Origin of the sequence: Blautia caccae (assembly GCF_040095955.1) — a bacterium.
Lineage (GTDB): Bacteria > Bacillota > Clostridia > Lachnospirales > Lachnospiraceae > Blautia > Blautia celeris.
The window spans coordinates 1-115,343 of sequence record NZ_JBBMFP010000006.1 but is presented as its reverse complement, the minus strand read 5'-3'; the positions used below and the strand labels follow the sequence as shown (position 1 = coordinate 115,343).

Genomic DNA, 115,343 nt, shown 5'->3' with positions numbered 1-115,343 from the left:
AAAGTACGAGGGAAAAGTGAGGATTTCCTGGCTGTTCCATCTGATCTTTGTCACAGCCAGATACGGTTCCGGGACGGAAGGGTTACAGCTTTCCATCCGTTTTTTGGGAATACCCGTGGATGTGGTATTGAAAAAAATCGCTGCCTGGAGGCAGAAACGACAGAAGAAAAAACCTGAGCTGACAGCAGCGGAGGAGAAAAAAACACCACCGGGGGAAGGCACGGAAACAGAAGAACAGGCAGCTATTCCGGCAAAAGAGCCCCGCAGCGCACAGCAGGCCCTGTTGGAGACTGAGAAGGAAAGCAGCGTAAATGCTGTCGGGACAGAGAAGGACGCTGAGACAAAAAACTCCGCGGAGACAAAAGACTTCGCAGAGAAGAAGAAACCGGCTGAGAAAAAGAATCCGGCTGCGAAAAAGAGTCCGGCTGCGAAACTCCGCAGTGTTTTTGAAAAAATTTCGGAGATCATAAAAAAACTTCTTGGGCTTCCCGGGAAAATAAAAGCGGCTTTTGTAAATTTCAGGCGGACAGCCAAAGAGATTTATGGTAAAATAGAGCAAATCAGGGAACTGCTGGCCTCGGAATCCTTTCTGGGTGCCAAGACATTGGTATTTGGAGAACTGGGTATCATAATGAGGCATGTGCGGCCCAGAAAAATAAAAGGCGACATTTATTTTGGATTTGATGATCCGGCGCTTACAGGGCAGGTGCTGGCAGGAGCCAGTATTTTCTATCCTCTTTACGGCAGAGGACTTTCCCTGCATCCGTATTTTGACAGAGTCATACTGGAAGGACGCGCACAGATCTGGGGAAGAATGTACGGGTTTATGTTTCTCCGTACGGTCTGGAAACTGTTCAGGGATGCCAATGTCAGGGATTTGAGAAAAAAATTTAAAAACAAGTAAACATTAAGGAGGAAATAACTATGGCTTCAGATAATAGTTTCAAGACAACGGTGGATTCCCTCTTCAAGGGAATGGACAGCTTTATCACAACGAAAACAGTGGTAGGGGAGGCGATCACTGTGGGAGACACCATTATCCTTCCGCTGATCGACGTATCCTTCGGCGTGGCTGCAGGTGCATTTGCCGATGACAAGAAGAACAACGGCGGCGGCGGTATGGGCGGCAAGGTCTCCCCAAGCGCAGTGCTGGTGATCTCAGGCGGCAGTACAAAACTGGTCAATGTGAAGAACCAGGACGGCCTTACCAAAATTCTGGATATGGTTCCCGATTTTGTAAATAAATTTACGGACGGCAAAAAAGAGGAAGCGGCAGCAGCAAAAGAGCCTGCAAAGAAAGCAGAATCCGAGAAGAAAGAGGCTGAGGAAGCAGATACAGAAGATAAAACAGAAGAGTAAAGAGGATACAGGACATAAAAAAGCCGCCGGGATGTCATTCATGGCGGCTTTGTGCATATATTAAAGTAAACAGGCAAAAGGAGAAACAGAGAGACTGTGCAGAGACTCATTGGATTTTTACTGTTTTGGATTGGAGTAGGGCTGTTTCTTGCCTTGATATTTCCAAAGAGCTTCCTTATGGTATTACTTGCGGCACTGTGCATGCTGGTGGGATACAACCTGTTCTGCTGCTGAATGAATATAGAAGAGGACAAAAAAAGACCTTGTCTCATCGGACAAGGCCTTTCCTCATTCTTTACGCTCTCTCCACTTTGCCGCTTCTTAAGCAGGAAGTACAAACATACATTTTCTTTGCAGCACCGTTTGCTGTTTTTACTTTAACAGATTTGATGTTGGATTTCCACATCTTGTTTGATCTTCTATGGGAATGGCTCACGTTGTTCCCGAAATGAGCACCTTTTTCACAAATTGCACACTTTGCCATGGTAGCACCTCCTTAACATAGAATAAGTCCGTGTATACAAACTCACAACAATAGTTATTTTAACAGAAGATAACAGGATTTGCAAGTGAAAATATAAAAATTTTAAATTAATATTTCGTTTTTGGGAAAGATATGTTAGAATGGTTCTATGAAAAAGCGGCAGACCGGGGAATACCCCGGGCGGCGGCAAAGAAAAAAGCTATGGAGGTGTCCGTGCATGGATGGACTTGTTGATACAGGATTAGGTAAAATAATGATTGATACGGATGTCATCGCTACTTATGCGGGAAGCGTGGCAGTCGAATGTTTTGGAATCGTAGGCATGGCGGCAGTCAGCATGAAGGACGGGCTGGTTAAGCTCCTGAAGAAAGACAGCCTGAAGCATGGAATCAATGTCATCATCACCGATAATAAAATCACTCTGGAATTTCACGTGATCGTCGCGTACGGCGTCAGCATCTCTGCCGTGTCCGACAATCTCATCAGCAATGTGAAATACCGCGTGGAGGAATTTACCGGTTTGACTATAGAGAAGATCAATATCCTTGTAGAGGGCGTAAGAGTAATCGATTAATTAAGGAGGAAACTTGTTTTGAATACCAATACCGTTGACGCGAAGATGCTTGGCAGGATGTTTCTGGCCGGTGCCAAAAATCTGGAAGCTAAGAAAGAATGGATTAATGAACTGAATGTATTCCCTGTACCGGACGGTGACACGGGAACGAATATGACGCTGACGATTCTGTCTGCCGCTTCTGAAGTAAGTGCTCTTGAGAATCCAACCATGAAGACACTGGCTAAGGCCATCTCTTCCGGTTCCCTGCGCGGGGCAAGAGGAAATTCGGGAGTTATCCTTTCTCAGCTTCTGAGAGGTTTTACAAAAACCATTGAACATTATGATACAGTGGATGCACCTGCCTTTGCAAAAGCGTTTGAAAAGGGTGTGGAAACCGCCTATAAAGCTGTTATGAAGCCAAAAGAGGGTACAATCCTGACAGTTGCCAAGGGCGCGGCTGACAAGGCTCTGGAGATCGCAGAGGACTGCAGGGATCTCAGCAGTTTCTTTGCGGATGTGATCGCCCATGCGGAGCATGTGCTCTCCAGAACACCGGACATGCTTCCTGTTTTAAAAGAGGCAGGCGTTGTGGACTCCGGCGGACAGGGACTGGTGGAGGTTCTGAAAGGTGCCTATGACGGCTATCTGGGCAAAGAGATCGACATGAATTTTGAAAAGCCCAAGTCCTCAGGCATGAGCAAACCGGTATCTGCGGAGGAGAGCAATATCAAATTCGGCTACTGCACAGAATTTATCATCATGCTGGAAAAGGAATTTTCGGAAAAAGAGGAGCAGACTTTCAAAGAATATCTCATGTCCATCGGAGATTCCCTGGTAGTTGTGGCGGATGATGAAATCGTGAAGGTGCATGTACATACCAATGATCCTGGTATGGCAATCCAAAAGGCCCTGACTTACGGCCAGCTCTCCAACATGAAGATTGACAATATGCGCCTGGAGCACCATGAAAAGGTGATCAAAGAGGCTGAGAAGCTGGCAGCACAGCAAAGAGAAGCCGTTCCGGAAAAAGAGGTGGGATTCATCTCTGTATCGGTAGGCGACGGCATGGGAGATATCTTCCGGGATTTGGGCGCTGACTATCTGATCGAAGGCGGCCAGACCATGAATCCAAGTACAGAGGACGTGCTGAAAGCCATTGAGCAGGTACATGCAAAGAATATTTTCGTGTTCCCCAACAATAAGAACATCATTCTGGCAGCCAACCAGGCAAGGGATCTGACAGAAGATAAGAATATCATTGTCATTCCGACCAAGACCATACCCCAGGGTATCACGGCGATGATCAATTATGTGCCGGAGAAGACGGTGGAGCAGAATACAGAGGAGATGCTGCAGTGCATCGGCAATGTGAAGACCGGTCAGGTCACTTATGCGGTGAGGGATACGAAGATCGATGATAAGGAGATTCGCCAGGGCAACATTATGGGAATCGGTGACCATGGCATTTTAGCTGTGGGCGAGGGCGTGGAAGGCATTACCATGGAGACCATTGACGCTATGGTGGATGAGGACACGGAGATCATCAGTGTATACTATGGGTCTGATGTGAGTGCAGAGGATGCACAGCGCCTGGGTGAGAAGCTGGAGGAGCGCTACCCGGATTTTGATGTGGAAGTAAACGACGGCGGTCAGCCGATCTATTATTATGTGGTATCCGTGGAATAACCTGCGGGATTGAAAAATAAGAGGTGTGGACGCGGCTTTGCCTGCTGAAACACCTCTTCTTTACACAAAAAGAAAGACAGCGTGTGAGCCGGAGATGGAGTTACAAAGATGAGAGAAGCAGATGCGATCCGTTCCATCAAGGGGATTGGAGAGAAGACAGAAAAATTATTTGCAAAACTGGGGATACGAAGCGTAGGCGACCTGCTTAGGTACTATCCCAGGGATTACGAGGAATACGCGCAGCCGGTAAGCTTGGCAGAGCTAAAGCCGGGCAAAAAAGCTGCCGTGGCCGGAAGGATAGCCGGAAAAGTGGGGGTGCGCAGTACAGGCAGGCTCACTGTGGTGACGGCAGCTCTGAAAGAGGAGGGACAAAGCCTTTCCCTGACCTGGTATAACATGCCCTTTTTAAGAAACACCATAGCCTCGGGAAGCTGCTACATATTTCGTGGAATGGTCACAGAGAAAAAGGGCCGCCTTACCATGGAGCACCCGGAAGTGTTTACCCCCGAAAAGTACGGGGAAATGCTGCACACCCTGAACCCCATATACGGCCTGACAAAGGGACTGACCAACAAGCTGGTAGTCAAGACCATGCATCAGGCATTGGAGGAGAAGGAGATTGTGCAGGAATATCTGCCTGAGGATTTCCGCAGCCACTATCATCTGGCAGAGTATAATTTTGCAATATCGGAAATTCATTTTCCCAGAGATAAAATGAATATGCTTCTTGGCAGGAGAAGACTTGTTTTTGATGAATTTTTGTTTTTTATACTGGCTGTGCGCATGATGAAAGAGAAGACCCAGGACGCAGTCAGCCATTTTAACATAAAGCCGGTCTGGGAGACAGAGAATGTCATAGAAAACCTTCCCTATCCCCTGACCAATGCTCAGAGGCGTGTCTGGGGAGAGATAGAGCGGGATATGACAGGCCATTCCCTTATGTCAAGGCTGGTGCAGGGGGATGTGGGAAGCGGCAAGACCATTATCGCGTTCTTATCCATGATACTGGCAGCCGTAAACGGTTACCAGTCTGCCCTTATGGTCCCTACAGAGGTTCTGGCAGCACAGCATTTTGAGGCGCTGAAGAAGCTGCTGGAGGAGCAGGGGCTTGCTTATGAACCGGTGCTGCTGACAGGTTCCTGTACTGCGAAGGAAAAGCGGTTGATCTATGAGAAGATATCCTCAGGACAAACCAGAATGGTTGTGGGTACCCATGCCCTGATCCAGGAGAAGGTGCAGTATGAGAATCTGGCCCTGGTGGTCACCGATGAACAGCACCGCTTCGGGGTCAGCCAGAGGGATGATCTCTCTAAAAAGGGGGAGAAGCCACACGTTCTTGTCATGAGTGCCACACCCATACCAAGGACCCTGGCGATCATTTTGTACGGGGATTTGGATATCTCCGTGATTGACGAGCTTCCGGCCAGAAGGCTGCCCATAAAAAACTGTGTGGTGGATATTTCTTACCGTCCGAAAGCATATGCTTTTATGGAGCGGGAGATTCAGGCAGGAAGACAGGTCTATGTCATCTGCCCCATGGTGGAGGAGAGCGAGGGTCTGGAAGCGGAAAATGTACTGGATTATACACAGCGCCTGCGAGATATCATGCCTCCGCAGATCAGGGTGGAACCTCTTCACGGAAGAATGAAGCCTGCCGAAAAAAATAAGATCATGAGTGCTTTTGCATCCAATGAGATACAGATACTGGTCTCCACCACAGTGGTTGAGGTAGGCGTAAATGTTCCAAATGCCACTGTCATGATGGTGGAGAATGCGGAGCGGTTTGGCTTGGCCCAGCTTCACCAGCTCAGGGGACGCGTAGGACGAGGAGAACATCAGTCGTACTGTATCTTTATGCAGGGGCAGGATGCACGGGAGACAAAGGAGCGTCTGGAGATCCTGGTAAAATCCAATGACGGCTTTGAGATCGCAGGGGAGGATCTGCGGCTTCGGGGACCCGGGGATCTGTTCGGAATCCGGCAGAGCGGGGATATGGAATTTGCGCTGGCTGACATTTACCAGGATGCACAGGTGCTGAAGGAGGCCAGTGAGGCGGGAGGCGCGATCCTCAAGCTGGACCCGGATCTGTCACTGGAACAACACAGAAGGCTCAGAGAACGTCTTCTGGATTATGCGAAGGAACGGCTGGAGCTGCCGGGACTATAGAGAAAAAGGTGTGACAGCATGAAGAAAAATGCGTTAGCAAAAGATTTTTTTATGGAGATAAAAAAGACAAGGAACCGGTTTCTGTCCATAATGCTTATTGCGGCACTGGGCGTGGCCTTTTTTGCCGGTGTAAGGGCAGCGGCCCCGGATATGAATATGTCGGCAGACCTTCTGTATGACAAGAGCAATTTCATGGATATCCGCGTGCTGAGTGACCTGGGCCTGACGGAGAAGGACATAGATGCGATCCGGGATATAAAGGGTGTGGAGTCCGTGCGGGGCGGCTACAGCGCGGATGTGCTGTGCAGTACGGAAGAAGCACAGCTTGTTGTGCGCATGATGTCAGCCTATGAGGATATCAATAAGATAACAGTAAAGCAGGGCCGTATGCCCGAAAAAAAGGATGAATGCCTTGCGGATGAACGGTTCTTGAGTCTTTCCGGATATAAAATCGGAGATACGATTTCTGTGAAATCCGGTACAGATGATGACATAGCAGATACGCTTGCTGTCACAGAATACAAGATTGTGGGAAGCGGAACGACTGCCTATTATCTCAGCCTGGACAGGGGTACCAGCAAAATAGGAAACGGCGAGCTGAGCAGTTTCCTGGTCATTCCGGCAGAAAGCTTTTCCCTGGAGGTCTATACAGAGGCTGTGATACGGGTGGCGGGAGCAAAAGAGCTTTTATCAGGTTCAGATAAGTACGAGGATACCGTAAAAGAGGTGGAGGACCATCTGGATGCCATAGCGGACGGACGCTGTGATATCCGCTACGAGTCTGTCTATCGGGAAGGACAGGAAAAGCTGGATGATGCATCCGCAGAGATAGAGGAGAACCAGCAGAAGCTGGAGGATGCCAAAAAGGAATTGGATGACGGGGAAAAAGAACTTGCGGACGCCCAGCAAAAGCTTGACGATGCCAAAAAAGAGCTGCAGACAGCCAGGGATAAACTGACTGACGGGGAGGCTCAGCTTGCGGATGGGGAAGCACAGGCCGCAGACGGGGAGAACCAGCTTGCAGACGGCTGGAATACCTACTATGAAAATGCCTCCACACTGGAGGAGAAGAGCCGGGAGCTGGAGGAGGCAGAAGCCCAGACAGCGGACGGCGAGAATCAGATCGCAGAGGGATGGCAGGAGCTTGACACACAGAAGGCAGCTCTTTCTGACGGACGCAGCCAGTTGGAGGAAGGCAAAGCCCAGATCGCCCAGGGCAGACAGCAGCTTACAGACGGCATTGCCCAGACGGAGGCAGGCATTGCTCAGGTAGAGCAGAAGATTCAGGAGATAGAGGCCGGACTCCCGGCTGTCCGGGACGGCATAGCAAAGGTTACGGACGGCATTCATCAGGCGGAAGCAGGGATCGCGGATCTGGAACAGAAGCAGGCGGTTGTTCAGGCAGGAATCGCCCAGTTGGAAGAGCAGCTTGCCGCTGTTCCCCCTGAGGCAGAGGATATCCGGCAGCAGTTGGAGGAGCAGTTAAATGAGGCCAGAGAGCAGGAAGCCCAGATTGAGGCAGGTATCTCTGCGGCCTCAGGACAGCTTGCGGATCTTCAGAATACCCTGCAGCAGTTAGAGGAGCAGAAAGCCCAAATGGACAATGCCTTACCTCAGTTAAAAGAGCAGCAGCAGACCCTGCCGGCTGCACTGGAGGAGCTGAAAAAGCAGCTCGACCAACTTGATGCCCAGGCGGAAACCCTGGCAGAAAAGGAGGCAGAGCTTGCAGACGGAGAGGACCAGATTGCCCAGGCAGAGGTACTGCTTACGGAAAAGGAAGCAGAACTTGCAGCGGGAAAGGCCCAGATAGAGGACGGGGCAGCTCAGCTTGCGGATGGAGAAAATCAGCTTGATGAGGCCAGGGAGCTTCTGGAATCCAAAGAGCAGGAGCTTGCGGACGCAAAGGCTCAGATCGCGCAGTCAAGAAAAGAGCTTGAGGATGGAAAGGCCCAGCTTGCGGACGGGGAGAAGGAGATCGCGGACGGGGAGTCTGAGATTGAAAAGAACCGGAAGAAGCTTGCGGACGGACGCAGGGAATATGAGGAAAAGAAGGCGGATGCGGATGAGAAGATTGCAGATGCCAGGCAGAAGGTAGCAGACGGGCAGAAGGATCTGGATGATCTGGAGGTGCCAAAATGGTATATTCTCAACCGTGATTTCATACAGACTTATGTGGAATACGAGCAGGATGCAGACAGGATAAAGGCCATAGGAGACGTATTTCCGGCGATCTTTTTCCTGGTCGCAGCCCTGATATGCCTTACCACCATGACAAGAATGGTGGAGGAGGAGAGAACCCAGATCGGAACGCTGAAAGCACTTGGATACAGCAAACTCTCCATCGCGGCAAAGTATCTGTGTTACGCGCTTTTGGCATCCCTCATAGGCAGTCTGGCGGGACTGGTGGCAGGGCAGAAGATACTGCCCCCTGTCATCATCAATGCCTATGGTATCCTCTACAACAATCTTCCTGAGGCGGTGGCACCGCTGCACGCGGGATATTCCATATCCTCCACTCTGCTGGCCATTGCCTGTACTACCGCGGCAGCCGGAATCGCCTGTTATAAGGAACTGATGTCCACACCGGCAACCCTGATGCGTCCCGCGGCTCCGAAGTCGGGGAAAAGAGTGCTGCTGGAACGTGTGGGAATCATTTGGAACCACCTGAGCTTTACCAACAAGTCCACGGTCCGGAACCTGTTCCGGTATAAAAAGCGGTTTTTCATGACGGTTCTGGGCATCGGCGGCTGTATGGGACTTTTGCTGGTGGGATTCGGCGTGAAGGATTCGGTCCGCTCCATCGGTACGATCCAGTACAATGACCTGTTGTCCTACCACGCAGAGATTGTATTAGAGGATAAAACCACACCGGAGGAAAAAGAGGAAGTGATGGACGCCATGGAAAAGGATAAGGATATCAAATCCTTTATGGCAGTTTACAAGACCTCCATGGATATCGAAAATGAGAAAGAGGATGTGACCAAAAGCGCCTATGTAATGGTGCCTGAGAATGCAAAGGAATTTAAAAAATATGCCGACCTGCGCAGCCGTACGACGAAGGAGCATTACGAGCTTTCCGATGACGGGATCATCATATCAGAGAAGCTGGCAAAGCTGCTGGATGTGAAGGAGGGCGACACTGTGGTTCTGAAGGAGGAGGAGACAGATCATTTTGAGGTGAAGGTTTCCCATATCACGGAGAACTATTTCCTCCATTACATCTACATCTCTCCTGAGCTGTACGGCAAAGTATTCGGGGAAACGCCGGAATTTGTGGACTATCTCACAATCAATACTTCCACGGACAGCGCATTTGAAGACAGCATGCAGGAGAAATATATGGCCTATGATCAGGTATCTGAGGTCTCATTTATTACAAAGACAGCGGACAGGATCGCCAATATGCTGAAAAGCCTGGATACGGTCATCTATGTGCTGGTCATCGCCGCGGGTCTTCTGGCATTTGTTGTTCTGTACAATCTGAATAATATTAATATCAGTGAGCGTATCAGGGAGCTGGCAACCCTGAAGGTTCTGGGTTTTTATGATATGGAGGTATCCAGATACGTGCTCAGGGAGAATGTGTGCCTGACTTTGATTGGTTGTTTTCTGGGAATTTTCTTCGGAAAAATCCTGCATCGGTTCGTGATTCTGACTGCCGAGACAGATATTATGATGTTCGGCAGAGACATAGAAATCATCAGTTTTGTGTACAGTATCCTGATCACTTTATTCTTTTCAGCAGTGGTAAATTTCTTCATGCATTTCCGTCTGAAAAAGGTGGATATGGTGGAGTCCATGAAAAGTGTAGAGTAAAAAACTTGAAATTTTCCCGGAAAAGGTATATGATTAACGGGAAAATCGAAATTTCAAAGGGTATGTAAAAGGAGGAGATTTATTATGCCTATTAAGAAATCAACGACAAAAGCAGCTGCGACAGAGGCTGTGAAGACAACGACCGAAGAGAAGAAGACAGAGGCAGCAAAAGCTGCAGAACCAGTAAAAGCTGCAAAAACACCAGAGAAAAAACAGCCTGTAAAACGTGCCGCTGCAAAGAAAGCCGTAGCTGAGAAAAAAGCAGCCGTAAAACCTGCCGCAAAAGCTGCGGAAGCAAAGAAATTTGTTTATGTTCAGTGCCTGGGCAACGAATACAAGGTTGAAGATATTGAAAACAGTGTAAAAAAAGCATGGATGGACGAGACCGGAAAAAAAGAGAGCGACATCAAAGAAATGCAGATTTACATCAAACCGGAAGAGAACGCCGCTTACTATGTGATCAACAATGAATACAAAGAAGGCGGAAATAAAGTGGATTTATAAGAACTTATTTTCAACGGGTTTTATGTAAAAGGAAAAGAGGGAGCTCCTTCATGCGGAAGAAGCGCCCTCTTTTTTGAATGAGTGATCATTCAACTTTTTTCTGAGAAAGTATGTTTCTCAGGCAGGACGAAGATTAAAGCTGAGTAGATCCGCTTGACATCTGTCTTTCCTGTGCTTCGATCATTTTCTTAACCATATAACCACCAACGGAACCGTTCTGTTTGGAAGTCAGGTTTCCGTTGTAACCGTCTGTAAGCGGTACACCTAACTCGTTGGCTACCTCATATTTGAAACGGTTTAATGCACTCTTTGCTTCGGGTACTGCTGCGCTGTTAGAAGAATTTGTGTTAGACATGTTTTTCTTCCTCCTTAAATGTTTTGTTTTTTTGTTACAATGGTAGTATGTGATTTATTACTTTTTTTACACCTAGAAGTTCTTTCAAGTTTTGACAAATTTTGTGAATTGTATTACAATAGTGATTCGGTGAATAAAACATTTAATTTGCGTAAGGGGATTTGTATAATTCTGTAAAATATGTATAAAATTTAAAATAATAATTGCAGTTAGTTGTTATATTTGCTATAATTGTTCTGATAAAAGAAAATGAGGATGATAGAATATGAATGTTGGTATTATAGCGCACAACAGTAAAAAACCTCTGATTGAAGATTTTTGTATTGCTTATAAGAATATTCTGGCAAAACACCAGGTCTATGCCACCGGAACCACAGGCAGAAGGATTGAAGAAGTGACCAATCTGCATGTGCATAAATTCCTTCCGGGAAGCATGGGCGGCGATAAGCAGTTTACGGAGATGATAGAACGCGGTGATATAGATATGGTGATTTTTTTCTATAACCCGGCTATGATCGATCAGAAAGAACCGGATGTCTACCAGATATCACGGTGCTGTGACCAGTACAATATCCCTATCGCTACGAACATCGCTACAGCGGAATCCCTGATACTGGGACTTGACCAGGGGGATCTGGACTGGCGTATGAATAAGTAGAGAAAAGGAATTACAACAAGATGAGAGTGATTGCAGGAAGTGCAAAGAGTATGCCCCTCAAGACAATCCCCGGTACGGACACCCGGCCGACCACCGACAGAATCAAGGAAACGCTGTTCAATATGCTGCAGCCGTATCTGTGTGACTGCCGGTTCCTGGATATATTTTCAGGCAGCGGTGCCATCGGGATTGAAGCATTGAGCAGAGGGGCATATTCGTGTGTCTTTATAGAAAAAAATAAAAAAGCGGCAGAGTGTATCCGGGAAAATCTGAAATTTACCCGGCTTGCTGACAGCGCAGAACTTTACTGCCAGGACGTATTTTCCGCCCTGGGTGTTCTGGAGGGCAGTGAGCCCTTCGGTTGTATTTTCATGGACCCTCCCTATAACAGGGAACTGGAAAAACAGGTGCTTTCGGTGCTTTCCAAAGCATCCTATGTGGATGAGGACACCCTGATTGTGGTGGAAGCCTCCTTAGAGACACCTTTTGATTATCTGGAAGAGTATGGCTTCACAATGGTAAAAGACAAGAGATACAAGACGAACCGGCACATTTTCCTGAGAAAGGCATGAGATACGAGCAATGGTGAGAGCAATTTATCCGGGCAGTTTTGACCCGGCAACTTTTGGACATCTGGACGTGATAAGGAGAGCAGCGGAACTTTTTGATGAGGTAATTGTTGGAGTTTTGATGAATTCTGAAAAAAGTCCGTTGTTTTCTGTGGAAGAACGTGTTAATATATTAAAGAAAGTGACGGCAGATATCCCGAACCTGAAGATAACATCCTTTTCAGGCTTGTCGGTGAATTTTGCCAGAAGCTGTGATGCCAAGGTGATTATCCGCGGTCTGCGGGCAATTACCGATTTTGAATATGAACTGCAGATGGCGCAGACCAACCGGGTGCTTGCCAGAGATGTGGATACCATGTTTCTGACTACCAGCCTGGAGTACGCTTATCTGAGTTCCACCACTGTAAAAGAAGCCGCCTATTTCGGCGCGGATATTTCCAAGTTCGCTCCGGAATACGTCGTTGAAAAAGTGAGAGAGAAATTCGCACAGAAGGAAAAAAAGTAAGAATACAATAAGGAGAATGATTATGAGTAGCAGAATTGAACAGATTATCGAAGAAATTGAAGAATATGTAGAGAGCTGCAAATATCAGCCATTGTCCACCACGAAAATCGTAGTGAACAAGGAAGAATTAGAAGAACTGCTTCGTGAACTGCGTATGAAGACTCCGGATGAAATCAAGAGATACCAGAAGATCATCAGCAATAAGGATGCCATCCTGGCTGATGCCCAGGCTAAGGCAGACGCTATCATCGCTGAGACAAAAGTGCAGGTACAAGAGATGGTAAAAGAGTCTGAGGTGATGCAGCAGGCATACGCGCAGGCCAATGAGACTGTGAATACTGCTAACCGTCAGGCACAGGATATCATTGACGCGGCAACAAACGATGCCAACAATCTGCGCCTCAGTGCAATTTCCTATACCGATGAAATGATGGCTAACATGGGTCAGATCATGGCGAATACTCTTGAGGATGCCGGTTCCAAATACAATGAGTTCGTACGTTCCCTGCAGGCTTCTCTGGATGTGATCAACAGAAACAGAAGCGAACTGCAGCCTCAGTTAGGAGGCGTTGCGCCGGTACAGGAGGCTGCACCGGAGACTGAGGGCGTTTCCCTGGATGATGATGATTTAGATGATTTCGACGAATAAGAATGCCAGAAGGCCTGTGAGCAGAAAGTTTGTAAGCTTTGCCCATACATAAGGCCCGAAGGACAGGTCTGTTCCCGCAAGCATGGACTTTGTCTGGGCTGCAACGCAGATGCCGCCGAAGGCGGTGATCCCCAGCAGCATGGGGTATAAAAAAGTAAGACTCCAGCCGGTGCCTGCCAGGGCAGTGATTCCGGTGGTCATTTCCGTGACACCGCACATGACATACATAACCGGCCCGAGAGGTGCAAATACTTTTTTGATGACACCCTGGAAGACAGAAAAGAGGATGATATATCCTCCCAGCTTTGTGATGGACTCAAATCCGTTCATAATAGAGGTATCCAGAATTTCTCCCAGTGGGGATTGGATGGATATCTCTTTTTCATTTCCTGCCGGGGGGCAGGTGTCAGCGGCAATGGCGCTGTGGTCTGCTTTCTTTCGGAAGAGAAGACAGCACAGGTAGTTGGCAAGATAAATGATGCAGTAGGTGGGAAGGATCAGTGCTTTCTGTCCCAGCGCCTGCAGGCAGACATAGGAGGAGAGAAAGGACGGGCCAGGGTGATTGGCAAAGGTGAGAAGGTATTCTGCCTCTTTTTTGGAAATCCGGTTTTCCCGGTAGAGGTCAGCCGTCACCTTGGCGCCCATGGGATAGCCGCAGACAAATCCCAGAAGCAGTGCGTAGGCGCCGTCACAGGTAAGGGCAAAAAAGCGGTGCCACAGGCCTGACGGTATGCGTATCCATTTTTTCAGCAGGTCGGTCCGGATCAGCAGGTTTGAAATGATCATGAAGGGCAGCAGAGAAGGCAGCAGGGTTTCAAACCACAGCATCAGGCCGGAAGCTGCACAGGTAAATGAGGTGTCCGGGAATAGGAGGAGAAAAGATAGCATAATTAGGAAGGGGAGTAGGAATAGAAAACGTTTCATAGGGGGGAGCTCCTGGTGGTTTTTTTAATTATATGCGGGGGTGGGAGGATGAATGCGGACGGAAGTGTATGGGAGGAGGGCAGGGGAGGGATTTCCTGTGAACGAAGCGTTCCGCTGCCGGGGAGCTAACCTGCTCCCATTTACTAAATTCATCGGCAATGGCCTCTTCATTAAGTAACTGGGGCAGGTGGATCTCCCCGGCGCTCCACTGAGACATCGTTCACAGGAATTCCCTCCCCTGCCCTCCTCCCATACACTTCCTGGTTTTCACAAACCGCAGGATGGCCGCAGGATGTGTTTTGAAGGACTTACAGCGGGTGTAAGTTGCTTTGTTTTTGGTGCTTTTTAAATGTTTTACTATAGCTAAAAAGTTTATATGTTTTAGACTTCCGGAGAAAAGGAGCAGGGGTGGCGGGGGGAAGCTGTCTGTGTCAGCGAGGCTAAGTGGAGGAGGCTGTGAGATCCACCGATTACGGAGACTTAGGCGCGAAGCCTCTGCTGAGCGTCTTAGCCGCAGTTATCGGTTAGCTCACTGCTTCCGGAACCTCAAGCGGACACAGACAGCTTCCCCCCGCCGCCCCGTCCGTGAGCCACCAAACTAAAACAGGTAAAAATCCCCCATCCCCTTGCCAAGCGGGGGAGAATGTGACAAAATAGAAGACAGCAGAGGAATAAAATTACAGGAGGAATCAATATGTCAGTATTAGAAAATCTGAAACCGGAAAGAGTGTTCCATTATTTTGAGGAGATCACAAAAATTCCTCATGGTTCCGGCAATACACAGCAGATCAGTGATTATCTTGCGGCTTTCGCCAAAGAACACAGCCTTCGCTATATACAGGATGAGAGAGGGAATGTGATCATTTTTAAGGATGCAGCCAGTGGATATGAGAATGCACCGGGAGTGATTCTGCAGGGGCATGTGGATATGGTGTGCGAGAAGCTTCCGGGCAGTACACATGATTTTACGAAGGATCCGCTCACACTTTTTGTGGAGGGCGATATCATACATGCGGACGGTACGACTCTGGGCGGGGATGACGGCATTGCCGTGGCCTATGAGCTGGCCATTCTGGAGGATGATAAATTGCAGCATCCGGCCATTGAGGCTGTGTTTACCGTGGATGAGGAAATCGGACTTCTGGGCGCATCCGCACTGGATACTGCCCCGTTAAAGGGAAAATACCTGATCAATCTGGACTCCGAGGAGGAGGGAATCCTCTGGGCAGGCTGTGCAGGCGGTATGACTAGTATCAGCGAGCTGCCTGTTAATTATCAGGAGAGGACAGGAATCCGCTATGATATCAAGGTGGATGGACTTCTGGGGGGGCATTCCGGAGCGGAGATTGATAAGATCCGGGCAAATGCCACACTGCTTCTGGCCAGATTTCTCCATGAATTCAGAGAGTTCGGAGAGTTTGGGCTGATATCTTTGAGCGGCGGACAAAAGGACAATGCCATTCCGCGCCAGGCAGAGGCATCCGTGCTGACAGAACAGGAAGACGGGGAAAAGCTGGTGAGCTATGCGGCAGAGTTTACACAGATGCTGAGAAAAGAGTATACAGGTACAGATGAGGGTATCACAGTGACGGCTGTGTGCCGGGGTGAGCAGACGGAACAGGTGCTTCATCCTGTAAGCCAGGAAAAAGTAATCTTCTTCCTTATGAATTATCCCAATGGTATTCAGAAAATGTGCGGTTTCATTGACGGGCTTGTGGAGACTTCCTGCAATGTGGGGGTTACAAGACTGGGAAGTGAGTGCCTGGCCTGCTCCACCAGCGTGAGAAGCTCCGCAGGTTCTGCCAAGAAGGCGCTGGCAGGAAAGATTCAGTACCTGACTGAATTTCTGGGAGGTGAGTACCATGTGGAAGGAGATTATCCGTCATGGGAGTACCGCCAGGATTCTGTCCTGCGTCCGCTGATGGTACAGGTATATAAAGAAATGTATAAGGAGGAGCCTGCTGTCCAGGTGATCCATGCAGGTCTGGAATGCGGCCTGTTCTATGAGAAAATCCCGGGGCTTGACTGTATCTCCATCGGACCGAATATGAAGGATATCCATACTTCTGAGGAGACACTTTCCATCTCCTCCACAGCAAGGGTCTATGAGTATCTGCTGGAAGTATTGAAAAGATTGAAATAATAGAAAGCACGCTCTGCGAATTTTCTATTGTCATAAATAATTGGAATATTTTCCCCTGTCTGTTCATAAAATGATATGTACGGGTAAGAGCCGATCTTTACAGGCTCTGGTACAGGCACAGCCGAATTTTATGTCAGATGGGGGAATTTTTGTGCGGAAATGGATACTGTTTTTTCTGATTTTGGTGTTTGCGGATGTTTTTGCCATCAGTTCCCTGAAAGAACATGTTTCCCTGGATACCCTGCGTGAGGCCGGTATTCCTGTGGAGGAGATGGAGAAAGCGGGAATGTCTCCAAGAGAAATGCGGCTATATCTGCCTTTCTGGCAGGATATGGAGTATTTTCCCCTTGCAGTCCGCCCTCAGGAAAGGGAAGATCCGTTTTCCTTTACGGATACCTGGATGGAGGAGCGGAATTATGGAGGAAAGCGGAAACATGAAGGCTGCGACATTTTCGGTAAAGCAATGCTTTCCGGGTATTACCCTGTCATCAGCATCACGGACGGAACCGTGGAGAAAGTGGGATGGCTCCCTTTGGGCGGCTGGAGGATTGGAATCCGAAGTCCGAAAGGCGGCTATTTTTACTATGCTCATCTGAGCGGTTACGGCAGAGAATTTTTGGAGGGGGAAGCTGTGAAGGCGGGAGAGCTTCTGGGATTTTTAGGTGACAGCGGATATGGTGAGGAGGGGACCTGCGGAAAGTTTGCACCCCATTTACATATGGGATTATACACAAGATACGGTCAGGATGAGGAATATGCCCTGAACCCGTACCCTGTGCTTGTATACCTGAAGGATCATACAAAGGAGATAAGTTACTGAATTTCTATGGTGAGAGTTATAGAAATATGCTATACTTAAAATACCTTACGCGAAAACCGGGCCGTTATAGGGAAAACAAAGCGCGCGGCTCCGGATACCCACTTGGGCACCCCGCAGATTGTGCCGCAGCAGACGCGGCAATGATAAGGGATAGAAAAACAGGCGCACTGGTAAGGAGTAATGTCTTATGGAGATACATTTATGGCGTGAACTGCTGATTCCGTATGAACTTGCTGTCAAAGAGCTGGTTATCAAATTCAACCATCTGAAGAAGGAGCACAAAGAAAAGGACCTGTACTCCCCCATTGAACAAGTCAGCGGAAGAGTCAAAACGATCAACAGTATTCTGGAAAAAATGCAGAGAAAAAATATATCCTGGGCAGACCTGGAGGAGAAGGTGGAAGATATTGCCGGCATCCGGGTGATCTGCCAGTTTTATGAAGATATTGAAAAAGTGGCAGAGATCATAAGAAAGCGCCGGGATATGCAGGTGGTGGAGGAGAAGGATTATCTCACACACATGAAGGAGAGCGGCTACAGAAGCTATCATATGATCGTTCTGTATCATGTGGAGACTCTGGATGGCCCGAAAGACATCAGGGCTGAGATCCAGATCCGGACACTTGCCATGAATTTCTGGGCTACCATCGAACATTCCCTGCAATATAAGTATAAGGGAAATATGCCGCCTCACTTAAAGGCGCGGTTAAATCATGCAGCCCAGTCCATACTGCTTCTGGACGAGGAAATGTCTTCTGTCCGGAATGAGGTTATGGATGCCCAGAATTCCATGCTGCACCAGTCTAATCTGGTGTCAGGGATTCTGAATAATATTGAGAATCTATACCACTATTCCAACAAGAGGGAAGTGGCAAAAATACAGGATGAGTTTTACCGGATTTATGAGACTAAGGATTTATCCAGACTGGAACGGTTCCACCGGGAGCTGGATATTATCGCTGAGGGCTATCGGGCCCAGGCAGTAGCTACAGAAGAAATTATGTAAAAAGGACGAGACAATGAATCTGCCGAGTGATTATGAACAAGAGATGAAAGAATTGCTGGGCACGGAGCTGGAGGCCTATAAAAAGAGCCTTGACCTGCCGGTCATGCAGGGACTCCGTGTCAACACAGCAAAGATTACCTGCGAAGAATTTGAAGCCATCACCCCCTTTTCCATGGAGAAGATACCCTGGATACCAAACGGGTATTTTCTGAAGGAGGAGGAGCGGGCATCCAGGCATCCGTATTATTTTGCCGGATTGTATTATCTGCAGGAGCCAAGCGCTATGACACCGGCCAGCAGGCTTCCTGTAGAACCGGGAGACTGCGTACTGGATCTGTGCGCGGCTCCGGGCGGTAAAGCCACGGAGCTGGGCGGACGGCTTATGGGACAAGGAATGCTTCTGGCCAACGACATCAGCAGCAGCCGGGCAAAGGCTCTGCTTAAGAATCTGGAGATGGCAGGCATTCCCAATGTCTATGTGACAAGCGAGGACCCGGAGGTTCTGGAGCGGAATTTTACAAGCTTTTTTGACAAGGTACTCATAGACGCTCCCTGTTCCGGGGAGGGAATGTTCCACCGGGAACCCAGAATGATGGAATACTGGAAGGAGAGAGGACCTGAGGCCTATGTGCCTGTACAGAAAAAGCTCATCCTCCAGGGTGCCCGCATGCTGCGCGGGGGAGGAATGCTTTTGTATTCCACCTGCACATTTTCAAGGAAAGAGGACGAGGAAGTGATTGAATATCTGCTGCAGGAGATGCCGGATATGCGTCTGAAGGAAATCCTTCCCTATGAAGGATTTGCAAAAGGCGCCGGACTTGAAAAATGTGTCAGGATTTTCCCTCACAGAATGCCGGGCGAAGGACATTTTCTGGCTCTGCTTGAAAAAAGCGGAGAGGACAGCAGACCGGGGCAGGAAAATCTGCGGACCGGGAAAAGAAAAGCACCCAAGTTGCCGGACTGTGCGGAGGAGTTCTTATCGCTTCTGTCATATCCCATAGACAGGGAGAACTTAAAACTGGACAGGGACAGACTTTACCTGCTCCCGGGCAGGGTGGAAGTGCCGAAGCTGCGCTTCCTGCGCACAGGGCTTTATCTGGGTGATGTGAAGAAAAACAGATTTGAGCCTTCACAGGCACTGGCCATGGCTTTAAAGCCGGAGGAATTTGTCTCCTGTATCCGGCTGGAGCCTGAGGATGTGCGCACAGTCAAATATCTGAAAGGGGAAACTCTGGATGTATCGGATCTGCCGGTGGAAAAGCAGAAGGGATGGCAGCTTATATGTGTCAGGGACTATCCTCTGGGATTCGGCAAGCTGGCAGGCGGAATCCTGAAAAATAAATACTATGCCGGATGGAGATGGCAGTAATGGGAAAGATTCGATTAGATAAATATCTGGCGGATATGGGCCTTGGTACCAGAAGTGAGGTAAAGAAGCTTCTGAAAGCCAAACAGGTCACCATAAACGGTGAGACCGCCACAAAGCCGGAGCTGAAAGTGGACCCGGAGACAGATGAGATTTTGTCTTCCGGAGAGCGTGTAGTATATGAAGATTTTGAGTATTATATGCTCAATAAACCCCAGGGCGTGGTCTCTGCTACAGAGGACAGCAGGGACAAAACCGTGCTGGACTGCATACCTTCCAAAAAGAGGAAAGATCTGTTTCCCGTAGGCAGGCTTGACAGGGATACAGAGGGGCTGCTTCTTATCACCAATGACGGGGCGCTGGCTCACAGGCTGCTCTCCCCGAAAAAGCATGTGGACAAGACATATTTTGTGCGCCTGAGGGATGAACTTTCCGAGGAGGACTGCAAAAAGCTGTGTGAAGGTGTGGACATCGGTGAAAAAAATCTTACCATGCCTGCAGAGATCACAGAGTATGAGCCGGAGGGCAGACAGTGCTTCATCACCATCAGAGAAGGGAAATTCCACCAGGTGAAGCGAATGTTTGCAGCCGTGGGCAATGAGGTGTTATACTTAAAAAGGCTTTCCATGGGAAGCCTTATTTTGGATGAAACGTTACAACCCGGACAATACCGGAAACTTTCAGAGGAAGAGATAGAAAGGTTAAAAAACAATGCTTGAAAATATCAATGCAGTATTATTTGATTTGGATGGAACCCTGGTGGATTCCATGTGGATGTGGAAGGCTGTGGACGAGGAATTTCTGACCATGAAAGGGCTGGAAGTGCCGGAGAACCTGGAAGAGTTCCAGCAGGAGCTGGAGGGAATGGGGTTCACGGAGACCGCGGCATATTTTAAAGAACGCTTTGCCCTTCCGGATTCCCTGGAAGCCATCAAAAGTACCTGGGTGACCATGGCAGAACACAAATACTGCCATGAGATTCCCCTGAAGAAAGGGGCGCGTGAGTTTTTGGGCTATTTAAAAGAGCGAAAAATTCCTGCGGCCATCTGTTCCAGCAACAGTATCGAGCTGATCCGGATGGTGCTGAAAGCCCATTCCATAGAAGAATACTTTACGGACATTACCACCTGCTGTGACGTGCCGGCAGGCAAACCGGCCCCGGATGTGTACCTGAAGACAGCGGCGGGCTTACATAAAAAGCCGGAGGAGTGTCTTGTGTTTGAGGATGTCCCCATGGGAATCCTGGCCGGGAAAAATGCCGGTATGAAGGTCTGTGCCGTGGAGGACGCCTTCAGTGCACAACAGGCAGATAAGAAGAAAGATTTGGCAGATTATTATATTGATGATTATTTTCAGGTGATGAATCACACATATGAGGTGCTTTTATGACAACGGGATTTTTGCCGGTGACAAGGCAGGAGATGGAACAGAGGGGAATCACACAGCCGGATTTTGTTTATGTGAGCGGGGATGCCTATGTGGACCACCCCTCTTTCGGTACGGCTATCATTACCAGGCTTCTGGAATCTTACGGATACAGTGTGGGGATCATTGCACAGCCTGACTGGAAAGATGAGAAAAGCATCACTGTGTTCGGGGAACCGCGTCTGGCCTTTCTTGTGTCGGCAGGCAATATGGATTCCATGGTGAATCACTATACCGTATCAAAAAAGCACCGGAGTACAGACGCCTATTCTCCCGGAGGGAAAATGGGGCTTCGCCCTGACCGGGCAGTCATTGTGTACGGCAATCTGATCCGCAGGATTTATAAACACACACCCATGATCATCGGCGGTATTGAAGCATCCCTCAGAAGATTTGCCCATTACGACTATTGGTCTGACTCCCTGAAGCGCTCCGTGCTTCTGGACAGCGGGGCAGATATGATCTCCTACGGTATGGGGGAGAAGAGTATCCTTGCCATTGCCAGAGCTTTGAATGAGGGGATGTCCATCCGTGATATCCATGATATACCCGGTACGGTATATCGTACTATGGAACTGCCGGGAGGCGTGATCCTGCCCTCCTATGAGGAGCTTTGCAGGGACAAGAAAGCCTATGCCGAGAGTTTCCGTATTCAGTATGAGAATATGGACCCTTTTACCGGAAAGGTTTTGGCAGAACCATATGAAAAACAGGGGTATCTGGTGCAGAACCCGCCCTCCAAACCACTCACAACACAGGAGATGGATGAGGTGTATGGTCTGCCTTACACCCGTACTTATCATCCCATGTATGAGAAAATGGGGAAGATACCGGCAATTGAAGAAATCAAATTCAGCCTCACCAGCAACCGGGGATGTTTCGGAGGCTGTAACTTCTGCGCCCTTACCTTTCATCAGGGAAGGATCGTACAGGTAAGAAGCCACGCATCCATTCTGGATGAGGCTGTCATGTGTACAGAGGAGAAAGATTTTAAGGGGTATATCCACGATGTGGGCGGTCCTACCGCGGATTTCCGCCAGCCAGCCTGCAAAAAGCAGATGACAAAGGGTGTCTGCAAAAACCGTCAGTGCCTGTATCCGAAACCATGCAAAAATCTGGAGGCAGATCACAGGGACTACCTGGAGCTTCTGGCAAAACTCCGGGAGATTCCAGGGGTGAAGAAAGTTTTCATCCGTTCCGGGATCCGCTTTGATTATGTGGAGGCAGACAAGGACAGGGAATTTCTGGAGAAGCTTGCGCAGTATCATGTGAGCGGCCAGCTTCGGGTGGCGCCGGAGCACGTTTCCGACCAGGTGCTTACCTATATGGGCAAGCCGGAACATGCGGTGTATGAAAAATTTCTGAAAGATTTTGAAAAGGCCAATGCGCGCACCGGTAAAAAACAGTATGCAGTGCCATATTTCATGTCTTCCCATCCGGGATGTACCATGAAGGAGGCTGTCAAGCTTGCGGAATATGTGCGTGATATGGGATTTACGCCGGAACAGGTGCAGGATTTCTACCCCACACCCTCCACTATGTCCACCTGTATGTATTATACCGGCCTGGACCCGAGAACCATGGAGCCGGTATATATACCGAAAAATCCCCATGAAAAAGCCATGCAGCGGGCCCTCATCCAGTATAAGAACCCCGCGAACCGGGAACTTGTAAAAGAGGCCCTTATAACGGCGGGAAGGACTGACCTGATTGGGACAGACAGAAAATGTCTTATCCGTACAGGAAATGGCAGTGATACAAAGAGGAAGGAAGCCGAGCGCGGCAGCAAAATGAAAGACCGCAGAAATACACAGAAAAAGAAAACCATAAGAAATATCCACAAAAAGAAGAGTAGGTGATCGTTTGAAAATAGCAGTCATAACCGGTGCTTCCTCAGGTATGGGGAAAGAGTTTGTGCGCCAGATCGCCAGCCATTACGGCTGGCTGGATGAAATCTGGGCCATTGCCAGAAGAAGTGAGGCTCTGGAAGAACTTGGAAAGGAAATCGGTATCAAGGTCCGTGTGATTCCCATGGATATTACAGATCCCAAAAGCATCGGAAAGCTGAAAGAAATGCTGAGGGAATACAAACCCTATGTAAAATATCTGGTAAATGCAGCGGGCTGCGGAGTGCACAGGAGTGTGGAGGTAACCTCAGCCGGGGACTGTGCCGGAATGATAGATCTGAACTGCAGGGCCCTGACGGAGATTACCAGGCTTTTTCTGCCGTATATGAGGCAGAAGAGCCATATTGTCATGGTGGCATCCGCTGCCGCTTTTATCCCCCAGCCGGAATTTGCCGTGTACGCGGCCACAAAAGCGTATGTCCTCAGCTTTTCCCGTGCTCTTTTCCGGGAGCTGCGCGGCTACATTGCGGTGACGATTGTCTGCCCGGGGCCGGTAGATACGGAATTTCTCGAGCATATCGGTGGAAAGAAACGCATGCCTTCCTATAAGCGTAGATTTATTGCCCGCCCGGAGGCAGTGGTAAACCAGGCGATTTTGGATGCAGCGAGAAAAAAAGAAATCTCCATTTATGGATTTTCTATGAAATGTTTTTTTATCCTTTGCAAAATTGTTCCACATAGGGTATTATTAAAAATTGTAGAAGTTATTTCTAAATGACAGTTACTATTCACAGCCCTGCAAAAAGCGCAGTTCTGTGAACAGTAACACGCTTCGCGATGCACACACAATGCAATAAATTGCATTGTGGTGCTGGCCAACTCGGGATTTTGCTTCGCAAAACACCTCCCGGAACATTGGCCGTGAATAGTTACAAATGACATACAATGACACAAATGAGGAGACGGATTTTCAATGGAAAAAAAGAAGAAAATCAGAAAAGGTGATTTCGGATATATCTCTTCCCAGAAGAAAAAGAGAACGATGTATACCATTCTGGCCTTTATAGCCCCGCTTACAGTTTTTTTTACCGGTCTTATCATCAAGGGAAACAGAAATACGGTTTTTACGGTAGTGGCTGTTGTGGCCTGTCTGCCTGCCTGTAAATTTGCAGTGGGCATGATCATGATGTTTATGCAGAAACCAATGTCCGAGAAGGATTACCGGCAGATTGAAAAGCACAGACATGGCCTGGCTCTGGGATATGAGCTGGTGATATCTGCCTATGAAAAACAGACCTTTCTGGACTCAGTGGCTGTATGCGGCAATACGGTGGTGGGATATACCAGCCGTGAAAAATCCGACATACCTTTTGTGGAGAAGCATATTCAGTCCATCCTCAGACAGAATGGATACTATGTGAATGTAAAGATTTTCCGGAAACTGCCGGATTATTTAAACCGTCTGGAATCCATGTGGGAGCATCATGAATCCCTGGAAAAGGATATCCGTTTTACACCGGATGAGAAATATCCGGATTTGACCAGAAATGAACTGATCCTGCATACTATTTACGCGATTTCTCTCTAGAGCCTGTTTGAAAATTCATTCCGACAATCTGCACGCCCCACTTTGCGGGATATTTGCCCCAAATTCAGTCAGCGTAGCCCGCTACGCCTCCTTCATCGGGGTCAAATCTCCCACAAACTGTGACGCACAGCTTGCCGAAAGCAATTTTCAAACACGCTCTAGAATACCGCGAAACAAGGCTTACAGACAGGAGGAATACATGAGAGAACTGACAGTAAAAGCAGGGGAGAGCGGACAGCGTCTGGATAAATATCTTGCAAAATATCTGAAGGAGGCACCGAAAAGCTTCCTATATAAAATGCTCCGAAAGAAGAACATTACTCTGAACGGCAGAAAGGCTGACGGCAGTGAGAAGCTGCAGGCAGAGGACTGTGTCCGTCTTTTTTTGGCGGAGGAGACACTGGAAAAATTCATGGGGACTCAGACAGAGGCTCATACCTGCTCTTTGGATGTTATCTATGAGGATGACCATGTGTTGTTTATCAACAAACCTGTGGGAATGCTGTCCCAGAAGGCGGATAAGAAAGACATATCCCTGGTGGAATATCTGACAGGATATCTGCTGGAAAAGGGTGCACTGACAAGAGAAGATCTGCTGACTTTTCATCCGTCTGTCTGCAACCGTCTGGACCGCAACACCAGCGGCATTGTGGCAGCGGGCAAAACCATGGCCGGCCTGCAGACATTGTCCGGGGCATTTAAGGACAGAAGCCTGCACAAATATTATCTTGCGCTTGCGACAGGGCGCGTGGAGCATCCGTCCTATATAAAAGGTTATCTGTGGAAGAATGAGCGGACCAATAAAGTCACTGTGACAAGGGAACCGAAAAAGGATGCCCTCCCTATTGAGACACGTATGCGGCCTCTGTCTTATTCCGGGACAGGAGACTGCACGCTGTTGGAGGTGGAGCTTCTGACAGGGCGTACCCATCAGATCAGAAGTCACCTGGCAAGCATTGGGCATCCCATCATTGGAGACGCAAAATACGGCAGCAGAGAAGTCAACGAAGCGTACAGGAAGAAATACCGGGTTACCTCTCAGCTGCTTCATGCATGGAGGATTGAGATGCCGTCTTTCGAGGGAGAGCTTAGTTACCTGTCGGGACTGAAGCTGACGGCAGAACTGCCTGCGTTATTTAAAAAAGTCATCAAAGGGGAGAAACTGTAATGAGCAAACAATATAACGGGCCCTCCATTATGGAGGAGCTCTGGGAATATATAAAAATGATTATTTTTGTGGTTGTTGTGGTTTTCATCGTCAACAATGTGCTTTTGATCAATGCCAAGATTCCGTCAGAATCCATGGAAGACACGATCATGACGGGAGATCGGATCTTCGGAAACCGACTGGCATACATAAATAAAGACCCACAGCGTTTTGACATTGTGATTTTCAAATACCCTGACGATGAGACACAGCTTTTCATTAAGCGTGTCATCGGACTGCCCGGGGAGACGGTGGAGATCAGGGACGGAAAGGTATATATCGACGGCGCCGAAACCCCATTGGATGACAGCTTTACACCGGAGCCGCCCCAGGGAAACTGGGGACCGGAGGTGGTTCCGGAGGGCAGCTATTTTATGCTGGGTGACAACAGGAACCGCTCAAAGGATTCCCGCTTCTGGACCAATACCTTTGTGAAAAAAGAAAAAATTCTGGGTAAGGCTGTCCTTCGCTACTTCCCGTCACCGAAGCTGATAAAATAAAGTGCAGGGAAAAATAAAAGAACAGCAGGAAAAGAGACAGCATAGAAGACAGAAGAAAGAGGAGGAATGGAGATGGCGACCTGGAATTCCAGAGGTCTGCGCGGTTCCGCACTGGAGGAGTTTATCAACGAGACCTGCGCGCGCTACAGGGAAAAGAATCTGGCCCTGATACAAAAAGTCCCCACCCCCATTACACCGGTCCGCATAGACAAGGAGAGCAGGCATATTACGCTGGCTTATTTTGAGAAGAAGAGTACAGTGGATTATATCGGCGTGGTTCAGGGAATCCCCATATGTTTTGACGCAAAAGAGTGCAATACAGATAACTTTCCCCTGCAGAATATCCATGCCCATCAGGTGGAATTTATGGGGGATTTTGAGAAACAGCAGGGAATCGCTTTTCTGATCCTTTTTTTCACCCACAGGGATGAACTCTACTATATGCCCTACCGGGAGATGTACCGCTTCTGGATGCGGGGACAGAACGGCGGCAGGAAACATTTTAAGTATGAGGAACTGAACCCGGAATGCTTTTTAAAGAGAAGCAAAAATTTTCTGGTGCCCTTTCTGGAAGGGGTTGCCTGGGATTTGGATAAAAGAGAAATATAAAAAAGTTGTATTTTTTCAACTTATGGTGTATACTGAATGAAAAGTATGTGTCCGTGAAGAAAGAAATTGAAGTATACAGGTAACAGCCCTATCTGTCTTTGATGACAGGTTCGGCTGTTTTTTGTTACATGGGAAAATTCTCCGAACTTCCTGACCGTAAGTGGCTGCGCTTTGGCGTGAAGGTCATATGGGCAGGATTCTATTTTAAGTAATTTGGGGACTGCATGAAGAAAGAGGTAAAATTTGAATAAAACAACAAAAAAACAAAATGACAAGGTTAAAATCATCCCACTTGGGGGACTGGACAAAATCGGTATGAATATTACTGCAGTTGAATATCATGACACGATCATTGTGATCGACTGCGGAATATCCTTTCCGGATGATGAGATGCTGGGTATTGACAAGGTCATTCCCGATGTGTCTTATCTGATTGAGAATAAGGAGAAGGTGAAAGGGTTTGTGATCACCCACGGACATGAAGACCATATCGGTGCGCTGCCCTATATCCTTCCGCAGATCAATGTGCCGGTCTATGCCACCATGCTGACAATGGGACTCATAGAGCATAAGCTGGAGGAAGCAAAACTGCTGAAAAAGACGAAACGCAGAGTAGTGAAACAGGGAGGCCAGATCAATCTTGGCGAGATGCGAATCGAATTTATCAGAACAAACCACAGCATAGCGGGGGCATCCGCTCTGGCAATCCATACACCCGCAGGGATTGTTTTCCACACAGGGGATTTTAAAGTGGATTATACCCCTCTGTTCGGAGAGGCTATTGACCTGCAGAGAATGGGAGCTCTGGGGAAGAAAGGCGTGCTGGCAGTCATGTGCGACAGTACCAATGCCATCCGTCCCGGATTCACTCCGTCTGAGACAAAGGTTGCAAAGACTTTTGATACGCTTTTTGCAGAAAACAAGACAAACAGAATTATTGTGGCCACCTTTGCATCCAATGTGGACCGAGTCCAGCAGATCATGAATACCGCTTATAAATACGGAAGAAAAGTGATCCTGCAGGGCAGAAGTATGGAGACGGTCATCAAGATAGCGGAAGAACTGGGATATGTGACGATTCCTGAAAAAACTCTGATATCCGTAAATGAAATGAACCGTTATCCCGATGAAAAATTGGTATTCATCACAACAGGAAGCCAGGGAGAGGAAATGGCCGCATTGTCGAGAATGGCGGATTCGACACATAAAAAGGTAGTCATCAAACCAAAGGACGCAATCATATTCAGTTCAACTCCCATACCGGGAAATGAGAAAGCTGTCTCCAGAATCGTCAATGAACTGGCAAGGAAAGGCGCAAATGTTATTTTCCAGGACACCCATGTGTCAGGCCATGCCTGTCAGGAGGAAATCAAGCTGATCTATTCCCTGCTGAAGCCTGAATATGCCATTCCGGTGCATGGAGAGTACCGCCATCTCATAGCCGGCGGCAATCTGGCAAAGGAATTGGGGATGGATGATGACCATGTATTTATACTGGAGGCAGGTGACGTGCTGGAACTCTCCGAAGAGACCGGAAAGGTAGTGTCAAAAGTCACCGCAAGAGGTATCTATGTGGACGGCCTGGGCGTGGGAGATGTGGGAAATATCGTACTCAGGGACAGGCAGAGCCTTTCGGAAAACGGTGTCATCATTGTGTCACTGGCTTTGGAGCGGAAAACAGGCAAGCTTATGTCAGGTCCGGATATTATTTCCAGAGGATTTGTCTATGTAAGAGAATCCGAAGAGCTTATGCGCGAACTGAAGAAAGTGGCATCAAAAGCCATTGAAAAATGTGAAAAACAGAATCACAGGGAATGGGGACAGATAAAGACAGAGATCAGAGACAGCCTGGATGATTATTTATGGAAAAAGATCAAGAGAAGTCCTGTTATACTTCCTGTCATTATGGAAGTTTAAAATGTTCCTAAGCCTGGTTGAAGGTTTTTCGGCCCTCCTTTTTGGGGGGCTGTTTTTTATATCGGTCGCAAAGGATATAGAAGTGTGGGCAGCAGATATGATATACTGATCATACAGAAACAGAGTTATGGGCAGGACACATGAGGAACGGTATTTGGCAGGGAAAGGAGATGGTTTTATGTGGAAAAGGGCAGAACTGAAAAGAAGAGGAAGGGAAAAACTAAAGCGGAATTATTGGCCTGCTGTGGCGGTTTCACTGGTTCTCGCTGTCATGATGACAGATATTAGCGGACCGTTTTTGCTCCATGGGAAGAAGTATAACCTGGTGTCGATTCTCTGGACAGACTTCCTGATTCCCTGGAAATTCAGCGGAACTATCATAAAGACGATTATCCGTGATATTCTCTATGTTTTTATTTTTGCCATAATAGAAGTGGGCGGAGCTGCATTTTTTATCAGGAACAGAAAGGAAAAGGCAGGGGCAGGCCTGGTATTTTCCGGCTTTTTTGATGGAAATTATAAGAAGTATATGAAGGGGATGTTCCTGGTGCATCTGGAACTGTTTTTCTGGTATCTGATGCTTCTGGTACCGGGAATCATACAATCCTATGCATTTCGCATGGCCCCTTACATTCTGGCGGAAAACCCGGATGCCGGGTTTGAGGAGATTCTGCATACCAGTGAGGATATGATGCGCGGACAGAAGTGGAGGGCATTTCTTCTGGACTTATCCTTTCTTGGATGGCGGGTACTGACTATTCTGACCTTTGGCGTGCTGGGAATCTTTTTTACAGGACCATACATAGAGGCAGTGAATGCGGAGCTGTATGCTGTTCTGAAGGAGGAGCGTATGAGACGGTTAGATGCAGACAGAACTATTTTGGCAGACACAGCACAGGAACTTGACTGACAACTCTGTTATTTTATTTTTTTCTCTGTTATAATGAGACAGCAGATATTGTGGATTTGTGAAAAGAAAATTCAGTTATGAAGTTGATTTAACTATAAGACAGGAGGTAAGAATATGCAGGAGGGACAAAGAATTCTTTATCATGGAAGCAAAGAAATTGTTGAATTTCCGGAAATAAGAATGGCAAAATTCCAAAAAGACTTTTATTTTGGATTTTACTGTACATTGCTTTCAGAGCAGGCACACCGCTGGGCTATTAGATATACTGGGGCAGGAGTAGTAAATGAATATATTTATACTCCGGATGAGACACTTAAAGTTTTGAAATTTTCTGAGATGACAGAAGAATGGCTGGATTTTATTGTCAAATGCCGTTCAGGACAAAAACACAGTTATGATATAGTAGAAGGACCTATGGCAAATGATACAATATTTAATTATATTCAGAACTTTATTGATGGAAAAATATCGCGGGCGGCATTCTGGGAACTCGCGAGGTTCAAAAAGCCAACTCATCAAATAAGCTTTCATAGTATCAATGCCCTAACCGCGTTAAAATTTGTGAAAGGATATAATGTTTATGATGAAAAATAACAGTGCATTATTTTTTACCTGTAGTTTAATTGAGTATATCGGCCGTGAACAGAAATTAAGCCGTGATAAAGTGGTCGAATATCTGGGAAAGGATATTATTCAGCGAATATATAGATATTCTGATGTTCTGCACTGTGAACCCATTGAGAAGACAGCAGATGAATATATTAATATAAAATCCATCCCCAAGGGCGATTATGATAATGTCAGTAAATGCAGGTATGATGTACCTGATTACTGGACGATTGGAGAGGTTTATGAGCGGCTTGTGGAAGATATTGCAGAGAGTGATGAGAATGTGATTGAAACACTAATAAAGGTGTATACATCATGGATAACGCCACATCTGTCGAATTATAATTCAGACCTATATTATCAGTCAAGGGAATATATAGCTGAATGCTATAAATCCAATCAGATTTTATAGATGTTCAGACAATCACGGCATCTCATCCCGCCCGTCATGAATAAGAAAACTCTCCAATCCGGCTTTGATAAAAGAATCAATGGTCTTTTGAATCTTCTTCCAGTCTCCACACTGGTTGCGGATCGTCAGTTTATTGATCGTCAGGCATCCGTTCATCTGGAAATAAAATACAGCCTCAGCCTGTTCAAATGTGAGCAGGCTGTGAGACATCAGCCAGGTGACATAGCCTTCCTTATACACATCTGCTATTTTGTCAATGATCCTGGAGGAAATAATATCGTCCAGAAATAGTACCTGATATCTGGGAGTATTGTGTACCTTGTGGCAGAAGGGAAAAGTGCAGTTGGAGGCAGCGCGGCCGGGGCACATGAGATGTTCCTCCAGGCTTTTGGTGTCCTTCAGCATTTCTGTCAGGATATCATCCAATACATCGTCCATATCATAATAGTGCAGATAAAAGGTTCCCCTGTTGATCTCAGCCAGCTTACAGATCTCCGTGACGGTGATTTTTGAAAAGGTTTTTTTCTCCAGCAGGGCAAGGAAGGTATCTTTGATTGCCTGCCGGGTGTATTTGGTGCGGCGGTCTTCTTTTCTTTCTTTGGTCTCCATATGTTTCCTCCTTAAACGATTCATATCAACAATTTTTTTAATCTGTTGATAAAATGAACAGATTGAAAAAATTGATGATTGTAATTTTCATAATTACAATTATAATCAATTATAGAAAGAAATCAACAGGTTGTTCAGAAATTTGGAGGTAAATATATGGGACATGTTATAGCAGTGGCCGGAAAAGGCGGCGTAGGCAAGACAACTTTATGCGGTCTGCTGATTCAGTATTTATGCGAGAGCGGGAAGAAGCCGGTTCTGGCAGTGGACGCAGATGCGAATTCCAATTTAAATGAAGTTCTGGGAGTTGAGACAGAGATTACATTGGGCGAACTGCGTGAGGAAATAGAGCGTGCGGGCATTGACAGCAGATATCAGATTCCTGCAGGTGTGACAAAGCAGGATTATCTGGAAATGAGGCTGGCGGATGCCATCACGGAAGAGGATGATTATGACCTTATGGTAATGGGGCGTACCCAGGGACAGGGATGCTACTGTTTCGTGAATGGCCTGGTGCAGACACAGATACAGAGACTCCAGAGCCATTATCCCTACATTGTAGTGGACAATGAGGCGGGCATGGAGCACATCAGCCGCGGCATTCTGCCCACCATGCAGACAGCCATCCTGGTAAGCGACTGTTCCAGAAGAGGGGTACAGGCGGCAGGGAGAATCGCCCGTCTGGTGGAGGAACTGAATTTCAAACCACAGAAAATGGGACTGATCGTAAACCGTGCGCCGGAGGGCAGATTAGACGCAGGAACCATGGAAGAAATTGAAAAGCAGAACCTGAATCTTTTAGGAGTTGTTCCCCATGATGACATGGTATACCGCTTTGACTGTGACGGAAAGCCGACGATACAGCTTCCGGCAGATTCTCCGGTGCGGGCAGCCCTGAAAGGGATTGTGGAGAAATTAGGGCTGTAAAGGAAAAATAAAATCAGATATAAGGAAGACAGAGAATACAGGGGAGCAGGCAAAACAAAGCCTGCTCCTGTTTTTTTATTTTACCTTGTATCTAACATTTCTGTAAGATTCCCGGAAACGCTGGGAGATAGAAAAAAAATAAGTTATAATGATAGCACCAAACAAGGATCAAAACCGATACACAAGACAGAGAAAAGGAGCAGAATATTATGAAGATCATGATTGTGGAAGACGAATTGTCCCTTGCCAGAGAAATTTGCCTCCTCTGCAGAAAATGGGAGTTTGATACAGAATATATAAGAACTTTTGACCATGTGGATGAGGAGTTCATGCGCATCAAGCCGGATTTTGTTCTTCTGGACATTAATCTGCCTTATCATGACGGCTTTTACTGGTGTGAAAGAATCAGAACCATGTCCAATGTGCCCATCCTTTTTTTATCCAGCCGTGAGTTAAACGCGGATAAGATCATGGCTATGGCATCCGGCGGGGATGATTACATGGAAAAACCCTTTGATTCGGAGCTGCTGCTTGTGAAAATCCGTTCCATGCTGAGGCGTGCCTATGAATACCGGAAAAATGACAGGGAATATCTGACGGACGGAGGATATTATGACAGCGCGGAGGGGATCTTTACCTATGGAGAACAGTCGGTGGAGCTGACCAAGTCGGAGAATAAAGTCATGAGTGCCCTGATAGAATGCAGAGGAAAAGTAGTGGAGAGAGAAAAGCTGATGCAGCATCTATGGAATACGGATGAATTTGTCACGGACGCCTCCCTGACTGTTCTGGTGTCAAGGCTCAGAAGCAAGCTTCGGGATATATCCGGCGGGAAAGAGATCATAGGCACGAAAAAAGGAAGGGGATATTATATTGTATGAAAAAGTATCTGGCTGATCGGGGCCATGCCATACTGCTTTTTTTGATATCACTGCTGTTTGTCAATTTGTATTTCGGTTTCATCTGCGCTACCCGAGTCAATCCGGGGGATTTGTATTACCTGGATGCAGCAGCGGGCGCGCTGGCGCTGTTTCTTCTGGCACTGGACTACAGAAAACAGAGCAGGATCTGCAGAACACTCACAGAGGAGAAAGAGATTTCAAAAGAGGAGATGAGAAAGCTGCTGGGCCGCCGGCAGTATGAAATATGGTACCGGGAGAAAGAGGAAGATGAGGAAAAAATACAAAATCTGTATAATGAGATTCTGGAACTGAGCGACTATATTACCCTGTGGGCCCATGAAGTGAAGCTGCCTCTATCTGCCCTGCGGCTTATGAATGAGAGAAATAAGGACAGGGCACTGCAGGAAGAAATGCAGGATTCCCTGGAGCGGATACAGCAGTATCTGAATACCATGATGATGAGCAGTAAGCTGAAAAAGCCGGAAAATGACGTGAAGCTGGAAAAGGTCAGTTTAAGGGAAGCGGCAGCGGAGGCTGTAAAAAACCACTCCTATTTTCTGATACGCGATCATTTTGCCATAGAGATGCATTTAAAAGACGAGGCTGTTTACAGCGACCGCAGATGGCTGGTCTATATGCTGGACCAGATCATCGGCAACGCGGTGAAATACCGGGGAGAAAACCCCACACTTACTTTCGGAGCTGACATTTCTTCTGCATGCGGAACAGAGTTTTGGGTTGAGGACAACGGTACCGGCATAGCCCAGGCGGAACTGCCCTATATATTTGATAAAGGCTATATCGGAAGCTGTCAGAGAAACGGCGGCTACCGATCCACGGGAATGGGCCTGTACTTTGTAAAGCAGACTGCAGACAGGCTGGGTATTGGAGTCAAGGCTTCCTCCGGGGAAAACAATACAAGATTTACATTTACATTTCAAGATCACGCAGATTATTTTTTCCTGGATAAGCCACACCAAACCTTGCAGAAATGTTAGAAACAGGCGGAAGGTGTTAGAAAGATGTAAGGATTTCCCGCTCCTGTTTTGCTACACTTAAACTGTAAAGAAAACAGTTGAATTTGCCGTAAAAGGAGTTAAGGAAATGAAAAAAATTGTGGAGATCAAAAATCTGACAAAGACCTATGGACGCAAAGGATATGAGTCGGTAGTCCTGAAAGATGTCACCATGGATATTTATGAACATGATTTTATTGCCATCATGGGGCCAAGCGGAGCCGGTAAATCCACCCTTTTAAACCTGCTGTCCACGCTTGACAAGCCCTCCCGGGGGCAGATCATTTTGGACGGGGAGGATGTGACAAGGGTGGGAAACCGACAGCTCTCCGTGATCCGCAGGGATAAGATCGGATTCATTTTCCAGGAATACAATCTTCTGGACAATATGACCCTTCAGGACAACATAGCCCTTCCTCTTTCCCTGAACGGTAAGAAGAACCGGGAAATTCTGGAGAAGGTGGATAAAATGGCAGATATGTTCGGGCTGTCTGCGCATCTGAACAAATACCCTTACCAGCTTTCCGGAGGACAGAAACAGCGCGGAGCCAGTGCCAGGGCACTGATCACAGAACCCCGGATCCTCTTTGCCGATGAGCCCACAGGAGCTCTGGATTCCCGTTCCAGCCGGGATCTGCTTTTGAGCCTGAAGGCAGCCAATGAGAAAGGAAAAGCCACGATTCTTATGGTGACGCATGATGCCTACACAGCCAGCTATGCAAAGCAGGTATACTTTTTAAGCGACGGGCAGATCCAGTGCAGACTGAACAATAAGGAGGACAGAAAGTTATTTTACGATGAGATCCTGAAGCTCCTGGCATCCATGGGAGGTGAGAGGGAATGAGTCTGATCCGGCTTACAATGTCCAATTTTAAACGGAATCTGAGAAATTATATGTCATTGGTTCTGGCGCTGGCCTTCTCTGTATTTGTCTTTTTTAATTTCCAGTGTGTTCTGTATTCGGATTCCATGGAAGTGCTGAACAATTACAATAAAGATTATATAGATTTGATCGTGCATGCGCTGTCTGTTGTCTTTGGCGTATTTTTGTTTTTCTTTATCTGGTATGCCACCAATGTGTTTTTAAACCAGCGGAAAAAGGAAATCGGCATCTACGTTTTCATGGGACTGGACAACAAAAGAATCGGGAAAATGTACGCTTTGGAAGCTTTATTTTCCGGCCTCTTTTCCCTGGCAGCAGGTCTGGCGGCGGGAGTAGTTTTTTCAAAGCTGTTCCAGATGGTGCTGCTGCGCATTTCGGAGATCAGCGTGGATATAAAATTTTCCTTTTCCCTGAAGCCGGTGCTGATAACTGCGTGTGTTTTCATGGCGATTTACGGGCTGATGGTGGTGAAGGGGTATGTCTCTCTTGTCAGAAGCAGCGTGCTGGATATGCTTTCCGGTGCAAAACAAAAAGAGATGAAAGCGGAACCGGCATTTCTGACAGCCATTAAGATCATGCTTGGCGTCAGTGTACTTGGGGCAGGATATTACTGTGCCGTCAGGACAGGTGATATTGACAGTCTTGCCTATGCCCTGGCTGCGGTGATCCTGGTCATAGCAGGCACTTATTTTATCTACGGCGGCCTGATTCCATGGCTGATCAGAAAGCTTACGGAGAATAAACAATATCTCTATCAGAAGCAGAGAAATCTTTGGGTGAACAACCTGGCCTTCCGTCTGAAGCGGAACTACAGGACCTATGCTATCGTGACCGTGCTCATGATCTGCTCCGTCACAGTGCTTGGAACCTCCATAGCCCTGAAGCAGAGATATGAAAGGTCAGAGCATTTCAGGACCACATATACCTGTCAGGTGGTAACGAAAACGGAAGTGGACGCAGATGAGATACAAAAAGGGATTGAGAAGGAGAATAAAGTAAAATACAGAAGCAGCATTCCCCTGTTATCGCTTGACCCGGATAAGCTGCATTCGAAATACAAGAGTGCCAATTATGCCATTACTTCAGAATCGGCCGTAAAAGCTGCCGCCGAAGAAGCCGGACTTCCCTATGAGAGTGGATCGCTTGGGAACAATGAGTGTGTTCATCTGACCCATATTATGCTCATGAGCTTTGTTCCGGAAGACAATGAGCCGGTTACCATAGGGGATCAGGTATTTCAGCAGATCGCAGAGAGCAATGTGCCATATCTGGGGGATCTGCAGAATGGGATGAGTGTATATGTGGTGAATGACACACAGTATAAAAAGCTGCAGCTATTGGGGGAAGTTCTGTATCTGTACAACTATAAATTTGAGGATCCCGAAAATCTGGATGCCTCGGTTCCCTATCTCAGGTCTCTTGCGAAAGAGGATCCGGACCGTTTTGTGGGTGTGAATCTGATTCGTACGGAGGATAAAGAAGGGGCATGGGTCCGTGTCATGTATTCCCTCTGTGTATTCATGTTCGCAACCCTGATCCTGGCCTGCGGAAGTATTATCTTCATCAAATTAAACAATGAAGCTGTGGAGGATATGGAGCGCTACAGGGTATTGCAGAAAATAGGAATCCAGAGATCAACACTTTATAAATCCATGAAAAATGAGATTCGCTTTACTTATTACTGTCCTTTTGTTCTCATGGTCCTGACTTCCTATTTTTCTATCCACGCAGTGGGAACGGTTATGAAAGAAGATCTGCTTCGGATCAATGTGTTCAGCGCGGCAGCCATACTGCTGTTATTCAGCATCATTTACCTGATATCCGTCCGCGCATTCAGGAAAAAAGTTTTGGATTAAAAAAGAAACAGATAAGTGCGGCGTCCCGGGAAAACATCCGGGGCGCCGCACTTTTTTTAGTATTTTCCGTACATGTCAACAGCTTCCAAAAGCGCTTCCATATTTTCCTGGGGACAGTCCTCCAGGGAATATCCGGTGGTGAAAAGATAACCGCCTCCCGGTGCCATGATCTCCAGATGCTGTTTCACTTCTTCCCGGATTCTCTCAGGCGTGCCGTACCGCACTGAGTATACCGGGAATCCGCCCATAAGGCAGGCCGTGTCTCCCAGTTCTTTTTTTGCAAGCTTCAGGTCTACGTTCTCAAAGTGGTATACCACTTTATTCTTCGGCACTTCCTTCAGGTATTTCAGCCTGGTATTATAGGCGCCCTCTGTGTACACAACCGGTGTGATATTGTGTTCGATCAGCGCAAGGATCCATTTCTGCAGACAAGGCCAGTACAGTTCCCTGTAATCCTCCTCACTGATGAAATTATCAAAGCCCTTGTGCAGCATAACCCATGCGTAGCGGCTGCCGGTTGCCTGGCAGAATCCCAGACTCTGTTTGATATGCAGGTCTGCGAAGATATCCAGTGCATGCTTTACATTGTCCCGCTCTTCAATCAAATCCGGCATCATGCCAAAGGTTCCCCGGAGTGTATCCCCAAGCATATCAAAGGCCGTTGCAGAGCCTCCGCCCATAATGGAATAATAGCCAAGGGCGCGGAGCTTTTTGTCGTACTCCTGTATCACAGCGTTCATTTTCTGGGCTTCCTCCGCAGCAGCCAGCAGGCGTTTGTAGACAGGGATGGCCTGCGGTGAGGTCAGCAAATGCTGAGCACCGCCCACGATCATATCATAGTAATCCAGGTCAGAAAGCGGTTCAAAGATTTCCATGGTGCGGGGCAGATGTTTGGTCAGCCAGAAGCCTGCCGGATCCCGGAAAAATTCATCGTATTCCCCGTCTTCCAGCGTTGGATATTCAATGAACTGATAGGTATTGTTTTCGTCCAGGCCCTTGGGGTCTCCGGGCCAGCGGGCATTTTTCATGCCCAGATTTTCCAGAACTTTAGCTGCGGGGGTGAAATTACTGATGCTTCCCGTATCTGTGTAAGAGTATTTTTCATAAAAAGCCAGCATGGCACGGCAGGCTTTTTCATGGTCAACCATACTCTCAGCCATAGTGATTCCGGCCTTGTGAAGAGGGTAGGTGCCGACTAAAAGGGTATTCGGAACCCTGTCCGGCTCCTGGTTTAAGACGGCAGTTTCCACGCGTTTTTTTCTTTCCTCATAAAGTTTTTCATAATCCGCCATAGGTATTTCCTCCTTTCCCATAGGGAACAGACATTGATTCATGATATAAAAAGTATACCACTGTGCTGCGGCGGCTTCTACAGCCCGGCATCACAAGTCTTTTCTTTTGTCGGGTGCGTTTTTTGTATTGAACGTACATGTGCCAAGAGATATGAGATATCTGCATAACCACAGGAAATCTGCAGAAAATGTAAGTATAACCCAGCAGAAAATATAAAAATCGGAACGGAGTTTATCATGGACAGAGAAGAAAGTATCAATGAGATTCTTTCCTATTACAGCGGCAGGAAAGATAAAAAAGAGCAGGAAACAGTGGCTGCAATGTTAAGGGAACTGCAGGAAGCCTGCGGCGGAATCAGTCCGAAACTCCAGGAGAGGGCAGCACAGGCGGCAGGCATAAAGGTTTCTGTGATTCAGTATCTGGTGCGTATGTACTCTGATCTAAAAGAAACACCGTATGAGCATACCGTCACGGTCTGCACGGGGATAAGATGCAGAAATAAGGGCGGAGCAGCCGTTTCCCAGGCTGTGAGAAAAGCGCTGGGCATTAAAAAGGAAGGTCTGTCTGCTGACGGAAATGTATATCTGCATGTGCGCGGCTGCCTGAGAAACTGCGGGACATCGCCGAATCTTCTCATTGACGGGAAACTGTTTTCCAAAGTTAAGCCGGAGCAGGTGCCTGATATTCTGGAAAAAACGTGCGGACAGCCATATGGCAGACAGGAATAAAACATAAATTACCATTTGTCTACCAACATGATTTTTTGCATAATCTGGGCAGAATACACAAAAGATAGCAAGAGGATGTTTGAAAATGCATGCCCGCAGGACTGCCTGCAAATTGTGCCGCACATCTTGCGGCAGGTAATTTTCGAACACAAGCTAAACGAGGAATGGAATCGAAAGGACGAGAGATTATGGAAGAGTTCGGGATAAAAACATCCATACATTTTGGAAAAAATGCATTGGAATATTTAAAAAAACTGCAGGGTGCCGGGATATTTATTGTCACAGATCCTTTTATGGTGGAGTCCGGCCTTGTGGAGCGTATCACCGGATATCTGGAAAAAGACCGCTGTACGATCTTCAGCAATGTGGTTCCTGACCCGCCCCTGGAACTGGTGATCGAAGGTGTCAAAGAGGTGATAAAACACAGACCGGATACCCTCATTGCCCTGGGCGGAGGATCTGCCATTGATGAGGCCAAGGCCATCATGCATTTTTCCAGACAGATCGGAAATCTGCCGGATATGGAATTTATTGCGGTTCCCACCACCAGCGGAACCGGCTCGGAGGTTACATCCTTTGCCGTGATCACAGACAGGGAAAAGGGAATCAAATATCCCCTGGTGGACCAGTCTCTTCTTCCGGATACGGCGATCCTGGATGCCAGCCTTGTAAAAAGTGTTCCCAAAACCGTGGTGGCGGACACGGGCATGGATGTGCTGACACACGCGCTGGAAGCTTACGTCTCCACAAAAGCCAATGCCTTTACAGATGCCCTGGCGGAGAAAGCAGCTGTGACGGTTCTGCGGTACCTGATCCGTTCCTATACCAGCCAGGAGGATTTCAGAGCCAGGGAGGAGATGCACAATGCATCCTGTATGGCAGGACTGGCCTTTGACAGAACGTCTCTGGGAGTGAACCACGCCATTGCCCACAACATCGGAGGAAAGTTCAAAGTGCCCCACGGCAGGACCAATGCGGTTCTGCTCCCCTATGTGGTGGAATTTAACGCGGATATGAAGGAATTCAATCCCCGTGCATATACCCGGGCAGCCGAAAAATATGCGGCGATCGCCCAGCTTGCGGGAATCGGCGGCGGCAATGTGCGGGCCGGGGTGAAGAACCTGGTCAGAGAGATCCGGAAAATGCAGGAGCAGATGAAAATGCCTTTTGGATTTAAGGACTGCGGCATTTTGCCTGAGGAATACCAGAAACAGAAGGATGCTGTAGCACAGGGAGCGCTGGCGGATGCCTGTATCAGGACAAACCCCAGAGATGTATCCCGGGAGGATATTCTGGAACTTTTGAAACGCGCTTATCAGGGAATCCGCTGATACCGTCCGGGCAAGGAGGGCTCAGATATGGAAGTGAAAGAAAAACAGAGGATCATACAGGAATTTGTCCCGGGAAAACAGATTACACTGGCCCATGTCATAGCCGGTCCCGACCCGGCGATCTATGTGAAACTGGGACTGGAGCCGGCGCAGATGGACGCCATCGGCATTCTGACCATAACACCCAGTGAGGGGGCAATCATAGCGGCTGATATAGCCACTAAAGCTTCTGACATCACCCTGGGGTTTATCGACAGGTTCAGCGGCGCGCTGGTGTTTACCGGTGACATCAGTTCTGTGGAGGCTGCAGTGAAGGAGATTCTGGAAACCATGGAAGAACATCTGGGATTTGCAAAGGCGCCGGTGACGAGAACATGAAGAAAGTGATATTTATAGGACAGAGCGGCTGCGGCAAGACAACCCTGTGCCAGAAGTTAAACGAAGAAGAGATCCGCTATAAAAAGACCCAGGCTGTGGAACGGTACGGGGAATCCATAGACACACCGGGGGAGTACCTGGAGAACCGCCATTTTTACAATGCTCTGATCATGAGTGCAGTGGACGCGGGCATCATCGCCCTGGTGGCTGACCCTACATCGGAATACCGGGCGATTCCTCCCGGGTTTGCCGGCATTTTCGGGAAAAAGGTGATCGGTATTATAACGAAGATACATGAGGCTGGCCCGGAACAGGTGAAGAGGGCCCAGACGCAGTTAAAAGAGGCAGGCGTAAGCCGGATCTTTCGAGTGGATACACCAAAGGGGACAGGAATTGCCGAGCTGTCTGAATTTCTGAACCGGGAAAGGGGGACAAAATGAAAGAAGAACTTTTGAGTGTGGGAATTGATCTTGGTACCAGTACCACGCAGCTTATTTTTTCCAGGCTGACAGTGGAGAACATGGCGACCAGTTATACAGTTCCCCGGATGGTGATCACCAGAAAAGAGATTCAGTACAAAAGCGATATTTATTTTACACCCCTCCTTGACCAGACCAGGATCGATTTTGGTAAAGTACGGGAAATCATAGAGCGGGAATATGAGAAGGCAGGTATCCAAAAGGATGAGATTGACACAGGCGCTGTCATCATCACAGGTGAGACGGCCGGAAAAGAAAATGCCAGGGAGGTTATTCACGCCCTGAGCGGATTTGCGGGGGATTTTGTAGTGGCCACAGCAGGGCCGGATCTGGAGAGTGTCATCTCCGGAAAAGGTGCCGGTACGGATCTATATTCCAAAGAGCACCATCTCACAGCCGTCAATATAGATATCGGCGGGGGGACCAGCAATCTGGCGGTATTTTGTCGGGGCGACACTGTGGATACAGGCTGTCTGGATATCGGAGGAAGGCTTGTAAAACTGGACAGAGAGACCGGACGGATCACTTATATTGCGCCGAAGATACAGAAGATCATTGAGTCTGAGGGCTGGGAGATCAGCGTCGGAACCATTGCAGATGAGGCGCTTCTCAAACCGCTGCTTGTGCAGATGACAGAGGTACTGGAGCAGAGTGTGGGACTGCGCAGAGACAATCCTTATTATGAAAAGATGATCACGAACCAGGGAATCCATCTGTCACAGGAGATTTCCTGCATCAGTTTCTCAGGCGGCGTGGCGGATGTGGTTTATCATCCCGAAAAATTTACGGACCCCTTTCTATTCGGGGATATAGGTGTGCTGCTGGGGAGGACCATACGGGAGTCTGCACTGTTTCGGAATCTGCAGGTGATCGAAAGCGCAGAGACTATACGCGCCACAGTGGTGGGAGCGGGAAGCCATACTACGGAAATAAGCGGCAGCACCATTACCTACACAAAGGAAGTGTTTCCGATAAAGAATCTTCCCGTTCTGAAACTCAGTGAGGAGGAGAGCGAACCTGCAGCCATGGGGGATGCCATCAGGAAAAAGTTGGAGTGGTTCACCGTGGAGGGCAGTATACAGCAGACAGCCGTTGCCTTTACCGGAGAGGATAATCCGAGCTTTTTAAGGGTACAGGAATATGCAGAAGCCCTTCTGGACGGCATGGAACCCTTGCTCCGCGCGGGACTGCCGTTGATCGTAGTGGTGGAAAATGATATGGCAAAAGTCCTGGGACAGACCATGTATCACCTTCTGGAATGGAAAAGGGAGGTCATCTGCCTGGACGGCATCCATCTGGCAGAGGGCGAATATATCGATATCGGAAAGCCCATTGCAGAAGGATGTGTACTGCCGGTGGTGGTCAAAACCCTTGTTTTTAGTAAATAAATGTAACTGTTCAGTGCCCTCACAGTTACGATCAAAAATCCATGTAAAATCGCCTTTGGCGATGGGATTTTTGCCCGGCTGCTGAACTTTTTCTTACGGTCAGCGCAGTAAATGCGCAGACCTGCTGAATTGTAACAAATCAATGCCAACGAAAGGAAAAAGCCATGATTTTAAAAACAAAATTATTTGGACATGTGTATGCTTTTCAGTCATTAAAAGAAGTGATGGCAAAAGCCAATGAAGAAAAATCCGGAGATAAACTGGCCGGCCTTGCGGCAGAGTCAGCGGAGGAGCGGGTGGCAGCCAAAATCGTGCTGTCCCAGATAACTCTGGAAGACTTGAGAAACCATCCGGCAGTGCCTTATGAGACGGACGAGGTGACCAGGATCATCCAGGATGATATCAATGAATCTATTTACAGGGAAATTAAGGGAATGACGGTCTCTGACCTCCGTGAATGGATTCTGGATGAGGAGACAACAGGGGAGATGATCCGCCGGGTATCAAGAGGGCTCACCTCAGAGATGGTGGCAGCCGTGGCAAAGATCATGTCCAATCTGGATCTGGTATACGGAGCCAGAAAAATCCGTGTCACAGCACACTGCAATACCACCATCGGAGAGGAGGGGACTCTGTCCTCACGTCTTCAGCCAAACCATCCCACTGATGACCCGGATGGTATTATGGCCTCCCTTCTGGAGGGCCTTACCTATGGAGCCGGGGATGCCCTTCTGGGATTAAACCCTGTGGATGACTCCGCTGAGAGTGTTGCCAGGGTCCTGCACAGGTTTGAGGAAGTGAAACAGAAACATCAGATTCCCACGCAGACCTGTGTTCTGGCACATGTGACAACTCAGATGGAGGCCATCAGAAAAGGCGCTCCGGCGGACCTGATCTTTCAGTCCATTGCAGGCTCTGAATTGGGAAATACGGCCTTTGGATTCAATGCGGCAACCATTGAGGAGGCGCGGCAGCTTGCGCTGACAAAGGGAACTGCCCAGGGACCAAATGTCATGTACTTTGAGACAGGCCAGGGATCAGAGCTGTCATCAGAAGCGCATCATGAGACAGACCAGGTGACCATGGAGGCAAGGTGTTATGGATTTGCCCGCCATTTTTCACCGTTTCTGGTCAATACGGTTGTGGGATTCATCGGCCCGGAATACCTGTATGACGGGCGGCAGGTGAACCGCGCCGGTCTGGAGGACCATTTCATGGGGAAACTCTCGGGTATTCCCATGGGATGTGATGCCTGCTATACCAACCATATGAAAGCAGACCAGAATACCATAGAGGATCTGTCTGTCCTGCTGACAGCTGCGGGCTGTAATTACTTTATGGGAATTCCTCACGGAGATGATGTAATGCTGAACTATCAGACAACAGGCTTTCATGAGACAGCAGCCCTGCGTGAGATCTTCGGCCTGACAGCCATCAAACCATTCCACAACTGGCTGATGAAAATGGGATATGTGGATGACAGAGGACATCTGACTGCCAGGGCGGGAGATGCCTCCACCCTGTTTTAGCGGATAGAGGCAGCATGTATAAGGAATTAGAAGGAGGACATATCAAGTGAGAGATGAGGAAATTAGATCCATGGTGGAGAAAATCCTGGATCAGATGTTAAATACTTCCACGGCCCCTGAGCCTAAGCGTTCCGAGGTGATACAGACCACTGCGGAAGCGCTGAAAAAGAAGGAGATACCCGCCGAATCCGGAGAATGCCTGGAGGACATCACAAAGACAGACCTGCGGCGGCAGCTTCTTGTAAAAAATCCTGCGGATGCGGATGGATATCTGGACATGAAAGCAAAGACCCCGGCCAGACTGGGAATCGGCAAAGCAGGTGCCAGATACCGGACCGCCACCATGCTTCGCGTCCGGGCAGACCATGCGGCGGCACAGGATGCGGTGTTCAGTGACGTGTCGGAGGATTTTATTAAAAAATGCGGTTTTGTCTTTGTGAAGACACTTTGTAAGGATAAAGATGAATATCTGACCCGCCCTGACCTGGGAAGGCGCTTTCCCGCAGATGAGCTTGAAGTCATCCGCAAGACCTGCGGCAGTCATCCGAAAGTGCTTGTGATCGTGGGGGACGGCCTTTCCTCCTCCGCCATCGAGGCAAATGTGGAGGATATGATCCCCGCTATACGACAGGGTCTGCAGATGCACCAGATCACGCTCCCCCCTGTGCTCTTTATCAAATACGCCAGGGTGGGAGCCATGGACGCTGTGGGTGAAGTGACGGATGCGGATGTTATCTGTATGCTGGTGGGGGAACGCCCGGGCCTTGTAACCGCGGAATCCATGTCCGCTTATATTGCATACAAACCAAGGCACGGCCTTGCGGAGGCAAAGCGTACCGTGATCAGTAATATACACAAGGGTGGGACCACTGCTGTGGAGGCAGGTGCCCATGCGGCGGAACTGATCGTAAAAATGCTGGAGAAAAAGGCATCGGGAATCGACTTGAAATAAAACACAGAGCTATTGGAGGAATACTATGAAACATGATGAACTACGTCCCGCGATACTGGGAATCCGCATGATTTCCAATGTCAGTGAGGATTTGGCAAAAGCGCTGGAGCTGGGGCCAAGGCATAAAAGCCTTGGAATCGTAACAGCGGATACGGACGATGTGCTCTACACTGCCCTTGATGAAGCCACAAAAGATGCAGATGTGGAGGTCGTCTACGCGAGATCCATGTATGCCGGTGCGGCCAATGCGTCCACGAAGCTGGCAGGTGAGGTCATTGGTATCATAGGCGGCCCGAGTCCGGCAGAGATACGGAGCGGACTGAATTCCATACGGAATTTTATGGAATCCGGCCCCTGCTTTGTAAGCGCCAATGAGGATGATTCCATTGTCTACTACGCCCACACCGTATCCCGGACAGGTTCCTACCTGTCAAAGACAGCAGGGATACCGGAAGGTGAGGCCCTGGCCTATCTGATCGCACCGCCTCTGGAGGCAGTCTATGGCCTGGACGCTGCCATGAAAGCTGCGGACGTGTCAATGGTATCTTTTTACGGCCCGCCCTCAGAGACGAATTTTGGCGGAGGCCTTCTTACAGGAAGCCAGTCCGCATGCAAGGCAGCCTGCTCTGCGTTTGCCCAGGCAGTACAGGCAGTGGCAGACTATCCAAAAGATTTTGAATAAGGGAAAAGGAGAGTGAACAATGGAATTAAAGGATAAAGACCTGATTTCCGTGCAGGAGACAAGGAACCTGCTCATAGAGGCAGAAAAGGCCCAGCGGGAACTGTCACGTATGGACCAGACACAGATTGACCGCATCGTAAAAGCCATCAGCGATGCCGGAGCCGCCCACGCGGTACCGCTTGCAAAAGCGGCCCAGCAGGAGACCGGTTTCGGCAGATGGCAGGATAAGGTGATCAAAAACATGTTTGCAGCCAGAGTGGTTTACGATGCTGTGAAGAATGAAAAGACAGTGGGAATTCTCCATGAGGACAGGGAGAGAAAGGTGTGGGATATCGGCACACCTGTGGGGGTGATCGCGGGAATCGTCCCCTCCACTAACCCCACATCCACAGTCATTTACAAGGCCATGATCGCCTTAAAGGGCGGCAATGCCATTGTATTTTCCCCACATCCGGGCGCAAAGAAATGCATACTGGAAACCGTGCAGGTCATCTCCAAAGCGGCATGCCAGGCAGGATGCCCCAAAGGAGCCATATCGGCGATCAGTGTGCCAACCATGGAGGCAACACAAGCCCTGATGAAAAACGACAGAACAGCCCTCATCCTGGCAACGGGAGGAGGCGCCATGGTAAAATCCGCCTATTCCTCAGGAACACCCGCTATCGGCGTGGGGGCAGGCAACGGCCCTGCATTTATTGACAGGAGTGCTGATGTAAAGCGGGCTGTGAAGCAGATCCTGGATTCCAAAACCTTTGACAACGGAACCATCTGTGCTTCTGAGCAGTCCATTATTGTGGAGCGAAGCATGGAGGAAAAGGTGGTGGAGGAGCTGAAGGCCCAGGGCGCCTTTGTGCTGACACAGGAACAGTCCAGACAGCTTGGCAGATTCATTCTGCGGGCAAACGGCACCATGAACCCCATGATCGTGGGAAAGACATGTGCCCAGATCGCGGAGTACGCGGGGCTCTGCGGTGTTCCGTCATCTGCCAGAGTGCTGGTGGGAAGAGAGACAAAGGTGGGAGCAGATGCACCCTACTCCAGGGAAAAACTGGCCCCCATCCTGGGACTTTTTGTGGAAGAAAATACGGACAGAGTCCTGGAGAGAAGCATTGAGATCCTTCATATGGAAGGTGCGGGACACACTTTTTCCATGCATGCGGAGGATGAGGCGCTGGTGAGAAAATTCGCGCTGCAGATTCCGGCATCCCGTTTTCTGGTCAACACGCCCGGAGCTCTTGGCGGTATCGGAGCAACCACAGGTCTGTTCCCGGCCCTGACACTTGGATGCGGTGCGGTGGGAGGAAGTTCCTCCTCCAACAACATCGGTCCGCTGGATCTGATCAATATCAAACGTGTGGCATTCGGCACAAAAGAACTGGAAGAGATCCGCAGGGAAAGCGAGACAGCACAGAACAGCACAACATCATCCTGCAGCGGCCGGATAAGCCAGGAACTCATAAATACCATTGTAGATAAAATCGTAAAAGAATTCGTCTGAATGAATTCAGCTAAATGTAGAATACTAACAGAGAAAGAACAGCTTTGGAAAATGGAAAAGATTTGGAGGTAATCATTATGGCAAATACAAATGCATTAGGAATGATTGAAACAAAAGGTCTTGTGGGAGCAATTGAAGCAGCGGATGCCATGGTCAAGGCAGCCAATGTGGCTCTGGTTGGAAAAGAGAGCATCGGTGCCGGATTAGTCACAGTTATGGTGCGCGGCGATGTGGGCGCAGTCAAGGCAGCGACCGATGCAGGTGCATCTGCAGCAGAGCGTGTGGGAGAGCTGGTGTCCGTACACGTGATCCCCCGCCCTCACACAGAAGTGGATGTGATTCTGCCCCACCAGCTTGAAAAAGGAACCGGAGCTTCCTACACAGACGAGAACTCTCCGGTATAAAGGAGCGGCAGAATGGAAGAACAGGAAAAAATCCGCCGTATCGTGGCGGAGGCGATTCAGGAAACCCTGGAGAAAAAACAGGAAAAACCGGAACACATGACCCATCTGCGCGGAGACCATCTGGTGTATAAAGACCACCCAAGAATTGCCTTCCGGGGAGCCATTGACTCCCTGGAGGCAGAGATCATCGTTTTACAGACGATCACGGAAAAGCAGCATCTCCACACGCTCACAGAGGACCTGGAGGAGATCATCAAAACCATCCGCTGGCTTCTGCGCTGTGAGGTATCCGGGGAGCCTGTGGGTGAGATCACCATGCAGGGGCTGGACACGGACGCCATGCGTGCCCATTCTCACCATCCCAGCCGGTATTACGGGATGAAACATTTTCTGCCCACGTACTGCCACAGTGAGATCGTGGCATATTTAAACAGGCTGAGGACAAAGGCCAGAGAGACAGAGCTGACTGCCTACCGGGCTTTTAAGACAGAGACCGGGGATGTGGAGCGGGAAGATATCATACGTGTCCTGAACAGGCTCTCCTCCCTATTCTGGATCATGATGTTCAAGTTTTTGACTGGTAAATATGGAGGAACTTATGAATGTTGAGGTAGAGGCAGTAGTAGAGGCTGTTGTCAGGGAACTGAAGGACAGGATGATGGTGGAGGTGGAGGCCTCCGGCAGACATGTGCATCTGTGCAGGGAAGATGTGGAGCGTCTGTTCGGCAGAGGATACCGGCTTACAAAAGTAAGGGATCTGTCCCAGCCGGGACAGTATGTATGTAAGGAAAGAGTTTCCCTGACCGGGCCAAAAGGGACCATTCACAATGTGGTCATCCTGGGACCGGAGAGGAAGGAGACCCAGGCAGAGATTTCCATGACAGATTCCCTTGTGCTCGGTATACGCCCCCCTGTACGGTTAAGCGGTGATATTGCAGGCACGCCGGGAATCACCATCACAAACGGCGACAGACAGATCGTCACAGATAAAGGCGTGATCATAGCCAAACGCCACATGCACATCACACCGGAGGACGCAGCAAGGCTTCATGTAAAAGATAAGGAAGCATTGAAGATCAAAGTTTACGGAAGCCGTCCGGTGATCTTTGAGGATACCATTGCCCGGGTGAGCAGCGAATTCCAGACCTATGTGCACATTGACTATGATGAGGCAAACGCCTGTGGATTTGAAAAAGGTACCTTCTGCCGCATTGTACGGTAAAACCGGGGAAAGGAGGTTGTGCGGTGAATATAGGGAAGTCGGAAGTGACGGACAGTCTGATTGATGATATCATAGAGGAAGTTAAGGCCCGTATGGACAGAATGCAGGAGGAAACCTGCGGATGCTCCCGCACCGGAAAAGTTCTGGTACTTGGGGCGCTTGAGCCGGCAGAGGAAAACATTCTGAGATCCTTTGCAGAGATTCAAACTCTTCAGGAAGCAGGGACATATGATTTCATTGTGGCAGCACAAGTCTCCATAGGTTTACTGGCTTATACTGCTCTTGGGATTCCCGGACAGCCGGAGGCACAGTGTATTCTGGAGGCCCTGCTAAGCGGCAGGAAGGTCTATATCCTGGAAAAAGGTCTGGAATACCGGAGATACCGGGAGTCTTCCTACAAGGCCTTATATCAGAAATATCAGGAATATGAGGAGGAGATCAGGCGCTTCGGCGGTGAGATCGTCTCGGGCGTACAGGAGGCAGCAGAACTTGCAGTGCGGGTTTGGAAAAAAGATTGTGCACCGGCAGATGACAGTACAGCCTTTGATTTGACCGGCCTTAAGCTGCTTGGGGAATCCGACCTGGGAAAAATGCGCGGGACTGGTTACAGAACCGTATTGATCGGCAGAAAGACGATCATAACACCTCTGGCGAAGGACTATATTTCCAATCATAATCTGACAGTCAGAAGACAGCAGTGAGGTATAGGAATGGAAATCGGAACAGTAATCGGAAGTGTTTGGGCCACGAAAAAAGACGAGGCTATCAGCGGACAGAAGCTCCTGGTAATTGATGTGATGAAACGGTACAGACAGGAAAAGGAATCCCTGCTGGTCGCCGCGGATGTCATCGGAGCCGGGGTTGGGGATATGGTCCTGGTCTGCCGGGGAAATTCCGCAAGGATGGTTGTGGGAAATGGAAAAACACCGGTGGATGCAGCTATTGTGGGGATCATAGATACTCTGGATGTAGCGATTAAGTAGGTCCGCACATGTACCGCGGACTGGATATACATGAGGAGGGATGACGGTTGAGCATCAATGAGATAATTATTTACATTATGGTAATATTTGCGGCCCTGGGTGCGCTGGACAGAATATTCGGCAGCCGTTTTGGACTGGGAGAAAAGTTTGAAGAGGGAATCATGGCAATCGGAGCGCTGTCAATCTCCATGGTGGGAATCATTGCCCTGGCTCCGGTGATCGCCAATCTTTTAAAGCCTGTCATTGTGCCTGTGTTCGGCCTTTTGGGGGCTGACCCGGCCATGTTTGCAGGTTCTATTCTGGCGAACGATATGGGCGGCGCGCCTCTGGCACAGGCACTGGCATTAAATGAGGATGCCGGCAATTTCGGTGGACTTATTGTGGGAGCCATGTTGGGGCCGACCATTGTATTCACCATTCCGGTAGCTCTCGGGATCATCAGAGAGGAGGACCGGAAATATCTGGCAACAGGTGTTCTTGCCGGTGTCATCACCATACCCATCGGTTCTCTGGCAGGCGGTCTGGCAGCAGGGTATTCGTTCACCATGGTACTCAAAAATCTGATTCCCATCATTATTTTTGCAGTGCTCATTGCCCTTGGCCTGTGGAAATTTGAGAGTGCTATGGTAAAGGGATTCACGTATTTTGGAAAGTTTGTAGTGGCAGTGATCACCCTCGGACTCGGCGTGGGTATCATAGAACAGCTTACCGGTATTGTCCTGATTCCGGGCATGAATCCCATTGGCGAGGGATTCGAGGTGGTAGCGGATATTGCCATTGTCCTGGCCGGCGCATTTCCGCTGGTATATGTGATCACAAAGGTATTTAAAAAGCCCCTTATGGGACTGGGAAAAGTTTTAGGCATGAATGAGGTGGCAGCGGCAGGACTGGTAGCCAGTCTTGCAAACAGTATCCCCATGTTCGGTATGATGAGGGATATGGATGACAGAGGAAAAGTGCTGAATGTGGCTTTTGCAGTGTCAGCAGCCTTTGTATTCGGAGACCATCTGGGATTTACGGCAGGATTTAACCAGGATATGATCTTCCCCATGATCGTGGGAAAACTGGTGGGCGGAATCACGGCAGTATTTGCTGCGTTGATTCTGGTACGGAATAAAAAGATTTCAAAAGAAGCATAAGAAGGAAAAACGTAACAGTTCAGCTTGTCTGAACTGTTACGGAAAGACAGGTGAAGAAATGGAAATCAGCAGAGAAGCTATTGAACAGATCATTACACAGATATTGACAGAGAAAATAGGAACTTCCGGCTGTCCGAAAAATGACGTACACAGACAGGAGATTGCAGGCGTCATCAAGATGGAAGTTCCGAAGATCCATGTGACAGAGACAGACCGGCTGGATACCGGAAACAGGAATGACAGGGTATACACACATGATCTGTTTACCCTGTCAGAGAGTCCGCGGCTTGGATGCGGAATCATGGAAATGGAGAAGACCACATTTGACTGGACTCTGGACTATGATGAGATTGATTATGTCATAGAAGGTTCGCTTACTATCATAAAGGATAAAATGCAGGTGACCGCAGGCCCTGGGGAGATCATTCTGATTCCGAAAGGTTCCAAAATACAGTTTTCTGTCCCCCAAAGCGCCCGTTTTATCTATGTGACATATCCGGCAGACTGGGCAAATTAATGCTTTTCCTCATCCTCTTGTTCGGCTGTGAAGGTGAATAATTCTTCCACAGTAGTGTGAAAGACATGGGAGATGTCCATGGCTAACTGAAGGGATGGATTATACGCGCCTTTTTCCAGCCGGATAATGGTCTCACGCCGTACACCTGTGAGGTCAGCCAGTTCCTGCTGGCTCATATTGTTTTGTATACGGTATTCCCGGATGGTTGTTGTCAGTTTCTTTTTCATAAGTCAGTCTTTCTACTCTGTGATGTGAGAGTCAAAATACAGAAATGCTCCCGTCTGTACCAGTTTGATCGATCCGTAATAAAAGAGAATATGGCTGGCACTGATCGTTACCCGCAGATGCCCGATGATGCAGAGGACCGTCCAGATCAGCAAAGTCAATTCCACAAACAGCAATGTGAGCCGTCTGGCCTTCGCGTAATTTTCAACCGTTAACTCGTCCCATGGCTCATTTTTTACTTTACGCCGGTAATAATAAGCGCCGGCATATAGGAATACGATAACAGCAAATGAAATACATGCCAGTGAATCTTTATCGGCAAAAAAATTGAGCACAGAAAATAAAATACCTGCAAGTCCCACCAGCCCGTTGGTCAGCAGTTCCTCTTTTCGCACACTCAGCATATTCTGCACCTCCCTGTTTGTATGTGATATATTTGTAACTGATACAAATATATCACATATTTCTGTTTTGTCAATAGTCTGAAAAGAATTCGATAAAATAGCAAAAATATTGCAGCAGCCGTGAGGGCGCTGTCATGCACGTAAGAATCCCTCTATGATCTTTTCCTCTGCCTCCGCCTCTGTAAGGCCCAGGGTACGAAGTTTTATGATCTGTTCCCCGGCGATTTTGCCGATGGCTGCTTCGTGAATCAGTGCAGCGTCCATACAGCCTGCGAACAACTCCGGGGCAGCATTTACCGTGCCCCGGTCAGCCAGGATCGCGTCACATTCGGAATGTCCGCTGCAGCGGCAGTTTCCCATGATGCGGGAGTGGTATTCCTGGCGTGAGGCGCCTTTTGCCACAGAGCGTGAGATGAGGTCAACAGCGGAATCTTCTCCATCCATGGAGACTGTAAAATATGTTTTGGCAGTCTCTTCCTTTTCTGTCAGGATCCTTTCATGAACGGTCAGTCTGGCCCTTGCGGCCAGCCGGGCTGTTGTCTTTCTCAGCGTGCTGTCCACACCTCCGATCTGTTTGGTGTCAATTTCCAGAAAGGAGTCTTCCAACAGGACAGCATCCGTAACAGAGTCTATGTGTTTTTTGCCGTTTTCCGGTCCTGTGCCTATATGCCTCTCTTTGTAGAGAACGTGTGCGCCCTTTTCCAGAAAGAAACTGTGGATTCCGTTATGCCGCGCCGTTTCCCCGCTGCCTGTGTGGACGCCGCATCCGGCTATGATGGTGACATCAGCCCCTGCGCCTACATAAAAATCATTGTAGACAAGATCATCAACCCCTCCGTGGGTTACGCAGGCAGGGATATAAACCGTCTCTTTCTGTGCTTCGGAGCTTATATGTATTACGAGACCGGGAGCACCTTCTTTTGTCTCAATGCGTATATTCGGAGTGGAACGGCGGCCCGCACATTCCCCGTTTTCACGGATATTGAAAGCACCGCGGAATTCATCGGTAAAATCAGCGATAATCTGCAGGAGTTTTTTTGAGATTTTATTCATAAAGAATCTTACCTTTTTTTCTCCGGCGGTCAGCAGTTTTGTTTTCCGCTGCCGTCCGGGACGGTCTTAACTCTAACATATGAATGCTCCACAGCATTTTATACTCTTGTGAATAAAGGAACTTTGTCAGGCTGTTTATGTTTTTCGGTACGGTTTGGAACAACAGCCGGGAAATTACCATTATGACCGGAATAACTGTTAACAGCGAAAAAATGAAAGAAGATGAAAACAGGCCTTGCAATAAATAGTCAATGGGATATGCTGTATATAGATTTATGTATATCATGAGGAATACCAGAAGAAATGAGCACTGGGTGAAAAGCCGGCAGGGAATTTATTTGGTAAAATACCCATATCAAATAAAGGAGGTGCACAAAAATGCACGCATGGGAAGCCATACAAAATACAGTAGACTATATAGAAGCGCATATTAAGGAGGACATCAGTGCAGAACGCCTGTCCGAGATAGCAGGGCTGTCTCCCTTTTATTTTCAGAGACTTTTTAAGCGTCTGGTAAACAGAACGGTCCAGGAATATGTAAAACTGCGCCGCCTGGCCCTGGTGATCGCAGAACTGGAAAAAGACCAACAGAGGATACTGGACATTGCCCTGGATTACGGGTTTTCCAGCCATGCCAATTTCACCAGAGCATTCAAATCCACCTACGGACTGACGCCGGAGGAATACAGAGATAGGCGTCCGCTTTTGAATACTTTTCTAAAACCTGAGATATCCATGAGTTATACCATGATCGACGAAGGAGTTCCGCTGCTTGCAGGAAATATTGTTCTGGAGATCAACAGAAAAACACTCAATGAACCGGAGACATATTTGGGGTTTGAGACAAAAGTGAAGATAGAAGACCAGATCCCGGCAGGCGAGAGTACAGGAGTAGATATACCGGGACAGCTTTGGAAGCAATACCACAAGGAAAAAGAGAGGTTTGCGGAGTATCTGAATCCGGATGTGGAACTGGGAATGTCATACAGGCCTGATCCGCAGAGGGGAGAGTTTACCTATTTTGCAGGAGGGCTGGCAAGCCAAAAGGAGATACCGGAAGGAATGGTAAAAGAGGTACTGCCGCCGGGAGAATACGTTGTCTGCGGCATTGAAGCGGAAAGCTTTGAAGAGCTTGTGACAAAAGCACTGTATCAGGCGGGAAAATACCTCTTCGGCACCTGGCTTCCGAACCATAAGCTGGTGACCCAGCCGTTTTCCGCTGAGAAATATTTCAAAAATATGGATGGAATCTATTATATGGAGGTTTGGGTGATTCCGGCAGCGATAGAATAACCTGTACCTGTGAAGGCAGAAATAGATTGATAAAACAAATTATGAAATATTATTATTTGATTTAGATGGAACATGAGGACAAAAAAGAATTAAGATTGCAAACACCGCCCAAAAATGGGAGGTGTTTGCATATGTGATTCAAAAATACGGAATCAAAGACATTACATATATAGCAGCTACATTACAGGATTTAGCGGCTCTTTTATTGCCATAGTATAATTCAGAAGATAAAAAAACGTTGGCTGTCCGCAATTGTTTTTATTCTCTGATTCACAATTTGAGAAAATGGACGGCAGATACGAAAGGCAAGGTGATTACTTAATACCGTGTTTGACCCTACTAAAGGAGTCATAGAATTGAGTACACAAACAAATATGACAAAAGGAAGTCCTTTAAAATTACTTTTATGTTTTGCCATTCCACTTATGTTTGGAACAATATTTCAACAGTCATTTATTATTGCGGACAGGATAATTGTAGGACATCTGATAGGTGCAGACGCATTTTCATCCGTAGGTGTAACGGGTTCTGTATCTATGGTGTTTACATCTCTCTGTCTTGGAATTGCGATTGGTTCAGGAATTGTTGTTTCGCAATTTTATGGGGCAAAGGATGAAGAGGGGACGGCTTTGGCAATCAGAAATGGCACAATGATAACAATACTTAGTACCTTGATGATTTCCATTTTAGCATTGCTGGTCACAAAACCGATTCTTTTATTGCTGAATACGCCTGCTTCTTTGTTGGAAGATTCCATCAATTATATGTCAATATCACTAGGCGGTCTGGTGGTTGTAATCTTATATTACATACCGTTTAGCGTATTACGTTCGTTAGGTGATGCGAAAACACCAATTATTTTTTTGGTGGTTTGCAGTATATTGAATATTGCATTTGATTTGGTATTTATCTTGATATTTCATACGGGTGTTGAGGGGACAGCAATCGCCTCATTGTTGGCGCAAGGAATAGCAGGGATTTTATGTTTTATTTATGCCATAAGAAAATATTCTTGTTTTGAAACGGCATTCAAGAAGGCAAAGTTTGATAAAGCTATGGCAAAGCAAATCTTTAGGATATGCATACCAATGGGATTCCAGTACTCGTTTATTTACTTATCAACAACGATTTTGCAGTGGGTAATAAATGGATATGGAACGAGTATGATAGGGGCTTTTACGGCGACAAGCCAGATAGAAAGTTTAATCCAGCAGCCATTTACTGCATTGGGCACAGCAATAGCAACTTATACAGGGCAGAATATCGGGGCAGGAAATACAGAAAGGATCAGACAGGGATTGGTTGCTGCTTTGAAAATCTGTTTGGTATATTCTCTTATTCTTGTTTTGGTATTCCGGGGCTTTGGGAGAATAGTCATGAATATTTTTGTATCAGATACGTGTATTATTGATAATGCTGTGAAAGGGATTCACATTACCAGTACATTTTTTTTGGCACTCGGCATGGGACAGATACTGCGCTATCTCTTAAATGGTGCAGGAGATTCTGCTTATTCAATGGTAAATGGAATCGTTGAAATTGTCTGCCGTTTAGTATTTGTTTTCTTATTGACGAACATCTCATTTATAGGTCAATGGGGGATTTGGTGGACAACGGCATTTACTTGGAGCTGTACGGCATTATTTGGAATATGCCGGTTTATAGGAGGAAAATGGAAAGATAAAGGCATAGTTTAAAAATGGAAAAGAAGTATTGGATATTGTGTCCTGCCTGTCATAGCAAGACCTGCATGAAAATAAGAATTGCTTTTGACAGGCTGTATGTCACGATTCGATGTACACTTAGACTGGTCAGTCATGTACCAGCCAGGTCTTGGCCTCCTCCATATCGGTACAGAAATAAAGCTGTCCGCTATTTAACGCAGCCTTTTTATGCAAGGCTTTCTGTAGTTTCCTCAGACTTCTTTTCTCCGTGGTAATTGCCAGCTTAACAATTCGGGGCCTTATTTTTTCAATATGTTCTGCAAGCGTTTCTGTCAGTTCCTTTGTCAAGTCAGTCTCATATAAATCAATTAATATGCGGCGCTTTTGAGGGGATTTTAATATAAATGCCTCTTCTCTGCCTATCATGGACAGCAGACCTTCGGAATCATCAAAATAACTTCCATAATGAATACCGTGAAAGCTGCCGCCTTTATAGTAGTAAGGGCTCAGCGCCCCGCTTGGGGATTTTGTTATCATAGTATTACCTTTCCCTTTCCAACAGATCTGTCAGCGGTTTCTGCATACGGATATGACGACACCAGCGGATGGTTTCCTCCGTAATGCAGATTCCGTAATAAAGAGTGGAGAGTTTATAATAAAAGCATTCTTTATTATCCAGTTCCGTAAATCCTTTTTCCAGCTCCCTGAGCTTTTTCAGATAATTTCTGTTATTGATCTCATATTCCAGTAGCTGCTGACTGCGAATTTCAGCATCCAGATGGTCGAAGAAGTAAACCTTTGCCAAATGGGTATTGGTGCCTTCAAAAATATCCATGGGGGAGGAGAGCCAGTGGAAAAATTGTTTCCGTCCCTCCTCTGTTATGTGGTAAAAAATTTTCTTTCTGCTGCCCTGCGGTTTATCCCTGGTTGTCAGATATCCCTTTTCCGTTAATCTTTTTAATGCAGGGTACAGGCTTCCGAAACTTGCCTTATAGAAGACACCGATTCCGTTTTCTATGAACTTTTTTATATCATAGCCTGTCAGGTCCTTTTCCAGCAGCATGCCGAGTGCAATGGATTCCAGCATAATAGTCTCCTCTCATATATATCTGTTAGATATATTATAACGCTATATATAGGGATTGTAAAGCACTGTTTCTCGGCGGTAATGTTTCTATGTGGAATGTGAAAGCACATCCGTTGACTTTAGTGCACTGAGGTAATATAATGCTTTTTATAGACTGTTTTTCAGGCTATAGTACATAAAGAGAGGTACAGCTTAGATGAAAGCGCAATTGGTGACGGACATACAGAAGTATTCTATTCATGATGGGGAAGGAATACGAACTACCATATTTTTTAAGGGATGTCCGCTTTCCTGTGTCTGGTGTCACAACCCGGAGACACAGGAGTACCGTCAGCAGTTTATGTGGAATCAGGAAAAATGTACAGGATGCGGGGAGTGTGCCGCGGCCTGTTCCGACGGCGCTGTTTCCATGGAGGGGCCAAGACCGGTGACGGATCCAGAAAAGTGCAGTGTATGCCATACGTGTGAAGAATACTGTCTGCAAAATGCCAGGGAATTTGCAGGCAGAGAATATACGGTCGAGGAGCTGGTTAGGGAGGCATTAAAAGACCAGCCTTTTTACGAGCAGTCCCATGGCGGGGTCACCCTCTCGGGAGGAGAGGTACTGGCCCGGGATAAGGAATTTCTGGAACAGCTCATGCGCGGTCTGACAGAGCGGGGAATACGTGTGAATGTGGATACCTGCGGTTATGTCCCATGGGAAAATATAGAGAGTGTGATTCCTTATACGGATACTTTTTTATACGATATAAAGCTCATGGACTCCGGTCTGCACGAGAAAATGACAGGAGCGGGAAATGAGAGGATCCTGGATAATCTCGTAAAACTGTCAAAAAGCGGAGCCGCTGTCTGGATACGGATTCCGGTTGTGGGCGGTGTCAATGATACGGACAGGAACATGAAAGAGACACTGGACTTTCTTGATGCCCATTCCATAGGGCAAAAATGGATTCACCTGCTTCCCTATCACAACACAGGGAGTGGAAAATATTCAAGGCTGGGACAGGAATACAGGGGCAGAGATTTTACGACTCCTTCTAAGGAACGCATGCAGGAGCTGTTGGATATGTGTCTGAAACGGGGATTTCAGGCCAGGATAGGAGGTTGATACAGATGGAACGGGGAATGAACGAGAGAATCCGCAGGCTTCGCAGGGAAAGCCTGGAGACAGAAGCGCATATAGATATGGAGCGGGCAAAAATAGAAACCGAAGTATACCGCAGATATGAGGGCACTGTATCTGTACCGGAATTACGGGCACTGGTCTTAAAACACTATTTTGCCGAGAAGACGCTGCACATAGGGGAAGGCGAGCTGTTGGTGGGAGAGAAGGGAAACGGGCCGCAGGCAGCACCGACCTTTCCGGAATTATGCTGCCATACAGTACAGGATCTCCATGTGATGAATGACAGGGAGCTGATCAGCTTCAAGGTACGTGAAGAGGACTATGGGTTTCAGGAAAAGGAAATGATCCCTTTCTGGGAGAGACGTTCCATCCGGCACCGGATACTGGAAAAAATGACTCCGGAGTGGAAGAAAGCCTATAGATGTGGTATTTTTACTGAATTTATGGAACAGAGAGGTCCGGGGCATACCGTGGGTTCCGAAAACATTTATAAGCGGGGGCTTCTGGACTATAAGGAGAAGATACGGGAAGCGCTTGGACATCTGGACTACAGCCGGGACCCGGAGGCGCTGGATAAAGAGAATGAGCTTCGTGCCATGGATATTGCTTGTGATGCGGTGATCCTTCTGGGAAAACGGTATCATGACTATGCCCTTAAGCTTGCCCAAAAAGAAGAAAATCCGGTACGCAGAGAGGAACTTCTGCAGATTGCTGAAAACTGCAAGGTTGTGCCGGCACATAAGCCGGAGACATACTGGCAGGCACTTCAGATGTATTGGTTTGTGCATCTGGCTGTGACAAGTGAGTTAAACCCGTGGGATGCCTACAGCCCCGGAAGACTGGATCAGCATCTGATATCTTTTTACAGACACGATGTCAAGGAAGGGATTCTTAACCGGGAGCAGGCAAAAGAACTGCTGGAGTGTCTGTGGGTAAAATTCAACAATCAGCCGGCACCTCCAAAGGTGGGGATTACACTGAAGGAAAGCGGCACATACACAGACTTTGCCAACATCAATACCGGCGGAGTGACACCGGAGGGACATGACGGTGTCAATGAGGTGAGCTATCTGATCCTGGAGTGTATGGATGAAATGAAACTTCTGCAGCCCAGCTCAAATGTGCAGATCAGTAAAAAGACTCCTCAGGAGTTTCTCATAAAAGCCTGCGAGATATCCAGAAAGGGATGGGGACAGCCTGCTTTTTACAACACAGAGAGTATAATTCAGGAGCTTTTAAACGCAGGGAAATCCATTGCAGATGCAAGAAAAGGCGGCACCAGTGGATGTGTGGAGACGGGCGCTTTTGGAAACGAGGCATATATACTGACCGGTTATTTTAATCTGCCAAAAATCCTTGAGATCACCCTTCACAACGGATATGACCCGGCCGCCGGGGAACCGCTTGGCCTGGCGCTTGGAAAAGCGGAGGATTTTAAATCTTATGAGGAGCTTTTTGAAGCCTATAAAAAGCAGATTTTGTATTTCCTGGATATCAAAATGCGCGGCAATCATGTCATTGAGGGGATTTATGCCCGCTATATGCCGGTACCGTTTCTCTCCGTGATCACCAATGACTGTATTGCCAAGGGAAAGGACTACAATGCCGGGGGAGCCAGATATAACACCAACTATCTGCAGGGCGTGGGAATCGGAACCATTACAGACAGTCTTGCTGCCATAAAATACAATGTTTTTGACAAACAGAAATTTACCATGTCTGAGCTGATGCAGGCGCTGAATGACAATTTTGAGGGACATGGGCGAATCTGGAATCTTGTCAGCAATAAGACGCCGAAATACGGCAATGACGATGACTATGCAGATGATATTATGAAGGATGTATTTTCATTCTACTATGAGAGCGTGACCGGACGGCCGAATATGAAAGGCGGAAAGTACCGCATCAATATGCTGCCAACCACCTGTCATGTCTATTTCGGGGAAGTGATGATGGCAAGCCCCAACGGACGTCTGGCCCATAAGCCTGTATCCGAAGGGATATCCCCGGAGAAAGGGGCAGATGTGCACGGCCCTACAGCGGTAGTGAAATCCTGCTCCAAGATGGATCATCTGAATACAGGGGGAACTCTGCTGAACCAAAAGTTTACGCCTCAGGTGGTATCCGGTGAAAACGGACTGATACAGATGGCAAATCTGGTCCGGACATATTTTAACCTGGACGGGCACCACATTCAGTTTAATGTGATTGACCGCCAGACACTTTTAGACGCGCAGGCACGTCCCGAGGAATACAAGGATTTGATCGTGCGTGTGGCTGGATACAGCGACCATTTCCGCAATTTAAGCAAAGCGCTGCAAGATGAGATCATCGATAGAACAGAGCAGTCCTTTGGATGATTTTGAACGCCCCGGGAGGGCAGGAACGGTATAGTTTCTGCCCTTTGGGGGCGGATTTTTGTCTGTCCGGGCGTTTTCGCACCTTTTGGCTGAAAACACCTGGGGAAACAGTGGCATATGGACGGCAGAGGATAAATTCAAAAAACATAAAACTTTTATAAAGTCATTGCATCTGCCGGAAAATAAGAATATAATAAGTCTACATTTGTTGTTTACATGTAACGATTCAGTGAATACCTGTTGCTGGTACTCTTATGCTCGGTCAGCGAAGCAAATGCGCCGACTTAATTGAACAGTTACATTTACATTTCTAAATACAAGTTTCTATTTATCAATGGCGTTTCAGCCAAAAGTTCAGTGTGAAACATATGGAAGGCAGATAGGAAAAACAGAATTGAAATGCAATGTTATATATTGTATAATAAAAGAAAAAAACTGCATGATTTTCGCTGTGTCATATCAGCACAAAAACTGTCTGCTTTCCTGAAGGAGGCCGGATGGAAAAACAAAGGTTAGCTGCATCAGTATTAAATGCAAAAGATGAAGATGTTTACAACTGTCTGTCAGATAATGAAGTATTTGCGGATTTGTTTAACGGTGCAGTCTTTCAGGGAGAGCAGGTGATCAAACCTGAATATCTGGAAGAAATGAATGAGAAAAAACAAATGAAAGTACCGGGGAAAGACGGACAGCCGGCAGTGATCAAAAAGCTGCGCGATGTACAAAAAGGAAGCGGACTGGAAGAGAGCATTCTCGGTATTGAGCTTGCTGTTGAAGGGCAGCGAAAGGTCCATTATGGAATGCCGGTCAGACATATGCTCTATGATGTTGTTGGACGGCCCTATGTGCCTTCATGATATGCTGGAATTTCCCAAGGTATTGGAACCCTGGAAACATTACATTCCAAACTATCCGCTGAATCTGGTGTACAGCGGAAATGTCAATCCCGGGAACTTTAGAACTGGTCTGCAGGAAGTCTTCGAGCTGCTGCGGGTGGCAAAAGATAAAAATGCCATGGAGGAATTCCTTAAGAAAAACCAGGAGCATTACAAAAACTTAGAGTGGAAAAGGGGCAGGCTGGTTGGGAATTTTTTGGATATTCCATTGATCAAAGAAAATGCAGAGGTCATACGAACAGAAGAAGGAGGGATAAATATGTGTACAGCGTTTCAGCAGATGCGTATGGAAGGAGTACGGGAAGGAATCATTGAAGGGGAACGAAGAGGCAGAAATTTTGGAGAAGAAAAATTAACAAGGCTAATACAGCTTCTTTTTCATGATAACAGAATAGATGATTTACAGAGGGCTTCTTTTGATACAGAATACAGAGAAAAGTTATATAAAGAGTATGGACTGGAAAATGAGAATTTATAACCGTTCAGAAAAGCTGAACCGTTACGAGAATTTGCTGAATCAGGACATTAAAATGCAAGATAAAGTATACAAATATTCCTTCCTGCGTTATGATATAAAGGTTAAGAATAAATGAGAAAAGGAATATGATGTAACAATGAAGAAGGATCTGACAACAGGAAATATTATTAAAACCATGCTCATATTTGCAGGCCCCATGATTATAGGAAATCTCCTGCAGCAATTTTACAATATAGCGGATACGCTGATCGTGGGCAGATTTGTAGGAGCCGATGCCATGGCATCTGTGGGGGCGGCCTATACACTTATGACATTTCTGACTTCTATCCTGATCGGATTATGTATGGGCAGCGGTTCTCTGGTTTCCTTTTATTTCGGAAAACAGGATAAGGAAAAGATGGAAGTATGTGTGCAGGGATCTTTTCTGCTGATAGGCGGAGTTACGGTAGTCATAAATGTTCTGGTGTTTGTATTTATAAATCAGATTTTACGGATACTGCAGATACCGGCAGAAATATTAGAGATGTCACATGAGTATGTAAAAATAATATTTGCCGGAATATTTTTTGTGTTTTTATATAATTATTATGCCTATCTTCTGAGGTCTATCGGAAATTCTGTGATACCGCTGGTCTTTTTGGGAACAACATCCGTTCTGAATGTTGTGCTTGATATTATTTTTGTTGTGACTTTTGGCTGGGGTATCGGCGGCGCTGCGCAGGCCACTGTAATATCCCAGGCCATATCCGGGGTTGGTATATCCATCTATGTGTGGATCAAGGAACCCGTATTCAGGCTTCGGCTGTTCGGAAAGAACCGGATATTCCTGACTAGGGAATCTATGCAGGAAATAACAAGATTTTCATTTGCAGCATCTATACAGCAGTCTGTAATGAATCTGGGTATCCTCATGATCCAGGGGCTGGTAAACAGCTTTGGCGTTGCCGTTATGGCTGCCTTTACAGCCGCAGTCAAGATTGATTCTTTTGCCTATATGCCTGCACAGGAATTCGGCAATGCCTTTTCCCTGTTTATTTCCCAAAATCACGGTGCCGGAAAAGAAAACAGGATCCGGAAAGGAACAAGACAGGCGTTTGTGGTTTCAGCACTGTTTTGCGGGGTGATTTCTGTGTTGGTATTTTTGCTTGCAAAAAATCTTATGTTGTTTTTTGTATCCCCCTCTGATACGGAAATCATACAGATCGGTGCGGGATATCTGCGGATTGAGGGCGCATTCTACATAGGTATCGGCATTTTGTTTTTATTGTACGGTTATTACAGGGGAATAAATATTCCTGAGATGTCCCTGGTTTTAACCATCATTTCCCTGGGTACCAGAGTGATTCTGGCTTATATACTGGCACCGATAGAAGCAGTCGGTGTTGTGGGAATCTGGTGGGCGATACCCATCGGATGGTTTTTAGCAGATATTACGGGGATTATTTATATGCGGCACAGAGAACGTAAAAAACTTCTGAACTGAGGATGGAAATCCTGGGGTTAGTTATACAGTTGCGTAAATCAGACACAGAACCAAAACAGGCACACCAATTTATCCATCAATGGTGTGCCTGTCCAAGTTAACCTTTGACCCGTTTAAAACATACACTTCCCTTAGCCTTTTCTCCCGTTATCGTTATGTTATAAGTTCCGCTTTCTTCAATAGGAACCTGAAACGTAGTGGAGAGATCAATCTTTTCTTTTTCATATATGGGTGTTTCATCATCTTTTTGTATTTTGACAGAAAGCCTGCCGGAATCACACACGATTTCGGCGTCAATGACATCCCCTTTTTCAAGTTTCAGCGGCTGTGAATCCGTAGTATTGAATATGCGGTATTCCATAATGAGATGATTCTCATTTCCGAGTCTGCTGCCTTCATAAGCCGAGCCAGTACAGGATGTCAAAGCAAAAGTACATAACAGTGTGAAAAAAACGATTATAATTTTTTTCATATCCTCACCCCCATTATGAAAGCATATCCTGATTTCTTAAAGAACCGCATTATATAAATCTAAAGTTTTCCTAAAGAAAGACAGTAAAATTGAATATTTATTAAAATACACAAAAACAATGTTTTTGTGAGAAAAAATATGATTTCTGCAATAATTTTATGGACATCGGAAAATATAATGTTATAATTAATACAAGAAAATGAATGAAAATGCATGGCTTATTCAGAAATGGGGTGTAATTGGAATATGGCAGAATACAGGAATGATATAATGAAAAACGATGATTTTATTTGCCGCTATAAATCTGATGACTTCGCTTACTGGAATTGCAATTACATCTGCAGGGAAGCCTTCCTTTCAAGACAGCAGGCTTTTTTACTTACCCAGCTTCAGGAAACGAAATGGCTGCCGGTATTTCGCCTTGTAGTCTTGTATGAGACAAGCCATATACATGTGCAGGAATATAAAAATGTTTTTTATATGTCCAGCGGAATGGAGACGGAGGAGGAGATAAAGGAGTCAGGGGATAATCTGAATTATTTGTTTCAACTGGGGCTTTTAAAAGCTGATTTTTCAGAGCGGAACCGGTTATACATATATCACTTTCTGGAACAGGGAGATATTTTCCGGACATTTTACTCTAAATATAAGGGAATCCCGGATACGCGTCCCATAGTGGAACGAGGTACGGTTATACTGACAGAAGCGGGGAAAACGGCTGTCTTAGTTGGCAGAGAATAAACGGTGCCGCATAAAAATCCGATTATAAAAATCCGATATCGGTGGATCATAACCGATATCGGATGCATTTTACAAGTCTGAACTCTTTTTCTTTTCAGTGAATTCTTTTAGAGCTTTGCCCATACGCATAATTCCATCAGATATTTTGTCCTCCGGCATATTAGAAAAGTTTATCCGAAGGGTATTGCACTTTTTCGTGTTGGGGAAAAAGGAGTTTCCGGGGACAAAGGCCACGTTGTGTTCAAGACATTTTTCGAGCAGCTTTACAGTGTCTGTTTTTTCATTCAGCTCAATCCAGAGAAACAGTCCGCCCTCGGGCCTGGTGAATTTAATATCTGAGGGAAAAGCGCGGTGTATGGCTTCTATGGCTGTGTCGCGCCGTTTCCGGTATACTTCACGTATTTTATCAATATGAGCGTCAATATCATATTTTTCCAGATAGGCAGAGATGACCATCTGGGCTATGGTGTTGCACTGTAAATCTACGCCCTGTTTTACCAGGACATATTTGCGGATGACTTCTTTTTCTCCCGCGATCCATCCAATCCGGTAACCGGGGCAAAAGATTTTTGAAAAGGTACCGGTGCACAGGACATTGCCCGTTCGGTCAAAGGATTTGATGGAGGGCAGGAATTCACCTTCATATCTCAGCTCACCATAGGGATTATCCTCTACAACTGCCACATTGTATTTTGCGGAGATTTCAGCAAGCTGCTGTCTGCGCTTGAGACTCCAGGTCCTTCCTGTGGGATTTTGGAAATCAGGGACCACATAGATCAGCTTTGCGGTGGGGTTTTCCTTCAAAGCTTTTTCCAGTTCAGATATGATCATTCCGCTGTCATCTGTGGGAACCTCCGCAAAGCTGCATCCATATGCCTTGAACGCACTGATGGCGGCAAGATATGTAGGACTTTCGCACAGTACCACATCTCCTTCATCCAAAAATACCTTTCCCGAAAGATCCAGGGCCTGCTGGGAACCGTGCGTGATCAGTATGTTTTCATGGCAGAAGGAAGTGCCAAGCTGTGCGTTCATACGTGCGGCGATCCACTCCCGGAGGGGCTGATATCCTTCTGTGGTCGCATACTGCAGAGCGTGTTCTCCGTTGTGGTCCAGCACATAATTGTTGGCAGCTTTGATCTCCTCAATGGGAAACAGTTCAGGAGCCGGCAGGCCTCCTGCAAATGAAATGACTTCCGGCTGTTCTGTGAGTTTTAAAAGCTCCCTGATCTCGGAAGCGGTTACATATGACATTCTTCTTGCGTATTTATATTCCATGGAAATACTCCTTTAAAAATAATTATAATATTGGGTTTATTTCGTTTTCTGTTAAGGGATCACTCTCTGCGTGGGCTGTGATCAGTTCCCTCATCACATCACATAAAATTTTTACGCCGCGGACGATCCTGTCCCTGGGAGGAAAGGTATAGTTTAACCGGATATAGCCTTCCCCTTTCTGTTTGGTCAGATAGGCAGGCATGCCGGGCAGAATGGCAACACCGTTTTTGGCAGCCTGTGAAGCCAGCTGGTCGGCTGACAGGCCATCCGGAAGTCTGCACCACAGATAGTATCCGCCGTTTGGTATATTCCAGGAAAGCCCGCGGGGAGCATATCGGTTCAGGGCCTCCACCATCATATCCCTTCTTTCCCTATATTCCTTTCGTATGAGTTCCACATACTTTTCCATCTCCCCATTGACAATAAAACGCTCCACGATCTGTTGTGAAATGCAGCAGGAATGTAAATCTATAAGCTGACGGATACCGGAAAAATGGTGGATCAATTTCCTGTCTGCACAGATCCAGCCCAGACGCAGCCCGGGATAGATGGTTTTGGAAAAAGAACTGAGATAAATCACATTTCCGTTGGTGTCCATGGATTTTAAGGGGGCTGTGGTCTGGCCTTCAAAACTCAGTTCACTGTAGGGGTCATCCTCCAGAACGGGCACAGAATATTTGGCAGCCAGCTCCAGCAGCCGGACTCTCTTGGCAGTGCTCATGGTCACGCCGCAGGGGTTATGATAAGTGGGCATGGTGTAGATCAATTTCGGATGGTAGCGCATTAAGAGCTGTTCCAGAATCCTTACATCCATTCCGTCATGCTCCATGGGGACTGCCATAAGCCTGGCACCCATGGAACGGAAGCTCTGAATCGCCGGGAAAAAGGACGGTTCTTCAATCAGCACAATATCGCCGGGATTCAGAAAGGCACGTGCCGCAAGGTCGATACCTTCCTGGGCACCGGAAACGAGCATGATCTCGGAAGGATGGCAGAAACAGGAGCGCTTCTGCATGTATGAGGCCATGACCTTGCGCAGGGATGAAAAACCTGCCACAGGAGAGACCAGCATTCCCTTCGGGTTGGATAACAGCTCATGTTCAATTCCTTTGAAAGCCCGGACAGGCGGATTTTCAAAAGAGGCAATACCGGCGGCAAAGGATATGACATCCTTTTGATTCGCCATTTCCAGATATTTGTTGACATCAAAGGTGTCGCGGTTTTTTAGATAGTCGCTGAACAAATACTCCCACATGGGTTCTCTGCGGGAATCCGTTTTGCGGATTTTTTGGTCAGTTCCTCTGACGGCTGTGGTGCCCCTTCCCACATGGGAGGCCAGCAGACCATCCGCTTTTAATTCTTTATACGCGTTCAATACAGTTGTCCGGTTCACGCCCAGTGTATCCGCTAACTGACGTTCCGATGGGAACTGAAAGCCATCCGGGATCTCACCGGAAATGATCTGGGCCTGAATTTGTTCTGTGATCTGTCTGTATAAAGGTGTCTTTTTTGATTTGTCTATTTGAATTTGCATGGGTTCCTCCAATTGGTTTGGTCCAATTTGTATTATATACAAGGATTTGTGGGGCATCAACCACCAATTGAACTTAATTTTTTACAACCAATTTGAAAGATGGGAGGGGGACTTTTGTTTTATATGCCGCCTTTATGCAAAAGCAGGACCATATTTTCGCTGAAGAAAGTAAATCCGGACCGGAGTATGACCAGCGTTCTTCAGGGGATTGTTTTATTGCAGACAGAAAATATGTATGCTATATTTTATATAATCCTAAGGATCGTAAATGTAATATATACAGCATGATTTTTTATCCGAAATATGAGTGAAAGGGGTGTATTACCGTTCCCTATGCCGCTGCCGGAATGTAAAGTGTGCTGGCGCATGCGGGGGAACGGTAACAGCGGTATTTTATTATGTATGAACTGATACAGATCGGAGAGCGGAGTTATTATATTCAGAGTCCGGCAAAAATCGGAATCTATCTGGCAAATGATCAGGAGGTTTATCTGATCGACAGCGGCAATGACAAGGATGCAGGGAGAAAAATCCGTAAAATTCTGGAGCAGAACGGCTGGTCATTGAAAGCTATCCTAAACACACATTCCAATGCAGACCATATCGGCGGCAACCGTTATCTTCAGCAGCAGTACGGCTGTGACATATTTGCAAATGGGATGGAGGCTGCCTTCACAAAATACCCGCAGCTGGAGCCGGCGCTTCTGTATGGCGGATATCCCTTTCAGGATTTAAGGCATAAATTTTTGATGGCAGCCCCCAGTGAGGCGAAAGAGCTGACAGACATCGGCTTTCCAAAGGAGATAGAAGTGATTCCTCTGCCGGGGCATTTCCTTGATATGGTAGGGTTCAGAACCCCGGACCAGACAGTGTTTCTCGCTGACTGCCTAAGCAGTGCAGCTGCTCTGGAGAAATATCAGCTCACTTTTATTTATGATGTGGAAGCGTACTTAAATACACTGGAACGAGTAGCGGCTATGCAGGCGGAGATATTTGTTCCGTCTCATGCAGAGCCTGTAAAAGATATCCGTCCGCTGGCAGAATGCAACAGGAAGAAGGTTCTGGAGATTGCAGATCATATCACAGAGATCTGCCGGGAGCCAATCACATTTGAAGCATTGCTGCAAAGGCTCTTTTCCGATTATCAGATTACCATGACCTATGAGCAGTATGTGCTGGTAGGAAGTACAGTCCGTTCTTATTTATCTTATTTGAAAGACAGCGGAAAAATAGAGGGATACATTGAGAACAACAGTCTGTTGTGGAAAAAAATTCGGGAGGAAGGGTAACCATGTCGGAAAAACATCTGAAGTTCAGATATGCGGAAAGAAAAGACACAGCTCTTATACTGAAGTTTATAAAAGAGCTTGCCGCTTATGAAAAGATGGAACATGAGGTGATCGCCACAGAAGCGGTTTTGGAGGAGTGGATATTTGACAAAAAGAAAGCGGAAGTGATTTTTGCAGTGGTAGATAATGAAGAGATAGGTTTTGCACTGTTCTTTCATAATTTTTCCACCTTTTTAGGGCGTGCGGGGCTTTATCTGGAAGATTTATATGTAAAGCCAAAATACCGGGGAAATGGATATGGAAAGGGCATATTGAAAAAACTGGCTCAAATTGCAGTGGAGAGAGGCTGCGGGCGCCTGGAATGGTGGTGCCTGGACTGGAATAAACCAAGCATCGACTTCTATTTATCATTGGGAGCGGAGCCAATGGAAGACTGGACCGTTTACCGTATTGCCGGTGATACACTGAAGCAGTTATCCGTAAAATAGAAAAACAGTTACTTTTATCTCGGCCCAGAGGGCTGCCGTACTACCACGGCAGTCCTTTTTTGTTTTCACAAATCATAAGCGCGTCGGAAAAATGTCGAAAAACGTCGGAAAAGTGATTGACAATATTGAATACAAGAAATATAATAACTGTATACAGGTGATATGCGGGAGGAGGAATATTATGGAGTTAACGCAGGAACAACAGAATATGCTGGACGGTAAGTATGGGGAAGGTACAGCATACGCAATGAAAATCCAGGTAGCTATCGGAGAATCCTTTGATGCGCCCCGGATGGTGCCCATAACAAGGGCACATGTAGCTCTGTCCAATCAGGACGCGGATTTGTGGTTCGCGGAGAAACTGCTGAATGCGGGTGCATACTGCAGAGTCTCACCGACAGTGAACCCGGGGTTCTGTATTTCATTCTTTCAGGAGCGGAATATGGTGTCAGAGGAGGATGCTGATTTTATGCAGAGGACACATAACGCATATAAGGGGTTAGGTGCGACTCTGACATATAACTGCACTCCCTATGTTGCAACGAATGTCCCCAATTTCGGAGAGATTGTGGCTTTCTCGGAATCCAGTGCGACACCCTATGTGAATTCCGTGTGGGGAGCCAGAAGCAACCGGGAGGGAGCAAACAGTGCGTTATGCGCAGCGATCACGGGCTTTGTGCCGGAGTACGGTCTGCTTCTTGATGAGAACAGAAAGGGAAATATTCTGGTAGAAGTTAAGGCAGACATGAAATCCGATTTTGAGTATCATCTTCTCGGATACTGCGGACGAAAGATCGGAAGCGGGATTCCCGTATTTACCGGGCTTCCGAAACACATAGGGAAGGAAGCACTGACCAATCTGGGGGCCCAGCTCAATACTTCCGGTGCTTATGGCATGTACCATATTGTCGGCTGTACACCGGAAGCCCGGACTTTGGAACAGGCTTTTGGGGGAAAGGAACCGGAGCGCACAGTGACTATTACCAATGAAGATTTAGAGGAGATTCTGGAGGAAATATCAGCTGAAGGTAACAGGAAAATCGATTTTGCAATGTTCGGATGCCCCCATTTTACATTGGAACAGGCAAAGCATATCGCCGCAAGATTACAGGGTAAGAAACTGAAGAAAGAGATGTGGATTCTCACATCCTATCATGTAAAGGAATTGGCTGACAGAATGGGCATTACAGAGGTGATCGAGAAAGCCGGAGGGTATATTGTACCGGATTCCTGTCCGGATCAGCCCTGCTGGAAACATTTACAGGGAAAGACAGGCGTTACGGAATCTCCCAAGTGTGCATATTATCCCAAACGCAGAGGAATCAATTTCGTCATACGTGATCTGGACACATGTATTGATGCAGCACTGAACGGGGAGGTGGTCTGATGGAAAAGAAATTCAGATGTCATAAAATTTCAGAGGGGATTGTAGAAGGGGAAGCCTTGGTATCAGGCGATAATATCATGTTTTATCTCATCGAGCCGGACACGGGTAAAGTCATTGAGCCGGCCCATGCACTGGAAGGGCAGAGTATAGCGAAAAAGATCTTGATCTTCCCAAGTGGTAAAGGCAGCTCCGTAGTTCAGGCAGACGGTCTTTTTCAGCTTAACAAAAAGGACAATGCGCCGAAAGGGATGATCATCAGATACCCGGAAACCGTTCTTGTTTCCAGCGCCATCATTATGGATATCCCTATGGTGGATAAGGTGGATGAAGCGTTCTATGAAACAGTAAAATCAGGGGATCACATTCGGATCAATGCCGATGCAGGTGTAATAGAAATCTTAGATTAATGTTTCCGCGCGGGATGCGCAAGGAGGATAAAGAATGAAAAGATTAGCGGTTTTATTGGCTTGTGCACTTTGTGTTACCACTCTCTACGGATGCGGCAGCTCCGGCAGTGATGAGAAGAAAGAGGGGGCATCTGACACAAAACAGGAGCAAAAAGAAGAAGGCCGGCAGGAGGAGAGCCAGGAGGCGGATGCAGAGCTTGACGGGCTGGACCCTATCACCATAAAGTTTGCCAGTATAGGACCCGAAAGCGGTACCACACAGGCGGACGGGGAAGCTAAGTTTATAGAATATGTGGAGAAAGCGTCAGGGGGAAAGATTAAAGTGGACCATTATCCCAACGGAGCGCTGGGAGGAGATACGGAGATGCTGGAGGGCTGTGCCATGAATACGATCCAGGTCTGTAATCCTGCTATCTCTGTACTGACCACATATGATGAGAAATTTGGTATTCTGGATATGCCGTTTTTGTTTGATGACTATGAGTCCGAATTAAAGGCAGTGAACGAAGGTAAGCTGGGTGATGAATTTGACAAAATGCTGCAGGGCACTGGAATCCGCATCGGCGATACTTATTATTTTGGAGGTTACAGAGGGTTAAGCAACAGTGTGCGCCCGGTAGAATCGCCGGATGATATGAAAGGTCTTAAAATCCGTGTTATGGAGAGCCCTGTATATATTACAGCCTTTACGCTTATGGGAGCAAATCCCACACCGATGAGTTTCTCAGAGCTGTTTACAGCACTTCAGAACAAGACCGTGGACGGACAGGACAATGACCCGTCACTGACTTATACTTCACAATATTATGAGGTGCAGAAATATTACAGCAATCTGGAACATACCATATCCATCGGCTGCCTTGCCATGAGCGAAGAGTGGTACAACGGTCTGCCGGATGCCTATAAGAAAATTATTGACGAAGGGATTAAACAGCAGTCTGAGCTTGTCACAAAAGAGAGCCTCGAAATGTATGAATCCTACCTGAAACAGCTTGAGGATGCAGGCATGGAGGTGACAAAGATCACAGATGAAAACCGTGAAAAATTCAAAGAAGCGGTAGAGCCCATGTATGAAGAATATAAAGAAAAACTGGGGAACGAAATTTTTGACATTGCACAGGAGTTTAACAAGTAGACCGGACGGCAGCAAAAGGGGGAAGTTTTTTGAAGAAGGCTAAAGTTCTTGTTACCATATGGAATAAAATCGAAGAATACTTTCTCGTTTATTCCTTGATCCTGATGGTGGCGCTTGTTTTTATTCAGGTCATTATGAGGTACATATTTAATAATTCCCTGAGCTGGAGCGAGGAGCTGGTCCGCTATATTTTTATCTGGCAGATCTGGCTTGGCGCCAGCGTGGGGGCAAAAAACAATGACCACATCAGGATTGAAATATTCAGTAATAAATTAAAGCAAAAACCAAGAGAAGCACTGGAGATTGTCATTAACCTTATGATCTTTGTATTCTACCTGTTTCTCATATGGCAGGGGATTCAGTATCTGAAGACCGTGATCTCTACAAGCATGACTTCCACAGGACTGCAGATACCGTTATGGATTGTGTATATTTCACTGCCGGTTGGGTCAGCGGCTGTGGCAGTCCGTCTTGCCTGCAGGGTGGTATATGAAATCACACATTTCGGACATCTTCCTGTGCAGGAGACATCACAGGCAAAGGGGGTGGAGTAGAGTATGGAAATAGCAGTATTGTTCGGCAGTTTCTTTATCCTGCTTCTTTTAAGTGTTCCGGTGGGACATGCCATCGGAATCTCGGGTTTACTGAGTTTTCTTTTATGTACAGATTACTCACCTATGGTATTTATTAAAAGTTCCCTGTCAGGTACAGATTCCTTTACGCTTCTGGCTGTTCCGTTTTTTATGCTTGCCGGAAATCTTATGGCAACAGGCGGAATTGCCAAAAGAATCGTGAACTTTGCCGACAGCCTTCTCGGCTGGATGACAGGAGGTCTCTCTATTGTGACCACGATTGCCTGCATGTTTTTCGGCGCTGTTTCCGGTTCTGCCGTTGCGACAACCTCTGCCATCGGCTCTTTCATGATACCGGAGATGGAGAAAAAAGGATATGACAAAGACTTTTCAGCAGCATTAGCGGCAGCGGCGGGTTCTGTAGGCGTTATCATTCCGCCCTCTGTGCCTCTTGTCATTTACGGTGTGGCTGTCAATGCATCTGTCAAAGACCTGTTTACAGCAGGTATCTTGCCGGGCATCATGATGGGCATTGCCATGATCATCGTCTGTGTCATCACCTCCAAAAAACATGGATGGAAAGGTGACGCAAAACGCCCGGAACTGAAGAAGGTGTGGAAGGCATTCAGGGAAGGGTTCTGGGCACTGCTGATGCCGGTTATTATCCTGGGTGGAATCTACAAGGGTATCTTTACTCCCACAGAGGCATCTGTGGTATCGGTTGTCTATTGTATCTTTGTCAGTATGTTTGTGTATAAAGAAATGGACCTGAAGGGCCTGTATAAAGGATTTCTGGGAATCGTGAATCTTTGCGGCATTACCCTGTTTATGATGGGGTTTGCCAATGCTTTTTCCTATTTCCTTACCATTGAGCAGATCCCTAACAGACTGACGGAACTGTTCCTGGGAATCAGTCATAATAAATTCGTGATCCTGCTTATGATCAATATTCTGCTTTTGATCGTGGGATGTGTGATTGACAATATTCCGGCTACAATCATTCTGGCCCCTATTCTTCTGCCGGTCGTAGAAGCGATCGGGATGAGCCCTATTACATTTGGTGTAATGCTCACCATGAACCTGGCGATTGGATTCATTACCCCGCCGTACGGCATCAATCTTTTTATGGCAACTGCCGTTTCGGGGGTTCCCATGGATGCCATGATGAAGAGGATAGGCGGTCTGCTGGTATCGCTTCTGGTGGTATTGATGCTGATCACCTATGTGCCATGGTTTACAATGGGATTCCTGGGATAGGAGAAGCCTAAATGAAAGCGAGGTTGGAAATGCCGCTATTATTGCCTGAAGATTATGATATAAAAATCCCCCCTCTTTACAAAGTACGCCAGGTGTTCGGCAGAGATACTCTGCCGGACATCAAGGCGGCAGTGCAAAAGGAGTTTCAAAGGGAAGAGATACGTGATAAAATAAAACCGGGAATGCGTGCAGCAGTTGCTGTAGGCAGCCGTGGTATTCGCAATTTGCCGCTGATCATAAAAACGATTCTGGAGGAACTGAAAATACTTGGCGCAAAGCCCTATATTGTCTCCGCCATGGGCAGCCATGGAGGGGGAACCGAGGAGGGACAGAGAAAAGTTCTGTATGGCTATGGGATTACGGAGGAAGCCATGCAGGTACCGATCATCACTACTACAGAGGTGGTATGTCTGGGAGAGATTTCAGGCGGAAGAAAGGTATATTTTGACAAATCCGCTTTGGAAGCAGACGTGATCATTCCGGTCAACAGAGTGAAGCTGCATACGGATTTTGTGTCCGACATACAGAGCGGCCTCTGTAAAATGCTTGTCATCGGTCTGGGTAACCACAGGGGATGTACGGAGATTCATGAGGCTGATTTTTCCATATTTGGGGAAGTGATAAAAGAGGCAGCATCCTTGATATTGGAGAAGGCACCGGTTGTTTTTGGGGTTGCCGTTTTGGAAAATGCCTATGATGAGACTTGTCGGATTGAAGCTGTCCCGGCGGAGATTCTGATCAGACGGGAACAAGAGCTGGTGAGGGAAGCAAGAAAAAATATGCCGGTGCTGATGATTCCGAAGATTGATATCCTCATAGTTGAGGCTATCGGAAAAGACATATCAGGAGCCGGATTTGACCCCAATATCCTTGGGAAAAGTTATATTCTCAAAGAATTTGTCCTGTCGGTTCCAAGGATAGACAAGATGATACTTCTGGATATATCCCCGGCCTCCCATGGTAACGGAATCGGTCTCGGGATATTTGATATCATCACACGGAAAGTCTTTGAGCAGCTTGATTATGAAGCTATGTATGCAAATGCGATTGCGGTAAAATGTGTGGATGACTGTAAAATCCCACTCATAGCCGAGGATGAGGAAGAAGCGGTGAAGATCGCAGTAAAAATCCTGAGAAATGCGGATAAAGAGAATCTCAGAATCGTAAAGATAAAAAATACCATCGAGCTGGAAGAAATCATGGTATCCCATGCGCTTCTGGGCGAAGTGGAAAAAAATCCCTGCCTGGTTCTGGAAAATAAGTCGTGAGATGAGGAGGCCGAGATGAAGGTCAAAGAAAATTTGTGGGAAACGATCCGATATGGAAAGCCGGATGCCCTGATCAATGAATGGGAGGCATTTTCTTTTATATCGGATCCTGTTACAGCATATATGTCTGTAGCTGAGAGGGGAAAAACGAAAGTAAATCCATGGGGAGTGACCGTATACTGGGGGGAAGACGAACCGGGCTCCATGCCTCTGATCAATGATAAGACAAAGGTATGTAAAGATATCTGCAGATGGAGGGAATATGTGAAGGTACCGGATATCAGAAAGGTTCCCATGGACTGGAGTAGAGCGGTGGAAGATACCAGGAGGATACGCGGGGAAGGCAGGCTTTCTATAGCTATGATGGCCTCCGGTTTGTTTGAACAGACCCATGCGTTAATGGGATTTGAAGACGTTTTTATTGCCATGCTGGAGGAACCGGAGGCCATGCATGAACTTCTGGACTGCATTTTGGATTTTAAATTGACCTGGTGCCGGATGTTGGCAGAAAACTGCAGGCCTGATGCCGTTCTCTTTCATGATGATTGGGGTTCTAAGAAAAGTCTTTTTGTAAGCCGGGATACATGGGCTGCATTTTTTAAAGAGAGATACAGAAAAATATATGGTTATCTCAGAGAAAACGGGGTACTTGTCATCCACCACGCGGACTGTTACTGTGAGACGATCGCAGAAGATATGGCAGAGATCGGTGTGGATGTATGGCAGGGTGTTACTCCTGAGAATAATATTCCGAAAATGCAGAAACGCCTCAGAGGGAAAATGGCTTTCATGGGCGGACTGGATGCGTCTGTGATCGATGTGCCGGATCACAAGGAGGATATCATAAGGGGGGAGGTAAGAAGGGCCTGTGAGGAATACGTGCCTGGAGGAGGATTCATTCCCTGTCTGACATACGGAGGTGATGACGGCAGTATTTATCCGGAAGTGGATGAGATTGTCAAAGATGAGATTGCAAAGTGGAGCCGGGCATATTTCCACAGTTAATGACCGGGATTTACAAAATGCGTCAGGAATGCGGCTTGACGGAGCAGTATAAATGATGCTAAACTAATCCTAGTCTAAAAGCAGGTGGTAAAATATGGAAGTCAGTAATTTTGTAAAGAAAGGAAGTACCAGAAATCGTACGGAGATTGCCTATGATAAGATAAAGGATTCCATATGCAGTGGTGCGATTAAGCCGGGGGAGATTCTCAGTGAATCCCAGATTGCGGCAGAGCTGGAAATGAGCCGGACGCCTGTCCGGGAAGCGCTGCGTATACTGGCCAGTGAAGATTTGGTAGTGATTAAAAACGGCATTGGAGCCTATGTGACAGAGATATCGGAGAAAGGAACGAAAGATTTGTTCGCCGTCCGTAAGCCTCTTGAGATATTGGCATCCAAGTCTGCCATCCATAACATAACAAAAGAGGAAATCCGGCAGATGGAAGAAATCTTCCAGAAGCTGCGGGTACTGGATGAGTCAGGGGCCCGGGTGGACAAAAAGATGTTCACGGATATGGACTGGGCTCTTCATGATTTGATCATTGACAAGTGTGACAATCAATATGTAAAAAATATTATGGCAAATATCAATGCCAATATTAAAAGGCTCCAGATATCGTCCTTCTATGCATTAAATGATATGCAGGAAAGTACGGCCCAGCATCTGAGGATTTTGCGTCTTCTTGAAAAAAAGGAAGAGGACGCGCTTGAGAAGGCGTTGGCGGATCATGTGGAGTGGTCCATGCGGGCGCTTCTCAGAAGCTGAACATAAGAGCTGTTGTAAATAAGGCTGTCTATGATAAATTCCTTATCATAGACAGCCTTATTGTATACCGCATTGTTCATTTTACAGGGAACCGGTATCAAAAACCGGTTCAATATATTCTTTGATCAATCCAATCCGGTCTTTTGCCTTTGGTGTAAAAAGAGCGGCGATGGAAACCACCAAGTTTTTCTCTTTGTTCACATAGATCGTATTTCCCCCGTCTCCCATGGCAGCAAAAGTATTCGCATTCTCATCGCATAGCCACCATAAATATCCATAGGGAAGATCCTGTTTTTTCCATCGGCTGTGTTCTTTTGTACTCTCGTCTATCCAGCTTTTGGATACGATTTCCCGGCCCTCCCACATGCCGCCGTTTAAATATAATTGTCCTATTTTTGCCATGTCAGCCGGTGACAGGGTAAGCCCCCAGCCCGCTGCGTTGTTGCCGGCTTCATCCGAGACCCAGCCGCTTATATCCGTGGCGCTGTTGAACGCCATCTGTTCCTCTTTGCTGTGAAAAATAATATTTTTTTCAACAGTGATTCCCAGAGGAGAGAATAAATGTTCAGATGCAAAGGCAAAGACAGAGCAGCCCGAGGTCTTTGCGAGGATACCGGATAAAAGGTCCGGCCCGATGAGCGGTGCATAACGGAATTTACCAATCTGTCCTTTGCCGCCCAATTGCTCAAGGCTGAATTTCACCCAGTCATCGCTGGTAAAATATTTTAGGTAGGGGGCAAATTTGTATTTGTAGGGTGCAGTCATTGTGAGCAGGTTTTCAAGGGTAATGTTCCGGATGGAGTCCATAGTATTCGTCACAGTGTATTCCGGGAAAAAATCCAATACCTTCTGATGGATGCTTTTGATATATCCCCGGTCCAGCGCGATTCCGATCAATATGGACAGAATGCTTTTGGTGACTGAGTAAACATGAATGCGGCAGTTGGATGTGCAGCCGTTAAAGTAGTTTTCATATTCTGTTCTGCCGTTTTTTAAAACAACGATGCCTGCAGTATTGCTGTAATCCCTGCAGATGGTTTTTTCAAGTTCTGTAATCTTTTCCTGATTCATTTTTTCTCCTTACTGTTTGGGTGAAATGATGCCTTTTTCTTAACGGGATAATAAATTTCCGTGGTCAGTTCGCTTTCCGATGAGACCTGGGAGGGGTCGGTGATGTACACTTCGCAGAGCGGGCCGTTTCCCTCGTATCCTTCCATCTCTGCCCATCTCCGCTGCTTTGCATAGACAGAGGGCAGCGCGGAGTAGGGACCGTGCAGGACAGTTTTTAGGCAGAGACCGGGAGTGTGGTCCCTTGTCCCTGTGACATATTCTTTAACCGGAATGGCAAATTCGGTATCCAGGCCAAAGGGACTGAATTCCTCACTGTGGAACAGTACCATTGGGGGCGCGGTGACTGTCAGTTTATTCTCCCGGATCACTTTGAATAATCGTCCGTAGCATTTTGCATATTCCTGTGGATACTCGCCTTCCCGTACCATCTTCCGGACAGACAGAAGATACATTTGGGGAACCTCCGTGAGCTGGATCTCAATGGTATCCAGATAGGACATAATGGATTTTCCCTGCTTTAGGTTTTCTATATCCTGATTCATCTGTTCCAGGGTTTTTTCATATTCCAGGAGCTGTTTTTTCATGTCCTGCTCCTTTTTTATAAGCGCGAGGCAGAGAGCTTCCTCCGGCAGTTCTTCGGAATGAAGAATGGATTTGATCTCATCCAGAGAAAAGCGGTAGGATTTCAGACGGTTGATGAAGAGCATGGTTTCCAGCTGGCTGATAGAATAATACCGATATCCGTTTTCCGGATCGATCTCTTCCGGATGGATCAATCCGATTTCCGCGTAGTAGCGGAGTGTCTTGGCAGACACCTTGCAGATGGATGAAAATTCACCTATTGATAACAAAGCATATCCTCCTTGCGGCGTGTTTCTGATCACCCTTATGTTACACCTTGCCCTAAGGGCAAAGTCAACAGGGAATATAAAAGAAAAGATGTAAATTTCTGCCAATATTTGTTATAATGAATCTGTTACAAATTATGTGGTAAAGTAGATGAGAAGATGGGATTATTAAAGTTTGAATCAGAACCGGAGTTTGGGAAACTGGCGGAATATGTATCTGCCTGTCAGCCCTGCGGCGCATTAGAGGCAGAAGGATACTGTGCGCCGGAGAAAAGGCTTTTTCGGGAATATACCGGGTTTACTGTGGATTTTCTGTATGCATCTGTGCAGTTGGATGACAAAAAGATATTTGAGGACTACGTTTTGTGGTTTTATGAGCTTCTCTGTCCTGTTATGGCAGATATGCCGAAACATAGAGTGCGTGCCCTTCTTCTGCGCCACTTTTCAGTAGTCGAAAACGGCGCGGAGCAGATTTTTGCCGGGGCAGGGCTTAAAAAACTGAAAAGGTTTATCGGCTACGGGAAGAGGGCTGCAGAAGACGCCGAAGTGACAGGGAAATCTCCGGAGCCGTTAAGGTACGGGAAATACGAAAAAGAGCGGCAGCGGTACTTAGATGCGCTTATGCGGTCAGATACAAAAAGTGCAGTCGCTGTGGCAGCGGAGTTTTTACAGACCGGAATTCCTGTTGAGGATATTCTGGTGGAAATCTTGGGGGAAACCATGAGAGGGGTGGGAGAGCTATGGCACAGCCATCAGATTTCCGTGGACATGGAACATTATTGTACATCCACCACCCAGCTTGCGTCAGCGCAGCTGTATCCTGTTATTTTTCGGCAGAGGCGGAAGGAGAAAAAGGTACTGGCAGCATGCGTGGGAAGTGAGCTGCATGAAATGGGAGCCCGCATGACAGCGGATCTTTTTGAATACAATGGATGGGACAGTATCTATCTGGGAGCGGGGGCAGATATTTCTTATGTCCTGAAACAGATACAAGACCACAGGCCTGATCTGGCGGCGTTTTCAGTGAGTATGCCTCAGTATTTGGTTCAGTGCCAGGAGATGGTTGACAGGCTAAAAGCATGTTATCCTGACCTGAAGATCGCAGTGGGAGGCAATGCGTTTCAGAGTTTGAGTAAAATACAGGGGAACTGGAGGATAGATGTATATGCCCGGGATGCAAGGGAACTTGTGCGGTGGGCGGATGATACATTTGCAGATGAGATATGATTGGTTATCTTGCATTATGTGATTTGCACTGGAAGATTACGAAAGTAATCCGCAGCATTCCTGTAAGCCTGGCAGAGCCGGGACAGGATGCAAGGGAGATTTTTGCGGACAGGGAGGTTCTGGACAGGCTTTTGGAGCAGGATACAGAACAGATGGTTTCTGCCCGCAGGCAGCTTCGGGGAAAAGAGCACCTATCTGTGTTTGTCACAGTAAAGCCTGTCAGGGAACAGGTACTGCTGTCTGTATACGATATGGAAAATGCAGACTGGCTGCCCCGGATGGCAGAGCTGCAGCTTTCTGCCCTGGATGAATTGGCTTCTCTTGGAACAGGACCTTACGGGGAGTCATATTTTGAAATCCAAAAGGTAAACAACCGGCTCATCAATTCCCAGAGAGCGCTTGCAAAAGCAAATGTACTGCTGAAAGAGACACTAGAGGAGATGCGCAGGGCGGAAAACACCATTGAGATCCTTAAAAGAGATCCGGTTACCAATCTTCTCACGGAGAAGATATTTTATGAACGGGCACAGGTAATGCTTGAGGAGAATCCGGGACAGGCGTTTGATATAATCGCAGTAGATATAGAGCGGTTTAAAATTATCAATGATGCATTCGGAACGGCTGCGGGAAACCAGCTTCTCAGCGATCTTTCCGTCTGCTTACTGGATATCAGAGTGGACGAAAAGTCTCTGTTTGCAAGGATAAGGGCAGACCTTTTTGCGGTGCTGGTTCCCCGTGAAGAAGGGGTGTATGGAAGGCTGGAACACAGTCTTAACTGTTTTTTGAAAAATTATCCGCTGCCTATGCGCCTCACTGTAAAAATCGGCGTTTACCAGATTGAAGAGCGGGATATTCCTGTGGAAAGAATGTGTGACAGGGCATTTATCGCAGCAGGCAGCATTAAGGGAATGTATGCGGAAAAGATAGTCTTCTACAATAATGCCATGCGGGAAAAAATGCTTTTTGAACAGAAGATTTTAGATACCATGGTTGAGGCGCTTGAACAGGGACAATTTCAGATCCATCTGCAGCCAAAGGTCAGAGTAAACACAGAGGAAGTAGTTGGCGCTGAGGCTCTGGTGCGATGGGAACATCCGGAGCTGGGGCTGCTGTCACCGGCTGACTTTTTGCCTGTTTTTGAAAGGAATGGATTTATCTATTCCCTGGATCTGTATGTCTGGCATAAGGTCTGCTCTGCCATGCAGCGGTGGAGGCAGATGGGAGGAGCGGATATTCCTGTGGCCGTAAATGTTTCACGCATGGACATCTATCATGGAGACCTTCCGTCCCTCTTTACTGAACTGGTAAAGGATTACGGCCTAGAGCCGAAAAACCTTCATCTTGAGATAACGGAATCCGCATACATATCAGATTCCAGGCAGCTTCTTTTGGTAGTGGAACAGCTCAGAAAAACAGGATTTGTGGTTGAGATGGATGATTTCGGAAGCGGATACTCGTCCTTGAATATGCTGTCAGAGCTGCCGGTTGACGTGTTGAAGCTGGATCTTAAATTTCTGCGCACAGGGACAGATGCCGGTCGAAGACACCGGATCATGCAGGCAGTCATTGACTTGGCCCATACGCTCCATCTTCTGGTCATAGCGGAAGGTGTGGAGACAAAAGAAGAATCTCTGCTCTTGGAAGAGATGGGCTGTCAGTATGCACAGGGATATTATTATGGGAGGCCTGTGCCGGAAAATGAATTTGAGAAACGTTTTCTTCATTTGGAGTGCCAAAAGAAAGAGTATTAAATCCCGGAAGGTATATAATAAGAATATGGATTTATTAAGGTACCCTGAATAAAAATGGAGGAAACAATGAGTAAGAAGCTTAAAATAACAATACGTTTGGTTTTACTGTTTTTCATATTAGCGGTGGGAGCGGTCATTCTGTATATAAAAAAGACAGCGCCGCCCGGTGAGGAATGGATTGCATACAACAATGATAAGGTCATAGAAGCCATTGACAGACAGCTTCAGGCCATAGATACGGATTCCCTGATCAGAGAAAAAGAGCAGTATGTGGTCGGAAAAAGTATTGAGGAGATCCAGAAGGCTGTAAAAGAAGGGCAGATCACCTATGAGGAGCTTACAGCGGTGTGCTTATACCGTATAAAAACGCTGGATCAAAAGGAAAAGGGGTATAATTCGGTCATATCCATTAATGAACATGCTATGGAGGAGGCAGTAAAAAGAGACTCCGGTATCAGGGAAACAGGGAAAGAGACCTCCGGAATTTACGGTATCCCTGTCATGCTTAAGGATAACATCAATACTTCTGACATGCCGACCAGTGCCGGAGCGGAGGCATTTTCCGCTTTCTGCCCGTCTGAGGATGCCGAACTGGTAAAAAAGCTGAAGGAAAATGGTGCGGTTATTTTAGGGAAAAACAATCTGTCTGAGTTTGCAAACTATGTATCCAGTGTTATGCCATCCGGATACAGCGGAAATAAAGGGCAGACGGTCAATCCATTCGGGCCGCTGAAAATATCTCCCTCCGGTTCAAGCAGCGGCAGCGCGGTGGCGGTTACAGCGGATCTGGTTCCGGTTTCCGTAGGTACAGAGACGGATGGCTCGATTGTGGCTCCGTCCTCCGCTAACTCAGTGGTAGGATTCAAGCCCACCAGAGACAGCATATCAGGGGAGGGAATCTTGCCGCTGATCAGGAAAATAGATACAGCCGGGCCCATTGCAAAAAGTGTGAAGGATGCCGCCATCGCTTACGAGGGGGCGACAGGTGCACAGATATCCCAGGATTTTGACAAAGATGCTTTGTCAGGAAAAACCATCGGCATTGTCTCATATGAATATAACGATGCCGGGATGCTGTCAGAATTAAAAAAGAAACTGCAGGAACTGGGGGCAGACACTGTTGACGTGGAATTAGATGCCGGTAAGGTTACTGTTTTTAATCTCATCCATCTTACCTTCCGAAAAGATTATGAGGATTACGCGGCAGAGTATGGCCTTCCCATGAAGACTTTAAAGGATTTGCTGAGATACAATGAAGAAGAACCAAAGAGAAGAATCAAATACGGGCAGGACTGGCTGGAAGAAGCGGAAAATGCTCCGGGTACGGATGATGAGATCAGCAAATCCATTCAGACTGCAGATCAGGTATTAGACACACTGTTCCGGGAAAAAAATCTGGACGGAATCGCCTTTTTGAACAGTACGGCTTCCACATACCCCGCAGCGGCCGGATATCCGGAATTGACGGTACCGTTTGGTGCGGATAAGAACAACGTACCGCAGGGAATAACCTTTGCGGCTCGGCCGGGAGAGGATGAAAAGCTGTTAAATTTGGGGTATAGTTTTGAGAGCCATGTAAATGGACGTTTAACACTTTAGGGAAGAAAGCCGCCGCGGGGAAGTAAAACATGTCCCCATGGCGGCTGTTTTCATACTGTTTTATCCACGTTCCAGAGATTTTCTGAGGTATCTGGCGGTGATGGTATCGGCGTTTTGGACCATTTCCTGAGGTGTTCCGGTAAATACCACTCGGCCTCCGCCTGTTCCGCCGTCAGGCCCCACATCAATAATATAATCTGCCTGTTTCATCACGTCCAGATTGTGCTCGATCACAATGACTGTGCTGCCGCGCTTTACAAAGCTGTCCAGAAGTCTCATGATATTCTTCACGTCTGAGGCATGCAGACCTGTGGTGGGTTCGTCCAGCAGATAGATGTTTCCCTTTTTATCCAGGTGTTTTGCCAGCTTTACCCTCTGACGTTCTCCTCCGGAGAGGGTGGACAGGGGCTGGCCGAGGGTCAGATAGGACAGTCCTGCCTCTATCATGGCCCGGAGCTGTTTATGGATTTTTTTGTTGTCCCAAAAGAACTCTGCAGCCTCCTCAGCGGTCATATTTAAAATGTCCAGTATGTTCTTTCCCCTGAAGCGGTAGGACAATGCCTCGTCGCTGTACCGGCTTCCCTCGCAGACCTCGCAAACAGTGGTGACAGGGTCCATGAAGACCAGTTCTGTTACAACCATACCTTTGCCCTTGCAGGCAGGGCAGGCTCCCTTGCTGTTAAAGGAGAAGAGGGCGGCATCTACTCCGTTTTCGGCAGCCAGCAGTTTGCGGATATCGTCAAAAAATCCCAAAAAAGTGGCGGGAGCGGAGCGGCCCGTGGCAGTGATGGGAGACTGGTCCACCAGTACCACACGGTCTTCGTACTGCTTTGCGAATACATCCCGGATAAGACTGGATTTGCCGGAGCCGGCCACGCCTGTGACCACGGTCAGTACATTGGTTGGAATGTCAACAGATACATGCTTCAGGTTGTGGATATCCGCGTTCCTTACGGGAAGGAACTCTTTTGCTGTTCTCGGATTTTGTTTGACGGGAATGTATTCTGACATGGCGTTTCCCGTCAGGGTTTTTGATCGGAGCAGTCCTTCATAACTGCCCTGGTAGAGAATCTGTCCGCCGTTTCTGCCTGCCAGAGGGCCTACATCAATGACCTCATCGGCTATGGAGATCACATCCTTGTCGTGCTCCACCACGAGGACCGTGTTGCCTTTGTTCCGCAGGCTCTGCAGAAGTTTGGTCATGCGGTGGACATCCCGCGGATGCATTCCGGTGCTTGGCTCGTCAAAAATGTAGATCATGCCTGTAAGAGAACTTCCCATATAGCGCACCAGCTTCAGACGCTGTGCCTCACCGCCGGAGAGCGTTGTGGATTCCCGGTTCATGCTCAAATAGGGAAGTCCGATCTCAATCATGCGTGTCAGGGAAGCAGTCAGGGTATTGACAATGGTTTCGCCTCTGGGGTCTTTGATCTCCTGCAGGACGGTGCAGAGTCTGGTAAATTCCATATCACACATTTCATCAATGCTGTACCCGTTTATGCGGCAGGAAAGCGCTGCGGGATTCAGGCGCTTTCCACGGCAGACAGGGCATTCCCGTTCTTTTACCAGCCTCTTCAGGCGGAGGAGGGAGCGGTCACTGGAGTTTGACAGGTCACGTTTGATGAGCAGACGGTTCAGGTGGTTGTAGATGCCTTCTATCTTTTTGTTTACCTGTGTTCCGCCTTTTTCATATGCTCCGTACAGCAGCAGGTTTTTCTCTTCTTCGGAATAATCCCCCCACTTTTTATCAAGATCAAATAATCCGCTCTGTGTGTATTGCTTCCAGTACCAGTTGCCGGAATGGAAGGCAGGCAGTTCCACCATACTTTCATTCCAGCTCTTATCCGGATTCAATACCTGGTCCATGTCCAGATCCAGGATCTTTCCGATACCGGAACATTCCGGGCACATACCGTTGGGGTCATTGAAGGAAAAATAAGATGCAGTTCCCACATAGGGATCTCCGATACGTGAAAAGAGCAGGCGCAGCGCAGAATACATATCACTGATGGTCCCCACTGTGGAACGCGCGTTCCCGCCCAGCCTCGTCTGGTCTATGATAACAGAGGCAGTGAGATTGTCTATAAAATCCACTCGCGGTTTTTTGTATTTGGGCAGCCTGCCCCGGATAAATGCCGTGTAGGTTTCATTCATCTGCCTTTGGCTTTCCGCGGCTATGGTGTCAAATACAATGCTGGATTTGCCGGAACCGGAAACACCGGTAAAGACAACTATCTTTTCTTTTGGTATTTCTAAAGATACGTTTTTTAAGTTATTCTGCTTTAATCCCTGGATGATGATCTTATCCTTATGAGACATATCGTTCCTCACTTTCATTTAGACATATGATCCATTATAACAGCATAAGAAATAAATATCCTGACTTTTTTTGCTGTTTTATGACAAGAGCAGAATAAGCCTCCGGTCAGACAAGGATTCCGTCCTGTACGGTTATGATCCGGCTGCTGCTTTTGGCTGCTTCGGGCGAATGGGTCACCATAAGGATCGTCTGCCCGCTTCTGCGGTTGATATCACGAAGCAGGTCCATGATTTCCGCTCCGGTTTTGCTGTCCAGATTTCCTGTGGGCTCATCCGCAAAGAGGATTTCAGGGTTTCCGATCAAAGCGCGGGCGATGGCCACACGCTGCTGCTGGCCTCCGGATAATTCCCGGGGCGTATGCCTGCGCCGGTCCGTCAGACCTGTGACCTCCAGAATCCGGGAGAGCTGTTCTTGGTGATTCGCTGTCTTTTGGCCGTCCAGAAGCAGGGGGAGCATAATGTTCTCTTCCACATTCAGATTGGGGATGAGATTGTAGAACTGAAAGACAAATCCAATTTTCCGCCTTCGTATCCGGCTCATCTTTTCATCATCAAAGCCTGAAATATCGGTTCCGTTCAGATATACATGGCCGCTGGTAGGCGTGTCCAGCCCGCCGAGAATATAGAGCAGTGTGCTTTTCCCGGAACCGGATGGTCCCATAATGGAAACAAATTCACCGCGTGTCACCTGCAGGGAAATATCTCTCAGCACTTTTGTGACCGCATTTCCCATGGGAAATTCTTTTATGAGATGTCTGCCCTCAATGGCAGTTTCGCTGACTGTATGTTTCATGTTATATCCTCCCGTTAATATATTATTCACTTTTGATCTCCTCCACCAGTTTCATCCGCCTGCTTTTGATGATGGGCACAACTGAGCCCAGCAGTGTGATTACAATTCCCATTGCTGCGGAAAAAAAGAAAGTGCCGGCATTTAGTCTGGGAACCATTGAGATTTTGGGTCCGGCTACCAAAAAGATGGTTTGTATTTCAAGATAAGAGACAAAGACAGCTATGGCAGCACCGATCAGTCCGGAAGAAAAGCCTTCTGTCAGTGTCATTTTTATATTCTGGCGGCTGCTTAACCCTACAGATTTATACATGGCAGTAATTCGCCGCTTTTGGATATAGTTGATCAGCAGATTATTGATGATACCTACGGCGGCCAGCAGTAAAATAAAATAAGTCATGCTGTGCATGCGCTGTAAGAAGGTGCCCACAGTGGAAAGGGCGTCGGTGTTGAATTCCTTCACCGTCCGGCTCCAGTTTGCCGTTTCACCAAACAGACTGCGGATCTGTACCATGACTGCATCCGGGTCAGCGGCAGTGTAGGCGAGAAAGTCATATGCCTGAGCTCCAAAATCCGAAACTGCGCAGGCAGAGGGAATGACTGCCTCCGCATCGGTAGCCCTTGATTTGAAACTGCCGATCACCAGATAATGATACCGGTTTGTGCCGTTTGACAGAACAAGGGTATCTCCCTTTGAAAATCCGGTCTGCTTCATACAGTCTTCGCTGAGAAGGATGACGCGTTCAGACCCAAAAGCAGCGGCAGCCCGGGACTGCTCTGTATTTTTCGTATAATGGATGGCAAGCATGGAGCTGTACAGGTCCAGGTCATCCGCCGCCTCCACACGTCCCAGGGCGATACCTTCTGCCTGCAGCCGGTTATCCAGGATATGGAGCGGGAGCACTTTTTCAACCCCATCCATCCCTTTTACCTGTTCTACAAATGCCGGTTCCATATGCCCGTCAGCAAATCCCTGAAGTTCGGCGCCCCTGAATACATCGCTGACGTAAGTGGTTACAAAATCCCCCACAACGGATATGGCAATCACAGCGGAAATGCTGATGAACAGAAGTGTGATATTTTGTATCACATTTTTATTGCCGCGCATATTGCGGGCAGCCAGTTTCCCTTCGTTTCCCAGAATGATTCCGTAAATACGCTCCAAATCCACGGCAGTCCGATCTGTGAGCAGGGGTACAAGGATAATGGCAGCCGCGATCAGTCCCAGAAGGGATATGCCTCCCATGAGGTACAGCATATTTCCGGAGACAGTCCTTGGAAGGATGACAGAGAACAGGAATAACAGGATGCCGGCCGCGGCAGTCAGGCGTCCGGATATCTGCTTTTCCTCCGTAATACCCAGAACCACTTCTTTTACAGGCAGGCGGCTTGTCCGGTGTATGGGCAGCCACGCAGATAAAAGAGAGGCGCTTACAGCCACAGCAAATGAGAAAATAACGCTGAAAGGGGTGATGACAGCCGGAATCTCAATGCCTTGTGAGAGGGAGCGGCTCATGCCCTGCAGAATGCATTTCAGGACCAGTATCCCTGTCGGAATGCCGAGCAGTCCGCCGATACATCCGTACAGGCTGCTTTCCAGCATGAGAATGCCTGTGAGGGTTTTTTTGGCTGCCCCGATGCTGCGGAAGGTTCCGATTATGGGGAGTCGTTCCAGGGTTATCACTTTGTAGCTGCTGTAAATGATGAATATACTCATGGTCAGCGAGAAAAAGCTGATGAGGAAAAAGGGCATGGACTTTTGCCGTGCATCGGCGGTCACCTGGTCTTCGCTGAACGTTTCGGTTATCCGGTATGTTTCAGCCGGCAGGGCTGTTTCCAGATCTTTTTTCAAAGTCTCTGCGGAAATTCCCTGGGAGGGCTTAATGAGAATCTCGCTGTATCCGTCTGTATAACCCAGGAGGCTGTGCAGAAAGGAGAGGGGAAGCAGCGCGGTGGCCCCTCTTGTATGCCGCAGGAAGAAGGTGTCATAGGCGGCAATCTCAGCTACATCCAGTTTTTTGGATTCCCCGTTTATATGCAGGGTTATGGCATCTCCTTTTTGAATGCCGTATTTTGAGGTGAATCGGTCCGGCAGAATGATTCGGCTGCCGGAAAAATCCGAGATATCTTTCCCGTCAGCGAGCCGCGGGGGATTGATCTTTTTAAGTTCTGAAAGCTCGGCGGCTGCCAGGTCAATGGTCTCGTAATAACCGTTTTCGTGGTACAGAGCACTGCCCTTTAGTATACCGGCTTTCGCGTCAATGGACAAAAGATCGGGAATCTCATCGGTATGGATGAGACCTTCTTTTGCGGACACGGAAACCGCCGCGCTTCCCGCCATTCCCCGTGCCATTTTTTGCTGGGCACTTTCATAGGAAGCGCCAATGGAGAAGGAGACAAACAGCAGAGTGGACGACAGGAGTATGGACAGGATCATAACGCCTGTCCTCATCTTTTTTTCTTTCACATTTGTCAGAATGTATTTTATAATAATCTTCAAGATACACCTACTTTCTGCCGGAGGAATCCTTTGATTCCTTCAGGGCGTTTAGAATTGTTGTATGTAGTTTCCAGATGCATACGGCGGTCTTTTTCCATTTCACTTTCTCACCTCCCGGTATTAAAGAAAAAGGCTGACAGTTATCATAGATACATGATAAACTGTCAACCTTAACGGGAGTTGCAGATAACCTTAATTAACCTTAATGCAGAGGAAATGCGATCGTAAATACAGTTCCCGTGCCGGGAGAACTGGAGACGGAAATCCTTCCGCCGTGGAGTTCCACAATATCTTTTGCTATGGCAAGGCCAAGCCCGGTTCCTTCTCTTTTCTGGTCTGTGGAGGTTCCACGGTAATACCGCCGGAAGATCTGTTTCGTTTCCGCGGCGGTCATCCCTTTTCCGTTGTCACTTACAGTTATCTGCAGTGTGGAATCGGGGACAGAGACGGAAATGGCAGCTTCCGTATCCGATGTTCCGTGGGCAAAAGCATTGAGAATCAGGTTTTGGAATGCTCTTGTGAAAAGTGTCCGGTCAAAGGAATAGGGAATCGTCTCCGCGGCAGCTTCAAAGCGGATCGTGCGCTGTTCATATTCCGGGGAGTTGAGAAGATCGATCACCAGCTCTTTTAAAAAGCGCACAATATTTTCTTCCCGGGGGTCCATGGGAACCATATTGTTTGTCAGCTGATAAGTGAGCTTCAGGTCATTGATCAGTGTTTCCATGTAGGCGGAGTTTTTCAATATGATGTCTGCATACTGCCTGCACTGTTCTTGGTTTATACTGCCGGAGTCCAGAAGCAGTTCCGCGTAACCTTTTATCGGTGAGAGGGGTGTTTTCAAATCATGGGTGATATTGGCGATCCATTCCTCCCTCATCCGGTCCGTTTCAGCCTGCAGGCGGTCGCTTTCCCTGATTTCTTGGTCCATCTGGTTCAGACTGTCATAAATCTCGAAAAAAGTTCCCTTTCCCTGAACGGGAAGATAGCTGCGCGCAGCGATCTCCCGGATGGAGTCAGTGAGCTGCTTCACGGCCTCAGCGGTCCGAAAGCCGTAGAGCATGCCGGATATAGAGAGGACGAGAAAGAGTATGGCTGTCACCGGCAGGATCACAGCCTTACCGGCAGTAAAATGCTCTCCGTTCAAATACATGGTGACTTTGGAAACTTTCACAGGAAAGAAAAGGATGTAACTGTATTCTCTGTCCTTAAGTGACAGGGTTTTTATAACTGCTGTAAGGCTGCTGCTTTTGAGCCTGCCTGTCTTGGAGATGGAAAGCAGGCTTGCAGCAGAGTAGGATTGCTCAGCCTGACTCGGTTTTTGATAATGAAAAAGCTCAAAACCGGTGGAGTCGAGAATCTGAATGCCGATTTCATTTTCCCGAAGAAGTTCCAAGCCGTTTTGCTTAACCCCGGGGCCATCCTCTTTAAAAATGATCTGCTCCTGGAAGCTGCCGGAAAACTTCACGGGCCAGTCACTCCGCACAAAGGTACCGTCGGGTTTTCGTAAGGTGATAAGCCAGCAGATGAGCGCTGCCGCTGCAAGAAGGGTTCCCAGCAGAGACAGGAAAAAAATGAGATACATATGAAACATGGTGCGGCATCCTGATTTTTTCATCTAATCAGTCCTTTTCCTGAGCTTGTATCCCAGGCCTTTCACTGTGATCAGTTGTCTGGGTCTGGAAGGGGCATCCTCTATTTTTTCCCGCAGATGGCGGATGTGTACCATAATGGTATTGTCACAGATGCTGCTGTACTCCCCCCATACCTGTTCATAGAGACGCTCTTTGCTGATGATTTTATCCGTATTTTCCATAAAATAGGCGAGGAGAAGAAATTCCCTTCCTGTCAAGGGGAGCTCCGCACCGGATTTGTATGCCCGTCCGCTCTCCCTGTCAATGGTAAGAGGACCCGCGCTCAGAACAGCGGTGCTGCAGGAGGGACCGGCCGCATATTTCTGCCGGCGCAGCTGAGCCTTGATTCGGAAAACCACTTCCCGGGGGCTGAAGGGCTTGGTGATATAGTCATCACCGCCGCAGGAGAGCCCTAATATTTTATCAATTTCATCGTTCTTTGAGGAGAGGAACAGGATGGAACAATAGGAGAATTCCCGGATCTTTCTGCAAACCTCCAGTCCGTCAAGGTCCGGAAGCATAATGTCCAGAATCATCACATCGGGCTGAAATTCCCGGCAGACTGCCAGCGCATCCATTCCGGTACTGGCCTTCCGGATGTTTCGGAAACCGTCCTGTATCAACACCTCTTCCAGCAAATCAGCGATATCTTTTTCGTCATCTACCAATAGGATCTTTTCGTCCATAATTTCCACCTGTTCTTTCTGCGTAGGGATTTGTGCTGCTGTTATGCAATATTATATTTCGTAAATGAAAAAGATACAAGACTAAAGATGCGCGGAATGCAAGACCTGTGGATCAAGCAGAAATTATGCCATAAATCAGGGTATCCGAAGCAGCACGTCTCACGGACTTTCCATGATATAAGTCCGTTTATATCGCGGTGGAATGTCAGGAGAGACTGGATATGAGCTGTTTGGAGACAGCGCGGACGGTTCTGTCATATGGCATGAGGTGGCAGAAGCAGGAAAAGAATTTGGCCTTCGCCAGCTGGGAATGCGCAGTCTGATGCTGAATCATCTGCAGGCGTATTTTCCGACTATCTGGGTAGATTTTATTCCGGCGGTTGTTCCTGGCGCAGAAGCACTCCATCGCTCTCCTGTGGACTTTGGCTGGGAACATCTGGTGGATAAAACCCGGGATTTTCCGGGTAAGGATGCTGTTTTAGAGGAAGCGGCTGATCCGAAAACAAAATGTGTGACCCTGGAATGGAATACAGAGGACTGTATAACTATCTTCACATCTCTTTTTGATGAAGACGAGGAACCTTTTGAACAGATGGGGCTGCCAGTAAATACCTCTGATTTTTCAAGTGCAATCCCTCAGTTTATTCCGGCATTTAATAAGAAACATGAAATGATAGGTCTTGTATCCAACCGGGGATACAGCTGCCAGTTCAGAAAGGTAATCTCCTTGGCAGACCTTGACATCCGTTATACTCAGGAAGGAACCGAAGTTTATGTACTGTACGGTTCTGAGGGCTGCCGTCAGATGATGGTCCGCGCAGTAGTTACCCGCACACCGTACAAAAAGGATAATCGAAAATAAAGAATGCAGGATGGGACAGAAAGGCGGATGGTTTGTATCCGCCTTATATGATTTGTAAATGATCAGAGCCCCGTTACTTTTTCCGTCTTTTGCCAGCTTAAGAATCAGCTATGTATCCATCTCAGAACGAATTCCCCAATCGTCATAACCAATAGAGTCTATGCACACTGTTACTGCACATGACTTAACCCGGCATGCCCTGCTGGGTTTTTAGGGGCTTTTTGCTGTTATATCTGCAGAACCATTTCTGCCGGAGCGCCTCATGAACTTGCAGGAGAAAAGCAGAGCATAAAGAAGCCCATAGTATTTCCTACCCCGTTTTGGTATAATAAATACACTTACATAAAACTAGTTCAGTTAGCTGAACAGTCAGATAATACCAATGAAATATGAAAGTGAGAGCAGAAAAATGATAGATCTGTATTACGCGGAAGATGACGAGACTGTTGCACAGGCGGTAAAAGAATATCTTGAGCAGGAAAACTTCCGGGTAACGGTTTTTTCCATGCTTGCGGGCATGAAACAGGCATTGAGAAGCAGGCAGCCGGACATGGTCCTTTTAGACTGGAACATGCCGGATGGGCAGGGGAGCGAACTGTGCGGCTGGCTCCGCGCGAGATGGCCCTGGCTGCCTGTGATCTTCCTGACTGTCCGCGGCGATTCCCATGACGTGGTTGGCGGATTTCAAAAAGGTGCCGATGATTATGTTGTCAAACCCTTTGAACTAGAGGTGCTGCACTCGCGTATCCTTGCTTTGCTGCGCCGTACAGGCCAGGTGAAAGTGAACTGTTATCATTGCGATTCCCTGACACTGGATATGGATAAGATGTCTGTTTTCTGTGATGGCGAGGAACTTGTTTTAAGCCAGCCGGAATACCAGATTCTTCTTCTTTTGATGGAAAACAAAGGAAAGACCGTAACAAGGAAACAGCTTCTGGAAAAAGTATGGGACAGCAACGGTAATTATGTGAATGATAACACACTAACGGTGACCATAAAACGTTTACGGGAAAAACTGCATCAGCCTGCATGTCTGAAAACCATAAGGAGTTTTGGCTACCGTATGGAGGATACGCTATGACACAACAAAAGAAACAGATGCTGATGACCATACTCCCCATAGTGGTCTGCGCAGCAGGAATCCTGTTTTTGAACAATATGTGGCAGTGCCGGTATGAGAGGGATTCTTACAGGGGTATTTCAGCGCTTTGCCAGACCATACTGGAAAATGACCCGGGAGCAGAAGAGCTTTTACTTTCTTCTCTGAAAGAATATCAGTCACAGGAAGAGTGGAAAACCGGCGGAAATGTATTCCTGGAGCAGTTCGGATACACGGAGGAGGATTTTTCCGGCAGTAAAGGCTGCGGTGTATTATTTGCAGTCAATGCTGCTGTTTTAATATCGGCAGCATTTTTTCTGTCCTCCCGGTCTGCAAAAAAGCACATTGAGGCGAGGGTGTCCGGGCTTACGAAATATCTGGAACAGGTTAATGCGGGAAAAACAGGGACCATTGTTCAAACTATAGAAGATGAATTTTCTCATCTGCAGGATGAAATTTATAAAACCGTCACCAGCTTGTATGTAACAAGAGAAAATGCATTAAAAGCAAAAGAACGTTTTGCGGATAATCTGGCCAACATTGCTCATCAGCTTAAAACACCGCTTACAGCGGCACTTCTATCCCTGCAGCTGATGGAGAAAACAGCTCCGAATACTTATACAAAACCTATCAAGAATCAGTTAGAGCGTCTGAACCGGCTGGAAGAATCCCTGCTGACTCTGTCTAAGATTGATTCCGGGGCACTGCTGCTGGAGCATTCACCTGTGGATGTTTACACTGTACTGAATCTGGCTGTCGAAAATCTGGAAGAGCTGATGCGCAGGGAAAAGGTCATGGCAGACATTCCGGACAAAGGATGCGTGGAATTTCAGGGGGATATGGAATGGACCATGGAGGCTTTGATGAATCTGATAAAAAACTGTGCGGAGCATTCTCCAGAGGGAGGCAGGATTCACTGTGATTATTCCAAAAATCCACTTTATACGGAAATTTTAATCTGGGATGAGGGGCAGGGGTTTGCCCCGGAAGATATTCCCCATCTTTTTGAACGGTTTTACCGGGGGAAGAGAGCCGTTAAGGGCGGAATCGGAATCGGGCTTGCGCTCGCCTGCTCTTTATTTGAACTGCAGGGCGGCACCCTTTCAGCCAGGAATCTGCCGGCAGGAGGCGCTTGTTTTGAAATCCGGTTTTACAGTCACTGAGATGTCATCTTTCTTTGTTATAATATAGCTGCGGGGCAATACAACTGCTTTCCCGCAGTTCGCAGACATATTTTACAGAAGGGAGAGATGAACTTTGGAAGTGTTAAATTGTATTGGAGTAAGGAAAATATACGGCAAAGGCAGCAGTCAGACAGCGGCTCTTAACGGGATTGATCTGTCAGTGGAAAAAGGAGAATTCACAGCTATCGTGGGGGCCTCCGGTTCCGGAAAATCCACTCTGCTGCATATTCTTGGCAGTGTGGACCGGCCCACAGAAGGGAAGGTCATTGTGGAGGGAACGGATATCTCTTCCATGAATCCCACGCAGGCCGCCATTTTCCGGCGGAGAAAAGTGGGGCTGGTCTATCAGTTTTATAATCTGATTCCAACGCTTACGGTCGAAAAGAATATTCTTATGCCGCTTTTGCTGGATAAAAGAACTGTGGACAGGGAGTATTTTAAACAGGTCATTACCTCACTGGGGATTCAGGACAAACTGGATGCCCTGCCCAGCCAGCTGTCCGGCGGGCAGCAGCAGAGAACGGCCATAGCGAGGGCGTTGATTTACCGTCCGGCTATCCTTTTAGCTGATGAACCAACCGGAAGTCTGGATCGGAAAAACTCCAGGGAGATCATTGATCTGCTGAAATTATCCAACCGGAATCTGGAACAGACGATTCTGCTGATTACCCATGATGAAAAAATAGCACTGGAAGCAGACCGTATCATTGCCATTGAAGATGGCCGCATTGTCAGCGACCGGAAGCGGGGGTAAAAGGTTATGTGGAAAGAATATTCCAGGAGTTACATAAAAAACAACCGGTCATCCGGTATCTCCGTCATGGTGGCTGCTTTTATATCCGCGTTGTTTCTGTCACTGCTCTGCAGCCTGTTTTATAACCTTTGGAAATATGAGGTCGAGAGGATTCAGATAGAGGAAGGAGGCTGGCAGGGGCGTATAGAAGGGAGTTTCGATGAGGATACGCTGGCTGCTGTGAAGAATTTTCCCAATATAGAAAAAGTGGTCATAAATCAGGAAGGGACAGAAGGGGAGAAGGCTGCAGTTGATCTTTATTTTGAAGATATGGGAACGATTCTTGAAGATCTTCCAAAAATCGCCAAATTAGCAGAGGTACCGCCGGAGGCAGTTTCCTGCCATCATTCCCTTTTGGCCATGTATCTCATTCGGGACCCGCAGGATACTGCTCCCAGACTGATCTTTCCGCTTTTTCTGGCGATAACCGCTATGGCCTGTATATCTCTGGTCATGATCATACACAATTCCTTCGCTGTGACTATGAATGCCAGGGTGCATCAGTTTGGTATATTTTCCAGTATAGGAGCTACACCGGGACAGATTCGGACCTGTCTGCTGCAGGAGGCTGCCGCATTGTGTGCAGTACCGGTAGTGTCCGGTAATTTACTGGGTATTATGATTGCAGTGGGGCTATTGAAACTGGCAAATATCATGGCGGGAAATCTGGCAGAAGGACGCCATGAAGCAGAATGGGGATATCATCCTCTGGTATTTATATGTACATTTGCTGTTACTGTTTTTACTGTCTGGCTCTCGGCCTGGTATCCTGCAAGAAAACTGAGCCGGCTGACACCGCTGGAAGCCATCAAAAATACCGGTGAACTTCCTCTGTACAAGCGGAAGAATTCACGAGTATTGTCCTTTTTCTTCGGGTTGGAGGGCGAACTTGCCTCCAATGCGCTGAAGGCACAGAAAAAAGCATGGCGTACTGCTACTTTATCTTTGACCTTTTCTTTTATGGCTTTTACGTTAATGCAGTGCTTCTTTACCCTTACTGATATCAGCACGCGAATGACGTATTTTGAAAAATACCAGAATGTCTGGGATGTGATGGTCACGGTAAAGGATACAGAGATGGATACATTTGGCGGGACAAAACAAATGCAGGAGCTTTTGGATGTGAGAAGCTGTACCGTATACCAGAAAGCGGAAGCAAAACGGTTAATCACAGAGGAAGAAATAAGCGGGCAGTTCCGTGCTGCGGGCGGTTTTGAAAACGCAGATCAGACCTTTGTGTCAAATACAGACAGCGGATGGATGATCCATGCGCCTGTGGTCATATTAGATGATGCCAGTTTTCTTTCGTATTGTGAACAGATTGGTGCAGAACCAAGACTGGATGGCGCTGTGATCCTGAATCGGATCCGGGACAGCAGGAATCCCAATTTCCGCGATCCTGATTACATTCCGTACCTGAAAGAAGACCGGGGAATTACTGTCCTGAGAAGTACAGCAGATGATAAGATGGCAGCAAAGATCCCTGTGATCACCTATACACAGGAGGTTCCGGTTCTGCGGGAGGAGTACGGTACATTGGATTATTATGAACTGGTACATTTCCTTCCGGTTTCCCTGTGGAAGCAGATAAAAACGCCGATTGGCGGAGCAGAGGAAGATTTTTATATCCGGGTACTTGCCGGGGAAAATGCGGCGATGGATGAACTGGACAGATTGGAAAAGGAGGTCACCCGGCTTGTGGGCAGCGGATATACAATAGTAAGCGAAAACCGCATACAGGAAAAGCTTTCCGATGATAAGATGAAAGATGGCATGATGTTGATCTTTGGCGGCTTTTGTGTACTGCTTGCTTTCATTGGAATCGGCAATGTGTTTTCCAATACGCTGGGGTTTGTGCGCCAGCGAAGACGGGAATTTGCCCGTTATATGTCCGTGGGGCTGACACCCGGAGGGATAAAAAAGATGTTCTGTGTTGAGGCTCTGATCATTGCCGGACGCCCGGTATTGGTGACCCTGCCTCTTACCATCCTTCTGGCTGCGCTTATGCTGAAGGCAAGTTACCTGGAGCCCATGATTTTTATAAGAGAAGCTCCGTTCATACCTGTGCTGGCATTTATAATCGCTGTTTTTGCTTTTGTGGCGCTGGCTTATTATATTGGCGGGAAAAAAGTTCTGCGGTATAAGCTGGCTGATATTTTGCGGGACGATACCATGAACTGAACCGGCAGAGTGTTCACATGATCCCTGTCAGGGTTCCCTCTCGAATCCTGTCAGTCCAGGGAAGACAGCAGGAGTTTTCAGCTGATACCCACCGAAAAAGCGGAGGATTTGGCAGAATACACCTATATGGAGTATTATAAAACAATGGAGAGCATCGCTGTTATTATCAAAATAGCAGCGGTGCTCATTTTATTATCCGCCGGATAAACTCATCCATTGTAACTTCCCTGCCATTATCATATAATGTTAACACAGATATAAGCAGAATGACGACTACATACAGCAAAGGAAGGGCGGAAAACATATGAAAAAATCATTCAGGGGACTGCAGAAATACCGTATAAGATTAAAAATATTTATACTGTTCTTGATATTTGTTGTGATACCATATATTGTTTTGATTTTTGCTACATACAAAGTGTTTCAGGACTATGCGGGGGACAATTTCGGAAGCAGTATGCAGGAGACCATGATTTCCGTATCCAATCAGGTTTCCTCCTCTTTGAAGACATATGAAGACAGTACCATGTCTCTGTATCACAATGGAAGTATCGACCAGCTGGAGTCAGGAAATGCAGACAGGGATTTTATCGAACATTCCCTTGCGGCCTGTTGTTATTCCTACAGTGGTATTAAGGCAGCCTATCTGTCCAGTGGGGACGAGATATATTTCAGCGGAACCAAAGTGTATAAAAATCTGACAGATATTATGAAGAAATACAGCCGGGATATTTCGGAAGGCGGCGGGAAATACATGTGGTTTACATCAAATGAACTGTACGGCAAGGCCAGTACAAGACAATATATCCTTGCCAGGTCTTTAAACGGAAAGGAAGAGAAGAATATAGGTATCTTGTACTATATCATCAGTGACCAGATGATCAGAAGGGCATTTGACCGTCTGCAGATGGAGGATAATACAAAATATATGCTGGATGCGGATGGTACGGTTTTGTACAGTTCAGATAAGTCTGCAGTGAATCAGATAATGCAGACAGAAATTTTGGATTCAAAAAATAAGAATGGATATCAGATAACCGATGACGGCAGTGGAAGAAACGTGGAAGCTTACAGCAGAATGGAGAAGACAGGATGGGTTTTTATGGGGAGCGCCTCCATGGCATCTATGATGCGCTCCATGAAGCCATTGAAACAGGTGGTGGTGGTTATTTCCATTGTTTACTGTCTTTTTCTCATTTTGGTATTTTACACATTTCAAAGGTATTTTTTGAAACCGATCAGCGAACTGAAGTATGCGATGGATCAGTTTGCCAAGGGAAACAGAGAGGTACAGATGGGGGAAATAAGCAGCGGGGAGCTGAAAAGCCTGTCCGGTCATTTTAACAGTATGACAAAAAGGATCAATGAACTTATTCTGAACAATGAAAAAGAAGTAAACGAAAAAAATAATTTTAAAATGCAGGCTCTGGTAGCCCAGTTACAGCCTCATTTTCTGTATAATGCTCTGAACACCATCAAGTGGATGGCAGTGATCAATAAACAGGAAAATATCAGGAATCTGACGGAAGCCCTGATCTATATTCTGATGAATGCTGCGAAAAGTGATAAAGAGAATTATACTTTGAAAGAAGAGATAGAACTGATCAAGCGTTATGCTGTGATTCAGAAAGCCAGATTTATGAATTTTGAGATGGATTTTAACATTGAGGAGCAGGCGCTTTCGTGTCGAATCTTCAGATTTCTTATACAGCCAGTGGTGGAGAACGCTATCATACACGGGTTTAAACGTGGAATGACCCGGGGAGGGAAAATATCAGTATGTGCGTGGGTAGAGGGAGAAATCCTGAAGATCAGGGTTTCGGATAACGGATGCGGGTTCGATATGACAGAATGGAAAAACAGAGGCGCAGTGAGAGAAAACCACACCAATATCGGTCTTACTAATATCGAACAGATTATCAGTTTGGAATATGGCGGGGAATACGGAATGGAGATTACCAGTGAGCCGGAAAGAGGAACTGTGGTGGAATATAGACTTCCGGCAAAAGGAGAGGAGAGCAAATGATTCGTGTAATTATCGTGGAAGATGAAATTTTGTCCAGAATAGGGATTCAGTCTCTTCTGGAGGAACAAAAGGATATAGAAGTTGCCGGGACATTCGGATTTGCAAAGGATGCTCTTGAATATCTAAAAACCAATCTGGTGGATATTGTCATTACAGATATAGAGATGCCGGAGATGAATGGTCTTGAATTCATCCGTGAGATAAGGAAACAGGAACTGGCTGACGGAATTATTATTTTAAGCTGTTATGACAAATTTGAATATGCCAGGGAAGCCATCGCACTGGGGACAGATAACTATATTTTAAAGCAGGACATCAATGAAGAAAACTTAATGAAAGCTATCTGTGAGGTCAGGGAAAAAATATCCGGCAGGACAGGAGAACGGAGGAGGCTGCACAGTCTGGATGAAATACCGGCTGATGAAACAGACATAAAAGCAGTAGGCGTCATCAGATTAGAGCAGGATCATGTAGATGAAAAGATGATTCTGCATCTTTTAGATGGAATCATCAGCAGATATCACATGGGTTCCCTGATAGACTCCTATAACAGAAATCCCTTTATTGTTTTCAGGCTGCCGGCGTCCGTTCCAAAAGAGGAAAGGAAACGTATACTGGGTGATTATATAGAAGAAATTCAAAAAAATATACTTCAGTATACAAATAAACATCTTCTAATGGGAATCAGCAGAGAATTCAGGGATATGCAGGGAATCCCCGCAGGATATCAGGAAGCTGATGAGGCGGTGGAGATGAGATTTTATCATGAATCTATATCTGTATATTACAGCGAAGATATCTGCTGGTCCCGGGAGACACCGGAGTTTATGTTCAGCACCAAATCCTTTATGGAAAAATCCGGCCTGGAGATATTTGAAAAAGAACTAAACCAATTTTTAAGTACATGCAGAAGGAAGCAGATATGGGTGAAGACAGCCAGGGATGCGCTGAGTCAGGCTGTGAGCATTTTTGTCTACAGTATTTTGAAGGAATATCTGTATGATATGGCGATTGTCAGGAGATGGAGCGGAAAATACCCCTTTGTAGATGCGGTCACGACATCTGCATCGTGTACAGAAGTGAATAGAAAAGTTCAGGAACTGATCGGGCAGTTCAAAGAGGCGCTCTCAGAGATTTTTGAAGAAGATGATTTTGGCAGGATACTTTCCTATATTGACAAAAATATCAGCACAGGTCTTCCCCTGGAGGAACTTGCTGAGCTGGGAAATATGAGTATCTCAGCGTTCTGCAGAAAATTTAAGGATAGAATGGGTGTGACCCCGGTACAGTATATCAACCAGAAGCGGATAGAGAAGGTAAAAGAAATGATAAAAAAATCCGGCTGTACTTTAGGTGAAATTGCTGCAGCCGCAGGCTTTTCCAATGAAAATTATATGGTGCGGGTCTTCAAAAAAATCACCGGAAAGACCATAACAGACTACCGCAGGGATATGGGAAACGTAAAATTTTGAATCAGGAAAGCAGATTTTGAACCAATAGGTGAAAGCGGTATAAATATTTGAATCAGACGGGGAAGATAGTTGATGGTTCTCTGCGTGATATTTTCCTATAATTATCGTAGATGAAAACAAAGGAAAAGTTTAAGGAGGTAAATTATGAACTGGAAAAAAACAGTATCATTCATCTGCGCAGTATCTGTGATGGGGGTTTCCCTGGCTGGGTGTGGTGACAATTCACAGAGTACAAAAGGAAAAGGAAATGCCGATGGTGAATCAAAAGAAAACGATGGCGGGGTGTCAGGTACCCTGACAATCTGGGAACATGGCTACGGTTTTGAGGCCAGCCTTCAGCAGATTATTGAGGGATTTCAGAAAAAGTACCAGGACGTGGAAGTGGAGTATGAAATCAAGGACGGGGACAACTATTACAGTCTTCTGTCAACCGCAATTCAGTCAGGGGAAGGGCCGGACATTTTCTGGACAAACGGAACTGCTACGGCAAATATGAAAGATTATGTATCAAACGAAGTGTGTATGGATTTAACGGATAAGGTAGATTACAGTCTTTTTGGTGAAGATGCAATGAAACTGACTGAGGTAGATGGAAAAAATTATTCAGTACCGTGGCTTACTATGGATACCAGAGCTGTATATTACAACAAGGATATATTCGAGAAAAACGGCTGGGAAGTACCGGAGAAATTCAGTGAATTTGAAGAATTGCTGGAAAAGATCAAAAAGGCCGGGTATACTCCCATATCCTTGTCAGGGGTAAATGTCTATTCCCTGCTGTTTACTTTTGAACCGATTCTCTCTGCAATGGATGTGGAATATACCAAGGGGCTGTCAGACTATTCTGTAAAAGCCACGGACAAGCCTGCAGCGGATGCATTAAATAAAATGCTGGAATGGGCAGACAAGGGATATTTCGGAGATAACTGGCTGGGTGTTGCAGACAATAATGCCCAGACACTGGCGTTTACTTCCGGAGAGGCCGTGATGGATATTGCAGGTTCCTGGGAAGCGGCAACGATCAGTGAAAATAATCCGGATCTGAATTACGGGGCGTTTGAAATTCCATCAGAAGAAGGCATCAGAGGTATGGTAGGAACACCGGCAAATGGTTTTTCAGTCAATACTGCAACAGAAAATGAAGCGGCGGCTGTTGCGTTTATGAATTATTGTGCTTCTCTGGATGCCCAGACTGTCTGGGTCCAGTCTCAGGGGGCAGTGTCTGCCAGTGACGAGATTGAGGCTTCCACTGAAATTGCCAAAGAAATCTCAGAGAGTGGCGCAGGCAATATTTATACAAGCTGGCAGTCTGTTCTTGTAAACCACTCAACAGACGGCACGGCGGTGAGTCTCTGGGACGAGGATTTTACAAAAATTTTCTCAGGGGACATTACAGTAGAAGAATTCATGGACAACATAAGCAAAGTTATGCAGTAAAGGCTGTGCTGCCGGTCCTCAAAAGAGAACCGGCAGTATTTTTAAGGAGACGGATGTATGAATAAAAGACATAAACAGGTTAAATTTATCCTGCCCGGGTTTATTTTTTATACCTGCTTTATTATCCTGCCGATTATCTATGTGTTTTATCTGAGTTTTTTCCAGTGGTCAGGGTTGGGCGAAATGAAGTTTAATGGGATTCAGAATTTTGTCACCATCTTTACGGATGAGAGATTTTCACCGGTGTTTTTTAATGCGTTATGGAACAATATAAAATATCTGCTCTGTGTTTGGCTTATTATCACGCCTTTTCAGTATTTGATGGCATATCTGTTTTTTATCAAAATTCCGGCTTACAAGTACCTGAAATTTATGATATTCATGCCATATGTCATCAGTACAACGATCATAAGCTTTTTTGCAACTCTGATTTTTAACCCCAATATAGGTTTCCTGAATAAATTCCTTGAGGCGGTTGGTCTTGAGCATCTGCAGGGAGCATGGTTCGGAGATCCGAACTGGGCCTTCAAACTGATGATCTTATTGATCCTATGGCAGGGAGCCGGTTCGGGAGTTATGATATTTTACTCGAATTTTATGGATATCTCCAAAGATGTCATGGAAGCCAGCAGGATTGACGGTTGTACGGAATGGCAGCGGTTTACAAGGATTCTGGTTCCGCTTTCTCTGCCGTCCTGTGCGTCGGTCATCACTATGAGCACGATCTGGGCTCTGGCTCTCTTTGACCTGCCCTTCATTCTGGGCGGTGCAAAAGGCGGGGTCAGCGGCTCTCTTGATTTTGTGAATCTGGTATTTTACCGTTACACTTTTGGCAGTGCTTTGAATGGTAAGTCCGAAATTGGATTTGGAGCATCCATCTGTGTGGTGATGTTTGCTGTCATGCTGATCATCACGACAATTCAAAACAAAGTCCTTAAAAAGTTTGAATATGACAATTAGGAGAATGGATATGAAAAAGGAGAAAAATACAGAAATACTTTCGCCGGGCGCCAGGGTTGTCAGATGGGTCTTGTCCATTATTCTGATGATATATACCGGAATCACTATTTTTGCACTGTCTATTACAGTGATGGATTCCCTGAAATCAAAAGGGGATATTGTAACTAATTTTGTCGGATTTCCGAAACAATTGACTATGGAAAGTTATTTCCGGGTTCTGAAGGAAGCAAACCTGCTACTGTATCTGAAAAATAGTGTGGTGCTTACGGTAGGCGGCACTCTGGGCTGCATTTTGCTGGCGGGACTGACCGCTTATGGAATTTCCAGATTTGATTTTAAAGGAAAAAATTTTCTGAGCGGATATTTTCTGATGGGTATGATGGTGCCGGTACAGGTCAGTGTACTGCCTCTGTTTCTGATTTTGAAAAGAATCGGCCTTCTGAACAACATTTTTGGAATGATGTTAGTGTATGCTTCAGGTATTTCCATGGCCTGCTTTATTTTCCAGAAATTTTTCCACACGATTCCTGTGGCACTAGAAGAATCAGCGCGGATAGACGGAGCAGGGGACTTCCGTATTTTTTTTCAGATTATTGCGCCGTTATGTAAACCGGTCGTAATGACGGTTGCGTTGATCACAGCAATTTCTCAGTGGAACGATTTCTATATGCCCATGGTGCTTCTTGGGAAGAAGACTTCAAATACCCTCACATTAGTTATCTATCAGTATATCGGCCAGTTCACAAAATATATGAGTGAATCCATGGCAGCCGTAGTTATCACGTTGATTCCTGTCATTGTGCTGTATTTCCTGTTCTCATCTAAAATTGTGGAAGGCCTGACAGGAGGAGCCGTCAAAGGTTAGAGGAAAATATATGGAAAGAAAAGAATTTGCACCGCTTAGCTTCTGGGCATGGAATGAGTTTATGGATGACGAGAGTATATGCCGCCGAATAGAGGAATTTCATGAGGAGGGCCTGCGTGGATTTTTCATGCATTCCAGGGCCGGACTTATGACTTCCTATCTGTCAAAAGAGTGGTTCCATGCCTGCCGGACAGCCGTGAAAAAGGCGGAAGAGCTGGGAATGGAGGCCTGGATTTATGACGAAGACGGATGGCCCAGTGGTTTTGCCGGCGGTCTGGTAAATGGCTGCGGACAGGAATATCAGGCAAAGTATATAAAAATCTGCAAAGCAGATGATGAAACAGCAGGACACCGCATATTGGCGTCCTTTCGAAAAACTTCCCACGGCTATGATTTTACAGAGCCGGCAAAGGCGGATGTGCTGTTTGTTTGTGTCACAGAACCGAATTATGTGGATTTACTGTCTAAAAAAGTTACGGAAAAATTCCTGGAAGTGACACACGAACGTTATAAAGAGGAGCTGGGTGAATTTTTCGGTACAGTAGTCCCCGGATTTTTTACGGATGAACCGCAGTATGACCTGCATGGGTTTCCTTACAGTGATGAATTGGAAGAATATTTCCGGAAACGAAATGGGTATTCCTTTTTAAAGTCCATGTATCTTTTTTTGGAAACAGAATCCCCGGAAACGGGGAAATTCCGGAAAGATTACTGGGATACGGTGCAGGAGATGATGGAATTTCATTTTGCACGGCAGATTTATGACTGGTGCGAAAAAAATCATGTGAAGTTTACGGGACATTTTCCGGGGGAGGACAGCTATATCCAGCAAATGCAGAGCACGGCAGGCGTGATGCCAAAATATAAGTATATGCAGCAGCCGGGCATTGACCATTTGGGAAAGAGAATCACCTCTGTGCTCCTGACAAAGCAGGTTACCAGTGCGGCAAAGCAGTATGGGAGAAATAAAGTGCTTTCCGAGACTTTTGGCTGTGCGGGGTGGAATATTACTTTTGAGGAGATGTGTTATATCTGGGGCTGGCAGGCAGCCTCAGGGATCAATATCCCTGTATTGCATATAGGTGCCCACACAATGAAGGGAATCAGAAAAAGAGATTATCCTGCCTTTTATTCTTATCAGGAACCCTGGTGGGAGCAGTTTCATCATGTTGCTCATTGGATGGAAGGCATAGGCTATTTTATGGAAAAAGGAGAATGGACTGAGGATACATTGGTATTGAGTCCTTTAAAATCCATATATCTGCTCCACAGGGAACGAAGATCAGAGGCGGAACAAGAGTATGCGGCTTCCTACCGCAGCCTCTTGGAGAATTTGATGGATATTCAGGTAGGGTATGATATTGGTGATGAAGAAATCATACGTGACTGCGGAGCAGTGGAAGACGGGAAATTTATAGTTGGCAAATGTGTTTATCATACCGTAATTGTACCAAAGTGCCTGATATTGGAAGAAAATACGGTATGTCTCCTTAAAAAATTCAGGAGCCAGGGCGGAACTGTCTTGTTTACAGGGGAACTACCAAAATGCGGGCCTGCTGATATGACATGGGCCAAAGATTGTCATGTCATTCAAAATAGAAGAGGATTTTGGGATAAATGCTTCGCAGCATTACACAGTAAAAGGGATATGGTTGTCTTTGAGAAAGAAGGACTTCATATAGCGAAAGACCTTTGTGTATCGGTAAAACAGGCAGAAAAAAAATATATTTATATATGGAACCGTCATCAGGACAGCGTAAGGAAGCTGATGCTAAAGATATCCGGACAGCAAAAGGTTTGCGAAATAAATCCGGAGACTGAGGCCAGAACTTTTATGGAGGTGCAGTACAGCGGCGGAGATTCCATGGTGTATTTCCAGATGGAAGGCAGACAGTCCATACTTCTGGAAGCCGTGGAAGGGATGTCACATTACAGGGAGCCGGAAGAAATGTATACCTGCAGCCTCAGAGGAAACTGGAAGCTGTCCGGAAGAAATGCCCTGACTCTGGACTATGCGGCTTTCTCTTTTGACGATAAAATCTATTCAGAAGAAATGCCGATGGTAAAAATGCATCCTGAATTATACCGCAGGGCAGCAGAGGAAAAGGCAGATAAGTTTTATATTCGTTACAGTTTCCATAATGAAATGGAACATCCTGTTACGCTTCAGGCAGCAGTAGAAGATGATGACTGTATAGGAGTGTGGTGCAACGGAACTGAAATCACCTCATCCAGAGCAGACTGGTATATGGACGAAAAAATCCATGAATATTCTCTGGAGGGAAAATTGAAAGAGGGATGGAATACAGTAAAAGCAGCTTACCGTATCCCGTCAGAGGAAGTCAGGGACGTGGACGGACTGTTTGAGACGGAAGTAAACAGATTTTTTTATCCGGTTGAACCGGAGGCCATTTATATACTGGGAGACTTCTGGGTCCAGCCGCAGGCACTGCCTGTTCAAAAGCCGGCATATATACAAGTAAAGCGCTGTACTTTTAGTCTAAGGGACAGAAAAGAAATTTCAGGATTCCAGAACGTAACTACTCAGGGATGCTGGTTTTACAGAGGAAATCTGAAGACCGTGCTTGAGATTGATAAGATGGAGGAATGCATACAGTATCTGAAATTTTCTGACCTGAGGGCAGCAGCCGTTTTGATTCGATGCAACGGGCATTCTGAACTGCTTTATATGTCTCCTTTCAGGGTGAAGCTTACTCCAATGCTGAGAGAGGGGAAAAATCATGTGGAGGTAATACTGTATGGCACCAACAGGAATCTTTTAGGCCCTCACCATCACTGAAAAGGGGAAGTGTGCTTTGTGGGACCCAACACCTTTAAAGGTATTCGGGGATATGAGGATCATGTAGTAAGCCCGGATATAGATTTTGAGGATACCTGGACAGATTCCTATTCATTTCAGCCTTTTGGCGTGGGCAAAATTATACTTGAACAGAAAAAAGCGGTACGATCAGAAGGATGCTGATCAGTTAAGCTTCCGAAACCCCAAAGGCGTGACCCCGGTTATTTTCCTGAAGATAGAGATAAAATGGCTCGCATCCGCAAACCCCACCTTATGCGCAATATCCTGCACTTCCATACGCGGATTTGTGAGCAGATACTCCTTGGCCTTGTTGATCCTGTAAATAGTCAGGTATTCATAAGCGGAGCATCCCAGAAAACGGTGGAACAGCCGTGACAGGTACTGGGGCGAGATGTATACCTGGCGGCTGAGTTTCTGTACGGTCAGCTCGGAATGATAATTTGTTTCGATTTCCCGTATCACCGGGGCCACATACCTCTGATACAGGGAATCTTCCAGTAGATCATGGGTATAGATACCGTCTGCAAGAAACATCAGGAGCCGATAGCAGTCTGCAGATAAGGCTTTGACATCCATGGGCGGGTTCTCATATTTCTTTACTATGCCGGAAATAAAAGACGCTATCTCGGCGCCCTGCTCCTTTCCGATAAAGATAAACGGCCTGTTTCCTAAAAGTCTGGGAATGCTGCTTTCAATAGTCCCTGTAAAGGTGGCAAACAGGGTGAGCCATTCCTCTGTCTCCTTTCCATAGGAATGCTGGATGAACGGCGTGATCAATACACCTTCTCCCTCCAGCAGAAGGTATTCCTTTCCCTGTATGGTGATTCTGCCGCTTCCCTTTTCGGACTGGAGATAGTGGCAGAGCGGATAGCCCTTGGGACGGGAAGTGTGTTCCTGTACCCAGTGGTTTCCTATGGAATCAAAAGTAAACGGTTCGCTGACCGGTGTATTTCTAAAATAAATCGGCATTGTTCTCACCTGTTTCAAAATGTTATATTATTTAGCTTAACATATTACACAATCCTTTGTCTATCTATAATATAATTAAACTAACCGTAAGAGAAAGCAGAAGTAACGGTTCAGCTTGTCTGAATTGTTACAAGCAGAAATAAGGAGACAGGTGACATGAAAGGTAAATTTAAAAGAATTTTATACGGCGGGGATTATAATCCAAACCAGTGGCCAAAGGATATCTGGCAGGAGGATATGAGGATATTTAAGGATGCGCGGATCAACAGCGCCACCATCAATGTATTTTCCTGGGCAAAGATCCAGCCCTCAGAGGAAGTCTATGACTTCAGTGAACTGGACGAGATTGTGGAGATGCTGAGCCGGGAGAATTATGACATTGTGCTTGCCACATCCACGGCTGCGCTTCCCGCATGGATGGTGAAGCGGTATCCTGAAGTTGCAAGAACAGACTATGAGGGAAGGCATCACAAATTCGGACAGAGGCACAATGCGTGCCCGAATTCTCCGGTCTATCAGAAGTATGCGGAGGCGCTTGCAAAAGAACTGGCAAAGAGATACGGAAGCAATGAACATATTGCGTGCTGGCATATTAATAATGAATACGGCGGCGAATGTTACTGCGAGAATTGTGAAAAGGCATTCCGCGTCTGGCTGAGGAAAAAGTATGGAACCATAGAAGCTCTGAATAAAGCGTGGAATCTGGAATTCTGGGGACATACCATTTATGACTGGGATGAGATCGTACTGCCTAATGCGCTGAGTGAAGGGCTGGGGAGCGATAAGACGGCATTTGCGGGGATCTCTGTGGATTACCGCAGATTTATGTCAGACAGCATGCTGGGTAATTATGTGATGGAGCGGGATGCGGTACGCTGTTATGATAAAGAGACTCCGATCACCACGAATCTCATGGGAACCTACAAGGGGCTGGACTATTTCAAATGGGCAAAAGAGATGGATGTCGTGTCCTGGGATAATTATCCCAGCTATGACACACCATGGAGTCAGACCGCTATGTGCCATGATCTCATGCGCGGTCTGAAGGATGAATCTTTTATGCTGATGGAGCAGACACCGAGCCAGCAGAACTGGCAGCCATATAATTCCCTGAAAAGGCCGGGACAGATGCGGGCCCAGAGTTATCAGACCATTGCCCATGGTGCGGATACCATCCAGTTTTTCCAGCTTCGCAGAAGCGTTGGCGGATGTGAAAAGTTCCACGGGGCAGTCATTGCCCATGTGGGTACAGAGGATACGAGAGTGTTCAGAGAGGTACAGCAGCTCGGACAGGAACTGGAGATGCTGGGAGACCGGACACTGGATTCCGTCAATGAGGCAGAGGTGGGCATTGTCTTTGACTGGGATAACTACTGGGCATTGGAATATACCAGCGGACCGAATGTGGATCTGACATATGTAGACCAGATCCACCAGTATTACCGGTATTTTTATGAGCGCAATATTCCTGTCAATATGATACCCTTTGACGCGGATTTTAGCAGGTATAAAATGGTTGTAGCGCCTGTTCTTTACATGGTGAAAGCCGGTATGCAGGAAGCCCTGGAGGATTTCGTAAGCAAAGGCGGCGTTCTGGTCACTACATATATGAGCGGAATCGTGGACCAGTCGGATAACGTATATCTCGGCGGCTATCCCGGAGTTCTGAGCAAAATGGCCGGAGTGTGGGTGGAAGAGATTGACGCCCTGGCACCGGAGCAGGAAAATACGGTGATCTTTGACGATGGTGTCAGTGTGCCCGGCAGATTGGTATGTGATATCATACATCTGAGAGGGGCAGAATGCATCGGCCGTTATGGAAAAGATTTCTATGCAGAGAGCCCGGCAGTGACCAGGAATCTGTTCGGGGACGGATTCGTATATTACATCGGAACAGAAATGGACTGCCGGGGGCTTGCGAAGGTCCTTGACATGGCAGCAGAAGATGTAAGCGTTAAACCGGTTGTGGAAGAGAAGACAGGTCTTGAAATCACCTGCAGGAAGAGAGACGGACAGAGATATTATTTTGTGATCAATTTTAAGGATGAAGATTTTGAAATTCCCTCCTGCTTTGTGGGAAACACAGATGTGCTGACAGGGGAATGTGTGAAAAGCGGCGAGATGCTTTCAAAATATGATGTTAAGATCATCTGCACAGAAGATTAGATATTAGAATTATTATAAAGTTTCTGCTAAAAGAGGACAGTGGCACTGAGAAGTGTGCGCAGTCCTCTTTTGGCATAGACGATGTATGGCCCAAATGGATTGACAAAACCGAAAGATGGGATATAATGAAAATAGATTTTAACATAAACGGATTTATATAAATACATTTTTAGAGAAGGTGAGAGATTGCCGCGGACACAAATCCCAAAAGAAGCCATATTGAAAGCCGCCCTGAGGAAACTGATCCGGGATGGGTATTCCAGCTTGAACATTAAAAGTATTGCGGAGGAGATTGGCTGTTCCACACAGCCCATTTCCTGGCATTTTGGCAATATGGAGACACTGCGCAGAGCGCTGGCAGAATTTGCTTTGAACTATGCCAATGAGAAAATGTACAGAGGCGGGAAACAGGGGATGGATGCCTTCTTTCATGTGGGCAGGGCTTACATAGAGATGGCATTTGATGAACCTAATCTTTTCCAGTATCTGTTTATGAACGGCGGAAGCGGAAACCGTGGAATCGGATTTAAACAACTTGTAAATACGGATGAGAAAAAAGAGATGATACAGCAGATCACAGTTGATCTGCAGATACCGGAAGAAAAGACCAGCCAGTTTTTTCATAATATGATAATCTACACACACGGTCTGGCCTCTTATATTGCCACAGGACAAATCACAGCACCCAAAGAAGAGGTGTGGGATATGCTCAAAAAAGCCGTCTTTTTGTTTCATGAGGAACAGGCGCAGTCAGAGAAGGGAAAAGAAGGATGAAAAAAACAATTTTATTTGTAATACTGGAGCAGTATGCGGATTGGGAATCAGCCTACCTGGCATCAGCGCTCTATATGCTGGGACAGGGAAAATATGAGGCAAAGACAGTATCCCTGACAACAGACAGGGTGGCATCCATCGGCGGTTTTCATGTGGTACCGGATTATGATATCTACTCAGTGCCGGAGGATTATGAAGCTGTCATTCTGGTTGGAGGCATGTCCTGGAGAAATGCAGAGGCCGGGAAAATCGCACCTCTGGCAAAACAGTGCTTTGAAAAGGGAAAGGTTCTTGGTGCAATATGTGACGCATCAGCTTTTCTGGGAACCATTGGCCTTTTGAACCACGTTGAACACACAAGCAATGATTTAAATGACTTAAAACAATGGGCAGGTGAGGCATATACAGGGGATGCTAATTACATTGCAAAACAAGCTGTGAGCCATAAAAATGTGGTTACCGCCAACGGCACAGCAGCGCTGGAGTTTGCAAAAGAGGTACTGCTCGCTTTAGAAGCGGCACCGGAGGAGAAGATAGTGGAATGGTTCCAGTTTCACAAACTGGGATATTATGCTTCCGCAGTGCCTAAGGACGCCAATAGCTGGAACGACTAGAGAAGAGGTGAGGTGCGGTGAAACGTTGTATTGCAGCAGCCGGAATAGCTGATAAACCAAATTGTGATTACAGGAGGATTTTTTATGACTATTCCGGAGAAAGAAATTTATCCCAGAACAGGCGATAAACAGACGATTTATTTAAAGAACGTGATCCATGATCCCAATATAACGGTTGGGGAATACACGATGTATAACGATTTTGTCAATGACCCGGTGCTGTTTGAGAAAAATAACGTATTATACCATTATCCCATCAACAGGGATAAGCTTATCATCGGGAAATTCTGCTCCATTGCCTGCGGCGCAAAATTTTTGTTTAACAGTGCTAACCACACATTCCGTTCGTTGTCCACATACCCGTTTCCTCTTTTCTTTGAGGAGTGGGAGCTGGATAAAAAGAATGTAACGGATTCCTGGGACAACAAGGGAGATATTGTGATCGGCAGTGATGTGTGGATTGGTTACGAGGCTGTTGTAATGGCCGGCGTAACCATCGGTGACGGGGCAATCATAGGGACCAGGGCAGTGGTGACAAAGGACGTTCCGCCCTATACGATCGTAGGGGGGATACCTGCGAAACCTATACGAAAACGTTTCTCGGAGGAAACCGTTCAGGCACTGCTTGACTTAAGGTGGTGGGATTGGCCGAAAGAAAGGATCATGCAGAATCTGCAGGCCATTCAATCCGGCTGTATAGAGAAGCTTTGAAAGTGGGGCCCTTCGGGGCCCTGCATGAATATCTCTGCCTGCCGGGGTATGGAACCGGCTGCCAGGGAAATATCAGCGAACGGCAGAGCTGTCCGCAGCGTTTTGCAGATATGGAGTGACTATGGAAAATGAGAGAAGAAACAGACTGACGGATCATCTGGATAAACTGCATACAACAGAGTTAGGGGCAATGCGAATCAGAAGGAATCTTGCCCTGGATACGGATCAGGTGACTGCATGGTGCAAAGAAAAAATAAGGTCGCCCCATGCTGTTATCACCAGAAAAGGAAAGAACTGGTATGTAAGCGCTGATGGCTGCGTCATTACGGTTAACGCCGGCAGTTGGACAATCATTACAGCACATCGGGAAAAACATAGAGCGGATACATCCGTAAATTATATCAGCGGAAATAAAGCGGCATGGGAGGAAGCCTTTGAGCACAGGCATCCCGGCTGGGGAGAGGAAAACCATGTAAAATTAATGCATGAGAGGCTGCCGTTTTTCTGTCCGGATGTTATAAAAGAACTGGAACAAATAGATTTTAAAGAGAAAACCATATCCCAGTTTTGCTGCAACAACGGACGGGAACTGCTGTCCCTGATGCAGCTTGGGGCCAAAAATGCGGTGGGGTTTGATATTGCCGAAAATATTATAGAGCAGGCAAGAGACACCGCGGAGAAGGCCGGCATGGACAACTGCCGTTTTGTCTCATGCAATATACTGGAGATTCCTGAAACATACAATGGTCAGTTTGATTTTATTTTGTTTACCATTGGAGCGCTGACGTGGTTTGAGGACCTAAAACCGCTTTTTCGGAAAGTGTCAGACTGCTTAAAGACAGGGGGAATCCTGTTAGTCCATGATTTCCATCCGGTGATGAACATGCTGCCATTGCCGGGGGAACCGGAATTTGATGAGAAACATTTGAATAAAACAACGTATTCTTATTTCAGAAAAGAGCCATGGAAAGAGAATGAAGGGATGGGATATATGTCAGAGACATACAAATCCAAAACCTTCACCAGCTTTTCCCATACAATGGCTGATATTATCAGTGGGGTAAGCTGTGCAGGGATGCGCGTGCTGAAGCTGGAGGAGTTCGATTATGATGTGGGCTTGACTGAGGCATATGATAAAAAAGGATTACCGCTGTCTTTTCTTCTGACCGCGGAAAAATAACGGCAGGAGTGGAGCAATGCAGGAAAATAAAGAAGCAGAACGAAACAGGATCACATATTTGATATGGATCATAGTGACCATGATACTCGGCCTTTCATCAAGAAAATTCGGTTCTTATCTTCCGGCATTTGTCAGGGATTATGCGGGGGATACTCTCTGGGCATTGATGGTATTCTGGGGGATTGGATTTCTATTTGTAAAAATGTCCACAGGAAAGGTGATGGCCGCAGCGCTTCTGCTTTCCTACGCCATAGAATTTTCTCAGTTATACCAGGCAGATTGGATCAACGCACTGCGCCATACCACTTTGGGCGGTCTGGTATTGGGGTTTGGTTTTTTATGGAGTGATCTTGTGTGTTATACTGCCGGAGTCCTGGCAGGCGGGCTGATGGAATATCTGATAAAAAGGGACAGGTGAAAATGGAAGCTAATGGCCTTGACCCTGTATTTGAAAGCATATTTCCTGCGAGTGAACGGGTTTATCAGGAAACCATCCGGACATTGAGAGCGTCGCCAATCACAAGTCTGCTGCAAGTGGGCATCATTGCGCCTGTGATTGAAGAAATCTGGTGTTATATATCGCTATTATGACAGATCCTGGGCAAATACTGTATTTTATTCCGAAGCAATTTTTCTGACAGCATCAATGGCTGCCTGCACTTCCTCCTCTGTGTTGTAATAGGAAAAACTGAACCGTACAGCGCCCTGTTCGACTGTTCCCAGTGCCTGATGCAGTCTGGGGGCACAGTGTGCTCCGGGCCTGGTGGCAATATCATAGACCTGGGACAGTTCATCACTGACTTCTGACGAATCATAATCCCAAATATTCAGAGCTACAATAGGAGCGCGCATCCACGTGGAAAAGTCCCCGTATATCGTTACGCCATCTATATCCTTTACCCCCTCATAAAAGGTTCGGGTAAGTCTCTGCTCATGTCTGAAAATACGGTCCATCCCGGTTTTTTCAATAAATGCGGCGCCGGCGCCTAAACCGGCGATCCCATGTCCGTTCAGAGTACCCGCCTCAAGGCCTGTCGGCAGTTCTTTCGGATGTATCCTGTCAAAGGTCCGGATTCCGCTTCCTCCCACTTTTAAAGGTCTGATCTCCAAGTCACCGCACACAGCCAGTCCGCCTGTCCCCTGAGGGCCGAAGAGACTCTTATGTCCGGTAAAACACAACACATCAATGTGCATTTCCTGCATGTCAATGGGGAACACACCTGCAGTCTGGGAAGCGTCCAAAATAAAAAGTGCGCCGTATGTATCTGCGATTTTACCGACTCTGGCAATATCGACTAAATTACCTGTAAGATTTGAGCCGTGTGTACAGACGATAGCTTTTGCGTTATCTTTTACAAGAAGCTCCAACCGGTCATAGTCAATACATCCCCTTGTGTCTGATTCTGCAAAAGAAAGCCGGATACCCTTTTCCTGTTCCAGCCGATAGAGGGGTCTGAGAACAGAATTATGCTCCAGATCTGTCGTGACAACATGCTCTCCGGGTCCGATCAAACCCTGTATTGCAGTATTTAATGCCTCTGTAGAGTTTAGGGTAAATACAACATTCTGAGCCTGCGGACAGTGAAACATCCCTGCCAGGATCTCCCTGGTTTCATAAATCCTTCTGGAAGCTGTGAGTGCCTCCTCATGGGCGCCCCTGCCGCTGTTTCCCATATGCATCATAGCCTGCAGCACTGCCTCTGCCACCTCCGGGGGTTTATGCAGTGTAGTAGCCGCATTATCAAGATAAATCATTTCCTTCTTGTATGATGTTTATAGAAGCTAAAACATCACATTTTCCTTTCTTTTAGTGATGTGACATAATACATTCAGATG

At 46.9% G+C, this 115,343-nt stretch carries 106 protein-coding genes and 4 pseudogenes (1 of these 110 running past the window's edge); 87 read left to right on the top strand and 23 right to left on the bottom strand.

Annotated elements, in window-relative coordinates:
* Both WMO65_RS08540 and WMO65_RS08535 read left to right on the top strand, forming a co-directional pair.
* Window positions 1-904, top strand: the 3' portion of a protein-coding gene (locus tag WMO65_RS08540; RefSeq protein WP_148392724.1) for a hypothetical protein. It extends 140 nt beyond the left edge of the window; 904 of the gene's 1,044 nt are visible here — the last part of the coding sequence; the start codon falls outside the window, past its left edge; the stop codon is at window positions 902-904.
* Between the two features lie 20 nt (window positions 905-924).
* The gene (locus WMO65_RS08535) at window positions 925-1,359 is read left to right on the top strand and encodes a GerW family sporulation protein (protein WP_033141736.1); all 435 of its coding nucleotides are present in this window, start codon (window positions 925-927) and stop codon (window positions 1,357-1,359) included.
* A 295-nt stretch (window positions 1,360-1,654) separates the two neighbouring features.
* Here the strand turns inward: WMO65_RS08535 and rpmB are convergent, their stop codons facing one another.
* Window positions 1,655-1,843 carry a 50S ribosomal protein L28 gene (gene rpmB / locus WMO65_RS08530; protein WP_018598007.1) on the bottom strand — a complete coding sequence of 63 codons (189 nt, stop codon included), beginning with the start codon at window positions 1,841-1,843 and terminating at the stop codon, window positions 1,655-1,657.
* A 217-nt stretch (window positions 1,844-2,060) separates the two neighbouring features.
* Between rpmB and WMO65_RS08525 the strand changes: the two genes are divergently transcribed.
* The 5 genes from WMO65_RS08525 (at window position 2,061) to WMO65_RS08505 (ending at window position 10,571) form a co-directional block, all read left to right on the top strand.
* Window positions 2,061-2,417, top strand: a complete 357-nt coding sequence (locus WMO65_RS08525; protein ID WP_033141735.1) for an Asp23/Gls24 family envelope stress response protein — start codon at window positions 2,061-2,063, stop codon at window positions 2,415-2,417.
* An 18-nt stretch (window positions 2,418-2,435) separates the two neighbouring features.
* A complete protein-coding gene (locus WMO65_RS08520; protein ID WP_148392723.1) occupies window positions 2,436-4,085 on the top strand; it encodes a DAK2 domain-containing protein in 1,650 nt (549 codons plus the stop codon).
* Window positions 4,086-4,193: 108 nt separating this feature from the next.
* Complete coding sequence (recG, locus tag WMO65_RS08515; RefSeq protein WP_148392722.1) at window positions 4,194-6,251, top strand: ATP-dependent DNA helicase RecG; 2,058 nt, start codon at window positions 4,194-4,196, stop codon at window positions 6,249-6,251.
* Window positions 6,252-6,269: 18 nt separating this feature from the next.
* The gene (locus tag WMO65_RS08510) at window positions 6,270-10,067 is read left to right on the top strand and encodes an FtsX-like permease family protein (protein WP_148392721.1); all 3,798 of its coding nucleotides are present in this window, start codon (window positions 6,270-6,272) and stop codon (window positions 10,065-10,067) included.
* Between the two features lie 84 nt (window positions 10,068-10,151).
* Window positions 10,152-10,571 (top strand): DUF6465 family protein, encoded by a 420-nt coding sequence (locus WMO65_RS08505; protein WP_033141731.1) that lies wholly within the window; start codon window positions 10,152-10,154, stop codon window positions 10,569-10,571.
* A 133-nt stretch (window positions 10,572-10,704) separates the two neighbouring features.
* Here the strand turns inward: WMO65_RS08505 and WMO65_RS08500 are convergent, their stop codons facing one another.
* Window positions 10,705-10,926, bottom strand: coding sequence for an alpha/beta-type small acid-soluble spore protein (locus tag WMO65_RS08500; protein ID WP_033141730.1), 222 nt, complete (start codon window positions 10,924-10,926; stop codon window positions 10,705-10,707).
* Window positions 10,927-11,191: 265 nt separating this feature from the next.
* Here WMO65_RS08500 and WMO65_RS08495 point away from each other — a divergent pair, with 265 nt between their 5' ends.
* The 4 genes and pseudogenes from WMO65_RS08495 to WMO65_RS08480 all read left to right on the top strand — a co-directional run bounded on the left by WMO65_RS08495 (window position 11,192) and on the right by WMO65_RS08480 (window position 13,307).
* Window positions 11,192-11,584 carry a methylglyoxal synthase gene (locus WMO65_RS08495; protein WP_033141729.1) on the top strand — a complete coding sequence of 131 codons (393 nt, stop codon included), beginning with the start codon at window positions 11,192-11,194 and terminating at the stop codon, window positions 11,582-11,584.
* A 14-nt stretch (window positions 11,585-11,598) separates the two neighbouring features.
* A pseudogene (gene rsmD, locus WMO65_RS08490) lies at window positions 11,599-12,156 on the top strand (16S rRNA (guanine(966)-N(2))-methyltransferase RsmD); the annotation flags it as partial.
* Between the two features lie 10 nt (window positions 12,157-12,166).
* Complete coding sequence (gene coaD, locus WMO65_RS08485; RefSeq protein WP_033141727.1) at window positions 12,167-12,658, top strand: pantetheine-phosphate adenylyltransferase; 492 nt, start codon at window positions 12,167-12,169, stop codon at window positions 12,656-12,658.
* A 22-nt stretch (window positions 12,659-12,680) separates the two neighbouring features.
* Window positions 12,681-13,307 carry a hypothetical protein gene (locus WMO65_RS08480; RefSeq protein WP_033141726.1) on the top strand — a complete coding sequence of 209 codons (627 nt, stop codon included), beginning with the start codon at window positions 12,681-12,683 and terminating at the stop codon, window positions 13,305-13,307.
* Here WMO65_RS08480 and WMO65_RS08475 read toward each other — a convergent pair.
* Window positions 13,287-14,135 carry a sporulation protein gene (locus WMO65_RS08475; RefSeq protein ID WP_243128820.1) on the bottom strand — a complete coding sequence of 283 codons (849 nt, stop codon included), beginning with the start codon at window positions 14,133-14,135 and terminating at the stop codon, window positions 13,287-13,289. The two genes, WMO65_RS08480 and WMO65_RS08475, sit on opposite strands and share 21 nt — an antisense overlap.
* A 790-nt stretch (window positions 14,136-14,925) precedes the next feature.
* Between WMO65_RS08475 and WMO65_RS08470 the strand changes: the two genes are divergently transcribed.
* The 9 genes from WMO65_RS08470 (at window position 14,926) to WMO65_RS08430 (ending at window position 24,426) form a co-directional block, all read left to right on the top strand.
* Window positions 14,926-16,374: an aminoacyl-histidine dipeptidase gene (locus tag WMO65_RS08470; RefSeq protein ID WP_033139451.1), complete on the top strand. Its 1,449-nt coding sequence runs from the start codon at window positions 14,926-14,928 to the stop codon at window positions 16,372-16,374.
* Between the two features lie 151 nt (window positions 16,375-16,525).
* Complete coding sequence (locus WMO65_RS08465) at window positions 16,526-17,194, top strand: M23 family metallopeptidase (RefSeq protein ID WP_242849943.1); 669 nt, start codon at window positions 16,526-16,528, stop codon at window positions 17,192-17,194.
* Between the two features lie 187 nt (window positions 17,195-17,381).
* Window positions 17,382-18,200: a GTP pyrophosphokinase gene (locus tag WMO65_RS08460; RefSeq protein WP_033139453.1), complete on the top strand. Its 819-nt coding sequence runs from the start codon at window positions 17,382-17,384 to the stop codon at window positions 18,198-18,200.
* Window positions 18,201-18,213: 13 nt separating this feature from the next.
* Window positions 18,214-19,569 carry an RsmF rRNA methyltransferase first C-terminal domain-containing protein gene (locus tag WMO65_RS08455; RefSeq protein ID WP_103732194.1) on the top strand — a complete coding sequence of 452 codons (1,356 nt, stop codon included), beginning with the start codon at window positions 18,214-18,216 and terminating at the stop codon, window positions 19,567-19,569.
* On the top strand, window positions 19,569-20,285 hold the full coding sequence (locus WMO65_RS08450; RefSeq protein ID WP_148392718.1) for a pseudouridine synthase: 717 nt from the start codon (window positions 19,569-19,571) through the stop codon (window positions 20,283-20,285). Before WMO65_RS08455 ends, WMO65_RS08450 begins: the two co-directional genes overlap by 1 nt.
* On the top strand, window positions 20,278-20,955 hold the full coding sequence (locus WMO65_RS08445; RefSeq protein ID WP_148392717.1) for an HAD family hydrolase: 678 nt from the start codon (window positions 20,278-20,280) through the stop codon (window positions 20,953-20,955). Before WMO65_RS08450 ends, WMO65_RS08445 begins: the two co-directional genes overlap by 8 nt.
* On the top strand, window positions 20,952-22,850 hold the full coding sequence (locus WMO65_RS08440; protein WP_033139457.1) for a YgiQ family radical SAM protein: 1,899 nt from the start codon (window positions 20,952-20,954) through the stop codon (window positions 22,848-22,850). The genes WMO65_RS08445 and WMO65_RS08440 overlap by 4 nt, the downstream gene beginning before the upstream one ends.
* A gap of 4 nt (window positions 22,851-22,854) precedes the next feature.
* The gene (locus WMO65_RS08435) at window positions 22,855-23,616 is read left to right on the top strand and encodes an SDR family NAD(P)-dependent oxidoreductase (protein ID WP_054351299.1); all 762 of its coding nucleotides are present in this window, start codon (window positions 22,855-22,857) and stop codon (window positions 23,614-23,616) included.
* 195 nt (window positions 23,617-23,811) lie between these two features.
* Window positions 23,812-24,426 carry a hypothetical protein gene (locus WMO65_RS08430; RefSeq protein ID WP_033139459.1) on the top strand — a complete coding sequence of 205 codons (615 nt, stop codon included), beginning with the start codon at window positions 23,812-23,814 and terminating at the stop codon, window positions 24,424-24,426.
* Here WMO65_RS08430 and WMO65_RS08425 read toward each other — a convergent pair.
* Window positions 24,404-24,517: pseudogene (locus WMO65_RS08425) on the bottom strand (DUF6783 domain-containing protein); the annotation flags it as partial. The gene WMO65_RS08430 and the pseudogene WMO65_RS08425 overlap by 23 nt on opposite strands.
* Between WMO65_RS08425 and WMO65_RS26535 the strand changes: the two are divergent.
* The 8 genes and pseudogenes from WMO65_RS26535 to WMO65_RS08390 form a co-directional block, all read left to right on the top strand.
* Window positions 24,494-24,544 (top strand): annotated as a pseudogene (locus WMO65_RS26535) (hypothetical protein); the annotation flags it as partial. The pseudogenes WMO65_RS08425 and WMO65_RS26535 overlap by 24 nt on opposite strands.
* Window positions 24,545-24,625: 81 nt before the next feature.
* Window positions 24,626-25,594 carry an RluA family pseudouridine synthase gene (locus WMO65_RS08420; RefSeq protein WP_148392716.1) on the top strand — a complete coding sequence of 323 codons (969 nt, stop codon included), beginning with the start codon at window positions 24,626-24,628 and terminating at the stop codon, window positions 25,592-25,594.
* On the top strand, window positions 25,594-26,133 hold the full coding sequence (lepB, locus tag WMO65_RS08415) for a signal peptidase I (protein WP_033139461.1): 540 nt from the start codon (window positions 25,594-25,596) through the stop codon (window positions 26,131-26,133). Before WMO65_RS08420 ends, lepB begins: the two co-directional genes overlap by 1 nt.
* Before the next feature lie 72 nt (window positions 26,134-26,205).
* Window positions 26,206-26,742: a Holliday junction resolvase RecU gene (locus WMO65_RS08410; protein ID WP_033139462.1), complete on the top strand. Its 537-nt coding sequence runs from the start codon at window positions 26,206-26,208 to the stop codon at window positions 26,740-26,742.
* 243 nt (window positions 26,743-26,985) lie between these two features.
* Window positions 26,986-28,659, top strand: a complete 1,674-nt coding sequence (locus WMO65_RS08405) for a ribonuclease J (protein ID WP_033139463.1) — start codon at window positions 26,986-26,988, stop codon at window positions 28,657-28,659.
* 178 nt (window positions 28,660-28,837) lie between these two features.
* Window positions 28,838-29,569 (top strand): DUF975 family protein, encoded by a 732-nt coding sequence (locus tag WMO65_RS08400; RefSeq protein WP_187370601.1) that lies wholly within the window; start codon window positions 28,838-28,840, stop codon window positions 29,567-29,569.
* Window positions 29,570-29,683: 114 nt separating this feature from the next.
* Window positions 29,684-30,163, top strand: coding sequence for a DUF3990 domain-containing protein (locus WMO65_RS08395; protein WP_148392714.1), 480 nt, complete (start codon window positions 29,684-29,686; stop codon window positions 30,161-30,163).
* The gene (locus WMO65_RS08390) at window positions 30,150-30,590 is read left to right on the top strand and encodes a hypothetical protein (RefSeq protein ID WP_207708210.1); all 441 of its coding nucleotides are present in this window, start codon (window positions 30,150-30,152) and stop codon (window positions 30,588-30,590) included. Before WMO65_RS08395 ends, WMO65_RS08390 begins: the two co-directional genes overlap by 14 nt.
* Before the next feature lie 12 nt (window positions 30,591-30,602).
* On the opposite strand, the gene WMO65_RS08385 is transcribed toward WMO65_RS08390, so the two are convergent.
* Window positions 30,603-31,199: a TetR/AcrR family transcriptional regulator gene (locus tag WMO65_RS08385; RefSeq protein WP_148392713.1), complete on the bottom strand. Its 597-nt coding sequence runs from the start codon at window positions 31,197-31,199 to the stop codon at window positions 30,603-30,605.
* A gap of 156 nt (window positions 31,200-31,355) precedes the next feature.
* Between WMO65_RS08385 and WMO65_RS08380 the strand changes: the two genes are divergently transcribed.
* The 5 genes from WMO65_RS08380 to WMO65_RS08360 all read left to right on the top strand — a co-directional run bounded on the left by WMO65_RS08380 (window position 31,356) and on the right by WMO65_RS08360 (window position 36,783).
* Window positions 31,356-32,126 carry an ATP-binding protein gene (locus WMO65_RS08380; protein ID WP_148392712.1) on the top strand — a complete coding sequence of 257 codons (771 nt, stop codon included), beginning with the start codon at window positions 31,356-31,358 and terminating at the stop codon, window positions 32,124-32,126.
* 209 nt (window positions 32,127-32,335) lie between these two features.
* Window positions 32,336-33,007: a response regulator transcription factor gene (locus WMO65_RS08375; RefSeq protein WP_148392711.1), complete on the top strand. Its 672-nt coding sequence runs from the start codon at window positions 32,336-32,338 to the stop codon at window positions 33,005-33,007.
* A complete protein-coding gene (locus WMO65_RS08370; protein WP_033139467.1) occupies window positions 33,004-34,026 on the top strand; it encodes a sensor histidine kinase in 1,023 nt (340 codons plus the stop codon). The genes WMO65_RS08375 and WMO65_RS08370 overlap by 4 nt, the downstream gene beginning before the upstream one ends.
* 106 nt (window positions 34,027-34,132) lie before the next feature.
* Window positions 34,133-34,888, top strand: coding sequence for an ABC transporter ATP-binding protein (locus tag WMO65_RS08365; protein ID WP_148392710.1), 756 nt, complete (start codon window positions 34,133-34,135; stop codon window positions 34,886-34,888).
* Window positions 34,885-36,783 (top strand): FtsX-like permease family protein, encoded by a 1,899-nt coding sequence (locus WMO65_RS08360; protein WP_148392709.1) that lies wholly within the window; start codon window positions 34,885-34,887, stop codon window positions 36,781-36,783. Before WMO65_RS08365 ends, WMO65_RS08360 begins: the two co-directional genes overlap by 4 nt.
* A 56-nt stretch (window positions 36,784-36,839) precedes the next feature.
* On the opposite strand, the gene WMO65_RS08355 is transcribed toward WMO65_RS08360, so the two are convergent.
* Window positions 36,840-38,075 carry a uroporphyrinogen decarboxylase family protein gene (locus WMO65_RS08355; RefSeq protein ID WP_187370600.1) on the bottom strand — a complete coding sequence of 412 codons (1,236 nt, stop codon included), beginning with the start codon at window positions 38,073-38,075 and terminating at the stop codon, window positions 36,840-36,842.
* Between the two features lie 237 nt (window positions 38,076-38,312).
* On the opposite strand from WMO65_RS08355, the gene WMO65_RS08350 reads away from it, so the two are divergent.
* The 16 genes from WMO65_RS08350 to WMO65_RS08275 all read left to right on the top strand — a co-directional run bounded on the left by WMO65_RS08350 (window position 38,313) and on the right by WMO65_RS08275 (window position 51,306).
* Window positions 38,313-38,804 carry an NADH-quinone oxidoreductase subunit NuoE family protein gene (locus WMO65_RS08350; RefSeq protein WP_033139471.1) on the top strand — a complete coding sequence of 164 codons (492 nt, stop codon included), beginning with the start codon at window positions 38,313-38,315 and terminating at the stop codon, window positions 38,802-38,804.
* A 188-nt stretch (window positions 38,805-38,992) separates the two neighbouring features.
* Window positions 38,993-40,135, top strand: coding sequence for a 1-propanol dehydrogenase PduQ (locus tag WMO65_RS08345; protein ID WP_148392707.1), 1,143 nt, complete (start codon window positions 38,993-38,995; stop codon window positions 40,133-40,135).
* Between the two features lie 27 nt (window positions 40,136-40,162).
* The gene (locus WMO65_RS08340) at window positions 40,163-40,513 is read left to right on the top strand and encodes a BMC domain-containing protein (RefSeq protein ID WP_187370599.1); all 351 of its coding nucleotides are present in this window, start codon (window positions 40,163-40,165) and stop codon (window positions 40,511-40,513) included.
* Window positions 40,510-40,953 (top strand): EutP/PduV family microcompartment system protein, encoded by a 444-nt coding sequence (locus WMO65_RS08335; protein WP_148392706.1) that lies wholly within the window; start codon window positions 40,510-40,512, stop codon window positions 40,951-40,953. The genes WMO65_RS08340 and WMO65_RS08335 overlap by 4 nt, the downstream gene beginning before the upstream one ends.
* Window positions 40,950-42,380 carry an ethanolamine ammonia-lyase reactivating factor EutA gene (gene eutA / locus WMO65_RS08330; protein ID WP_033139474.1) on the top strand — a complete coding sequence of 477 codons (1,431 nt, stop codon included), beginning with the start codon at window positions 40,950-40,952 and terminating at the stop codon, window positions 42,378-42,380. Before WMO65_RS08335 ends, eutA begins: the two co-directional genes overlap by 4 nt.
* 164 nt (window positions 42,381-42,544) lie before the next feature.
* Window positions 42,545-43,909 (top strand): ethanolamine ammonia-lyase subunit EutB, encoded by a 1,365-nt coding sequence (locus WMO65_RS08325; protein ID WP_148392705.1) that lies wholly within the window; start codon window positions 42,545-42,547, stop codon window positions 43,907-43,909.
* Between the two features lie 46 nt (window positions 43,910-43,955).
* Window positions 43,956-44,861 (top strand): ethanolamine ammonia-lyase subunit EutC, encoded by a 906-nt coding sequence (eutC, locus tag WMO65_RS08320; protein ID WP_103732309.1) that lies wholly within the window; start codon window positions 43,956-43,958, stop codon window positions 44,859-44,861.
* 25 nt (window positions 44,862-44,886) lie between these two features.
* Entirely contained in the window at window positions 44,887-45,543 is a 657-nt protein-coding gene (gene eutL, locus WMO65_RS08315) for an ethanolamine utilization microcompartment protein EutL (RefSeq protein WP_033139477.1), read from the top strand.
* A gap of 19 nt (window positions 45,544-45,562) precedes the next feature.
* Entirely contained in the window at window positions 45,563-47,041 is a 1,479-nt protein-coding gene (locus WMO65_RS08310) for an acetaldehyde dehydrogenase (acetylating) (protein ID WP_103732310.1), read from the top strand.
* A gap of 77 nt (window positions 47,042-47,118) precedes the next feature.
* The gene (locus tag WMO65_RS08305) at window positions 47,119-47,445 is read left to right on the top strand and encodes a BMC domain-containing protein (protein ID WP_033139478.1); all 327 of its coding nucleotides are present in this window, start codon (window positions 47,119-47,121) and stop codon (window positions 47,443-47,445) included.
* A gap of 12 nt (window positions 47,446-47,457) precedes the next feature.
* Entirely contained in the window at window positions 47,458-48,054 is a 597-nt protein-coding gene (locus WMO65_RS08300; protein WP_148392704.1) for a cobalamin adenosyltransferase family protein, read from the top strand.
* Window positions 48,044-48,667: an ethanolamine utilization phosphate acetyltransferase EutD gene (gene eutD / locus WMO65_RS08295; RefSeq protein WP_033139479.1), complete on the top strand. Its 624-nt coding sequence runs from the start codon at window positions 48,044-48,046 to the stop codon at window positions 48,665-48,667. Before WMO65_RS08300 ends, eutD begins: the two co-directional genes overlap by 11 nt.
* A 23-nt stretch (window positions 48,668-48,690) precedes the next feature.
* Window positions 48,691-49,368 (top strand): hypothetical protein, encoded by a 678-nt coding sequence (locus tag WMO65_RS08290; RefSeq protein ID WP_148392703.1) that lies wholly within the window; start codon window positions 48,691-48,693, stop codon window positions 49,366-49,368.
* Between the two features lie 9 nt (window positions 49,369-49,377).
* A complete protein-coding gene (locus WMO65_RS08285; RefSeq protein ID WP_033139480.1) occupies window positions 49,378-49,650 on the top strand; it encodes a EutN/CcmL family microcompartment protein in 273 nt (90 codons plus the stop codon).
* Window positions 49,651-49,697: 47 nt separating this feature from the next.
* A complete protein-coding gene (gene eutH, locus WMO65_RS08280) occupies window positions 49,698-50,789 on the top strand; it encodes an ethanolamine utilization protein EutH (RefSeq protein ID WP_148392702.1) in 1,092 nt (363 codons plus the stop codon).
* A 58-nt stretch (window positions 50,790-50,847) separates the two neighbouring features.
* The gene (locus tag WMO65_RS08275) at window positions 50,848-51,306 is read left to right on the top strand and encodes a cupin domain-containing protein (protein WP_054351315.1); all 459 of its coding nucleotides are present in this window, start codon (window positions 50,848-50,850) and stop codon (window positions 51,304-51,306) included.
* On the opposite strand, the gene WMO65_RS08270 is transcribed toward WMO65_RS08275, so the two are convergent.
* The 3 genes from WMO65_RS08270 to WMO65_RS08260 all read right to left on the bottom strand — a co-directional run bounded on the left by WMO65_RS08270 (window position 51,303) and on the right by WMO65_RS08260 (window position 52,988).
* Entirely contained in the window at window positions 51,303-51,533 is a 231-nt protein-coding gene (locus tag WMO65_RS08270) for a helix-turn-helix transcriptional regulator (protein WP_033139483.1), read from the bottom strand. The genes WMO65_RS08275 and WMO65_RS08270 overlap by 4 nt on opposite strands.
* A 12-nt stretch (window positions 51,534-51,545) precedes the next feature.
* On the bottom strand, window positions 51,546-51,935 hold the full coding sequence (locus tag WMO65_RS08265; RefSeq protein ID WP_033139484.1) for a DUF2178 domain-containing protein: 390 nt from the start codon (window positions 51,933-51,935) through the stop codon (window positions 51,546-51,548).
* A 132-nt stretch (window positions 51,936-52,067) separates the two neighbouring features.
* Window positions 52,068-52,988, bottom strand: a complete 921-nt coding sequence (locus tag WMO65_RS08260; protein WP_148392701.1) for a SufB/SufD family protein — start codon at window positions 52,986-52,988, stop codon at window positions 52,068-52,070.
* Between the two features lie 378 nt (window positions 52,989-53,366).
* Here WMO65_RS08260 and WMO65_RS08255 point away from each other — a divergent pair, with 378 nt between their 5' ends.
* Together WMO65_RS08255 and WMO65_RS08250 are read left to right on the top strand one after the other, a co-directional pair.
* Window positions 53,367-54,281, top strand: coding sequence for an AraC family transcriptional regulator (locus WMO65_RS08255; protein ID WP_103732572.1), 915 nt, complete (start codon window positions 53,367-53,369; stop codon window positions 54,279-54,281).
* A gap of 356 nt (window positions 54,282-54,637) precedes the next feature.
* The gene (locus WMO65_RS08250) at window positions 54,638-55,978 is read left to right on the top strand and encodes an MATE family efflux transporter (protein ID WP_148392700.1); all 1,341 of its coding nucleotides are present in this window, start codon (window positions 54,638-54,640) and stop codon (window positions 55,976-55,978) included.
* Between the two features lie 114 nt (window positions 55,979-56,092).
* Here the strand turns inward: WMO65_RS08250 and WMO65_RS08245 are convergent, their stop codons facing one another.
* Together WMO65_RS08245 and WMO65_RS08240 are read right to left on the bottom strand one after the other, a co-directional pair.
* Window positions 56,093-56,482 carry a hypothetical protein gene (locus WMO65_RS08245; protein ID WP_054351318.1) on the bottom strand — a complete coding sequence of 130 codons (390 nt, stop codon included), beginning with the start codon at window positions 56,480-56,482 and terminating at the stop codon, window positions 56,093-56,095.
* Window positions 56,483-56,486: 4 nt separating this feature from the next.
* Window positions 56,487-57,032, bottom strand: a complete 546-nt coding sequence (locus WMO65_RS08240; protein ID WP_033139488.1) for a PadR family transcriptional regulator — start codon at window positions 57,030-57,032, stop codon at window positions 56,487-56,489.
* A 196-nt stretch (window positions 57,033-57,228) separates the two neighbouring features.
* On the opposite strand from WMO65_RS08240, the gene WMO65_RS08235 reads away from it, so the two are divergent.
* The 5 genes from WMO65_RS08235 (at window position 57,229) to WMO65_RS08215 (ending at window position 63,375) form a co-directional block, all read left to right on the top strand.
* Window positions 57,229-58,140: a glycyl-radical enzyme activating protein gene (locus WMO65_RS08235; RefSeq protein WP_148392699.1), complete on the top strand. Its 912-nt coding sequence runs from the start codon at window positions 57,229-57,231 to the stop codon at window positions 58,138-58,140.
* A 5-nt stretch (window positions 58,141-58,145) separates the two neighbouring features.
* Entirely contained in the window at window positions 58,146-60,518 is a 2,373-nt protein-coding gene (hypD, locus tag WMO65_RS08230) for a trans-4-hydroxy-L-proline dehydratase (RefSeq protein WP_148392698.1), read from the top strand.
* A gap of 497 nt (window positions 60,519-61,015) precedes the next feature.
* Window positions 61,016-61,375, top strand: a complete 360-nt coding sequence (locus WMO65_RS08225; RefSeq protein ID WP_243128819.1) for a hypothetical protein — start codon at window positions 61,016-61,018, stop codon at window positions 61,373-61,375.
* Window positions 61,362-61,892, top strand: coding sequence for a hypothetical protein (locus WMO65_RS08220; RefSeq protein ID WP_243128818.1), 531 nt, complete (start codon window positions 61,362-61,364; stop codon window positions 61,890-61,892). Before WMO65_RS08225 ends, WMO65_RS08220 begins: the two co-directional genes overlap by 14 nt.
* A 136-nt stretch (window positions 61,893-62,028) precedes the next feature.
* Window positions 62,029-63,375: an MATE family efflux transporter gene (locus WMO65_RS08215; protein WP_033139491.1), complete on the top strand. Its 1,347-nt coding sequence runs from the start codon at window positions 62,029-62,031 to the stop codon at window positions 63,373-63,375.
* A 97-nt stretch (window positions 63,376-63,472) separates the two neighbouring features.
* On the opposite strand, the gene WMO65_RS08210 is transcribed toward WMO65_RS08215, so the two are convergent.
* The gene (locus tag WMO65_RS08210; RefSeq protein ID WP_148392697.1) at window positions 63,473-63,847 is read right to left on the bottom strand and encodes a hypothetical protein; all 375 of its coding nucleotides are present in this window, start codon (window positions 63,845-63,847) and stop codon (window positions 63,473-63,475) included.
* A 246-nt stretch (window positions 63,848-64,093) separates the two neighbouring features.
* Between WMO65_RS08210 and WMO65_RS08205 the strand changes: the two genes are divergently transcribed.
* Window positions 64,094-64,588, top strand: coding sequence for a hypothetical protein (locus WMO65_RS08205; RefSeq protein WP_033139493.1), 495 nt, complete (start codon window positions 64,094-64,096; stop codon window positions 64,586-64,588).
* Window positions 64,589-64,657: 69 nt separating this feature from the next.
* On the opposite strand, the gene WMO65_RS08200 is transcribed toward WMO65_RS08205, so the two are convergent.
* Together WMO65_RS08200 and pdxR are read right to left on the bottom strand one after the other, a co-directional pair.
* Window positions 64,658-65,866: an aminotransferase-like domain-containing protein gene (locus WMO65_RS08200; RefSeq protein WP_148392696.1), complete on the bottom strand. Its 1,209-nt coding sequence runs from the start codon at window positions 65,864-65,866 to the stop codon at window positions 64,658-64,660.
* A 22-nt stretch (window positions 65,867-65,888) separates the two neighbouring features.
* Entirely contained in the window at window positions 65,889-67,400 is a 1,512-nt protein-coding gene (gene pdxR, locus WMO65_RS08195; protein WP_148392695.1) for a MocR-like pyridoxine biosynthesis transcription factor PdxR, read from the bottom strand.
* Between the two features lie 398 nt (window positions 67,401-67,798).
* Between pdxR and WMO65_RS08190 the strand changes: the two genes are divergently transcribed.
* The 10 genes from WMO65_RS08190 (at window position 67,799) to WMO65_RS08145 (ending at window position 76,971) form a co-directional block, all read left to right on the top strand.
* A complete protein-coding gene (locus WMO65_RS08190; RefSeq protein WP_148392694.1) occupies window positions 67,799-68,689 on the top strand; it encodes an MBL fold metallo-hydrolase in 891 nt (296 codons plus the stop codon).
* A 2-nt stretch (window positions 68,690-68,691) separates the two neighbouring features.
* The gene (locus WMO65_RS08185; RefSeq protein ID WP_148392693.1) at window positions 68,692-69,177 is read left to right on the top strand and encodes a GNAT family N-acetyltransferase; all 486 of its coding nucleotides are present in this window, start codon (window positions 68,692-68,694) and stop codon (window positions 69,175-69,177) included.
* Window positions 69,178-69,358: 181 nt separating this feature from the next.
* A complete protein-coding gene (locus tag WMO65_RS08180) occupies window positions 69,359-70,564 on the top strand; it encodes an aconitase X catalytic domain-containing protein (RefSeq protein ID WP_148392692.1) in 1,206 nt (401 codons plus the stop codon).
* The gene (locus WMO65_RS08175; RefSeq protein WP_103730979.1) at window positions 70,564-70,971 is read left to right on the top strand and encodes an aconitase X swivel domain-containing protein; all 408 of its coding nucleotides are present in this window, start codon (window positions 70,564-70,566) and stop codon (window positions 70,969-70,971) included. The genes WMO65_RS08180 and WMO65_RS08175 overlap by 1 nt, the downstream gene beginning before the upstream one ends.
* Window positions 70,972-71,005: 34 nt before the next feature.
* Entirely contained in the window at window positions 71,006-72,106 is a 1,101-nt protein-coding gene (locus WMO65_RS08170; RefSeq protein WP_148392691.1) for a TRAP transporter substrate-binding protein, read from the top strand.
* A gap of 29 nt (window positions 72,107-72,135) precedes the next feature.
* Window positions 72,136-72,660, top strand: coding sequence for a TRAP transporter small permease (locus WMO65_RS08165; RefSeq protein WP_054351325.1), 525 nt, complete (start codon window positions 72,136-72,138; stop codon window positions 72,658-72,660).
* A 3-nt stretch (window positions 72,661-72,663) separates the two neighbouring features.
* Window positions 72,664-73,935: a TRAP transporter large permease gene (locus tag WMO65_RS08160; RefSeq protein WP_103730981.1), complete on the top strand. Its 1,272-nt coding sequence runs from the start codon at window positions 72,664-72,666 to the stop codon at window positions 73,933-73,935.
* An 11-nt stretch (window positions 73,936-73,946) separates the two neighbouring features.
* Window positions 73,947-75,203: a nickel pincer cofactor-dependent isomerase, group 22 gene (locus tag WMO65_RS08155; RefSeq protein WP_243128817.1), complete on the top strand. Its 1,257-nt coding sequence runs from the start codon at window positions 73,947-73,949 to the stop codon at window positions 75,201-75,203.
* A 15-nt stretch (window positions 75,204-75,218) separates the two neighbouring features.
* The gene (locus WMO65_RS08150) at window positions 75,219-76,208 is read left to right on the top strand and encodes a uroporphyrinogen decarboxylase family protein (RefSeq protein ID WP_243128816.1); all 990 of its coding nucleotides are present in this window, start codon (window positions 75,219-75,221) and stop codon (window positions 76,206-76,208) included.
* Window positions 76,209-76,302: 94 nt separating this feature from the next.
* Complete coding sequence (locus WMO65_RS08145) at window positions 76,303-76,971, top strand: GntR family transcriptional regulator (protein ID WP_103730983.1); 669 nt, start codon at window positions 76,303-76,305, stop codon at window positions 76,969-76,971.
* A gap of 81 nt (window positions 76,972-77,052) precedes the next feature.
* Here the strand turns inward: WMO65_RS08145 and WMO65_RS08140 are convergent, their stop codons facing one another.
* Together WMO65_RS08140 and WMO65_RS08135 are read right to left on the bottom strand one after the other, a co-directional pair.
* The gene (locus WMO65_RS08140; RefSeq protein ID WP_148392690.1) at window positions 77,053-78,042 is read right to left on the bottom strand and encodes a serine hydrolase domain-containing protein; all 990 of its coding nucleotides are present in this window, start codon (window positions 78,040-78,042) and stop codon (window positions 77,053-77,055) included.
* A complete protein-coding gene (locus tag WMO65_RS08135) occupies window positions 78,039-78,893 on the bottom strand; it encodes a MerR family transcriptional regulator (protein ID WP_148392689.1) in 855 nt (284 codons plus the stop codon). Before WMO65_RS08135 ends, WMO65_RS08140 begins: the two co-directional genes overlap by 4 nt.
* Before the next feature lie 156 nt (window positions 78,894-79,049).
* On the opposite strand from WMO65_RS08135, the gene WMO65_RS08130 reads away from it, so the two are divergent.
* From WMO65_RS08130 to WMO65_RS08120, 3 genes are all read left to right on the top strand, one after another.
* Window positions 79,050-80,117 carry a cobalamin B12-binding domain-containing protein gene (locus tag WMO65_RS08130; RefSeq protein WP_148392688.1) on the top strand — a complete coding sequence of 356 codons (1,068 nt, stop codon included), beginning with the start codon at window positions 79,050-79,052 and terminating at the stop codon, window positions 80,115-80,117.
* Window positions 80,114-81,868, top strand: a complete 1,755-nt coding sequence (locus WMO65_RS08125) for a putative bifunctional diguanylate cyclase/phosphodiesterase (protein ID WP_148392687.1) — start codon at window positions 80,114-80,116, stop codon at window positions 81,866-81,868. Before WMO65_RS08130 ends, WMO65_RS08125 begins: the two co-directional genes overlap by 4 nt.
* 66 nt (window positions 81,869-81,934) lie before the next feature.
* Window positions 81,935-83,467, top strand: coding sequence for an amidase family protein (locus WMO65_RS08120; protein ID WP_148392686.1), 1,533 nt, complete (start codon window positions 81,935-81,937; stop codon window positions 83,465-83,467).
* Between the two features lie 60 nt (window positions 83,468-83,527).
* Here the strand turns inward: WMO65_RS08120 and WMO65_RS08115 are convergent, their stop codons facing one another.
* From WMO65_RS08115 to WMO65_RS08095, 5 genes are all read right to left on the bottom strand, one after another.
* A complete protein-coding gene (locus WMO65_RS08115; RefSeq protein WP_148392685.1) occupies window positions 83,528-85,786 on the bottom strand; it encodes an ATP-binding cassette domain-containing protein in 2,259 nt (752 codons plus the stop codon).
* A 106-nt stretch (window positions 85,787-85,892) separates the two neighbouring features.
* Window positions 85,893-86,579, bottom strand: a complete 687-nt coding sequence (locus tag WMO65_RS08110; protein WP_033139503.1) for an ABC transporter ATP-binding protein — start codon at window positions 86,577-86,579, stop codon at window positions 85,893-85,895.
* A 22-nt stretch (window positions 86,580-86,601) separates the two neighbouring features.
* Complete coding sequence (locus tag WMO65_RS08105) at window positions 86,602-89,028, bottom strand: ABC transporter permease (protein WP_353963994.1); 2,427 nt, start codon at window positions 89,026-89,028, stop codon at window positions 86,602-86,604.
* A gap of 250 nt (window positions 89,029-89,278) precedes the next feature.
* Window positions 89,279-90,691 (bottom strand): sensor histidine kinase, encoded by a 1,413-nt coding sequence (locus WMO65_RS08100; RefSeq protein ID WP_148392684.1) that lies wholly within the window; start codon window positions 90,689-90,691, stop codon window positions 89,279-89,281.
* The gene (locus WMO65_RS08095; RefSeq protein ID WP_148392683.1) at window positions 90,692-91,393 is read right to left on the bottom strand and encodes a response regulator transcription factor; all 702 of its coding nucleotides are present in this window, start codon (window positions 91,391-91,393) and stop codon (window positions 90,692-90,694) included.
* Window positions 91,394-91,586: 193 nt separating this feature from the next.
* On the opposite strand from WMO65_RS08095, the pseudogene WMO65_RS08090 reads away from it, so the two are divergent.
* The 11 genes and pseudogenes from WMO65_RS08090 to WMO65_RS08040 all read left to right on the top strand — a co-directional run.
* Window positions 91,587-92,255, top strand: a pseudogene (locus WMO65_RS08090) (hypothetical protein); the annotation flags it as partial.
* 409 nt (window positions 92,256-92,664) lie between these two features.
* Entirely contained in the window at window positions 92,665-93,336 is a 672-nt protein-coding gene (locus tag WMO65_RS08085) for a response regulator transcription factor (protein WP_148392798.1), read from the top strand.
* A complete protein-coding gene (locus WMO65_RS08080; protein ID WP_148392682.1) occupies window positions 93,333-94,517 on the top strand; it encodes a sensor histidine kinase in 1,185 nt (394 codons plus the stop codon). Before WMO65_RS08085 ends, WMO65_RS08080 begins: the two co-directional genes overlap by 4 nt.
* A 94-nt stretch (window positions 94,518-94,611) precedes the next feature.
* Complete coding sequence (locus WMO65_RS08075; RefSeq protein ID WP_148392681.1) at window positions 94,612-95,292, top strand: ABC transporter ATP-binding protein; 681 nt, start codon at window positions 94,612-94,614, stop codon at window positions 95,290-95,292.
* Between the two features lie 6 nt (window positions 95,293-95,298).
* Complete coding sequence (locus tag WMO65_RS08070) at window positions 95,299-97,512, top strand: ABC transporter permease (protein WP_148392680.1); 2,214 nt, start codon at window positions 95,299-95,301, stop codon at window positions 97,510-97,512.
* Window positions 97,513-97,816: 304 nt separating this feature from the next.
* Window positions 97,817-99,538 (top strand): cache domain-containing sensor histidine kinase, encoded by a 1,722-nt coding sequence (locus WMO65_RS08065; RefSeq protein ID WP_148392679.1) that lies wholly within the window; start codon window positions 97,817-97,819, stop codon window positions 99,536-99,538.
* Window positions 99,535-101,010, top strand: a complete 1,476-nt coding sequence (locus tag WMO65_RS08060; protein WP_148392678.1) for a response regulator — start codon at window positions 99,535-99,537, stop codon at window positions 101,008-101,010. Before WMO65_RS08065 ends, WMO65_RS08060 begins: the two co-directional genes overlap by 4 nt.
* 144 nt (window positions 101,011-101,154) lie before the next feature.
* Window positions 101,155-102,447, top strand: a complete 1,293-nt coding sequence (locus WMO65_RS08055) for an ABC transporter substrate-binding protein (protein WP_148392677.1) — start codon at window positions 101,155-101,157, stop codon at window positions 102,445-102,447.
* Window positions 102,448-102,504: 57 nt separating this feature from the next.
* Window positions 102,505-103,407, top strand: coding sequence for a carbohydrate ABC transporter permease (locus tag WMO65_RS08050; RefSeq protein WP_033139513.1), 903 nt, complete (start codon window positions 102,505-102,507; stop codon window positions 103,405-103,407).
* A gap of 10 nt (window positions 103,408-103,417) precedes the next feature.
* Window positions 103,418-104,272 (top strand): carbohydrate ABC transporter permease, encoded by an 855-nt coding sequence (locus WMO65_RS08045; protein WP_033139514.1) that lies wholly within the window; start codon window positions 103,418-103,420, stop codon window positions 104,270-104,272.
* 10 nt (window positions 104,273-104,282) lie between these two features.
* Window positions 104,283-107,072, top strand: a complete 2,790-nt coding sequence (locus WMO65_RS08040; RefSeq protein WP_148392676.1) for a glycosyl hydrolase — start codon at window positions 104,283-104,285, stop codon at window positions 107,070-107,072.
* A gap of 183 nt (window positions 107,073-107,255) precedes the next feature.
* Here the strand turns inward: WMO65_RS08040 and WMO65_RS08035 are convergent, their stop codons facing one another.
* The gene (locus WMO65_RS08035) at window positions 107,256-108,062 is read right to left on the bottom strand and encodes an AraC family transcriptional regulator (RefSeq protein WP_033139516.1); all 807 of its coding nucleotides are present in this window, start codon (window positions 108,060-108,062) and stop codon (window positions 107,256-107,258) included.
* 156 nt (window positions 108,063-108,218) lie between these two features.
* Here WMO65_RS08035 and WMO65_RS08030 point away from each other — a divergent pair, with 156 nt between their 5' ends.
* The 6 genes from WMO65_RS08030 to WMO65_RS08000 all read left to right on the top strand — a co-directional run bounded on the left by WMO65_RS08030 (window position 108,219) and on the right by WMO65_RS08000 (window position 113,925).
* Complete coding sequence (locus tag WMO65_RS08030) at window positions 108,219-110,228, top strand: beta-galactosidase (RefSeq protein ID WP_148392675.1); 2,010 nt, start codon at window positions 108,219-108,221, stop codon at window positions 110,226-110,228.
* 186 nt (window positions 110,229-110,414) lie between these two features.
* Entirely contained in the window at window positions 110,415-111,002 is a 588-nt protein-coding gene (locus tag WMO65_RS08025) for a TetR/AcrR family transcriptional regulator (RefSeq protein ID WP_148392674.1), read from the top strand.
* Window positions 110,999-111,616, top strand: a complete 618-nt coding sequence (locus WMO65_RS08020) for a DJ-1/PfpI family protein (protein WP_148392673.1) — start codon at window positions 110,999-111,001, stop codon at window positions 111,614-111,616. The genes WMO65_RS08025 and WMO65_RS08020 overlap by 4 nt, the downstream gene beginning before the upstream one ends.
* Before the next feature lie 84 nt (window positions 111,617-111,700).
* On the top strand, window positions 111,701-112,327 hold the full coding sequence (locus WMO65_RS08015; protein ID WP_033139519.1) for a CatB-related O-acetyltransferase: 627 nt from the start codon (window positions 111,701-111,703) through the stop codon (window positions 112,325-112,327).
* A gap of 121 nt (window positions 112,328-112,448) precedes the next feature.
* The gene (locus tag WMO65_RS08005) at window positions 112,449-113,507 is read left to right on the top strand and encodes a DUF3781 domain-containing protein (RefSeq protein WP_330641592.1); all 1,059 of its coding nucleotides are present in this window, start codon (window positions 112,449-112,451) and stop codon (window positions 113,505-113,507) included.
* Window positions 113,508-113,523: 16 nt separating this feature from the next.
* Entirely contained in the window at window positions 113,524-113,925 is a 402-nt protein-coding gene (locus WMO65_RS08000; RefSeq protein WP_148392672.1) for a ribosomal maturation YjgA family protein, read from the top strand.
* Window positions 113,926-114,122: 197 nt separating this feature from the next.
* Here WMO65_RS08000 and WMO65_RS07995 read toward each other — a convergent pair whose 3' ends face one another.
* Window positions 114,123-115,262, bottom strand: coding sequence for an aminotransferase class V-fold PLP-dependent enzyme (locus WMO65_RS07995; RefSeq protein WP_148392671.1), 1,140 nt, complete (start codon window positions 115,260-115,262; stop codon window positions 114,123-114,125).
* Between the last annotated feature and the right edge of the window lie 81 nt (window positions 115,263-115,343).

Excerpts from the sequence above, each read along its gene's own strand:
- WMO65_RS08535 (WP_033141736.1), top strand. The coding sequence starts at position 925 with ATGGCTTCAGATAATAGTTTCAAGACAACGGTGGATTCCCTCTTCAAG.
- rpmB (WP_018598007.1), bottom strand. The coding sequence starts at position 1,843 with ATGGCAAAGTGTGCAATTTGTGAAAAAGGTGCTCATTTCGGGAACAAC.
- WMO65_RS08525 (WP_033141735.1), top strand. The coding sequence starts at position 2,061 with ATGGATGGACTTGTTGATACAGGATTAGGTAAAATAATGATTGATACG.
- recG (WP_148392722.1), top strand. The coding sequence starts at position 4,194 with ATGAGAGAAGCAGATGCGATCCGTTCCATCAAGGGGATTGGAGAGAAG.
- WMO65_RS08510 (WP_148392721.1), top strand. The coding sequence starts at position 6,270 with ATGAAGAAAAATGCGTTAGCAAAAGATTTTTTTATGGAGATAAAAAAG.
- WMO65_RS08505 (WP_033141731.1), top strand. The coding sequence starts at position 10,152 with ATGCCTATTAAGAAATCAACGACAAAAGCAGCTGCGACAGAGGCTGTG.
- WMO65_RS08500 (WP_033141730.1), bottom strand. The coding sequence starts at position 10,926 with ATGTCTAACACAAATTCTTCTAACAGCGCAGCAGTACCCGAAGCAAAG.
- WMO65_RS08495 (WP_033141729.1), top strand. The coding sequence starts at position 11,192 with ATGAATGTTGGTATTATAGCGCACAACAGTAAAAAACCTCTGATTGAA.
- coaD (WP_033141727.1), top strand. The coding sequence starts at position 12,167 with ATGGTGAGAGCAATTTATCCGGGCAGTTTTGACCCGGCAACTTTTGGA.
- WMO65_RS08480 (WP_033141726.1), top strand. The coding sequence starts at position 12,681 with ATGAGTAGCAGAATTGAACAGATTATCGAAGAAATTGAAGAATATGTA.
- WMO65_RS08475 (WP_243128820.1), bottom strand. The coding sequence starts at position 14,135 with ATGCTGTGGTTTGAAACCCTGCTGCCTTCTCTGCTGCCCTTCATGATC.
- WMO65_RS08470 (WP_033139451.1), top strand. The coding sequence starts at position 14,926 with ATGTCAGTATTAGAAAATCTGAAACCGGAAAGAGTGTTCCATTATTTT.
- WMO65_RS08460 (WP_033139453.1), top strand. The coding sequence starts at position 17,382 with ATGGAGATACATTTATGGCGTGAACTGCTGATTCCGTATGAACTTGCT.
- WMO65_RS08455 (WP_103732194.1), top strand. The coding sequence starts at position 18,214 with ATGAATCTGCCGAGTGATTATGAACAAGAGATGAAAGAATTGCTGGGC.
- WMO65_RS08450 (WP_148392718.1), top strand. The coding sequence starts at position 19,569 with ATGGGAAAGATTCGATTAGATAAATATCTGGCGGATATGGGCCTTGGT.
- WMO65_RS08445 (WP_148392717.1), top strand. The coding sequence starts at position 20,278 with ATGCTTGAAAATATCAATGCAGTATTATTTGATTTGGATGGAACCCTG.
- WMO65_RS08440 (WP_033139457.1), top strand. The coding sequence starts at position 20,952 with ATGACAACGGGATTTTTGCCGGTGACAAGGCAGGAGATGGAACAGAGG.
- WMO65_RS08430 (WP_033139459.1), top strand. The coding sequence starts at position 23,812 with ATGGAAAAAAAGAAGAAAATCAGAAAAGGTGATTTCGGATATATCTCT.
- WMO65_RS08420 (WP_148392716.1), top strand. The coding sequence starts at position 24,626 with ATGAGAGAACTGACAGTAAAAGCAGGGGAGAGCGGACAGCGTCTGGAT.
- lepB (WP_033139461.1), top strand. The coding sequence starts at position 25,594 with ATGAGCAAACAATATAACGGGCCCTCCATTATGGAGGAGCTCTGGGAA.
- WMO65_RS08410 (WP_033139462.1), top strand. The coding sequence starts at position 26,206 with ATGGCGACCTGGAATTCCAGAGGTCTGCGCGGTTCCGCACTGGAGGAG.
- WMO65_RS08400 (WP_187370601.1), top strand. The coding sequence starts at position 28,838 with ATGTGGAAAAGGGCAGAACTGAAAAGAAGAGGAAGGGAAAAACTAAAG.
- WMO65_RS08395 (WP_148392714.1), top strand. The coding sequence starts at position 29,684 with ATGCAGGAGGGACAAAGAATTCTTTATCATGGAAGCAAAGAAATTGTT.
- WMO65_RS08390 (WP_207708210.1), top strand. The coding sequence starts at position 30,150 with ATGATGAAAAATAACAGTGCATTATTTTTTACCTGTAGTTTAATTGAG.
- WMO65_RS08385 (WP_148392713.1), bottom strand. The coding sequence starts at position 31,199 with ATGGAGACCAAAGAAAGAAAAGAAGACCGCCGCACCAAATACACCCGG.
- WMO65_RS08380 (WP_148392712.1), top strand. The coding sequence starts at position 31,356 with ATGGGACATGTTATAGCAGTGGCCGGAAAAGGCGGCGTAGGCAAGACA.
- WMO65_RS08375 (WP_148392711.1), top strand. The coding sequence starts at position 32,336 with ATGAAGATCATGATTGTGGAAGACGAATTGTCCCTTGCCAGAGAAATT.
- WMO65_RS08370 (WP_033139467.1), top strand. The coding sequence starts at position 33,004 with ATGAAAAAGTATCTGGCTGATCGGGGCCATGCCATACTGCTTTTTTTG.
- WMO65_RS08365 (WP_148392710.1), top strand. The coding sequence starts at position 34,133 with ATGAAAAAAATTGTGGAGATCAAAAATCTGACAAAGACCTATGGACGC.
- WMO65_RS08360 (WP_148392709.1), top strand. The coding sequence starts at position 34,885 with ATGAGTCTGATCCGGCTTACAATGTCCAATTTTAAACGGAATCTGAGA.
- WMO65_RS08355 (WP_187370600.1), bottom strand. The coding sequence starts at position 38,075 with ATGGCGGATTATGAAAAACTTTATGAGGAAAGAAAAAAACGCGTGGAA.
- WMO65_RS08350 (WP_033139471.1), top strand. The coding sequence starts at position 38,313 with ATGGACAGAGAAGAAAGTATCAATGAGATTCTTTCCTATTACAGCGGC.
- WMO65_RS08345 (WP_148392707.1), top strand. The coding sequence starts at position 38,993 with ATGGAAGAGTTCGGGATAAAAACATCCATACATTTTGGAAAAAATGCA.
- WMO65_RS08340 (WP_187370599.1), top strand. The coding sequence starts at position 40,163 with ATGGAAGTGAAAGAAAAACAGAGGATCATACAGGAATTTGTCCCGGGA.
- WMO65_RS08335 (WP_148392706.1), top strand. The coding sequence starts at position 40,510 with ATGAAGAAAGTGATATTTATAGGACAGAGCGGCTGCGGCAAGACAACC.
- eutA (WP_033139474.1), top strand. The coding sequence starts at position 40,950 with ATGAAAGAAGAACTTTTGAGTGTGGGAATTGATCTTGGTACCAGTACC.
- WMO65_RS08325 (WP_148392705.1), top strand. The coding sequence starts at position 42,545 with ATGATTTTAAAAACAAAATTATTTGGACATGTGTATGCTTTTCAGTCA.
- eutL (WP_033139477.1), top strand. The coding sequence starts at position 44,887 with ATGAAACATGATGAACTACGTCCCGCGATACTGGGAATCCGCATGATT.
- WMO65_RS08310 (WP_103732310.1), top strand. The coding sequence starts at position 45,563 with ATGGAATTAAAGGATAAAGACCTGATTTCCGTGCAGGAGACAAGGAAC.
- WMO65_RS08305 (WP_033139478.1), top strand. The coding sequence starts at position 47,119 with ATGGCAAATACAAATGCATTAGGAATGATTGAAACAAAAGGTCTTGTG.
- WMO65_RS08300 (WP_148392704.1), top strand. The coding sequence starts at position 47,458 with ATGGAAGAACAGGAAAAAATCCGCCGTATCGTGGCGGAGGCGATTCAG.
- eutD (WP_033139479.1), top strand. The coding sequence starts at position 48,044 with ATGAATGTTGAGGTAGAGGCAGTAGTAGAGGCTGTTGTCAGGGAACTG.
- WMO65_RS08285 (WP_033139480.1), top strand. The coding sequence starts at position 49,378 with ATGGAAATCGGAACAGTAATCGGAAGTGTTTGGGCCACGAAAAAAGAC.
- WMO65_RS08275 (WP_054351315.1), top strand. The coding sequence starts at position 50,848 with ATGGAAATCAGCAGAGAAGCTATTGAACAGATCATTACACAGATATTG.
- WMO65_RS08270 (WP_033139483.1), bottom strand. The coding sequence starts at position 51,533 with ATGAAAAAGAAACTGACAACAACCATCCGGGAATACCGTATACAAAAC.
- WMO65_RS08265 (WP_033139484.1), bottom strand. The coding sequence starts at position 51,935 with ATGCTGAGTGTGCGAAAAGAGGAACTGCTGACCAACGGGCTGGTGGGA.
- WMO65_RS08260 (WP_148392701.1), bottom strand. The coding sequence starts at position 52,988 with ATGAATAAAATCTCAAAAAAACTCCTGCAGATTATCGCTGATTTTACC.
- WMO65_RS08255 (WP_103732572.1), top strand. The coding sequence starts at position 53,367 with ATGCACGCATGGGAAGCCATACAAAATACAGTAGACTATATAGAAGCG.
- WMO65_RS08245 (WP_054351318.1), bottom strand. The coding sequence starts at position 56,482 with ATGATAACAAAATCCCCAAGCGGGGCGCTGAGCCCTTACTACTATAAA.
- WMO65_RS08240 (WP_033139488.1), bottom strand. The coding sequence starts at position 57,032 with ATGCTGGAATCCATTGCACTCGGCATGCTGCTGGAAAAGGACCTGACA.
- WMO65_RS08235 (WP_148392699.1), top strand. The coding sequence starts at position 57,229 with ATGAAAGCGCAATTGGTGACGGACATACAGAAGTATTCTATTCATGAT.
- hypD (WP_148392698.1), top strand. The coding sequence starts at position 58,146 with ATGGAACGGGGAATGAACGAGAGAATCCGCAGGCTTCGCAGGGAAAGC.
- WMO65_RS08225 (WP_243128819.1), top strand. The coding sequence starts at position 61,016 with ATGGAAAAACAAAGGTTAGCTGCATCAGTATTAAATGCAAAAGATGAA.
- WMO65_RS08220 (WP_243128818.1), top strand. The coding sequence starts at position 61,362 with ATGTGCCTTCATGATATGCTGGAATTTCCCAAGGTATTGGAACCCTGG.
- WMO65_RS08215 (WP_033139491.1), top strand. The coding sequence starts at position 62,029 with ATGAAGAAGGATCTGACAACAGGAAATATTATTAAAACCATGCTCATA.
- WMO65_RS08210 (WP_148392697.1), bottom strand. The coding sequence starts at position 63,847 with ATGAAAAAAATTATAATCGTTTTTTTCACACTGTTATGTACTTTTGCT.
- WMO65_RS08205 (WP_033139493.1), top strand. The coding sequence starts at position 64,094 with ATGGCAGAATACAGGAATGATATAATGAAAAACGATGATTTTATTTGC.
- WMO65_RS08200 (WP_148392696.1), bottom strand. The coding sequence starts at position 65,866 with ATGGAATATAAATACGCAAGAAGAATGTCATATGTAACCGCTTCCGAG.
- pdxR (WP_148392695.1), bottom strand. The coding sequence starts at position 67,400 with ATGCAAATTCAAATAGACAAATCAAAAAAGACACCTTTATACAGACAG.
- WMO65_RS08190 (WP_148392694.1), top strand. The coding sequence starts at position 67,799 with ATGTATGAACTGATACAGATCGGAGAGCGGAGTTATTATATTCAGAGT.
- WMO65_RS08185 (WP_148392693.1), top strand. The coding sequence starts at position 68,692 with ATGTCGGAAAAACATCTGAAGTTCAGATATGCGGAAAGAAAAGACACA.
- WMO65_RS08180 (WP_148392692.1), top strand. The coding sequence starts at position 69,359 with ATGGAGTTAACGCAGGAACAACAGAATATGCTGGACGGTAAGTATGGG.
- WMO65_RS08175 (WP_103730979.1), top strand. The coding sequence starts at position 70,564 with ATGGAAAAGAAATTCAGATGTCATAAAATTTCAGAGGGGATTGTAGAA.
- WMO65_RS08170 (WP_148392691.1), top strand. The coding sequence starts at position 71,006 with ATGAAAAGATTAGCGGTTTTATTGGCTTGTGCACTTTGTGTTACCACT.
- WMO65_RS08160 (WP_103730981.1), top strand. The coding sequence starts at position 72,664 with ATGGAAATAGCAGTATTGTTCGGCAGTTTCTTTATCCTGCTTCTTTTA.
- WMO65_RS08155 (WP_243128817.1), top strand. The coding sequence starts at position 73,947 with ATGAAAGCGAGGTTGGAAATGCCGCTATTATTGCCTGAAGATTATGAT.
- WMO65_RS08150 (WP_243128816.1), top strand. The coding sequence starts at position 75,219 with ATGAAGGTCAAAGAAAATTTGTGGGAAACGATCCGATATGGAAAGCCG.
- WMO65_RS08145 (WP_103730983.1), top strand. The coding sequence starts at position 76,303 with ATGGAAGTCAGTAATTTTGTAAAGAAAGGAAGTACCAGAAATCGTACG.
- WMO65_RS08140 (WP_148392690.1), bottom strand. The coding sequence starts at position 78,042 with ATGAATCAGGAAAAGATTACAGAACTTGAAAAAACCATCTGCAGGGAT.
- WMO65_RS08130 (WP_148392688.1), top strand. The coding sequence starts at position 79,050 with ATGGGATTATTAAAGTTTGAATCAGAACCGGAGTTTGGGAAACTGGCG.
- WMO65_RS08125 (WP_148392687.1), top strand. The coding sequence starts at position 80,114 with ATGATTGGTTATCTTGCATTATGTGATTTGCACTGGAAGATTACGAAA.
- WMO65_RS08120 (WP_148392686.1), top strand. The coding sequence starts at position 81,935 with ATGAGTAAGAAGCTTAAAATAACAATACGTTTGGTTTTACTGTTTTTC.
- WMO65_RS08115 (WP_148392685.1), bottom strand. The coding sequence starts at position 85,786 with ATGTCTCATAAGGATAAGATCATCATCCAGGGATTAAAGCAGAATAAC.
- WMO65_RS08110 (WP_033139503.1), bottom strand. The coding sequence starts at position 86,579 with ATGAAACATACAGTCAGCGAAACTGCCATTGAGGGCAGACATCTCATA.
- WMO65_RS08105 (WP_353963994.1), bottom strand. The coding sequence starts at position 89,028 with ATGAGGACAGGCGTTATGATCCTGTCCATACTCCTGTCGTCCACTCTG.
- WMO65_RS08100 (WP_148392684.1), bottom strand. The coding sequence starts at position 90,691 with ATGAAAAAATCAGGATGCCGCACCATGTTTCATATGTATCTCATTTTT.
- WMO65_RS08095 (WP_148392683.1), bottom strand. The coding sequence starts at position 91,393 with ATGGACGAAAAGATCCTATTGGTAGATGACGAAAAAGATATCGCTGAT.
- WMO65_RS08085 (WP_148392798.1), top strand. The coding sequence starts at position 92,665 with ATGATAGATCTGTATTACGCGGAAGATGACGAGACTGTTGCACAGGCG.
- WMO65_RS08080 (WP_148392682.1), top strand. The coding sequence starts at position 93,333 with ATGACACAACAAAAGAAACAGATGCTGATGACCATACTCCCCATAGTG.
- WMO65_RS08070 (WP_148392680.1), top strand. The coding sequence starts at position 95,299 with ATGTGGAAAGAATATTCCAGGAGTTACATAAAAAACAACCGGTCATCC.
- WMO65_RS08065 (WP_148392679.1), top strand. The coding sequence starts at position 97,817 with ATGAAAAAATCATTCAGGGGACTGCAGAAATACCGTATAAGATTAAAA.
- WMO65_RS08060 (WP_148392678.1), top strand. The coding sequence starts at position 99,535 with ATGATTCGTGTAATTATCGTGGAAGATGAAATTTTGTCCAGAATAGGG.
- WMO65_RS08055 (WP_148392677.1), top strand. The coding sequence starts at position 101,155 with ATGAACTGGAAAAAAACAGTATCATTCATCTGCGCAGTATCTGTGATG.
- WMO65_RS08050 (WP_033139513.1), top strand. The coding sequence starts at position 102,505 with ATGAATAAAAGACATAAACAGGTTAAATTTATCCTGCCCGGGTTTATT.
- WMO65_RS08045 (WP_033139514.1), top strand. The coding sequence starts at position 103,418 with ATGAAAAAGGAGAAAAATACAGAAATACTTTCGCCGGGCGCCAGGGTT.
- WMO65_RS08040 (WP_148392676.1), top strand. The coding sequence starts at position 104,283 with ATGGAAAGAAAAGAATTTGCACCGCTTAGCTTCTGGGCATGGAATGAG.
- WMO65_RS08035 (WP_033139516.1), bottom strand. The coding sequence starts at position 108,062 with ATGCCGATTTATTTTAGAAATACACCGGTCAGCGAACCGTTTACTTTT.
- WMO65_RS08030 (WP_148392675.1), top strand. The coding sequence starts at position 108,219 with ATGAAAGGTAAATTTAAAAGAATTTTATACGGCGGGGATTATAATCCA.
- WMO65_RS08020 (WP_148392673.1), top strand. The coding sequence starts at position 110,999 with ATGAAAAAAACAATTTTATTTGTAATACTGGAGCAGTATGCGGATTGG.
- WMO65_RS08015 (WP_033139519.1), top strand. The coding sequence starts at position 111,701 with ATGACTATTCCGGAGAAAGAAATTTATCCCAGAACAGGCGATAAACAG.
- WMO65_RS08005 (WP_330641592.1), top strand. The coding sequence starts at position 112,449 with ATGGAAAATGAGAGAAGAAACAGACTGACGGATCATCTGGATAAACTG.
- WMO65_RS08000 (WP_148392672.1), top strand. The coding sequence starts at position 113,524 with ATGCAGGAAAATAAAGAAGCAGAACGAAACAGGATCACATATTTGATA.
- WMO65_RS07995 (WP_148392671.1), bottom strand. The coding sequence starts at position 115,262 with ATGATTTATCTTGATAATGCGGCTACTACACTGCATAAACCCCCGGAG.